The sequence below is a fragment of the Pseudomonas sp. C2.3V genome, from assembly GCF_058536325.1.
On the sequence record NZ_JBZUBN010000001.1, the window covers coordinates 2930614 to 3043336 of the forward strand.

At 56.0% G+C, this 112723-nt stretch carries 113 protein-coding genes (1 of these 113 cut by a window edge); 51 read left to right on the plus strand and 62 right to left on the minus strand.

The window, feature by feature from the left end; genetic code table 11:
• Positions 1–640 carry the 5' portion of a YebC/PmpR family DNA-binding transcriptional regulator gene (locus AC4LF3_RS13960; protein ID WP_010795187.1) on the minus strand. Its footprint begins 107 nt before the window's first position, so only the first 640 of its 747 coding nucleotides appear in the window; its start codon is at positions 638–640; its stop codon lies beyond the left edge, outside the window.
• 58 nt (positions 641–698) lie between these two features.
• Positions 699–2474, minus strand: a complete 1776-nt coding sequence (gene aspS, locus AC4LF3_RS13965) for an aspartate--tRNA ligase (RefSeq protein ID WP_239381179.1) — start codon at positions 2472–2474, stop codon at positions 699–701.
• A gap of 328 nt (positions 2475–2802) precedes the next feature.
• Between aspS and AC4LF3_RS13970 the strand changes: the two genes are divergently transcribed.
• Positions 2803–3273: a Dps family protein gene (locus AC4LF3_RS13970; protein ID WP_010795189.1), complete on the plus strand. Its 471-nt coding sequence runs from the start codon at positions 2803–2805 to the stop codon at positions 3271–3273.
• 193 nt (positions 3274–3466) lie between these two features.
• Positions 3467–4093, plus strand: coding sequence for a cold shock domain-containing protein membrane protein (locus AC4LF3_RS13975; protein WP_409438714.1), 627 nt, complete (start codon positions 3467–3469; stop codon positions 4091–4093).
• 42 nt (positions 4094–4135) lie between these two features.
• Here AC4LF3_RS13975 and AC4LF3_RS13980 read toward each other — a convergent pair whose 3' ends face one another.
• Complete coding sequence (locus tag AC4LF3_RS13980; protein WP_434134623.1) at positions 4136–4342, minus strand: SlyX family protein; 207 nt, start codon at positions 4340–4342, stop codon at positions 4136–4138.
• Positions 4332–4763, minus strand: coding sequence for an HIT domain-containing protein (locus AC4LF3_RS13985; RefSeq protein ID WP_491835490.1), 432 nt, complete (start codon positions 4761–4763; stop codon positions 4332–4334). Before AC4LF3_RS13985 ends, AC4LF3_RS13980 begins: the two co-directional genes overlap by 11 nt.
• Before the next feature lie 382 nt (positions 4764–5145).
• Between AC4LF3_RS13985 and AC4LF3_RS13990 the strand changes: the two genes are divergently transcribed.
• From AC4LF3_RS13990 to AC4LF3_RS14000, 3 genes are all read left to right on the plus strand, one after another.
• Complete coding sequence (locus AC4LF3_RS13990) at positions 5146–6465, plus strand: OprD family porin (protein WP_407362095.1); 1320 nt, start codon at positions 5146–5148, stop codon at positions 6463–6465.
• A 159-nt stretch (positions 6466–6624) separates the two neighbouring features.
• A complete protein-coding gene (locus AC4LF3_RS13995) occupies positions 6625–8340 on the plus strand; it encodes a proline--tRNA ligase (protein ID WP_219652637.1) in 1716 nt (571 codons plus the stop codon).
• A gap of 8 nt (positions 8341–8348) precedes the next feature.
• Positions 8349–9296, plus strand: a complete 948-nt coding sequence (locus AC4LF3_RS14000; RefSeq protein WP_491835491.1) for a hypothetical protein — start codon at positions 8349–8351, stop codon at positions 9294–9296.
• A gap of 15 nt (positions 9297–9311) precedes the next feature.
• On the opposite strand, the gene AC4LF3_RS14005 is transcribed toward AC4LF3_RS14000, so the two are convergent.
• Genes AC4LF3_RS14005 through AC4LF3_RS14015 form a run of 3 tightly spaced genes read right to left on the minus strand, consistent with a single transcriptional unit; the run spans position 9312 to position 11295 of the window.
• Positions 9312–9587 (minus strand): acylphosphatase, encoded by a 276-nt coding sequence (locus tag AC4LF3_RS14005; RefSeq protein WP_074824588.1) that lies wholly within the window; start codon positions 9585–9587, stop codon positions 9312–9314.
• Positions 9584–10048 (minus strand): TlpA family protein disulfide reductase, encoded by a 465-nt coding sequence (locus tag AC4LF3_RS14010; protein ID WP_010795197.1) that lies wholly within the window; start codon positions 10046–10048, stop codon positions 9584–9586. The genes AC4LF3_RS14005 and AC4LF3_RS14010 overlap by 4 nt, the downstream gene beginning before the upstream one ends.
• Complete coding sequence (locus tag AC4LF3_RS14015) at positions 10045–11295, minus strand: YihY family inner membrane protein (protein ID WP_219652635.1); 1251 nt, start codon at positions 11293–11295, stop codon at positions 10045–10047. Before AC4LF3_RS14015 ends, AC4LF3_RS14010 begins: the two co-directional genes overlap by 4 nt.
• Before the next feature lie 118 nt (positions 11296–11413).
• Here AC4LF3_RS14015 and arsC point away from each other — a divergent pair, with 118 nt between their 5' ends.
• Positions 11414–11767, plus strand: a complete 354-nt coding sequence (gene arsC / locus AC4LF3_RS14020) for an arsenate reductase (glutaredoxin) (RefSeq protein ID WP_491835492.1) — start codon at positions 11414–11416, stop codon at positions 11765–11767.
• A complete protein-coding gene (wrbA, locus tag AC4LF3_RS14025; protein WP_197871052.1) occupies positions 11764–12366 on the plus strand; it encodes an NAD(P)H:quinone oxidoreductase in 603 nt (200 codons plus the stop codon). The genes arsC and wrbA overlap by 4 nt, the downstream gene beginning before the upstream one ends.
• 35 nt (positions 12367–12401) lie before the next feature.
• Here the strand turns inward: wrbA and hda are convergent, their stop codons facing one another.
• From hda to AC4LF3_RS14040, 3 genes are all read right to left on the minus strand, one after another.
• Positions 12402–13106, minus strand: coding sequence for a DnaA regulatory inactivator Hda (gene hda / locus AC4LF3_RS14030; RefSeq protein ID WP_010795201.1), 705 nt, complete (start codon positions 13104–13106; stop codon positions 12402–12404).
• Entirely contained in the window at positions 13103–14194 is a 1092-nt protein-coding gene (locus tag AC4LF3_RS14035) for an AI-2E family transporter (protein WP_019366328.1), read from the minus strand. The genes hda and AC4LF3_RS14035 overlap by 4 nt, the downstream gene beginning before the upstream one ends.
• A 113-nt stretch (positions 14195–14307) precedes the next feature.
• Positions 14308–15372 (minus strand): DUF2066 domain-containing protein, encoded by a 1065-nt coding sequence (locus AC4LF3_RS14040; RefSeq protein WP_491835493.1) that lies wholly within the window; start codon positions 15370–15372, stop codon positions 14308–14310.
• 293 nt (positions 15373–15665) lie between these two features.
• Between AC4LF3_RS14040 and purM the strand changes: the two genes are divergently transcribed.
• From purM to AC4LF3_RS14060, 4 genes are all read left to right on the plus strand, one after another.
• Positions 15666–16724, plus strand: coding sequence for a phosphoribosylformylglycinamidine cyclo-ligase (gene purM, locus AC4LF3_RS14045; protein WP_491835494.1), 1059 nt, complete (start codon positions 15666–15668; stop codon positions 16722–16724).
• The gene (purN, locus tag AC4LF3_RS14050) at positions 16724–17374 is read left to right on the plus strand and encodes a phosphoribosylglycinamide formyltransferase (protein WP_074824605.1); all 651 of its coding nucleotides are present in this window, start codon (positions 16724–16726) and stop codon (positions 17372–17374) included. Before purM ends, purN begins: the two co-directional genes overlap by 1 nt.
• 12 nt (positions 17375–17386) lie before the next feature.
• The gene (locus tag AC4LF3_RS14055) at positions 17387–18103 is read left to right on the plus strand and encodes a DUF3108 domain-containing protein (RefSeq protein WP_010795206.1); all 717 of its coding nucleotides are present in this window, start codon (positions 17387–17389) and stop codon (positions 18101–18103) included.
• Between the two features lie 220 nt (positions 18104–18323).
• Positions 18324–18494 carry a hypothetical protein gene (locus AC4LF3_RS14060; RefSeq protein ID WP_019366332.1) on the plus strand — a complete coding sequence of 57 codons (171 nt, stop codon included), beginning with the start codon at positions 18324–18326 and terminating at the stop codon, positions 18492–18494.
• 61 nt (positions 18495–18555) lie between these two features.
• Here the strand turns inward: AC4LF3_RS14060 and AC4LF3_RS14065 are convergent, their stop codons facing one another.
• Genes AC4LF3_RS14065 through AC4LF3_RS14075 form a run of 3 tightly spaced genes read right to left on the minus strand, consistent with a single transcriptional unit; the run spans position 18556 to position 22273 of the window.
• The gene (locus tag AC4LF3_RS14065; RefSeq protein WP_491835495.1) at positions 18556–20763 is read right to left on the minus strand and encodes a xanthine dehydrogenase family protein molybdopterin-binding subunit; all 2208 of its coding nucleotides are present in this window, start codon (positions 20761–20763) and stop codon (positions 18556–18558) included.
• On the minus strand, positions 20760–21749 hold the full coding sequence (locus tag AC4LF3_RS14070) for an FAD binding domain-containing protein (RefSeq protein WP_219652631.1): 990 nt from the start codon (positions 21747–21749) through the stop codon (positions 20760–20762). Before AC4LF3_RS14070 ends, AC4LF3_RS14065 begins: the two co-directional genes overlap by 4 nt.
• A complete protein-coding gene (locus tag AC4LF3_RS14075; protein ID WP_491835496.1) occupies positions 21746–22273 on the minus strand; it encodes a (2Fe-2S)-binding protein in 528 nt (175 codons plus the stop codon). The genes AC4LF3_RS14070 and AC4LF3_RS14075 overlap by 4 nt, the downstream gene beginning before the upstream one ends.
• A gap of 270 nt (positions 22274–22543) precedes the next feature.
• On the opposite strand from AC4LF3_RS14075, the gene AC4LF3_RS14080 reads away from it, so the two are divergent.
• Positions 22544–22864, plus strand: a complete 321-nt coding sequence (locus AC4LF3_RS14080; RefSeq protein ID WP_010795211.1) for a DUF3509 domain-containing protein — start codon at positions 22544–22546, stop codon at positions 22862–22864.
• A 38-nt stretch (positions 22865–22902) separates the two neighbouring features.
• On the opposite strand, the gene AC4LF3_RS14085 is transcribed toward AC4LF3_RS14080, so the two are convergent.
• Both AC4LF3_RS14085 and AC4LF3_RS14090 read right to left on the minus strand, forming a co-directional pair.
• Positions 22903–23457: a DJ-1 family glyoxalase III gene (locus tag AC4LF3_RS14085; RefSeq protein ID WP_491835497.1), complete on the minus strand. Its 555-nt coding sequence runs from the start codon at positions 23455–23457 to the stop codon at positions 22903–22905.
• A 389-nt stretch (positions 23458–23846) separates the two neighbouring features.
• Positions 23847–24080, minus strand: a complete 234-nt coding sequence (locus AC4LF3_RS14090; RefSeq protein WP_010795213.1) for a hypothetical protein — start codon at positions 24078–24080, stop codon at positions 23847–23849.
• A gap of 339 nt (positions 24081–24419) precedes the next feature.
• On the opposite strand from AC4LF3_RS14090, the gene AC4LF3_RS14095 reads away from it, so the two are divergent.
• The gene (locus AC4LF3_RS14095; RefSeq protein ID WP_491835498.1) at positions 24420–25829 is read left to right on the plus strand and encodes a DHA2 family efflux MFS transporter permease subunit; all 1410 of its coding nucleotides are present in this window, start codon (positions 24420–24422) and stop codon (positions 25827–25829) included.
• 7 nt (positions 25830–25836) lie between these two features.
• On the opposite strand, the gene AC4LF3_RS14100 is transcribed toward AC4LF3_RS14095, so the two are convergent.
• From AC4LF3_RS14100 to AC4LF3_RS14110, 3 genes are read right to left on the minus strand one after another with little or no spacing between them, the layout of a single operon-like run.
• Positions 25837–26517, minus strand: coding sequence for a Fe2+-dependent dioxygenase (locus tag AC4LF3_RS14100; RefSeq protein WP_150346906.1), 681 nt, complete (start codon positions 26515–26517; stop codon positions 25837–25839).
• 11 nt (positions 26518–26528) lie between these two features.
• Positions 26529–27317, minus strand: coding sequence for a tetratricopeptide repeat protein (locus AC4LF3_RS14105; RefSeq protein WP_491835499.1), 789 nt, complete (start codon positions 27315–27317; stop codon positions 26529–26531).
• 17 nt (positions 27318–27334) lie between these two features.
• Positions 27335–29632 carry a TonB-dependent receptor gene (locus tag AC4LF3_RS14110; protein WP_491835500.1) on the minus strand — a complete coding sequence of 766 codons (2298 nt, stop codon included), beginning with the start codon at positions 29630–29632 and terminating at the stop codon, positions 27335–27337.
• Positions 29633–29822: 190 nt separating this feature from the next.
• Here AC4LF3_RS14110 and AC4LF3_RS14115 point away from each other — a divergent pair, with 190 nt between their 5' ends.
• Together AC4LF3_RS14115 and trmA are read left to right on the plus strand one after the other, a co-directional pair.
• Positions 29823–31118 (plus strand): NCS2 family permease, encoded by a 1296-nt coding sequence (locus AC4LF3_RS14115; protein ID WP_122044747.1) that lies wholly within the window; start codon positions 29823–29825, stop codon positions 31116–31118.
• Between the two features lie 216 nt (positions 31119–31334).
• A complete protein-coding gene (trmA, locus tag AC4LF3_RS14120) occupies positions 31335–32423 on the plus strand; it encodes a tRNA (uridine(54)-C5)-methyltransferase TrmA (RefSeq protein WP_239381244.1) in 1089 nt (362 codons plus the stop codon).
• 34 nt (positions 32424–32457) lie between these two features.
• On the opposite strand, the gene AC4LF3_RS14125 is transcribed toward trmA, so the two are convergent.
• Together AC4LF3_RS14125 and ptrR are read right to left on the minus strand one after the other, a co-directional pair.
• Positions 32458–33387 carry a Gfo/Idh/MocA family protein gene (locus AC4LF3_RS14125; RefSeq protein WP_491835501.1) on the minus strand — a complete coding sequence of 310 codons (930 nt, stop codon included), beginning with the start codon at positions 33385–33387 and terminating at the stop codon, positions 32458–32460.
• A 93-nt stretch (positions 33388–33480) separates the two neighbouring features.
• Positions 33481–34365 (minus strand): putrescine utilization regulator PtrR, encoded by an 885-nt coding sequence (gene ptrR, locus AC4LF3_RS14130; RefSeq protein WP_010795221.1) that lies wholly within the window; start codon positions 34363–34365, stop codon positions 33481–33483.
• A 107-nt stretch (positions 34366–34472) separates the two neighbouring features.
• Between ptrR and AC4LF3_RS14135 the strand changes: the two genes are divergently transcribed.
• A complete protein-coding gene (locus AC4LF3_RS14135) occupies positions 34473–35618 on the plus strand; it encodes a YbfB/YjiJ family MFS transporter (protein WP_197871037.1) in 1146 nt (381 codons plus the stop codon).
• A gap of 3 nt (positions 35619–35621) precedes the next feature.
• Here the strand turns inward: AC4LF3_RS14135 and AC4LF3_RS14140 are convergent, their stop codons facing one another.
• Entirely contained in the window at positions 35622–36059 is a 438-nt protein-coding gene (locus AC4LF3_RS14140) for a DUF4345 family protein (protein ID WP_010795223.1), read from the minus strand.
• A gap of 195 nt (positions 36060–36254) precedes the next feature.
• On the opposite strand from AC4LF3_RS14140, the gene AC4LF3_RS14145 reads away from it, so the two are divergent.
• Both AC4LF3_RS14145 and pdxY read left to right on the plus strand, forming a co-directional pair.
• Positions 36255–36680, plus strand: coding sequence for a DUF411 domain-containing protein (locus tag AC4LF3_RS14145; protein ID WP_313551077.1), 426 nt, complete (start codon positions 36255–36257; stop codon positions 36678–36680).
• Between the two features lie 63 nt (positions 36681–36743).
• Positions 36744–37640, plus strand: coding sequence for a pyridoxal kinase PdxY (gene pdxY, locus AC4LF3_RS14150; protein WP_150346899.1), 897 nt, complete (start codon positions 36744–36746; stop codon positions 37638–37640).
• Between the two features lie 54 nt (positions 37641–37694).
• On the opposite strand, the gene AC4LF3_RS14155 is transcribed toward pdxY, so the two are convergent.
• Both AC4LF3_RS14155 and AC4LF3_RS14160 read right to left on the minus strand, forming a co-directional pair.
• The gene (locus tag AC4LF3_RS14155) at positions 37695–38078 is read right to left on the minus strand and encodes a hypothetical protein (protein ID WP_074824646.1); all 384 of its coding nucleotides are present in this window, start codon (positions 38076–38078) and stop codon (positions 37695–37697) included.
• Positions 38079–38160: 82 nt separating this feature from the next.
• Positions 38161–39219 carry an SDR family oxidoreductase gene (locus AC4LF3_RS14160; protein ID WP_491836296.1) on the minus strand — a complete coding sequence of 353 codons (1059 nt, stop codon included), beginning with the start codon at positions 39217–39219 and terminating at the stop codon, positions 38161–38163.
• Between the two features lie 133 nt (positions 39220–39352).
• Here AC4LF3_RS14160 and AC4LF3_RS14165 point away from each other — a divergent pair, with 133 nt between their 5' ends.
• Both AC4LF3_RS14165 and ypfJ read left to right on the plus strand, forming a co-directional pair.
• On the plus strand, positions 39353–40258 hold the full coding sequence (locus AC4LF3_RS14165) for a PhzF family phenazine biosynthesis protein (protein WP_491835502.1): 906 nt from the start codon (positions 39353–39355) through the stop codon (positions 40256–40258).
• 65 nt (positions 40259–40323) lie between these two features.
• On the plus strand, positions 40324–41190 hold the full coding sequence (gene ypfJ / locus AC4LF3_RS14170) for a KPN_02809 family neutral zinc metallopeptidase (protein WP_073449416.1): 867 nt from the start codon (positions 40324–40326) through the stop codon (positions 41188–41190).
• 45 nt (positions 41191–41235) lie between these two features.
• Here ypfJ and AC4LF3_RS14175 read toward each other — a convergent pair whose 3' ends face one another.
• The gene (locus AC4LF3_RS14175) at positions 41236–41832 is read right to left on the minus strand and encodes an HAD family hydrolase (RefSeq protein ID WP_150346896.1); all 597 of its coding nucleotides are present in this window, start codon (positions 41830–41832) and stop codon (positions 41236–41238) included.
• An 88-nt stretch (positions 41833–41920) separates the two neighbouring features.
• Here AC4LF3_RS14175 and AC4LF3_RS14180 point away from each other — a divergent pair, with 88 nt between their 5' ends.
• The gene (locus AC4LF3_RS14180; RefSeq protein WP_491835503.1) at positions 41921–42658 is read left to right on the plus strand and encodes a haloacid dehalogenase type II; all 738 of its coding nucleotides are present in this window, start codon (positions 41921–41923) and stop codon (positions 42656–42658) included.
• Positions 42655–43494 carry an NAD(P)-dependent oxidoreductase gene (locus AC4LF3_RS14185; RefSeq protein WP_491835504.1) on the plus strand — a complete coding sequence of 280 codons (840 nt, stop codon included), beginning with the start codon at positions 42655–42657 and terminating at the stop codon, positions 43492–43494. The genes AC4LF3_RS14180 and AC4LF3_RS14185 overlap by 4 nt, the downstream gene beginning before the upstream one ends.
• A gap of 31 nt (positions 43495–43525) precedes the next feature.
• On the opposite strand, the gene AC4LF3_RS14190 is transcribed toward AC4LF3_RS14185, so the two are convergent.
• The 8 genes from AC4LF3_RS14190 to AC4LF3_RS14225 all read right to left on the minus strand — a co-directional run bounded on the left by AC4LF3_RS14190 (position 43526) and on the right by AC4LF3_RS14225 (position 51861).
• On the minus strand, positions 43526–43966 hold the full coding sequence (locus AC4LF3_RS14190; protein ID WP_289924649.1) for a S24 family peptidase: 441 nt from the start codon (positions 43964–43966) through the stop codon (positions 43526–43528).
• A gap of 68 nt (positions 43967–44034) precedes the next feature.
• Positions 44035–45765, minus strand: coding sequence for an ABC transporter ATP-binding protein (locus AC4LF3_RS14195; protein WP_491835505.1), 1731 nt, complete (start codon positions 45763–45765; stop codon positions 44035–44037).
• Between the two features lie 9 nt (positions 45766–45774).
• Positions 45775–46722, minus strand: a complete 948-nt coding sequence (locus tag AC4LF3_RS14200; RefSeq protein WP_491835506.1) for an acetamidase/formamidase family protein — start codon at positions 46720–46722, stop codon at positions 45775–45777.
• The gene (locus AC4LF3_RS14205; RefSeq protein WP_491835507.1) at positions 46723–48330 is read right to left on the minus strand and encodes an ABC transporter substrate-binding protein; all 1608 of its coding nucleotides are present in this window, start codon (positions 48328–48330) and stop codon (positions 46723–46725) included.
• Positions 48331–48354: 24 nt separating this feature from the next.
• Positions 48355–49281 carry an ABC transporter permease gene (locus AC4LF3_RS14210; protein WP_491835508.1) on the minus strand — a complete coding sequence of 309 codons (927 nt, stop codon included), beginning with the start codon at positions 49279–49281 and terminating at the stop codon, positions 48355–48357.
• Complete coding sequence (locus AC4LF3_RS14215) at positions 49281–50129, minus strand: ABC transporter permease (protein ID WP_239381270.1); 849 nt, start codon at positions 50127–50129, stop codon at positions 49281–49283. The genes AC4LF3_RS14210 and AC4LF3_RS14215 overlap by 1 nt, the downstream gene beginning before the upstream one ends.
• Positions 50126–50722 carry an ANTAR domain-containing response regulator gene (locus AC4LF3_RS14220; RefSeq protein ID WP_239381272.1) on the minus strand — a complete coding sequence of 199 codons (597 nt, stop codon included), beginning with the start codon at positions 50720–50722 and terminating at the stop codon, positions 50126–50128. Before AC4LF3_RS14220 ends, AC4LF3_RS14215 begins: the two co-directional genes overlap by 4 nt.
• Entirely contained in the window at positions 50719–51861 is a 1143-nt protein-coding gene (locus tag AC4LF3_RS14225; RefSeq protein WP_491835509.1) for a transporter substrate-binding protein, read from the minus strand. The genes AC4LF3_RS14220 and AC4LF3_RS14225 overlap by 4 nt, the downstream gene beginning before the upstream one ends.
• Positions 51862–52356: 495 nt before the next feature.
• On the opposite strand from AC4LF3_RS14225, the gene AC4LF3_RS14230 reads away from it, so the two are divergent.
• Positions 52357–52578, plus strand: coding sequence for a hypothetical protein (locus tag AC4LF3_RS14230; RefSeq protein ID WP_037029664.1), 222 nt, complete (start codon positions 52357–52359; stop codon positions 52576–52578).
• 208 nt (positions 52579–52786) lie between these two features.
• On the opposite strand, the gene AC4LF3_RS14235 is transcribed toward AC4LF3_RS14230, so the two are convergent.
• Both AC4LF3_RS14235 and AC4LF3_RS14240 read right to left on the minus strand, forming a co-directional pair.
• Positions 52787–53257: a copper chaperone PCu(A)C gene (locus AC4LF3_RS14235; RefSeq protein ID WP_491835510.1), complete on the minus strand. Its 471-nt coding sequence runs from the start codon at positions 53255–53257 to the stop codon at positions 52787–52789.
• 82 nt (positions 53258–53339) lie between these two features.
• Positions 53340–53735 (minus strand): DUF2946 domain-containing protein, encoded by a 396-nt coding sequence (locus tag AC4LF3_RS14240; RefSeq protein WP_491835511.1) that lies wholly within the window; start codon positions 53733–53735, stop codon positions 53340–53342.
• A gap of 433 nt (positions 53736–54168) precedes the next feature.
• Here AC4LF3_RS14240 and leuA point away from each other — a divergent pair, with 433 nt between their 5' ends.
• From leuA to gpgF, 5 genes are all read left to right on the plus strand, one after another.
• Positions 54169–55827 carry a 2-isopropylmalate synthase gene (gene leuA / locus AC4LF3_RS14245; RefSeq protein ID WP_019366361.1) on the plus strand — a complete coding sequence of 553 codons (1659 nt, stop codon included), beginning with the start codon at positions 54169–54171 and terminating at the stop codon, positions 55825–55827.
• Positions 55828–55986: 159 nt separating this feature from the next.
• Positions 55987–56934 carry an aldo/keto reductase gene (locus tag AC4LF3_RS14250; RefSeq protein ID WP_125887678.1) on the plus strand — a complete coding sequence of 316 codons (948 nt, stop codon included), beginning with the start codon at positions 55987–55989 and terminating at the stop codon, positions 56932–56934.
• A gap of 282 nt (positions 56935–57216) precedes the next feature.
• Entirely contained in the window at positions 57217–58332 is a 1116-nt protein-coding gene (gene gpgS, locus AC4LF3_RS14255; protein ID WP_074825166.1) for an N-acetylglucosaminyl phosphatidylglycerol synthase, read from the plus strand.
• A complete protein-coding gene (gene gpgD, locus AC4LF3_RS14260; protein WP_491835514.1) occupies positions 58325–59089 on the plus strand; it encodes an N-acetylglucosaminyl phosphatidylglycerol deacetylase in 765 nt (254 codons plus the stop codon). The genes gpgS and gpgD overlap by 8 nt, the downstream gene beginning before the upstream one ends.
• On the plus strand, positions 59086–60081 hold the full coding sequence (gene gpgF / locus AC4LF3_RS14265; RefSeq protein WP_491835516.1) for a glucosaminyl phosphatidylglycerol flippase: 996 nt from the start codon (positions 59086–59088) through the stop codon (positions 60079–60081). The genes gpgD and gpgF overlap by 4 nt, the downstream gene beginning before the upstream one ends.
• On the opposite strand, the gene AC4LF3_RS14270 is transcribed toward gpgF, so the two are convergent.
• Positions 60050–60232 (minus strand): hypothetical protein, encoded by a 183-nt coding sequence (locus tag AC4LF3_RS14270; RefSeq protein ID WP_010795249.1) that lies wholly within the window; start codon positions 60230–60232, stop codon positions 60050–60052. The two genes, gpgF and AC4LF3_RS14270, sit on opposite strands and share 32 nt — an antisense overlap.
• A gap of 16 nt (positions 60233–60248) precedes the next feature.
• A complete protein-coding gene (purU, locus tag AC4LF3_RS14275; RefSeq protein WP_010795250.1) occupies positions 60249–61100 on the minus strand; it encodes a formyltetrahydrofolate deformylase in 852 nt (283 codons plus the stop codon).
• Positions 61101–61328: 228 nt separating this feature from the next.
• Between purU and mvaT the strand changes: the two genes are divergently transcribed.
• A complete protein-coding gene (gene mvaT / locus AC4LF3_RS14280) occupies positions 61329–61715 on the plus strand; it encodes a histone-like nucleoid-structuring protein MvaT (RefSeq protein ID WP_019366367.1) in 387 nt (128 codons plus the stop codon).
• 63 nt (positions 61716–61778) lie between these two features.
• Here the strand turns inward: mvaT and sbcB are convergent, their stop codons facing one another.
• Positions 61779–63212: an exodeoxyribonuclease I gene (gene sbcB, locus AC4LF3_RS14285; RefSeq protein ID WP_491835519.1), complete on the minus strand. Its 1434-nt coding sequence runs from the start codon at positions 63210–63212 to the stop codon at positions 61779–61781.
• Positions 63213–63587: 375 nt separating this feature from the next.
• Here sbcB and AC4LF3_RS14290 point away from each other — a divergent pair, with 375 nt between their 5' ends.
• From AC4LF3_RS14290 to AC4LF3_RS14315, 6 genes are read left to right on the plus strand one after another with little or no spacing between them, the layout of a single operon-like run.
• The gene (locus AC4LF3_RS14290) at positions 63588–64280 is read left to right on the plus strand and encodes an RDD family protein (protein ID WP_491835521.1); all 693 of its coding nucleotides are present in this window, start codon (positions 63588–63590) and stop codon (positions 64278–64280) included.
• Entirely contained in the window at positions 64277–65263 is a 987-nt protein-coding gene (locus AC4LF3_RS14295; protein WP_491835523.1) for a stage II sporulation protein M, read from the plus strand. Before AC4LF3_RS14290 ends, AC4LF3_RS14295 begins: the two co-directional genes overlap by 4 nt.
• Entirely contained in the window at positions 65250–66812 is a 1563-nt protein-coding gene (locus AC4LF3_RS14300) for a DUF4129 domain-containing protein (RefSeq protein ID WP_491835525.1), read from the plus strand. Before AC4LF3_RS14295 ends, AC4LF3_RS14300 begins: the two co-directional genes overlap by 14 nt.
• On the plus strand, positions 66809–67987 hold the full coding sequence (locus AC4LF3_RS14305) for a DUF4350 domain-containing protein (RefSeq protein WP_491835527.1): 1179 nt from the start codon (positions 66809–66811) through the stop codon (positions 67985–67987). The genes AC4LF3_RS14300 and AC4LF3_RS14305 overlap by 4 nt, the downstream gene beginning before the upstream one ends.
• Positions 67988–68030: 43 nt before the next feature.
• Complete coding sequence (locus AC4LF3_RS14310; RefSeq protein ID WP_491835529.1) at positions 68031–69032, plus strand: AAA family ATPase; 1002 nt, start codon at positions 68031–68033, stop codon at positions 69030–69032.
• 11 nt (positions 69033–69043) lie between these two features.
• The gene (locus AC4LF3_RS14315; RefSeq protein WP_491835531.1) at positions 69044–70375 is read left to right on the plus strand and encodes a DUF58 domain-containing protein; all 1332 of its coding nucleotides are present in this window, start codon (positions 69044–69046) and stop codon (positions 70373–70375) included.
• Positions 70376–70399: 24 nt separating this feature from the next.
• Here AC4LF3_RS14315 and AC4LF3_RS14320 read toward each other — a convergent pair whose 3' ends face one another.
• Positions 70400–70759 carry a PilZ domain-containing protein gene (locus tag AC4LF3_RS14320; RefSeq protein ID WP_010795259.1) on the minus strand — a complete coding sequence of 120 codons (360 nt, stop codon included), beginning with the start codon at positions 70757–70759 and terminating at the stop codon, positions 70400–70402.
• A 92-nt stretch (positions 70760–70851) separates the two neighbouring features.
• Entirely contained in the window at positions 70852–71235 is a 384-nt protein-coding gene (locus tag AC4LF3_RS14325) for a hypothetical protein (RefSeq protein WP_491835533.1), read from the minus strand.
• Positions 71236–71462: 227 nt separating this feature from the next.
• Between AC4LF3_RS14325 and pyk the strand changes: the two genes are divergently transcribed.
• Entirely contained in the window at positions 71463–72914 is a 1452-nt protein-coding gene (pyk, locus tag AC4LF3_RS14330) for a pyruvate kinase (RefSeq protein ID WP_010795261.1), read from the plus strand.
• Between the two features lie 43 nt (positions 72915–72957).
• Here the strand turns inward: pyk and AC4LF3_RS14335 are convergent, their stop codons facing one another.
• Both AC4LF3_RS14335 and AC4LF3_RS14340 read right to left on the minus strand, forming a co-directional pair.
• Entirely contained in the window at positions 72958–73896 is a 939-nt protein-coding gene (locus AC4LF3_RS14335; protein ID WP_491835536.1) for an iron-sulfur-binding ferredoxin reductase, read from the minus strand.
• A gap of 1 nt (position 73897) precedes the next feature.
• Positions 73898–75007, minus strand: coding sequence for a GGDEF domain-containing protein (locus AC4LF3_RS14340; RefSeq protein ID WP_404625006.1), 1110 nt, complete (start codon positions 75005–75007; stop codon positions 73898–73900).
• A 303-nt stretch (positions 75008–75310) separates the two neighbouring features.
• On the opposite strand from AC4LF3_RS14340, the gene AC4LF3_RS14345 reads away from it, so the two are divergent.
• Entirely contained in the window at positions 75311–76834 is a 1524-nt protein-coding gene (locus tag AC4LF3_RS14345; RefSeq protein WP_010795264.1) for a fumarate hydratase, read from the plus strand.
• A gap of 61 nt (positions 76835–76895) precedes the next feature.
• On the opposite strand, the gene AC4LF3_RS14350 is transcribed toward AC4LF3_RS14345, so the two are convergent.
• From AC4LF3_RS14350 to AC4LF3_RS14375, 6 genes are all read right to left on the minus strand, one after another.
• On the minus strand, positions 76896–77480 hold the full coding sequence (locus tag AC4LF3_RS14350) for a DJ-1/PfpI family protein (RefSeq protein ID WP_010795265.1): 585 nt from the start codon (positions 77478–77480) through the stop codon (positions 76896–76898).
• 96 nt (positions 77481–77576) lie between these two features.
• Positions 77577–78854, minus strand: coding sequence for an acyltransferase family protein (locus tag AC4LF3_RS14355; RefSeq protein WP_491835539.1), 1278 nt, complete (start codon positions 78852–78854; stop codon positions 77577–77579).
• Positions 78855–78919: 65 nt separating this feature from the next.
• Positions 78920–80080, minus strand: a complete 1161-nt coding sequence (locus tag AC4LF3_RS14360; protein WP_434134651.1) for a phospholipase D-like domain-containing protein — start codon at positions 80078–80080, stop codon at positions 78920–78922.
• 26 nt (positions 80081–80106) lie between these two features.
• Positions 80107–80691, minus strand: a complete 585-nt coding sequence (locus tag AC4LF3_RS14365) for a YceI family protein (protein WP_491835542.1) — start codon at positions 80689–80691, stop codon at positions 80107–80109.
• 190 nt (positions 80692–80881) lie between these two features.
• Positions 80882–83035 (minus strand): putative bifunctional diguanylate cyclase/phosphodiesterase, encoded by a 2154-nt coding sequence (locus AC4LF3_RS14370; protein WP_026004070.1) that lies wholly within the window; start codon positions 83033–83035, stop codon positions 80882–80884.
• A 186-nt stretch (positions 83036–83221) separates the two neighbouring features.
• Complete coding sequence (locus AC4LF3_RS14375) at positions 83222–83902, minus strand: YiaD family glycine zipper/OmpA-like lipoprotein (protein ID WP_122041964.1); 681 nt, start codon at positions 83900–83902, stop codon at positions 83222–83224.
• 361 nt (positions 83903–84263) lie between these two features.
• On the opposite strand from AC4LF3_RS14375, the gene AC4LF3_RS14380 reads away from it, so the two are divergent.
• Genes AC4LF3_RS14380 through AC4LF3_RS14390 form a run of 3 tightly spaced genes read left to right on the plus strand, consistent with a single transcriptional unit; the run spans position 84264 to position 86823 of the window.
• On the plus strand, positions 84264–84560 hold the full coding sequence (locus tag AC4LF3_RS14380) for an ArsR/SmtB family transcription factor (protein WP_019366736.1): 297 nt from the start codon (positions 84264–84266) through the stop codon (positions 84558–84560).
• A gap of 28 nt (positions 84561–84588) precedes the next feature.
• Positions 84589–85752, plus strand: a complete 1164-nt coding sequence (locus AC4LF3_RS14385; protein ID WP_125912867.1) for an MFS transporter — start codon at positions 84589–84591, stop codon at positions 85750–85752.
• A 21-nt stretch (positions 85753–85773) separates the two neighbouring features.
• Complete coding sequence (locus AC4LF3_RS14390) at positions 85774–86823, plus strand: alkene reductase (protein WP_125912868.1); 1050 nt, start codon at positions 85774–85776, stop codon at positions 86821–86823.
• 44 nt (positions 86824–86867) lie between these two features.
• Here AC4LF3_RS14390 and AC4LF3_RS14395 read toward each other — a convergent pair whose 3' ends face one another.
• The 3 genes from AC4LF3_RS14395 to AC4LF3_RS14405 all read right to left on the minus strand — a co-directional run bounded on the left by AC4LF3_RS14395 (position 86868) and on the right by AC4LF3_RS14405 (position 89736).
• Positions 86868–87779: an ATPase gene (locus AC4LF3_RS14395; protein WP_491835546.1), complete on the minus strand. Its 912-nt coding sequence runs from the start codon at positions 87777–87779 to the stop codon at positions 86868–86870.
• A 100-nt stretch (positions 87780–87879) separates the two neighbouring features.
• Positions 87880–88833 (minus strand): NAD-dependent epimerase/dehydratase family protein, encoded by a 954-nt coding sequence (locus tag AC4LF3_RS14400; protein WP_312508761.1) that lies wholly within the window; start codon positions 88831–88833, stop codon positions 87880–87882.
• Between the two features lie 12 nt (positions 88834–88845).
• Positions 88846–89736, minus strand: coding sequence for a LysR family transcriptional regulator ArgP (locus AC4LF3_RS14405; protein ID WP_491835548.1), 891 nt, complete (start codon positions 89734–89736; stop codon positions 88846–88848).
• Positions 89737–89823: 87 nt separating this feature from the next.
• Between AC4LF3_RS14405 and AC4LF3_RS14410 the strand changes: the two genes are divergently transcribed.
• The 8 genes from AC4LF3_RS14410 (at position 89824) to AC4LF3_RS14445 (ending at position 98932) form a co-directional block, all read left to right on the plus strand.
• Complete coding sequence (locus AC4LF3_RS14410) at positions 89824–90222, plus strand: ACT domain-containing protein (RefSeq protein WP_074824740.1); 399 nt, start codon at positions 89824–89826, stop codon at positions 90220–90222.
• Between the two features lies 1 nt (position 90223).
• On the plus strand, positions 90224–90826 hold the full coding sequence (locus AC4LF3_RS14415) for a LysE/ArgO family amino acid transporter (RefSeq protein ID WP_491835550.1): 603 nt from the start codon (positions 90224–90226) through the stop codon (positions 90824–90826).
• 159 nt (positions 90827–90985) lie between these two features.
• Positions 90986–91567, plus strand: coding sequence for a superoxide dismutase (locus AC4LF3_RS14420; RefSeq protein WP_010795280.1), 582 nt, complete (start codon positions 90986–90988; stop codon positions 91565–91567).
• A 152-nt stretch (positions 91568–91719) separates the two neighbouring features.
• Positions 91720–93786 (plus strand): putative bifunctional diguanylate cyclase/phosphodiesterase, encoded by a 2067-nt coding sequence (locus tag AC4LF3_RS14425; RefSeq protein ID WP_219652595.1) that lies wholly within the window; start codon positions 91720–91722, stop codon positions 93784–93786.
• A gap of 104 nt (positions 93787–93890) precedes the next feature.
• Positions 93891–95231 (plus strand): imelysin family protein, encoded by a 1341-nt coding sequence (locus AC4LF3_RS14430; protein WP_491835553.1) that lies wholly within the window; start codon positions 93891–93893, stop codon positions 95229–95231.
• A gap of 102 nt (positions 95232–95333) precedes the next feature.
• Entirely contained in the window at positions 95334–96752 is a 1419-nt protein-coding gene (locus tag AC4LF3_RS14435; protein WP_491835555.1) for a di-heme oxidoreductase family protein, read from the plus strand.
• Positions 96753–96762: 10 nt separating this feature from the next.
• Positions 96763–97827 carry an imelysin family protein gene (locus AC4LF3_RS14440; protein WP_010795284.1) on the plus strand — a complete coding sequence of 355 codons (1065 nt, stop codon included), beginning with the start codon at positions 96763–96765 and terminating at the stop codon, positions 97825–97827.
• 22 nt (positions 97828–97849) lie between these two features.
• On the plus strand, positions 97850–98932 hold the full coding sequence (locus AC4LF3_RS14445; protein ID WP_491835557.1) for a DUF1513 domain-containing protein: 1083 nt from the start codon (positions 97850–97852) through the stop codon (positions 98930–98932).
• Positions 98933–98962: 30 nt separating this feature from the next.
• Here the strand turns inward: AC4LF3_RS14445 and pncB are convergent, their stop codons facing one another.
• The 6 genes from pncB to AC4LF3_RS14475 form a co-directional block, all read right to left on the minus strand.
• Complete coding sequence (gene pncB, locus AC4LF3_RS14450) at positions 98963–100162, minus strand: nicotinate phosphoribosyltransferase (RefSeq protein ID WP_010795286.1); 1200 nt, start codon at positions 100160–100162, stop codon at positions 98963–98965.
• 94 nt (positions 100163–100256) lie between these two features.
• Positions 100257–100484 (minus strand): hypothetical protein, encoded by a 228-nt coding sequence (locus tag AC4LF3_RS14455; protein WP_491835558.1) that lies wholly within the window; start codon positions 100482–100484, stop codon positions 100257–100259.
• On the minus strand, positions 100481–101206 hold the full coding sequence (locus AC4LF3_RS14460) for a lipopolysaccharide kinase InaA family protein (RefSeq protein WP_491835559.1): 726 nt from the start codon (positions 101204–101206) through the stop codon (positions 100481–100483). Before AC4LF3_RS14460 ends, AC4LF3_RS14455 begins: the two co-directional genes overlap by 4 nt.
• Before the next feature lie 2 nt (positions 101207–101208).
• Positions 101209–101889: a class I SAM-dependent methyltransferase gene (locus tag AC4LF3_RS14465; protein WP_491835560.1), complete on the minus strand. Its 681-nt coding sequence runs from the start codon at positions 101887–101889 to the stop codon at positions 101209–101211.
• 79 nt (positions 101890–101968) lie between these two features.
• On the minus strand, positions 101969–103264 hold the full coding sequence (locus AC4LF3_RS14470; RefSeq protein WP_407362150.1) for a sensor histidine kinase: 1296 nt from the start codon (positions 103262–103264) through the stop codon (positions 101969–101971).
• The gene (locus AC4LF3_RS14475; protein ID WP_122041947.1) at positions 103254–103937 is read right to left on the minus strand and encodes a response regulator transcription factor; all 684 of its coding nucleotides are present in this window, start codon (positions 103935–103937) and stop codon (positions 103254–103256) included. The genes AC4LF3_RS14470 and AC4LF3_RS14475 overlap by 11 nt, the downstream gene beginning before the upstream one ends.
• Positions 103938–104111: 174 nt before the next feature.
• Between AC4LF3_RS14475 and AC4LF3_RS14480 the strand changes: the two genes are divergently transcribed.
• Positions 104112–104840: a phosphatase PAP2 family protein gene (locus tag AC4LF3_RS14480; protein ID WP_407362151.1), complete on the plus strand. Its 729-nt coding sequence runs from the start codon at positions 104112–104114 to the stop codon at positions 104838–104840.
• Between the two features lie 62 nt (positions 104841–104902).
• On the opposite strand, the gene groL is transcribed toward AC4LF3_RS14480, so the two are convergent.
• From groL to AC4LF3_RS14500, 4 genes are all read right to left on the minus strand, one after another.
• Entirely contained in the window at positions 104903–106543 is a 1641-nt protein-coding gene (gene groL, locus AC4LF3_RS14485) for a chaperonin GroEL (RefSeq protein WP_010795293.1), read from the minus strand.
• A 45-nt stretch (positions 106544–106588) separates the two neighbouring features.
• Positions 106589–106882 (minus strand): co-chaperone GroES, encoded by a 294-nt coding sequence (locus tag AC4LF3_RS14490; protein ID WP_010795294.1) that lies wholly within the window; start codon positions 106880–106882, stop codon positions 106589–106591.
• A 197-nt stretch (positions 106883–107079) separates the two neighbouring features.
• Positions 107080–107559 carry an FxsA family protein gene (locus AC4LF3_RS14495; RefSeq protein WP_010795295.1) on the minus strand — a complete coding sequence of 160 codons (480 nt, stop codon included), beginning with the start codon at positions 107557–107559 and terminating at the stop codon, positions 107080–107082.
• Between the two features lie 229 nt (positions 107560–107788).
• Positions 107789–108802 carry a DUF481 domain-containing protein gene (locus AC4LF3_RS14500; protein ID WP_074824765.1) on the minus strand — a complete coding sequence of 338 codons (1014 nt, stop codon included), beginning with the start codon at positions 108800–108802 and terminating at the stop codon, positions 107789–107791.
• A gap of 186 nt (positions 108803–108988) precedes the next feature.
• On the opposite strand from AC4LF3_RS14500, the gene AC4LF3_RS14505 reads away from it, so the two are divergent.
• Positions 108989–109342 (plus strand): MGMT family protein, encoded by a 354-nt coding sequence (locus tag AC4LF3_RS14505; protein WP_074824768.1) that lies wholly within the window; start codon positions 108989–108991, stop codon positions 109340–109342.
• A 29-nt stretch (positions 109343–109371) separates the two neighbouring features.
• A complete protein-coding gene (locus AC4LF3_RS14510) occupies positions 109372–111099 on the plus strand; it encodes an AmpG family muropeptide MFS transporter (RefSeq protein WP_491835564.1) in 1728 nt (575 codons plus the stop codon).
• A gap of 40 nt (positions 111100–111139) precedes the next feature.
• On the opposite strand, the gene AC4LF3_RS14515 is transcribed toward AC4LF3_RS14510, so the two are convergent.
• Together AC4LF3_RS14515 and AC4LF3_RS14520 are read right to left on the minus strand one after the other, a co-directional pair.
• A complete protein-coding gene (locus AC4LF3_RS14515) occupies positions 111140–111985 on the minus strand; it encodes a mechanosensitive ion channel family protein (RefSeq protein WP_074824775.1) in 846 nt (281 codons plus the stop codon).
• 117 nt (positions 111986–112102) lie between these two features.
• Entirely contained in the window at positions 112103–112582 is a 480-nt protein-coding gene (locus AC4LF3_RS14520) for a YajQ family cyclic di-GMP-binding protein (RefSeq protein WP_010795300.1), read from the minus strand.
• Between the last annotated feature and the right edge of the window lie 141 nt (positions 112583–112723).

The following is a 112723-nucleotide window of genomic DNA, read 5'->3' on the forward strand; positions in this document are numbered from 1 at the left end:
CCGTATCCAGATCCAGCGGCGTTGTAGTAGACGGAATCATGGAAATCTCGGCAGCTTCGGATTTGAAGCCAGCTTCCGTCAATGCCTCGTTTACGGCAATAAAGTCGCTAAATGAGGTAAAGACGTCAACAGATCCATCATCATTGGTGACTACATCATCAGCACCTGCTTCAAGCGCCGCTTCCATGAGTGCATCTTCGTCGACGCCCGGTGCAAAGCTGATCTGTCCCTTGCGCTCGAACATGTACGCTACCGAGCCATCAGTACCCAGGTTACCGCCGCACTTGCTAAAGGCATGACGCACCTCAGCGGCCGTACGGTTGCGGTTATCCGTCATGGCCTCTACGATCAAGGCGACACCACTCGGGGCATAGCCCTCATAGGTCAGCTCTTCAACGTTATCCCCTTCGTTGGCGCCTGCCCCTCGTGCAATGGCGCGATCGATGGTGTCACGTGTCATATTGGCAGTAAGCGCCTTATCCACTGCCAGGCGAAGACGCGGATTATCCGCCGGAACGCCACCACCCTGACGGGCAGCTACGGTCAGCTCACGGATGATCTTGGTAAAGATCTTACCCTTCTTGGCGTCCTGTCGCTCTTTGCGGTGCTTAATGTTGGCCCATTTGGAATGACCCGCCATAACGAACTCCAAATCACTTTTTGACAAAGGGCAACCTTGCGGCTGCCCGGTTGATCAATTACTCAGCTTTTGGCTGCTCACGCAAACGAATGTGCAGCTCGCGCAACGCCTTGGCATCCACTGCGCCAGGTGCCTGAGTCATGACATCGGCAGCGCTCTGGGTTTTCGGGAAGGCAATAACTTCACGAATAGACTGCGCGCCGGTCATCAGCATTACCAGACGATCCAGGCCGAAGGCCAAACCACCGTGCGGTGGCGCGCCAAACTTGAGTGCGTCGAGCAGGAAGCCGAACTTCTCTTCCTGTTCCGCCGCGTCAATGCCCAGCAAGCGGAACACAGCCTGCTGCATTTCCTTGCGGTGGATACGGATGGAACCACCACCCAGCTCGGTGCCGTTGAGGACCATGTCATAAGCGCGAGACAATGCATTCGCCGGATTCGCCTCGAGCTCTTCCGGTGTGCACTTGGGCGATGTGAAGGGGTGATGCAGTGCAGAGAAACTGCCATCATCGTTTTCTTCGAACATCGGGAAGTCAACGACCCAGAGCGGCGCCCACTCACAGGTCAGCAGGTTCAGATCGTGCCCCAGCTTGATACGCAGACCACCCAACGCATCACTGACGATCTTGGCCTTGTCTGCGCCAAAGAAGACGATATCGCCGTCTACCGCACCCACGCGATCAAGGATGGCGTTGAGGTTCGGCTCAGCAATGTTCTTGACGATAGGTGACTGCAAGCCTTCAACACCCTGGGCGCGGTTGTTGACCTTGATATAGGCCAGGCCCTTAGCGCCAAAGATGCCCACATACTTGGTGTAATCATCGATCTGCTTACGGGGCATGCTGGCACCACCCGGTACGCGCAGTGCAGTTACACGGCACTTGGGATCGTTAGCCGGACCGGCAAACACCTTGAAATCGACATCCTTGAGCAGATCAGCTACATCCACCAGCTCCAGCGGAATGCGCAGGTCCGGCTTGTCTGAACCATAACGGCGCATGGCCTCCTCGAAGGTCATGTGCGGGAACTCGCCGAACTCCAGATCCAGCACTTCCTTGAACAAGGAACGGATCATGCCCTCGGTGATACCCATGATGTCTTTCTCATCGAGGAAGCTGGTCTCGATGTCAATCTGGGTAAATTCGGGCTGACGGTCTGCACGCAGGTCTTCGTCGCGGAAGCATTTGGCAATTTGGTAATAGCGATCAAAGCCCGCCACCATCAACAGCTGCTTGAACAGCTGGGGTGACTGCGGCAGAGCAAAAAAGCTGCCAGGATGGGTACGGCTAGGCACCAGATAATCACGAGCGCCCTCGGGTGTCGCACGGGTCAGGATAGGCGTCTCCACATCCATGAAGCCCTGCTCGTCCAGATAACGGCGAATGCTGGAAGTTATGCGCGAACGCAGCTTGAGCTTGGCAGCCATCTCGGGGCGGCGCAGATCAATGAAACGGTAGCGCAGGCGTGTTTCTTCGCCCACATCGGAATATTCGTCCAGCGGGAACGGCGGCGTCTCGGCCTGGTTCAGCACTTCAAGGTCATAACCCAGCACCTCGATAGCACCTGAGGCCATATTCGGGTTGACCGCACCCGCAGGACGCAAACGGACCTTACCCGTTACCTTGACGACATATTCACTGCGTACACGGTCGGCCTTGGCAAACGTCTCTGCCCGATCCGGGTCGAACACGACCTGAGCGAGGCCTTCACGGTCGCGTATATCCAGGAAGATAACGCCTCCATGGTCGCGACGGCGGTGAACCCAGCCGCAAAGGGTGATTTCCTGGCCGTCCAGGCTCTCGTTCAATTGGCCGCAATAATGGCTGCGCATCATGGTTGTGTTTCGCTTCTCTTGAGTCCGGAATTAAGAGATGGGGAGCAAGCATCATTCACAGGCACGTCTCGCAGAACTGCTGCAACGTAAAGCCAGCCAAAGATTGTATTCCCATCTGGTTTCTCTTGGTCAGTGGGCGATTCTATAACAATTACCAAGCCTGACGCAGCCGACCTATGACAAGCCGGCTGCCTTTTAAGAGCCTAGACTGACTTTTATAGAACCCAAGCGATTAGGCCCTCCTTGACCGGTGCTTGCGAGCATTCCATTTCCAAGGGCCTGTGTTAGGCTCCGTTTCAAATAAACATCACTGCCAAAGGAGAGCGGTATGGAAATCAATATCGGAATTGCCGAGCAAGATCGTGCGGCCATTGCAGATGGGCTCTCTCGTCTGCTTGCAGATACCTACACGCTGTATCTGAAGACCCATAACTTTCACTGGAACGTGACAGGGCCGATGTTCAACACGCTGCATACCATGTTCGAAACCCAGTACACCGAACTGGCTACCGCAGTTGATGATATTGCCGAGCGCATCCGCGCATTGGGATTCGCTGCACCAGGCACCTACTCGGCCTATGCCAAGCTATCCAGTATCAAGGAAGAGGAAGGCATTCCAGAGGCGCAGGAGATGATTCGCCTGCTTGTACAAGGCCAGGAAGCAGTCGTTCGTACCGCTCGTGGAATTTTTCCGATTGTAGATAAGGTCAGCGACGAGCCGACAGCCGATCTGCTGACTCAACGCATGCAAACGCATGAGAAGACAGCCTGGATGCTACGCAGCCTCCTGGCCAACTGATAGAAGCCCGGCAGACGCCGGGCTTTTTCATTTTTTCCTCTCATTCTGATGGCATCATCGGGCCATTGATTGAGTAGCCTTCACCTTTACGGTTAAATAACGCTGTGCGTATCTGCGCATAGGTCGATCATTCATAGCCACGCGTTTCAGGCAACAACAGCGATCGACTTGCTATTTCTCCAAGGTGACATCATTGAATACGCTTACACTTGTTCACATTGCGTCTGGTGCGATTGCACTTTCGATAGCCGTGGTTTCCTCTTTACAAGCAGATAAACCCAGCTTTTTTCATCATCATGAAGCCTTGCACATGGCTTTTCTTGGTCTTCTCTTGCTGATTACGACCCCTTCCGTCAGCAGCAAAAATAAGGGAGCTACGCAAACCATCACCTCAACGCTGCTGATAGCAGCTGCATGCCTTCAAGCCCTGGAACTCTTGGTTCCTGATGCCTTTCCTGGCCTACCGCCCCTGGTCAGCATCAGCCTGCCGATTGCGATGATTGCAACGCTGGTCAAGCTGTTTGCAGCCTTTAAATCGTCCAAGACAGGCAGCTACAACAAGCACAGGAAGACACGACACAACGCCCAGGATGCACTTCCTGCAGAAGGCCGTGAAATAGGCACTGTAAAGTGGTTCAACACCTCGAAGGGATTCGGATTCATTTCACGCGATCAGGGCGACGATATTTTCGTTCACTTTCGGGCTATCCGGGGCGAGGGTCACCGCGTCCTGGTAGAGGGCCAGCGTGTCGAGTTTTCCGTTATTCAGCGTGACAAGGGGCTTCAGGCAGAAGACGTGACAGTATCGTTTGCACGTTGACCCGCTCAAAGGCGGCTCCTTTGGGAGCCGCCTTTATCAACATCAATAATGAGGTGGCGGAGCATCGTCCTCGACCGCCCCTTGCGAAACCGCGATCTCAGCTTGCCTTCTCGCAAGCTCTTCGATCTGCAGCTTCATTCGATCCAGCATTCTCTGCTGCTCGACAATAATATCGTTCAAGGTCTGGATTAGATCATCCTGAAACGCTTGTCGCATTTCCAACTCGTTGATTCGTTCTTCAACCATCATGCTTGTCACCCTCCCACTTTTCGGCAAAAAGGGACTTGAGGTCACTCAGGCATTTTTCAAGCTCGCTTTCACTATAGGCTTTTGCAGGTCCTTTACCCCATACAGGGCCCGGCCACGCTAAATCCTCTTCAAAACGAGCCACTACATGAATATGAAGTTGCTTAACTATGTTTCCCAATGTGGCGACATTTATCTTTGCCGCATGGGTGTAGTCTTTCAGACGCTGTGCAACGTATGACGATTCCTTCATCAATTGCATCTGATCCTCTAACGACAGCTCAAATACTTCGCTGATATTAGATCGCCGGGGTACAAGGATCAGCCATGGATAGTTGGCATCCTTCATTAAAAGCAACTTGCACAACGGTAAATCGCTTACCTGTACAGTATCCGCCCCAAGGCGCTCATCAAGATCAAACATAGTTACCTTCCTAACTAAAAACGGGACGGACATTGACGTCCTTGCACCAAAGCAGTTCAGCCATGCCTTTCATCTGAAAGAGTACGCCTCAAAAGTGTGCATATACCGAGTGCAAGTCATTGATTATCTACTTGATAACGTGCTGATGGCACTTTGTGCACACTCTTTGCTTAGCGTTCGAGCATCTTATCAGGAGGAACTCTTATCAATCCGGATGAGGTTGATAAGGCATCTTTCTGATTCTAAAAAATTATAGAAAGCGCCTATAAAAATTCGATGGGAACTTTCAAGCCTGACACTAGAGTGCTATAAGTTGGCACCAACAAGAACAACCAGTCACGTTTAACGATGACTGATATTTCAATCCAAAGGAGCAATCATAATGCAAGTGATGAAGTGGAGCGTCATCGCCCTCGCCGTAGCGGCAGGGACGACCCAGATGGCATTCGCCAGTCAGCAGTCTGAATCCAAAGGCTTTATTGAAGACAGCAGCCTGACGCTGACCAACCGCAACTACTACTTCAATCATGACAACAAAGACGGTAGGGACGATGGTCGTGACTGGTCGCATGCACTGCTAACTAACTTTCAGTCCGGCTTTACGCAGGGCACAGTTGGCTTTGGTGTCGATCTCTTCGCCAATATCGGTCTGAAACTCGATAAACGTTACGGTGGAGCTGGTAACGTTCCGGTTCACGACGACGGCAAATCACCTGACGATTGGGAGCACGTAGGCGGGGCGGTTAAGCTGCGTGTATCCAACACTGTATTGAAATATGGCCAGATGGCACCTACCGCTCCGGTATTTGCAATTGGCGGCTCCCGGATTTTCCCGCAAACAGCCACGGGCTTTAACCTGCTGAGCAGCGAGATTGAAGGTCTTAAACTTGAGGCAGGGCATTTTACATCCGGAACAGGCCCTACTGGCCAAAGCAACCGTGAGCCATTAAGAACCGCTTACACAGGCATTGATGCCAAGGACGTTGACTACCTCGGAGGCAGCTATGACTTGGCTGAAGGGTTAAGCCTTAGCCTGTATGGATCTGAGTTCAAGGATATCTGGCGTCAGTACTACGGCAATGTTAACTATGCGCTACCCCTGACTGATCAACAGGCTGTTACTTTCGACTTCAACATCTACCGCACGCTTGATGAAGGAAGCAAGAAAGCAGGTAACATTAATAACACTACATGGTCTTTGGCTGCAGCCTATTCACTAGACGCTCACACGTTTACGCTGGCCTATCAAAAGGTACATGGCGACACCCCATTTGACTATGTAGGTGTTGGCGAAGAGAACAGCGGCGGTGACTCGATTTTCCTAGCAAACTCGATTCATGTTTCTGACTTTAACGGTCCTGGCGAGAAATCTTGGCAGGCTCGCTACGACTTGAACATGGCGAGTTTTGGCGTACCGGGTTTGAGCTTCATGACACGTTATGTCAAAGGCTGGGACTCAAATGGCTCTAGGATTGACGTAAATACCAGTGGCTATGTTGATGATGATGGCGCCTCTCTGTACGGAAGCGACGGTAAGCACCACGAGTGGGATCTGGAAGCTAAATATGTTGTTCAGAGCGGTCCCGCCAAAGACCTTTCCATCCGTGCACGCCAAGCCTTCCACCGAGCAAACAGCGACTATGCCGATCGTGATACCAACCAGTTCCGCCTGATGGTGGAGTACCCGCTGAGCATTCTGTAATACAGAACTCATTAGCAATACCTAAAATGCCCGGCCATGCCGGGCATTTTACTTTTCCTGTCACACCCACTTCTCTCTAGTGCTTGCCCCTCTCGCCTGTACGGCTAGGAAAGCCCACCGTACAATGCAGTTTTCGCTGATCAGAAAAGACCTGCCCTCATGCGTACTAGTCAGTATCTTCTCTCTACCCTGAAAGAAACGCCTTCTGATGCCACTGTCATCAGTCATCAACTCCTGCTACGCGCCGGCATGATCCGCAAGCTGGCGTCCGGCCTCTATACTTGGCTGCCGCTGGGCCTGCGTGTATTACGCAAGGTCGAGACTGTTGTACGCGAAGAGATGAATGCGGCCGGCGCTCTGGAAGTACTCATGCCAGCCATTCAGCCCGCCGAGCTGTGGCAGGAATCAGGCCGCTGGGAACAATATGGCCCTGAACTGCTCCGCCTCAAGGATCGTCATGAGCGCGACTTTTGCGTAGGCCCAACCCATGAGGAAGTGATTACAGATCTGGCGCGCAACGAGCTCAACAGCTATAAGCAGCTTCCGATCAACATGTACCAAATTCAGACCAAGTTTCGCGATGAGATTCGTCCTCGCTTTGGCCTGATGCGTGGGCGTGAATTCGTCATGAAGGATGCCTACTCCTTCCATATGACCCAGGAATCGCTGCAGGAAACCTATGATCGGATGTATCAGGCCTACTGCAACGTATTCACTCGACTCGGGTTGAACTTCCGTCCTGTTCAAGCTGATAACGGCTCCATTGGCGGCAGCGGCTCCCATGAATTCCATGTACTGGCCAGCTCCGGCGAAGACGATATCGTTTTCAGTGACAGCTCCGATTACGCAGCCAACATTGAAAAGGCTGAAGCGCTACCCCGTGAAACTTCACGCGGCGCGGCTATTGAAGAGCTTCGCTTGGTTGATACACCAGACACTAAAACTATCGCGGCACTGGTAGAGAACTTCAATCTGCCGATTGAGAAGACGATCAAGACATTGATCGTACATGGCGCAGAAGAAGGCACGCTCGTTGCGCTCATCATTCGTGGCGATCATGAGCTAAACGAAATCAAGGCCTCCAACCTCGAACTTGTTGCCTCCCCTCTCGAATTTGCTACTGAGGCGGAAGTTCGTGCAGCCATTGGCGCAGGCCCTGGCTCCCTAGGCCCGCTGAACCTTCCGATGCCTTGCGTCATCGATCGCTCGGTTGCCATGATGAGCGACTTCGCAGCAGGTGCAAATATTGATGACAAACACTATTTTGGAGTGAACTGGGAGCGTGACCTGCCGCTGCCTGAGGTCGCTGATCTGCGCAATGTGGTGGCAGGCGATCCCAGTCCCGACGGCAAGGGCAACCTGGTCATCAAACGCGGCATCGAGGTCGGTCATATTTTCCAGCTTGGCACCAAGTACAGTGAAGCAATGAACCTGACCGTCCTGAGCGAACAAGGAAAGCCCGTCAAGCTCACTATGGGCTGCTATGGCATCGGCGTGTCTCGTGTCGTCGCGGCAGCCATCGAGCAGAATCATGATGAACGCGGCATCCTATGGCCCGATGCGCTTACTCCCTTCCACATTGCGCTGGTTCCTCTGAAATATGAAAACGAGCGCGTACGGGAAGTAACGAATCAACTGTATCAGGCGCTAACTGCTGCCGGTTATGAAGTCCTGTTGGATGATCGTGACAAAAAGACAAGTCCCGGCGTCAAATTTGCAGATATGGAGTTGATCGGCATTCCTCACCGGATCGTAGTAGGTGATCGCGGCCTTGCTGAAGGTACTTACGAGTACAAAGGACGCCGCGAGCAGGACAACCAGAATGTGCCGATCAATGAATTGCTGCCATTTTTGGAAGCACGCATTAATCGTTGAGCCAAGCCATGCCTTTAAGAAGCCCTTTTTTTCTCCTTTCCGTCACGCTTGCCAGCGTGACGGTGCTTTCTGGGTGCGCCAATCATTTACCGCAGCGCAGCGAGCATGAGGAGCGTGTCGATCGCAAACTGATCGAACACAGCCTGCAGATCAATGCCGGTGAAAAAGAAGTGCTCGAACTGCCACAGCGACGAATCAAGGTACTCGATCAACATCGTTATGAAGTGACTGACTTTGAAGTAACACGTCATTACGATCGGTATACGCCTTACCAGCCCTGGCGGGAACTTTATGAGGTTCCGCTGGGAGCTGTAACACTCGTGGCAGGCATAGGCGCCAATATTCTCAATGTGCCTCTTCTTGGCAGTCTTCCTGAAAGCGCAACACATGGACTGGTTGTCTATGGGCTGGACGGCCTTAACCCGTTCATGAACGTGGCGTCCAATGGGCGCTCCGAGCAGAACCTGGCCAGCATTGATGAAAAGCAGCTCGATAAACGCGTCGAATACACCAGCCTTCCCTGGGCTGAGCGCCCCGTTGAAGTCAAGGCGGGCAAGGCTCGACATGAGCTGCTGACCGACCAAAACGGCTTTTTGCGTCTGAACCTGCTGGAAGACCCTTTTGCAGGTCATGATATCAGCGGCGCTGGCAAGCTGGACATCACGGTTATCGACCCTGAAGACCAGACCAAAGCCGAGCGCACGTTAACGGTAAGCCGCAGCCTGCGTAGCAAACTTCTGGAGGCCCATGAGCTTATTTACGATGATCTTGAAGAGGACGATGTGACTCGCTGGGTTCATCGTGTAAAGCGCTTGTCTGAACTAGGCCTGGAGGAAGAATCCAGCGAACTGGAACAGAACCTGATCGAGCTGACCCACAATGATCCGGAGCTGCAAAATGAGTTTGTCACTGCATTAGCCAAAGCAACTGGAACACCCAAGACCATCAGCCAGTAAGCATCTATATGGCTGTTAGCGCCATACTGTAAAGTTACCAAGCCCCAATAGCGCATGATCCTGAACCAGGACTTGATTGACATTCGCCTGTGCGGGGCCATGACGAAGCCATGCCAGAAACTGCTCCAGCGCTTCTGGCTCGCCTTCACATTTTATCTCGACACGCCCATCGTCCAGGTTTCTTACCCACCCTGTGATACCTAGGCGCTCTGCCTCTTCCCGGGCACTTTCTCGATAACGGACGCCCTGTACCCGTCCGTCGACGTGGATATGCCTTGCCTGACTGCTCATGGTGACTGCTTCTCCAGCTCAGCGATACGTGCCTGTATGACCGCAGCCGTTTGCTCCCCTACAAGCTTTTCCCTGAAACGGCCTTGGGGGTCAACAAGATAGGTGGCTGGCAGGACGTTGCTGACCGGCAGATCGAAATGCTTGGCAGGATCCTTTTGGAAGACGGCGTATTGAATACCCATCGTTTCTGCACTCTTACGCAGTGCATCGTCCTGCTGGTGATCGTAGTTAACGCCTAGCACCCTTATCTCAGCATTGGCTTTGGCCAAGGCATTGAGCTGGGGGATTTCCTTGTGACAGGGTCCGCACCACTCTGCCCAATAATTAATGACCAACCACCGCCCGTCCAGCTGAGCGTTATCGATTTTATGGCCATACTGGTCATTTCCGTAATCCGGCGTACAGGCTGCCAACAAGAAACTGACGGCAAGCAGGCCGCCACGTAACGCTTTAGTAATCATGTTGACTCCATGGAAGATACTGGTTTGGCTTCAGGTTTCAGCCACTTGGCGAGACTGCCGCCCAGAAGTTGCTCACGTTGCTCATGAAGCTGTTTAAGCGCTTCAATCAGAGGAGGATACCAGTCACCTGTACAGCGCTCGACCTCAGGAAGACGATCGATTTCTGGTAGATGCCATGGGCTCTTTTCCATCAATTGCGTCAGGGTGAATGTGTTGAGATCCCGGCAGAGCACCCATCTTCCACTACTGGTGTGGCACACCAGTTTCTCTTTCTTGAGAAAGTCCAGAATGGGTTGCCATTGATCCTCAGGCAACTTCCAGCCGCTTTTCTGGAGCTCGACAAGATCGAGCGAGGCGCCTGTCTGTTGCCGATCCAGAAAGAAACGAAGCACGCCCAGCAAGACAAGAAACGTAGGGATTGGCTGTCGGCGCCACTGCTTGGAGGAAGAAAGGTTGCACACCAACTCAGCGCCAAAAAGAACGATCAGCCAGGAGACGTAAATCCAGACCAGAAAAAGCGGAATGGTCGCAAAAGCCCCATAGATCAGCTTGTAACCCGGAAAAAACATGACATACAAGCCAAACAGTGACTTGGCCGCTTCGAATAGCACTGACGTAAAGATACCCCCAACCAATGCATGCTTGAGCGGAACACGCGTGTTTGGTACCGCGGCATAGAGCAAGGTGAAGGCAGCCATGCTGAAGAGGAGCGGCATGAACTTGAGCAGCACGGCCGTTCCCATGACCGCATACCGACCGGACATCATGGACAGCGACGCGATATAGGTGCTGATCGCAAAGCCTGCGCCTAGCAAAAGAGGCCCCAGACTGAGGATTGCCCAATACAGGAGAAAACTGGACATGCCTCGACGAGGTTGGGAAACCCGCCAAATGTCATTGAAGGTTTTTTCAATGGTCACCAGCATGGTGAGGGACGTTACTGCCAGCAGCGCGACGCCTAGCCATGTCAAGTGGCGGGCCTGCTCGATAAATCCACGCAGGTGCTCCTCCAAGGTCTCGCCGGTCGAAGGGACGAAGTTATGGAAGATGAATATCTGAATCTGCTCTTCTGTTCCCTGAAAGGCGGGAATGGCAGAGAGCATGGCAAAGGTCACCGTCATGATGGGAACGACGGCAAACAGGGTGGTGTAGGTCAAGGCCGCCGCGTTGTTGGGCGCTCGATCGCCAAGAAAGCGTTTGACCAGGAAACGGCCCCATTCAAATGTGTCGCTCAGGCGCTGACGCATTCTATTTCCTCAACCATGCGTGAATCGTCTTGAATCCAATTACCCGGCACAATGCTCGTTCAGACCACCGGAGGCCCGTTAGAATAGCTGTCACCTCCATAACGATGCGACCTTTTCAATGAGCGAATCGATACTCTTCCACAATCCTCGTTGCTCCAAGTCCCGCAGCGCACTCGAATTGCTGCAGGAAAAAAAGCTGGACCTGCATGTGGTTCGCTACCTTGAAACGCCCCCTACCGCTACAGATCTCAAGGATATTCTGCGTAAACTGGGCATCCCGGCTCGTCAGCTTCTGCGTACCGGCGAAGAGGAATACAAAGCGCTAGGCCTGGCGGATGAAACTCATTCTGAAGACAGACTGATTGAAGCCATGGCGAGTCATCCGAAACTGATTGAACGCCCCATTTTCATCGTAGGCGACAAGGCGGTCATTGGCCGTCCGCCAGAAAAGGTTCTGGAGATACTGCCATGAGTGCTTCCTATATCCTGGTGCTTTATTACAGCCGACATGGCGCTACAGCCCAGATGGCTCAGCAAATTGCCCGCGGAGTCGAAATGGGTGGCCTGGAGGCACGTATCAGGACCGTTCCGAGTGTGTCGACAGTATGTGAAGCAACCGCACCAGAAATCCCAGAGGAAGGCGCGCTATATGCCAGCCTTGATGATCTGCGGCATTGTAGCGGCCTGGCCTTGGGCAGCCCTACGCGGTACGGCAACATGGCGGCGGCGCTGAAGTACTTTTTGGATGGCACGAACAGCTTGTGGCTGACAGGCGAATTGGTAGGAAAGCCGGCCGCGGTCTTCACTTCCACTGCAAGTCTGCACGGTGGTCAGGAAAGCACGCTGCTCTCCATGCTGCTGCCTCTGCTCCATCACGGCATGCTGGTAACCGGATTGCCGTACAGCGAAAGCGCCCTGCTTGAAACCAAAGGCGGCGGCACACCTTATGGTGCCAGCCACTTTGCCGGAACCGATGGCAAGCGGGCCTTGGATGAACATGAGATCACGCTGTGCCGTGCGCTAGGCAAGCGCCTTGCAGCCACAGCCCTGCAACTGGAGTCGCGCCGCTGAAGTGCTTAGCTACAGCGCCGTAAACAGGTAGCGGCTCACCAATCCATGATTTCCTTGACGAACGGAATGGTGAGCTTGCGCCGGGCCTGCAGAGAGGCATGATCCAGGCGCTCCAGCACATCGAACAAGGAGTTCATGCTCCGAGAACCACGCGTCAGGATATAGCGTCCCACTTCTTCGTTCAGATGCAGCCCCCGTCGAGAGGCGCGCAGCTGCAGCGCGCGCAGCTTGTCTTCATCAGACAGCGGCTGAAGCTGGAAGACCAATGCCATGGTAAGCCGTGATTTGAGATCCGGAAGCTTGATAGGCAATGACCGTGGAGGCTTGGAGCCAGACAGCAAGAGCCGCTTTCCAGCATCCCGCACACGATTGAAGAGATGAAACATCGCCTCTTCCCATTCTCGCTTGCCTGCCAGGGCATCCAGATCATCCAGGCAAACCAGCTCGCACTGTTCGAGATTTTCAAACAGTGCGGTTCCATACCCGGAAAGCTCGGCCATTGGCAGATAAACGGCTTGCTCACCCATCTGATAAAACCGCAGGCAGGCAGCCTGCATCAAATGGCTACGCCCGGCGCCTTCCGTTCCCCAGAGGTAGATAAGGCTTTCAGCCCAACCTGCGTCCAGCTCGCATAGGCGCTCGACATAACCCAGCGCCGCCGCATTTGCGCCGGGATAATAATTGGCAAAGGTAGCGTCATCGCGTAGACGCACACCCAAGGGTAACTGTATCGGTTTCATGCCGTGTCTGGCGGCTCGCTGGATTCAGGTCGACCGGGTTTGGAGTAAAGGTCGGAAAGTTTATACAAATCATGGATATGACGCAGCAGAACCATCAAGACGGCGGCTACGGGTAATGCGAGAAGAATACCGCTGAAACCAAACAGTTGACCACCCGCCAGAACGGCAAAGATGACCGCAACGGGATGTAGGCCAATACGATCACCCACCAGAAGCGGTGTCAGCACCATGCCTTCGATCATTTGTCCGAAGACAAATACCGCGAGAATGCCCAGCAGCGGATACCAATCAAGGCCAAACTGGAAGAATCCAGCAGCCATGGCTGCCGTGATGCCAACCGCAAATCCCATATACGGGACAATGCTGGCCAGTCCCGCCAGCAGACCAATCAACAGGCCCAGCTCAAGCCCTACCAGCATCAGCCCACCGGCATAGATGATTCCAAGGCCAAGCATGACCATCAACTGTCCGCGCAGGAAGGCGCCCAGTACCTCATGACAGTCACCCAGCAGCCGAGTCACCAAACCTTCGTGTCGACGCGGGAGCAGGCCCCTGAGCTTGCCAACCATGACATCCCAGTCGCGTAACAGATAAAAGCTTACGACCGGGATCAACAACGTGTTTCCGATCCAGGCCAGTAAAGCAAGACTGGAAGACGTTGCCTGGGCAAGAACGATACCGACGATATCACCGGTACGATCCAGATGGCTGGTTAGCACCGCCTTGATACGATCGAAGCGCCAGAAGCTGTCTGCAAGACCGAATTTGATCTGAATCCATGGCAATGCGGTGAACTGGAGCCAGTCGAGTATGGCAGGCATCAACTCGTAGAGACGGATGAACTGCCTGACCAGCATGGGCACGATGACAAGCAGCATGCCCAGCAGAACCAGCAGGAAGGCCAGATATACCGTAAGCACGGCCAATGTGCGGGAGAGCCCCAGTCGCTCCAGTCGATCTACCAATGGATCACCCAGGTAGGCCAGTAACATGCTGATCAGAAAGGGAGACAGAATAGGCTGCACCGAGTGGAGCAGCCACAGCAAAACGGCCAGTCCGCCAATGACATACCAGCGGCGTGTCGTCATATTCGTTTCTCGCTAAATAATTTGTGCATAAAGAAAGCCGCTAGGCGAAGGCCAGGCGGCTTGGGAGTGTCTGATGATCGGCCTGCGGTAAGGTCTCTCTTTAGCGGACCCGATCAACGCCAGCGATAATAGAGTACCTGTTGTGCTGGTGCAGGTGCGGGCGGCTGTGAAGCGCCTGGTGCAGCTTGGGTGTCCGGTGCCGCAACGGGCGCGTTGGCATCGACCGGTGCAGAAGATTGCTCCAGATCGGCCAGGCCTAACTGTGCATGAAGTTGATCCGGGTTAGCGGTCAGCTGATAGCGAAGCTGTCCATTCTCTGCCTTGAGCAACCGAGCACCCATGGGTTCCAGCAGCTTTTGCAGCTGAGAGTAGCGCTCGAAATTGGCCCCACCCACTACTAGTGTCAGTGCTTGTGTAGAACCTGGTTTGGTAATGAACTGCTTGGCCAGACGTGTACTTAGCTCATGCATGATAGTATTGGCCAGGGCATCCAGATCGGCTCCCTGCGCATTGCCCTGTGCCGAATTGGTCCCCTGCCACATCCGCCATTGAGCCTGCCAGGAACCACCCGATTGCCTGGCATGAACCGCCAGCAATACATCACTGCTATAACGCTTGGAAGCCTCACGCAGAGCGTCTGGCTTACCGGAATCAATATTTTCGGCAGTACCGACCAGCTGTTCACTGAGGTCTGCCAAGGGCAGGACGAGCGGCAGGCCACTGTCCTGAGCGGCCCTTTGCAAAGGAGCTGCCGCTGGCTGGCTGTCACCCACCAGGGCACTACCACCATCAGAATCGTTCAACCACCACGTCATCACAGAGGGGCGATTGGCTCCCCAGATAGGCAGCCCCGCCTGCGTCAGGGTACGGTTGACGGATGCAGGATCGAAATTGACGACCAGCACGGCTGGCGGGCCGGCATCGTAACTGTACTGGGTAATCAGTTGCTGAGGGCTTTTTACCGACTCGGATAAGGCAGGGCTCTGAGCGGCATTCGCATCGCCAGTCAAACGAACCACCAGATCCTGCAGGGCACGCCCCAGCGCAGCGTCGCGCTCTGAGGGCTGCTGGGAGGCAACGGGCTCGCGGACCTGATAAAGGCCTTCCACCAAGGCTGCTGAAGCAGACTGGCTCAGCAAGGGTAGGCAGAGCGTAAGCAGAAAGGCAAAACGACGCATGTAGAGTCTCGGCAAGCAGGAACGAAGAGGCATACCTTAAAAGGCGCCCTGCCCGTCGGCAAGCCTGAGGGCAGGTTATGTGCAGCATCACGGTGAAATCAGACCGCGCTTTATGCCAAAAGGCTCCTTTATGACTGAATAAAAGCTGAATAAGCCTGACAAGGCCATTCGATGACCAACAGTGCCTCGTCAGGAAGCGCCGTTTCCCGATTGCTTCTGGTAAAATCGCCGCCTCTCAAAAGCTGTGCCCGCGGCATAGCCTGTTTCGCAGCATTTTTAAAAGGCCTGGATTCATGAGCAAGCAACCCTCGTTGAGCTACAAGGACGCCGGAGTGGATATCGACGCAGGCGAAGCCCTGGTTGAACGTATCAAAGGCGTCGCCAAGCGTACTGCCCGCCCGGAAGTCATGGGCGGCCTCGGTGGTTTTGGCGCCCTCTGTGAAATCCCGGCCGGTTACAAGCAGCCGGTTCTGGTTTCAGGTACGGACGGTGTCGGCACCAAGCTTCGTCTGGCAATGAATCTGAAAAAGCATGACAGCATTGGTATCGACCTTGTTGCTATGTGTGTAAATGACCTGGTTGTCTGTGGCGCCGAGCCACTCTTCTTCCTGGACTACTATGCCACCGGCAAACTGAACGTTGATGTCGCGGCTCAGGTAGTGACCGGTATCGGCGAAGGCTGTGAGCAGGCCGGATGCTCGCTGGTGGGGGGTGAGACCGCCGAAATGCCCGGCATGTACGAGGGCGAAGACTACGATCTGGCTGGTTTCTGCGTAGGCGTGGTGGAAAAGGCCGAGATCATCGACGGCTCCAAGGTATCGACCGGCGATGCGCTGATCGCGCTGCCCTCCTCCGGCCCGCACTCCAATGGTTACTCCCTGATCCGCAAGATCATTGAGGTTGCAGGCGCGGATATCGAAAGCATCCAGCTCGACGGCAAACCTTTGACCGACCTTCTGATGGCGCCGACGCGTATCTATGTCAAACCCCTGCTCAAGCTGATCAAGGATACCGGCGCCGTGAAAGCGATGGCCCACATCACTGGTGGCGGCCTGCTCGAAAACATTCCGCGCGTTCTGCCTGAAAACGCGCAGGCAGTCATCGACGTGGAGAGCTGGACACGTCCGGTCGTATTCGACTGGCTGCAACAGCAGGGCAACGTTGACGAGACAGAAATGCATCGCGTGCTGAATTGCGGTGTTGGCATGGTCATCTGCGTCGCGCAGGAGCACGTTGAGAAGGCGCTGAACACGTTGCGCGATGCGGACGAGCAGCCCTGGGTAATCGGTCAGATCGCCGCCTGCGATGAAAGCGCTCCTCGCGTTGTACTGAACAACCTGAAGACGCATTGATGCCTGCACGTTGTAATGTCGTGGTATTGATCTCAGGTGCCGGTAGCAACCTACAGGCACTGATCGATGCCTCGACCAGCCCGGAGGCGCCCATCCAGATCCGCGCGGTGGTTTCCAACCGTGCGGATGCCTACGGATTGGAGCGTGCTCGCCAAGCGGGCATCGAGGCGCAGGTTCTTGACCATACACAGTTCGCTGATCGGGAGGCGTTCGACGCTGCCCTCGTCGAGCTGGTTGATCGCTTTGAACCGGACCTCTTGGTCCTGGCCGGCTTCATGCGTATCCTGACGGAGCGCTTCGTGACCCATTACCGAGGCCGGCTGCTCAATATTCACCCCTCCCTGTTGCCACGCTATACCGGTCTGCGTACGCATCAACGTGCGCTGGATGCAGGCGATCTGGAGCATGGCTGCAGTGTTCACTTTGTTACGGAAGAGCTTGATGGCGGCCCGGTTGTTGTACAGGCCGTCGTTCCCATTCATCCTGGTGACACAGCGGAAACCCTGGCCCAGCGCGTTCACGGACAGGAACACGTAATTTATCCTCTGGCTGTCAGCTGGTTCGCCCAAGGGCGCTTACGGCTGACTGAGCGAGGCGCTGAACTGGATGCCCAGCCGTTGCCGGCTACCGGACATGTCATTCGATCCTAGGAGAAATATCCCATGCGACGATTGTTGTGCCTGATCGCATTTGCGCTGGCCCTGCCCGCCCATGCGTTCGACCTTAAACCCTTTGATGCCAGCTATACCGCCGACTGGAAGCAGATGCCCATGAGTGGCTCAGCTGAGCGGCACCTGACAAAACAGCAGGATGGCAATTGGAAACTTGAATTCAGTGCCTCCATGCTGGTGGCGGGCCTGACCGAAGCCAGTACGTTCCGCTATGAAGGCGACACGTTCCTGCCCACGAGCTATAGCTATTCACGCCATGGCCTGGGTAAAAGCCGTGAAAGCAAGCTGACTTTTGACTGGACCGCGAAGAAAGTCACCGGCACTGAAAAAGGCGACTCGGTCAACCTGCCGCTGGACCGTGGTCTGGTGGACAAGTCCACTTACCAGCTGCTTTTGCAGCATGATGTGGCAGACGGCAAGAAAAGCATGAGCTACCAAGTGGTCGACGGTGATGAGATCGATACTTACGACTTTCGCGTAATTGGCGAGGAGCGCGTGCGCACCAAGGTGGGTCTGGTTGATGCCATCAAGGTCGAGCGCGTTCGAGACCCCACCAAGAGCAACCGCAAGACTGAACTGTGGTTTGCGAAGAACTGGGATTACCTGCTGGTCCGCCTGTATCAGATGGAAACCGATGGCAAGGAATACCAGATCATGCTGGAAGACGGCTCCGTTGATGGCAAGCCGGTAAAAGGTCAGCAAGGCTAAATCGCCTGGTACCTCTAAAAACGCGTCTTATCGAGAGGTAAGACGCGTTTTTTATTGCCTGTGTTTTTGCAAAAGGACGTGCCGCCTGTTGAACCTGCGACATATTGTCGCTATAAATGTAACAGATTATTGCAAACAATCAGCTTGGTCTCTTTTTCTGATTGATCAATGATCGAGTTGTTAGCTGCCTTGCGTGCCCTTTTAACCAAGGAGAAAGACAATGACCGTTACAGTGACTGAACGCGACGAAAACCATATGTCTCAAGAAGCCCGTTCATTGGGTTTATCTGTCTGGGACGTTCACCAGGAAGGCCATTTAGTCGGTATTTATCATTCCGAGGCCGATGCGGTCGCGTATAAAGCGCAGATCGAAGAAGAAAGTCAGCGTTGATTTAAAGCAGTATCCATAAAAAAGCCCGCCTGTTAGAGGCGGGCTTTTTTGATCAGTCGTTTTATTCGAAAACCTTATCCAGGGTAATTGGCAGATCGCGAATACGCTTGCCTGTTGCGTGATAGACCGCGTTGGCGATAGCCGCCGCAACCCCTACGATACCGATCTCGCCTATCCCCTTTGCACCGAGCGGATTGACGATCTCGTCGTGCTCTTCGACAAAGATGACATCCAGATCATGCACATCGGCGTTTACCGGAAAATGGTATTCGGCAATGTTGTGGTTCATCCAGCGGGCCAGATCCTTATCAAGCATCCCCTCTTCCTGCATGGCCATGCCAATCCCCCAGACCATTCCGCCCAGGATCTGGTTTCGTCCTGGCTTGAGACTCAAGACGCGCCCCGCTGCAATGGCACTGACCATCCGGCTGACCTGAATCGTACCGAAGTCTTCATCGACCTTGACCTCCACAAACACTGCAGAGTGGGTAGCCGTTGTGTAATCGTCCCGCTCCTTCTTAGGCGAGGCACTGGCGGAAGCCTCCATGCTTGGTGTCCCCCCCTTTTTCAAGAGATCAGCGATCTTGATTCGCTCGGCAGGTGCGGCCTTGATGCAAATTTCACCATTTTCGAAAACGACGTCGGTCAACTCAAGGTTGCTGAAGGGCGATTGATCCTCTTCCTTGGCTTGATCGAGCAGTTGCTGTTGAAGGGTTTCGCATGCCTGCTTAACGGCGGAGCCAACAGAAGAAACGGTAAACGATCCCCCTTCCAGAGGCGCCTTGGGCAAAGTCGAGTCGCCCAATCTGAATGTGACCTTTTCCAGAGGCAGGCCGAAGATTTCCGCTGCGATCTGGGTCATGACGGTATAGGTACCCGTACCGATATCAGCTGTAGCGCTGGAGACGACCAAGCTACCGTCGATGTTGATCACTGCCTTGGCACTGGCGGGATTCTGCATGGCCTCCCAGACACCGGTTGCCATTCCCCACCCTACCAGCTGCTTGCCATCGCGCATTGAGCGTGGTTCGTGACTACGCTTGGACCAGCCAAACCGTTCGGCACCCTGGCGGTAGCATTCGAGCAACTCCTTGCTTGAGTAAGGCTTGTTGGAGGCAGGATCGACATCCGTGAAGTTGCGGATACGAAACTCCAATGGATCAATGTTGGCCGCGTGGGCCAGCTCGTCCATCGCGGATTCAAGGCCATAGACACCTAGCACAGCGCCTGGGGCACGCATGTCCAGCGGTGTATAGAGGTCAAGGGGAGCCAGCTTGTAATCCAGCCGCACGTTGGGGCATCCATAGAGCGAAGCGGACCAGACCACGACCATCTCGGTGAAGTCCTCAAAGCTTGAAGTCTCGCCTACCACTTCGTGGATAGTCGAAACCAGCTTGCCTTCCTGGTCACACGCCAGCCGGAAATGCTGGATGGTTTCCGGGCGATGACCGAACGAGAACATTTGCTCGCGGGACAGCACTACACGAACGGAACGCTTGAGCTTAAGCGCCGCCATGGTCGCCAGTACCAGTTGATACTGTGGACGCAGACCAGAACCAAAGGCGCCACCCACAAAGGGTGTTACGACACGTACATCTCCATCAGGCAGGCCGAAGATGTTGGAAATGAACTGAGCGCTGTTCTGTACGCCCTGCGTCTTGTCGTGGACGGTCAACTTGCCATCCGTGTTGTAAATGACCGTAGAGGCATGCATCTCCATCGGATTGTGAAACTCGGCGGCCGAATGGTATTCCGCCTCGATCTTGACTGGTGCACTCGCCCAGGCGCTATCGGCATCGCCGCGATCTGGCGGCATGGGCGTAGGCGCCTTATGGGCATTGCCACGCTGAGCGTAGATGTCAGCCTGATGCGGCTCGGTTTCGTAATCCACTCGAATCAGCGAAGCCGCATAGCGAGCAGCTTCGAAGCTTTCTGCCACCACCAGCGCAACCGGCTGCATGTTGAACAGGACTCGGTCGTTATAGAGAGGACGAAAGTGCTTGCCATCTGCGGCGTCCATATCGGTGTAGCTTTCGTTATACGATGCCACCTCGGGACGGTTTTCATGGGTAATGACATCCAGAACACCCGGAACATTGAGCGCTGCCTGGGTATCGATGCTCAGGATGCGGCCCTTGGCTACCGAGCTGTTGACGACATAGCCGGTACAGAGGTCGGCTGTACCGAACTCACCGGCATAAAGGGCTTTGCCAGTTACCTTGAGTGGCCCATCGACCCGAGAAACGGCCTTTCCTAGATAAGCTGTCATTTAGCATTTACTCCTGAAGCAGCCTCGCTCAAGGCACGCACAATGGCGCGCTTGGCCAGTTCAATCTTGAAGCTGTTGTGCTCGAACCCCTGGGCTCCCTGCATGAGCAATTCTGCAGCTGCCCGAAAGTTCTCTTCGGTAGCCGGCTTGCCTGCCAGCAATGCTTCAGCCTCAGGTTTACGCCAGGGTTTATGGGCCACACCTCCCAAGGCAATACGGGCTGTACCTACGTTGTCGCCGTTGAGTTCCAGCGCCGCTGCAACCGAGACAAGCGCAAAAGCATAGGACGCTCGGTCACGGATCTTGACGTAGGCGTAGTTCTCGGCAAATCCTCTGGGAGGCAGCTCAACAGCAGTAATGAGTTCATGCTGCCCCAGATTGGTGTCCAGATGCGGTGTATCACCAGGCAAACGGTGAAACTCGCTCATCGGAATCACGCGGTCACCCTCAGGCCCTGACACATGAACCGAGGCCTCCAACGCAGCCAACGCAACGGCCATGTCGGATGGATGGACGGCGATACACTGATCGCTGTGCCCCAGAACGGCATGGATGCGGTTCTGGCCATTGAGCGCCCCGCAGCCTGAGCCCGGCTCGCGCTTATTGCAGGGCGTGCCGATATCATAGAAGTAATAACAACGCGTGCGCTGGAGCAGATTGCCCCCGGTGGACGCCATGTTGCGCAGCTGGGCCGAGGCACCCGCCAGAATGGCTTGAGAAAGTAAGGGATACACCCGCTCGACATCAGGATGGTAGGCAACCGTCGAGTTCTTGACCAATGCCCCGATATGCAAGCCCCCGGCCTGCGTCGTTTCGATCTCGCGCAAGGGCAACGCATTGATATCGACCAGCTGGTCGGGGCGTGCCACGTTTTCCTTCATCAGGTCGAGCAGGTTGGTCCCACCGGCGATGAACCGCCCCGTGTCACTTAACTGCTGGATGGCATCGGTGACTTGCTGGGGTTTTGAATAACTGAAGCGATTCATTCCCGTGGCCCTCCCTTGCAGGCAGGCATGGCCTGCTCGATAGCCGCCAGAATGTTGTTGTAAGCACCGCAACGGCACAGGTTTCCGCTCATTTGCTCACGAATCTCATCACGCGTCTGCGCCTTGCCTTCCTTGATCATGCCAATGGCAGAACAGATCTGCCCCGGTGTGCAATAACCGCACTGGAAGGCATCTTGCTCAACGAAGGCTGCCTGCATGGGATGTAACTCATCGCCGTTGGCCAGGCCTTCGATAGTTGTGATTTCAACGCCGTCCTGCATGACGGCCAGACTCAGACAGGAGTTGATGCGGGTTCCGTTGACCAACACGGTACAGGCACCACACTGTCCATGGTCGCATCCTTTCTTCGTACCGGTCATGTCCAGGTGTTCGCGTAGCAGATCAAGCAATGTCGTCCAGGGCTCGACGGCCAGCTCATGCTGTTTACCGTTGATGATCAGGGAAATCGTATGGGTATCAGCACCGGCGTCGGGCCGAAGCTGGCGAGCAGGAGTCGCATTCATAAAGGCCTCACGGTCGTAAAGGGGAGTGATCTGAAGTCACTCTTTTTTTCATGAAAGGCATCGATTGGATGTCTATTTCAGGAATACGACTGAAAGCTTCCGTCAAGGGTTCAGCACAAACCCATGGCAAGATGTGATGGAGGACTCAGTGCGATGCTCGACCAGAAACCGTTATTCACTACAGATATAAAAGGCTTCGCCTGAAGGCTCGGTTTTTGCACAGCCTTTATGGTGTTTGAGCGGTACGTGAAGGCAGTGAGGAAAAGCACTATGGCAATGAGTCCCTTGCAATCCATTGCACAAGCGTTCGAGGCGGATTTCAGTATCAATTTTCTGATCGAAAATCTGGAAGGCAGCGTCACGCTGGTACTGACCGACCAGAAAGGCTCGAAAATCCGCCGAATCATCACAGCGGAACAACTGGCAGACCCGGCAAGGGTTCAGCGCGTAATCGACACCATACGGTTTGGGCTGGCCATTGACGCAGGCCAAGGGATTTCAGTGATGAAAGCGCTTTCGGAGCCGGCCAATGATCAGGCACTTACGCCATCAATTGGCCGGCAAGGTGCGGCTTCCGATGGCACTGCCTAGGTGCGCCGTTGACCCACGACGGCGCACGGAACGTGCTATCAAAAGGGTGTCAGCAACGCCTCTGCAACGGTGTCGCGCTGTTCCTTACCCACAAGCTGATTGACCAATTCAAGAGCAAACAGCTGGGCTGTACCGGGGCCTTGGCTAGTGACACAACGGCCATCCACTACGACGGGCTCGTTGACATATTGCCCTTGCTCGAGTTGCTCGATAAAGCTTGGGTAGCAGGTTATACGCTTACCCTCGACCAACCCCCAGGGTTCGAGAATGACAGCAGGCGCAGCGCAAATCGCTCCGTAGAGTCTGCCCTGTTCTACATGCCGTCGCATGAAATGGCGCAGCGCCGTGCAGTCGGCCAACCGTTGAGCACCTGGCATGCCACCAGGCAAGACAATAAGATCAAAGCTCATGGCCTGCACTTCCAGTAAGGTCACATCGCTCATCAAGCGGGCACCTCTGGCCAGCGTAATCTGGCGACGCGCCTCGATACTGGTTACCAGTACCTCGATGCCAGCACGACGCAGTACATCGATCAGCGTAACGGTTTCGATATCCTCATTACCGTCCGCAACGGCAAGCAAAGCGCGAATCATGGAACCTCCTGCTGTCAGACACGCATACCTTAGTGCAAAGCATAGGTTCTAAAAACAACAAACGGTTCAGTTTGTTACCTTCGTTGAGGAGATCGGCAGGAATAGAATCAATCGCTGCCATTCATAATGCAGCTAAACTCGCCATTCCAGAGCGTCCGGCAAAAGTCGAGCCTTGTTTGTACTACTCGCAAGATAAATCGGTCCATTGCAACTACATACTCCTTCCTGCTCGCCTGTCATAAGCAAAGTTTGTGAATATCATTGCGCCTCAATATTATGGGCTGGTATTACTTTGCTTTAAGAGAAAAGGCGTCGCAGGCTCTGCCGTGACGCCCCAGCTCAACAGGTAGGTTGGTTATTTATGGTGACCCTGTAGGTTACAAGGTCACTTAAACGCCAGCTTGATGCAGCGTTCTGGATGTTTTACGACCACGCAAGCTGGGCGACCATAGCCCCAGACGCGCCTGAAGTTGCTCGATACGTGCCAGCGCCTCAGCGTATGACTCGTTCAGTCCTTCGATAGTGTGCTTCTGCTGCTCAAGCTCTTTACGCAGCAGTTCATTTTCCTGGCGCAGGTTCAGTTCAAGCAGGATTTCATCAGAGTGGAAAAGATCATTCTGCATTACGAACACCCTTGATACTGTACACGCATACAGTAACTCAAAACTCCTCCTTGACAAATCAAAACCCGACCAAATGCACCTGTTTTTGAAGGGCAAAACCTCAGCAATGGCGCGGCCTCCAGCCCTCCTGGCAACCTCAATTGACTGAACGAGCAGACAAACCGAAAAAGAGGCATTTGAAATCAAACAGATAGCTATATTTTCTCGGAACTTCATTAGCATTTATCAGCCGCTTCGCTGAAATTAACCGTTTTCTCTTCTTTTCCAACCTTATTGGCTATACCCCACCCTTAACGATATCTGTAGGATGCTGTTGACCCATTTCCTGATGTCTTTCTCATGTCTTATTCCAAACGCCAGTCGACTTCTGTAGCCCTGCTGGTAGCTGCCACCTTTTTCATGGAAAACCTGGACGCTACCGTGATCGCAACGGCACTTCCACAAATGGGAGAGTCCTTTCGGCGTTCGGCTGTCGATCTTAACGTTGGGATCAGTGCCTACATTCTGGCGCTTGCTGTGTTCATTCCTATCAGCGGATGGATTGCGGACCGCTTTGGTGCCCGCCGTGTCTTTGCGAGCGCTATAGGCTTCTTCACACTGGCCTCGCTGCTATGCGGCATTGCTCAGACACTTGAGCAATTCATTGCCGCCCGGGTGTTGCAAGGCATTGGCGGTGCCATGATGGTGCCCGTAGGCCGTCTGGTAGTGTTGCGCATCACTGAAAAGAAGGATCTGGTCAGAGCCATTGCCTTTATTACCTGGCCTGGCTTGATCGCACCTGTACTAGGTCCTCCGCTAGGTGGACTGATTACCACCTATACGTCTTGGCGCTGGATTTTCTACCTTAACCTGCCCCTGGGGCTGATCGCCCTTATTCTGGCCCTACGAATGATTCCGACCGGCACCGAAACGCGCCGGGCACCACTTGATTGGTTTGGCTTTCTATTAGTAAGCGGTGCCTGCCTTACGCTTATGTTCGGCATGGAGCAAATCGGTCAAGGTCACGATACGCTGGGCAGTAATCTGGTATGGATACTGACAGGCCTCATGCTGGGTGGGCTGGCCGTCTGGCATATGCGCCAGCAGGAACATCCACTGATCGACCTTTCGAACCTCGGCATTCAGACCTACCGCGTGTCGCTGTATGGCGGTACTCTGTTTCGTATCAGCATCAACACCGCACCCTTTCTGCTGCCATTGATGTTCCAGCTGTGCTTTGGCTTCAATGCGTTTCATGCTGGTCTGATTCTACTAGCGCTGTTTGCCGGAAACCTTTTCATGAAGGTATTTACCACACCGGTCATGCGTCTGTTCGGTCTGCGGCGAACCCTGATCGTCAACGGTCTGGTTTGCGCCGTGACGCTTCTGCTCTGCGCTCTGCTGTCCGAGCGCTGGCCCCTGCCCTCTATTCTGCTCCTGCTATTCGTAAGCGGCATGGCGCGCTCACTGCAATTTACCGCCAACAATACACTTGCCTTTGCCGACGTCCCCAAGCCCAGGATGAGCGACGCCTCCACGCTGTTCAGTACGGTATTTCAACTCTCGACCGGTATTGGCGTGGCCATTGGCGCATTGGCGCTCAGGGTCTCCATGGAGTGGAACGATCATGCCACAGCGCAGCTTACCGATTTCCACACGGCCTTCATCGTCATTGGCGTAATAGGCTTGTTAAGCGTGATAGACAGCCTTGGACTGGCCCGCAATGCAGGGGATGCCGTTACGGGACATCAACCACGCCACGTCCGCTAAACAGGCGTTAGACGTCAGCCCATTGCCGGAGCAGGTTGTGATAGGTTCCGGTCAGTGCAAGCAGAGCCTCATGATCAGGCACATCGCGGGTAAGACGCTGTATGGCCTGATCCAGGTCATACAACAAGCGGCGATGACCATCATCACGCACTAGGCTTTGAGTCCAGAAAAAACTGGCGATACGTGCGCCGCGTGTCACCGGCGCAACCCGATGAAGACTCGTAGCAGGATAGATGACCATGTCACCTGCAGGAAGCTTGACCTGCTGCTCGCCATAGGTGTCCTGAATAATCAGCTCACCGCCATCGTAGGTATCGGGCGAAGAGAAGAAAAGTGTCGCAGAGACATCCGTACGGACCCGCTCAGGATGCCCTTTCAATGCGCGGATGGCGTTATCGATATGAAATCCGAAAGACCCGCCTTCTCTATAACAGTTGAACAACGGAGGAAACACCTTTCGTGGCAAGACTGCCGACACGAAAACAGGGTGGTGGCTCAGACGCTGAACGATCTGATTGCCCAGCTCGATAGAGACCGGGTCATCCTCGGGTAATTGAATATTGTGCTTGGCTCTGGCGGACTGATGACCTGCCGTTACCTTTCCGTCTCCCCATTTCGCCTGCCGCAACACATGTTCGATGTCACATGCCTCTTCGGGCGAAAATACGCCGGGGATATGTACGAGCATAAAATCTTCCTTTAGATGTCAGGGCACAGCGAGGGTGACGATGAAAAGCCTTCCTTGCCGGAAGACATCGCTGGCAAAGGTTCCTGCATTCGGGCGTAGCGGCTATTGATTTCAGCTGCCAGCGCACGCAATGGCTCACTGTCGGAGACCGCCAGTGCCTCGGCTATTTTTTGTAGAAAGCCGGGTGTGGCCGTTCGCATGGCCTGCCTTAGCCACGATACCGCTTCATCCACCCGCCCCTGTCGGGTCAGTAGGGCTGCATGACTGCACTGTCCTCGAAAGTCGCCAGCCTGTGCGGCAGACAGATACCAGCGTGCAGCCTCTTCCATGTCCACGGGTACGCCCCAGCCTTCTTCATAAAAGCGTCCCACCAGGTTCATTGATTTGGCGTGGCCTTGTCTGGCTGCCTGGCGGTACAGCTCCAATGCGGCGGCGCGATCCCTGGGTACACCACGCCCCTGCGCCAGCAGGTTGGCATAATTGTAGAATCCCCAGTCGAGCCCAAGCTGCGCGGCTTGGGCATACGCCCGTGCGGCAGCTGCCAGATCTACAGCCGTCCCCCAGCCATTTTCCAGACAACGCCCCACCATGTTCATGGCATCCGCATGACCATGGTGGGCTGCAATACGGAACCACCGCAACGCCAACGCCTGGTCGCGCTGAATGCCGTTACCATCAAGCAGGATCTGCCCGAGACGCGCCTGCGCCTCGGGCAAACCACGTTCGGCCCCCTGCAGGAGGAACCGAGCAAGTCGCCGCGGATCCTCCAGCCCGTAACGCAGCAGGGAGTCAGTGCCCAACGAGGGGTGCCGCCCTGTCAAAAGCTGTACTCGGCTGTTAACTGAGCACCGCGTCCTTCACCTGGAACACCGAAGCCACGGCCGTTGTACTGACGCCAGTAGTGCTTGTCGAACAGGTTGACGATGTTGAGGCGCAGGGCCAGATCAGAGGTCGCCTGCCAGTCCACCGCCGCGTTATGCACCACATAATCCGGCACCTTTACACGCTGTTCGCTGGTAATCGCCTGCGCACGGCCCAAGGCAATGTAGCGCTCCCCTACATAGTTGACGCCATAGCTGACCGTCACGTCATGCGGCAGAGCATAGCTGGTCCAGAGGCTGGCTGAATGGCGCGGCGTGTTGGGCAGCGAAATTCCCTCCTCACTGGCGTTGGGGTTGGCAAAGTCGGTGCTACTGTTAACCGAACTGTAGCTGCGGATCTTGCTCTTCATATACGCGTATCCACCGAACACCGACCATTTGTCTGTGATGTTGCCGGAGGCACCCAGTTCAAAACCGTCAACACGATATTTTGAGCTGAAAGCATTACCCAACTCGTCGTCACTGTCATATTGCGTGCTTTCCAGATCCGTACGGAACAGGGCGGCCGTCAGTGACAATCGCTCGTGCATCAGATCCCACTTGGTCCCTACCTCATACGTCTTGCCCTTGGTAGGTGAAAGCCCCTCCTCTCCCAGGCTTCCAGTTGTGGCGATCTGAATAGAACCGGGCTGCTTGGCATTGCCATAGCTGACGTAGAACGTCCCGTTATCCACGGGCTTGTAGCTCAGGGCGCCACGGTAGCTGAAAAGCTTTTCCTTCTGGCTGACGTTTGCTGCGTCCGTCCAGTTGCTCAGCGTACCGCTAGTCGTGTTCAGGGTGCGAGTGCGGTCACGCGTAGTACGTGCCTTCCAGTGATCCTGACGGGCCGAAACATCCAACTGCCATTGCGGTGAGAACTTCAGGGTATCAATCAGGTAATAGGCTTTGGTTTCCGACTCGGCGTTGATCTCGCCGGTGTAGGCGACTTCACGAGAACCAACGAACTTGGACGGCGGGTTGGCCGGATCAACGGCAAAGGTGTTGCCCTGTGCACCATAGCGCAGGCTGCCCGTCTTGTACCGAAGGTCTTCCCGCGTGTATTCCAGGCCTGTGACCAGAGTATGCTCGATACCCGCGGTATCGAAGCGCCATGTCACGTTTGCCTGGTCACTCAGCGTCTGGTTGTCGGTATGCCGCGCCGGGCCGCGCAATCGACGCAGGGAGGCATTCCCGCCGGCTTCACGGGAAAAGTCGCCCCCTGGGGTTGTTACCACATAGCTGCGCTGGAGCTGATTGAACGAAAGCTGGTTGCTGAAGGAGACGTTACTGTTGATGTCATGCTCGAACCGCCAGGTCGCGCGATCGATGCGGTTGTCTTCCTTATCCAGGTTGCGGTAGCCAAAATATCCATCCCACTTGACGCCCGGAACCCGGCTTGGGTGGCCGCCACTCTGCCGGGGGTTCTTTCCGTCGTGCAGCGTTGGAATTCCGTAATCGTAATTACCGGTGTCTTCCAGATGTTCATACGTGAAGATATTGCGCGTGTCGGTATTGAGACCAAAAGCAAGCGAAGGTGCAATCCCCCACCGATCCCGCTCGATCCAGTCACGCCCGTTGATACCTGACTCATGCCCAACCAAATTCAACCGGAACGCAGTGCCGCTCTCCTCGTCGAGTACATGGTTGGTATCTAGGGTAAGCCGCTTGTAATCCGCTGTTCCAACACCCGCCGTTACGCGGTTGAACTCATGAAGGCTAGGGGTCTTGGTGACCATGTTGATCGCGCCCCCAATGACGCCCGCGCCCCAGGCCGAGGAGCTGGAGCCCTTGACGACTTCAACCTGCTCGGTATTGAACATTTCGGAGCGGGTGTAAAAGGCAGAGTCACGCACGCCATCCAGATAGACGTTCGACCCACCGTAGTTGCCGCTATTGAAGCCGCGGATATTGATGCTGTCCCCTACGCCACCTGCGCCTTCACCGGAGCTGAACGTAATACCAGGCACATTGGAGAGCACCTGCTCAAGCGTTTGGGCGTTCTGCTGCTCGATAACCGCCTGCGGCACGACCGTGATGCTTTGTGGGACGTCACGCAAGGGTTGCGTGTACTTGTCGGAGGACAGCGTTTGCGTCTGGTACTCCCCTTCGGCATCAGCTGTGACGGTCAGACTGTCCAGCTCCTGCGGTGCCTGCTCTGCGGTTTGTCCATGAGTCAGCCCCGATAAGGACGCCAGGGCCAAGCCAATGGACGTCTTGTAGGGAAGGCTAATTACCGAAGTATCTCTTTCTCGCATGACGAGCCCTTTTTCACGTTATTTTCACAAATGTCAAAATTTCGTGAAATGATAATAATTATCAGGCGCTCATGCCAGTGCGGCTTCGTCTGCTTATTACTTTTAGAAGATTACGAACGGAAACATCAGCTTGGGGACCTGCTATCATGCGCGCCCTTCGCTGACTTCAACTTATTCGGAGCCTTTTCCCATGCTGGAAAAACTCTTCCAACTCAAGGCCCATGGCACGAATGTGCGTACGGAACTGCTGGCAGGGGTTACAACCTTTCTAGCCATGGCCTATATCCTGTTCGTCAACCCGAGCATCCTCGGCGAGACCGGCATGGATAAAGGCGCGGTATTTGTTGCGACCTGCCTGGCAGCCGCCATTGGCTCGGCCATCATGGGCATGATTGCCAACTATCCCATCGCCCTGGCGCCAGGGATGGGCCTCAACGCCTTCTTTACCTATACCGTCGTGCTTCACATGGGGCATACTTGGCAGGCAGCACTGGGGGCGGTATTCCTGTCTGCACTGATGTTTTTCATCCTGTCGGTCTTTCGCATCCGAGAATGGATCATTAACAGCATTCCACTGGCGCTACGCTCAGGAATTGCAGCCGGTATCGGCCTGTTCCTGGCACTGATCGCCCTTCAAGGTGCGGGTATCGTTGTAGATAACCCTGCCACCCTGGTAGGCCTGGGTGATCTGACGAAACCCGGTCCGATCCTGGCGATCCTGGGCTTCTTCCTGATCGTGGCGCTGGAAGCCCGTGGGGTCACAGGTGCCGTCCTGATCGGTATTCTGGCCGTCACGCTCGTGGCTATCGGTATTGGTGCCACGCCGTTTGGCGGCGTGCTGTCCATGCCGCCCTCGCTGGCGCCAACCTTCCTACAGCTGGATATCAAGGGCGCGCTGGATATCGGTCTGGTGAGCGTGATATTCGCCTTCCTGTTCGTAGACTTGTTTGACAACTCCGGCACCTTGATCGGAGTGGCCAAGCGCGCTGGTCTGATGGGCCCAGACGGTCATCTGCCCAAGATGGGTCGCGCTCTGATCGCGGACAGCAGCGCGGCCATGTTTGGCTCGTTGCTGGGCACCTCTACGACAACCAGCTACATCGAATCGGCTGCAGGCGTCAGCGCTGGCGGTCGTACAGGTCTAACGGCGGTCGTGGTAGCCGGTCTGTTCCTGCTCGCCCTGTTCTTTGCACCGCTGGCAGGCAGCGTTCCGGCCTTTGCGACTGCACCAGCGCTGTTCTTCATCGCCGTGCTGATGGCCTCGGGGTTGGCCGAGATTGAGTGGGATGATCTGACCACTGCTGCGCCCGTTCTGATCACGGCGCTGGCCATGCCACTAACGTATTCCATTGCCAATGGCATCGCGTTCGGCTTCATCTCCTGGACAGTTATCAAGCTATTGTCGGGTCGCACACGTGACCTGAACATTGCCTTGGTCATCCTATCCATTCTCTTCGTCATCAAATTAGGCTGGTTCAACGCCTGATGTTGAGCATGAGGGTGGGCCTGGCCCACCCTTTTTTACGCTGTGAGGCAGTGGTACTGCCTGATCAGTCTGGACGATGCGTAGCGACAAGCCGTTGCCCTAGGATTTTTCCCTATGGTTTCGGCCCGAGAAAATTCTCAGACTAATGGCATTGGCTGAATAGCAGCCTTTGCCTCCACCCTAGCTGAAAAGCCCACTACGTTCACTGAGCTGACCATGAATGTTCCCTCCTTCGAGCCTGCGGATTACGCAACGCAGTTAATGGCGAAAAAGAATCGCCTCATCGAACTGCTGGCTCCATTCGATGCACCTGAACCTGAAGTATTCGACTCGCCCCTTGCGAATTACCGACTGCGCGCCGAGTTTCGTCTATGGCGTGAAGAAGGCGAACGGCACTACGCCATGTTCGAACAGGGCGACAAGCACACGCCTATCCTGATTGAAAACTTCCCTATCGCAAGCCCGCTCATCAATGAGCTTATGCCACGCCTTAAGGCTGCTTGGCAGGCGAGCGAGACGTTGTCGTTTAAACTGTTTCAGGTGGAATTCCTGACTACTCTGTCCGGGGAGGCGCTCATCACCCTGGCCTACCATCGGCCTCTGGATGATGTCTGGGAAACTGCTGCGGAATGCCTGGCCGCCGAGCTGAACGTCAATATCGTCGGACGCTCTCGTGGCAAACGGATCGTAGTCGGTCGGGATTACGTCAACGAAACGCTGACCATTGCAGGCCGCGAGTATCACTATCGCCAGCCGGAGGGTGCCTTTACTCAGCCCAACGGGACGGTAAATCAGAAGATGCTGGGCTGGGCCTACGATGTACTTGGCGAGCGGGACGATGATCTGCTTGAGCTGTACTGTGGGAACGGTAACTTCACCCTGCCGCTGTCTACCCGCGTTCGCAAGGTACTGGCCACCGAGATCAGCAAGTCATCGGTGAATGCTGCACTGGCAAACCTGGCAGATAATGGCATCGACAACGTGACCCTGGTGCGCCTGTCTGCCGAAGAGCTGACCCAGGCCCTCAATGAGGTGCGTCCGTTCCGTCGCTTGGCGGGTGTTGATCTTAAAAGCTACGCCTTTGGAAGCGTGTTTGTAGATCCGCCTCGTGCGGGGATGGACCCGGACACCTGCGAGCTAACACGTCGCTTCGACCGTATCCTCTATATCTCCTGCAATCCGGAAACGCTGGCTCAGAACATCGCCCAGCTACAGGATACTCATCGTATTGTACGTTGCGCCCTGTTCGATCAATTTCCCTGGACGCATCACATGGAAAGCGGCGTCCTGCTTGAGCGCCGCTAAGGTTTGACCGGGCGGTTATTCCGCCCGATCATTATCACTGCTTATCTTCGTGGAACGGCTCGATGGTCTCACGTCGGCCGTACATGAATGCATCCGCCACATGCCGCAACGGCGCGACGTCCACATCGGACTGACCGTTTTTGACCAGCTCGGCAAAGCGGGCATACAGACCGGGATACTCTTCATCCGGACCTTCTTTTTCAAGCTGATCATCAATGTAGAGTTGGCTGCCGCCCTTGGACAGGGTCAGTTTGCCTTGATCGGTCTCGACATGAATGTCCCATGTCTGCGGTCCCGTTTGCAGGAAGTCCAGGTCGGCCTGAATGGCTGCACCGCGCTCATAACTGAACTCCAGCTGCGCACGAATCGGCGTCTGGCAATTCTCCGGAACCTGCAACGCTGCCTGCTTAAGAAAGAACGGCTTGGGCAGGATCTCGGTCACGATGGACAAGGCATTAATGGCCGGGTCAAAAATGCCCATACCACCCGGCTCCCAGATCCAGGTTTGCCCCGGGTGCCAGACGCGTACATCTTCTTTCCAGTTGACCTGCACGGCTTTGATGGTTTTGTCGGCCACCCAGGCTTTGGCCGGTGCCACTCCTTGAGCATAACGGGAGTGCCAGCTGGCAAACAGGGTCTTGCCTGCGGCCTTGGCCTGCTCCGACAGTGCCTCGACCTCACTGAGGGTTGCCCCTGGCGGCTTTTCAAGAAATACATGCTTGCCATGGGCAAGGGCCAGTTGAGCCTGTGCATAGCGTACGGCTGGCGGTGCGCAGAGGGAGACAGCGTCCAAATCCGGCACGGCGTCGAGCAGCTCTTCAAGGGTCTTGTAGTGAGCTACGCCATCAAGAGAAGCATTACGGCTGGCGACAGCAACGAGCTGATAGTCAGGATTTTTTTGCAAGGCAGGCAGGTGTTGATCCTGGGCAATCTTGCCGAATCCGACGATGGCGATTTTGATCATATGATTTTCTCAATCCTTTTTTCAAAGCGCATGAGAAAGCGCGCCTTTATTCTTGTTCACGGCCTGTGCAGTTTCGCATTCGTCATACGAATTTCAAGCACCAAAAGACTTAACCGCCACATTTGACACGTCACTCTGCAAGGCAATCCACGCTTTGAGATTTGCACCCTGGCGTCCCTTGCGCCACATGAGCCATGTGGTGGCCGTGGCGAAACGGGCCTCGAGCGGATGGCACGCAACGCGGTCGCGCCCGGGCAAGCTATCCAGCATGGCCTTGGGCATCATGGCAACGCCACCGGCAATCACGCAGGCCAGCATGCTGTGATAGGACTCGATTTCCATGATAGGCCCCATGGCACCGCCTGTCGCCGCAAACCAGGCCTCCAGCCTCAACCGGTAAGAGCAACCGGTTCGGAACGTAAATACAGGACGCCCGGCCACATCGGCTGCTGAATGTACCGGAGGATGATCAGCTCCGGTCACGAGCACCATGGGCTCCTCGAACAGCGGAACGCCTTCCAGGCCGTCATGCCGGGCAGGCCCGTCAACCAACGCAGCATCCAGCCGTCCTTGCAGCAATCCATCGATGAGCTCGCCGCTGGGACCCGTCTGCAGTTGCAGCTCTACACTGGGATACTGCTGATGGTAAGCCGCAATCATGGCCGGAAGATGAATAGCGGCAGTACTGTACATCGACCCCAACACAAAGGCGCCTGCCGGTGCACCATCCTGCACGGCCGCTCGGGCCTCGTCCGCCAAGGCGAATAATCGCTGGCTGTATCCCAACAGCACCGTACCTGCCGGAGACAAATGCAGCCGCTGACGCTCGCGCTCAAACAAATCCACGCCCAGCTTGTCTTCAAGCTGACGCAGGCGCGTCGACAGATTGGAAGGCACCCGATTTAACAGCTCCGCTGCACGGGCAATGGATCCTGTTTCAGCCACCGCCTGAAAAATGCGCAGTTCAGCCAGTTCCATAACCATTCTCTTTAAGTGAACAACCCATTCTTATTTATTCAGTTTTAGAGAACCTTAACAAGCCCTACCCTATATACATCAATCAAGAACCTACATAGGGACCACTCATGACCGCCCTGCACCGCCTGCTTGCCTGCCTGGTCGCCCTGTCCGTTGCGATGGGCATTGGCCGCTTCGCATTGACGCCTCAGCTTCCGCACTTGATTGCGGAAGGCCAGATAGACCTGACAGCCGCAGGCCTGCTGGCTGCTGCCAATTACCTGGGTTATCTGGTAGGTGCATTGGACGCCTTCTTTGCTCGCCAGACCCGCTTTCGGCTCGGTGCCGGCCTGTGGTTATGTGTAGGGCTGACCCTTCTCTCGGTGTGGGCCGAAGGGTTCTGGCCCCATGCCCTGCTTCGCTTTGGCGCAGGCCTGGCCAGTGCCTGGGTGCTGGTGATGGTTACCGGGCTCAGCCAGGGCGTAGCGGCACAGGCAAACATGCCGAAACTGGGCGCACTGGTCTTTGCTGGTCCTGGCGTAGGGATCGTACTGAGCGGCCTGCTGGCCCTAGTCACCAATCTGAACGGCCAGGGTTCGGCAACCCTGTGGCTGATCTATGCAGCGGTGGCGCTGGTGATGACCATCGCTGTACTGCCAGCCCTGCCGCGGGCGACTACTGCTCATGCAGTTACATCAACCAAGCCGATCTCGCCACGCATGGTCCGCCTGACAGCCGCCTATGCTCTGGTTGGCATGGGCTATATCGTTCCGGCTACATTTCTTTCCCAGATGGCTACGGCGCGCTTCCACGGCGAATGGGTAGCTGATCTGTTCTGGCCTGCCTTCGGTTTGGCGGCCGCGCTGGGTGTGGTGCTGGCCAGCTTTCGTCGCCAGCGGCCCGGTGCCACAAGACGTTGGCTCATCGCGACTCTGTGGCTGCAGGCCGCTGGCGTCTTGCTATGCCTGCTGCCTGGCATGAGCGCACTGTTTCTGGGTGTGCTGCTGTGTGGGGGACCGTTCCTGGCCTCCATGCAACTGGTGATGCAGCATAGCCGTGAGCTGGCTCCAGAAACGCCTCACCGCAATGCCGGTCTACTAACCGCTGCGTTCGCAGGCGGCCAACTATTGGGTCCTCTGCTGGCAGCTGTCAGCAGCCATTTCAGTGGTGGGCTTGGCCCGGCACTCTGGATGGCGGGTGCCGGACTGATCGTGGCCGGAGGGCTGATGCTGCAACCAGCCCCTCAGGCCGCAACGCAGCCTTCCGCCAGCTGAGTTTCAATCGTCTTCGTAATCTCCGTAGCGCTCGTCCAGCATGCGATTCCAGCGATCCAAAAGGCGCAGCGCTACAATCGCCAGGATGGCGATGACAATCTTGTAAAGCTGGCTGTACCAGTCGAAGTTGGCCTCGCCCGCATCTGCCAACAGGGCGCCAATAAGCCGAACGCTGGCAGTCGACAACTGCAAAAAGACAATTAACAGCAAGGCAGCCCGTACCAGTTGAGGGCGGAACACTGCAAAGCCAGTGAACAATGCCAGACCGAATTGCAGGCCGCCATAGAAGACCTGGGTTTCGGTAACCGAGGCGGAGTCCATGAGCAGCACTCCGCTGGCATTGGTCATTTCATAGGGCCTGAACCAATAGGCCAGCGCCAGACCCGCCCAGACCAGTGTCTGAACGATCAGAACCGCACGAGCAAAACGCGTGTAAAACATCCCCTGTTCTCCCTTGGGGTGTAGCCGCATGGGCCAAACCAGACAGATCCATTCAAAAAGCCAGAGAGCAACGAGCCTTTTGAACAGTCCTTAACAAGTGGAAGCACTTTGCACAGCGAAAGACCCAATGCCTCCTGCTCTTCGAGCGGCCGTGAGTTTATGCTGCCTGTATGCCAACCCGAAAGAGACCTTTACATGCGCCGCCTAGTTCTACTCGCCGCTTTGCTCGGCAGCACAGTTCACGCAGCCGAACCCTTGACGATTGACGTATACCGCGATCCCAACTGTGGCTGCTGTAGCCAGTGGATCAAGCATCTGGAGGCAAACGGCTTTGCCGTTCACGATCACATGGAACCCAACATGAGCGAACTCAAGGCCCGGCTGGGTGTACCGCCACGATTTTCGTCCTGCCATACTGGTGTGATCGACGGAAAGTTTGTTGAAGGACACGTACCAGCCCACGACATTCTGACTCTTCGCCAGCGCCCTGAACTGCTTGGCGTAGCCGTACCCGGCATGCCCCTGGGTTCTCCCGGTATGGAGATGGGTAATCGGAAGGACGCCTATGAAGTGCTGGGGCTCAAAACGGATGGCAAGGATGAAGTGGTGTCACGGCACTAACGGCCCATGTCCCTTTCATAAACAGTACAACGCCTCCTTTATTGGATAAGGATCTGCAACCCTATGGCTTCCGAGACGCTCGGCTCTCCTCCTCTGGTACTTTCCATCCAGTCCCATGTTGCCTATGGCCATGTGGGCAATGCGGCGGCAACCCTGCCGCTACAATTGCTCGGCATTCAACCGGTCGTCGTCAACACCGTGCAGTTTTCCAACCATACGGGTTATGGCGAGTTCAAGGGGCAGGTCTTTCCCCCTGAGCATATCCATGATGTGCTTGACGGGCTGAGAGCACGCGGCATTCTCGCGCGCTGTGATGCGGTCCTGTCGGGCTATCTGGGCGACGCCGCCATTGGTGAGGTCATCCTGTCCGTGGTACAGGAGATCCGAAAGAACAAGCCGGGCGTGCACTACCTCTGCGACCCGGTAATGGGTGACGTGGGCCGCGGCGTCTTCGTACGACCGGGGATTCCTGAGTTTTTACGCAGACGGGCCATTGAGCAGGCCAGCCTGATTACACCCAACCATTACGAGTTCGAGCTGCTGTATGGATCATCGCTGGCGTCGACAGAACATGCTATCCAGGCCGCTCGCGAGTTACTCGGCACGCCTGAATGCCCAGGCCCGGACACCATTGTTATAACAAGTCTGCGAACGCCGGATCTTCCACTCGACAAGCTCAGCACACTGGCGGTGACCGCTCGAAGTGCATGGATGGTACAGACCCCCTACGTTGAGCTGCAGCCACTGCCTAATGGCATGGGCGATGTGTTTTCGTCCGTACTGCTGGGGCATCTGCTGGGTGGGGTCAGTACGCCTGAAGCCGTAGCCAATGCCGTTAGTACGCTTTATGCCCTGGTGGCCCGCACTACACCGGGTAGCCGCGACCTGCCCTTGATCGCAGCACGCGATCAGATCATGTCCCCAAGCGAGCACTTTGAGGCAATACGCCTGACCACCTGAGCCCTCTTATGATAAAGCCCGCGTCAGGCGGGCTTTATCGGCGCAACGCTATCATCAGGGATTCTTGCCCGTGTTGGCAGCCGGCCCCATGCCCGGCGTTGAGCCTGCACCTGTGCCGTTGGTGTTGCTGTCCATTCCCATGCCCGCTCCGGTGCCGGTATGGCTGCCCTGGCTACGGTGCGTGCCATGATCCATCGTGTCAGGCCCTGTCTTCGAGCCGGTGCTATGGTTCATGCCATCCGGTGTCGTAGTCCTGGCGCCTTTGCCATTGTTGGGTGAACTGCCTGAGTCGGCACCTGGTGTCACATCATTGCTGTTCACGCTGGGGCCGGGTGTTACCGGCTCGGTCGGGGATGTCGGATCGGTCGGGCCGGTTTGAGCAAAGGCAGACGTGGAAAGCAGACCTGCCAACGCCGCTATAGCGAGTTTCTTGTTCATCGGGCACCTCCTGGCTCTTGTATGTGTGTACCTAGGGTTTGGCACCAGGAGACTCGGGAGGTGCAAGTGCAGCGACCAGCGGTTAGGGAATGATCCGCTCGGCCCGCAGGCGATTGAACAGGTCGATGAAGGATGCTCGGCTGTCGTGGTATCCCAGGAAGCCCAAATCTCGGCTCTTGGTCATGTCGTTCAGACATTCGATTTCACGTCCCAGGTCTGCATCGCTGTGCCACCAGGAAGCCAACTTGCCTACGTCGGACTCAACGAGCTCATAGCGACGCGCCATCTCCTCCCATACCGGTCCGATGTCCTTCATCTGCTCTTCCAGCAGTTGACGCTCGTCCGGGCAGGGCGCGGCCTCCAGCCCGAAAAAGTCCGCGATCTGTGTCCACATCCAGCGCCAGCGGAATACATCGCCATTGACGGTATTGAGCGCCTGGTTCTGTCCGCTGGGCGACAACGCTGCCCACTCCATCTGGCGCGCCAAAAGGCCGGCATCGGTGATATCCGTCAGGCCATTCCATTGCACCTTCGAGCCTGGGAATACGAAGGGACGTCCGGTCTCTTTGCAGATGCTTGCATAGATAGCCAGGGTCACGCCCATGTTCATGGCATTACTGCCACGCGCCATGCCGATCATGCTGTGAGAACGGTGCACGCTCCAGCTGAAGCCGCGGCGCTCGGCATGTTCAAAAAGGATGTCTTCCAGCGTGTAATAAAAGTTCTCACCCGGCAGACGGGGGTGCTCCTCGCGGAATGGCGTCTCGGCGGCATTCTGACCATAGCTTTCGAATGGGCCCAGGTAGTGCTTGGTTCCTGTTACCAGCGCCATATGCTGAAGAGGCGCGTTTTCCAACGCCTTGCAGAGGTTGCGCATCATGGCACCGTTGGCCTCGACATTCTCTTTCTCGGTGTCGCGGCGGGTCCATGTACAGAAGAAGGCATGGGTAATGGGGAGATCCTTCAACGCGGCGGTCAGCGACTGCTCATCCAGCAGATCACCGGTCACAGGAATGACACCTTCCTGGTTTGAGGGCTTGCGAGCCAGGCCATACACCGTCCAGCCACTGGATATCAACACATTGGCCAGGTTGTAGCCGGAAATCCCTGTCACACCACCAATGAGCGCTGTACCTTTCAACATGAATATTCTCCACGATGGGGATGCCGGGCATCCGCATGAAACAAAGATGAGTCGCGCCGATTACCGGCTTGGCATGAGCCGTTGCGTACACGTAGCCTTGTAGACTCACCAACCCTTGTTAGGAGCCCCTATGTCGCCATTGGTTTACTGGCATGTGGATGTTTTTGCGAATCGTCCGCTCGCGGGTAACGGGCTAGCTATCTTCCCGGATGCCTCGGGCCTGCCTGTCAGTACGCAGCAGAAACTGACCCAGGAGCTGCGCCAGTATGAATCCATCTTTCTTGAGCCACGGGCGCAGGCAAATACCTTTGGTGCACGTATCTTCACGATGGAGGAAGAGCTGCCTTTTGCCGGCCATCCGCTAATTGGAGCTGCCGCCCTGCTCCACCATCAGCATGGGCAGGCCGAGCAGGAAAGCTGGCGGATCGAGCTTTCGGAAAAAACGGTCACCCTGATGACCCACCGCGCCGCAACAGGCTATTACGCCGAGATGGACCAAGGCCTTGCCCAGTGGGGATGCCCGTTGGATCAGGCGCAGAGCCAGTGGTTTGCCCACGCCTTTTCACTACGACTGCGAGACCTTGATGCTGATTACCCGCCCATGGTTGTCAGTACCGGGCTTCCCTATCTGATCCTGCCGGTCAAAGGTAGCCAACTGGGCCGTGCGCGGATCGCAGCGCAGGATCTGGAGGCGCGTTTGCACGGTATTGGCGCGGCATTCGTATATGTGCTGGATGTAGAACGTGGCGAAGGTCGCAGCTGGGATAATGCCGGCCTGGTAGAAGACATTGCGACAGGTAGCGCAGCGGGTGCAGCAGCGGCCTATCTGGTCCGCCACGGCTGCCAAGGCACTGGAAAGCCCTTCGTTATTCATCAAGGCGGTTTCACCGGGCGCCCCAGCCAGATGGATGTTTCTGTAGATGAACAAGGTGCCGTACGGGTAGGTGGACATGTTCACCTGCTGTCTCGCTCCGAGTGTGTGGTCGAACTGCGCGATCGCCAAACGGCTGAGGGCTCGAGTCACCGCGTTTCGTAACATTTTGGCGCACTCTGCCAAACGCCCGTGGTCTCACCCACAAAGCGTTCAAGCGAGGCGATGAGATGGATTGGGGTAAAGGGCGACGTAGCGACAACGTTGAACAGGCCACCGGTGGCGGTGGCCGTGGGTTGCAAATCGGTGGTGGCCTCGGAGTTGGCGGGGTTCTATTGGTCGTGGTGTTCAGCCTGGTGACAGGCCAGGACCCGCTCCAGGTCCTGAGCATGGTGACAGGTTCAGGCGGCGGAGCGCAGGTAGCCCAGCAAACCCAGGCGCCGGACGCCAACTCCAAACAGGTGGATTTTGTCCGCGCCATCCTGGGCGACACCGAAGACACATGGGGCGAAATCTTTGCGGCCCATGGAGAACACTATCAACAGCCCAAGCTGATTCTTTTCAACGGTCATGTGCAATCGGCCTGCGGCTCCGCCAGTGCCGCAACCGGCCCGTTCTATTGTCCGGCTGACCAGCAGGTTTATCTGGATCTTTCCTTCTTCGACGAGATGGAGCGCCGCTTCTCGGCAGCCGGGGATTTCGCCCGCGCCTATGTCATTGCCCATGAAATCGGTCACCACGTGCAGGACTTGGTCGGCACTACGGAAAAAATGCAGGCTGCTGAGCGCCGTGGCATGCCTGCCCAAGGTGCGCAGGGGTTATCCGTTCGCCTGGAACTGCAAGCCGACTGTTATGCTGGCGTTTGGGCAAATCATGCCCAGAAACGCCTACACTGGCTGGAGCCCGGTGATCTTGAAGAAGCCATCAACGCAGCCCATGCCATTGGTGACGACCGTCTCCAGGAGCAGGCTCAAGGGCGCGCCGTTCCCGACTCGTTTACCCACGGCACCTCCGAACAACGGGCCCGCTGGTTCAGGACCGGATTCGACAATGGTGCGGTAGAGCGCTGCGATACGTTTACAGCGTCTCGTTTATAACCTTGCAAAGGCGGGTACCCGATTGATCGGATCGGTACCCCTCTCTCAAGCCCGCGCGATGCGCTGCGCCAGGGCGAAACAGTCCACGGCATGATCATCAGCCAGCTCTGGCCAGGTATTCTCCGGTGCGTTGACCAATACCGTACGCGTACCGGCTGCGCGGCCACACTCCAGATCAATTCGATGATCGCCGACCATTACCACGTCGCTCGGCTGCACCTGCCAGCGCTCGATAAAATGCTGCAGCCCACCTGGATGCGGCTTGGGTGGCGCCTCGTCTCGCCCAAGCACCTCCGCCCGATTGAAACACTCGGCAATACCAATAGCTTCCAGCGTTACATAGGCCAACTCCTGAGCATTACGGGTCAGGATACCGATCCGGCAGTTGCGCGCGCATAACGCCCTGATCAGCTCAACCGCCCCCGGGGCAGGCTTGGAACCCATAGCCAGCTCCCGCTCATGCTCAAGCAGCCAGGCATGCTTGGCCTTGCGGTCCGCCTCGGGCAAGGCGGCCAGGTAATGGAGGATATCGGCCTCAGGTGGTATCTCCAGGGCACGCCGAATGGCTGCGAAATCATGTACGGCAACCGTCAAGGTACCGTCCATATCAAATACCCAATGGGTGTAGTCACAAAGGTTCATGGTCTTCCTAAGTCAGAGATTGGGGAACTGCGCCGCACCTCTTTCCGTCAAGACAGTAGGTACTTCTTACGCAGGCGATGAGTTCGCAATGAAGACGACAGTACACGCACTTTTGTTCGATGTGTTCGGCACCGTAGTCGACTGGCGGGGTAGTTTGATCGCCTCACTTGAGTCCTTTGGGGAGAAAAACGGCCTTAAAGCCGACTGGCCTGCCCTTGTCGATGCCTGGCGAGCTGAGGCCTACGGCCCGCTGATGGATGAGATTCGCGAGCGAACGCTACCCTGGACGCCGCTTGACGATCTGCACCGTGTGGCGCTTGAGGAACTGCTGCCCCAATACGGACTGGTTGGCCTGACCAAGGCTGAAGTGGACTGGATTCATCGCCTCTGGCATCGCCTCAATCCCTGGCCGGATGCCGTCCCCGGTCTGACTCGACTCAAGCAGGGCTATAGCATCAGCGCCTTGTCCAATGGCAACGTTGCCATGCTGGTCAATATGGCACGCCACGGCGGCCTTCCTTGGGACATGGTATTCGGCGCGGATCTGTTCAATCACTACAAGCCTGATGCCGAATGTTATCTCGGCGCCTGCACCCTGCTGGGCCTTGAACCTGAACGAGTCATGCTGTGTGCGGCTCATAACAATGACCTTCAGGCAGCCAATGAGCTGGGTCTGCGGACGGCCTTTATTCAGCGCCCTCTGGAAAAAGGACCAAAAGGTCCGATCGAACAGCCAGCCGACGGCTGGGATCTGGTTGCCAGTGACTTGCAGGATCTGGCCGATCAGCTAGGAATGAAAACAACAACCCACGAGGATGAACCATGACGCTGACCGTTGCCCTGATCGCCCCAGGCTCCATGGGCGCTGCTGTGGGCCGCTATTTGCGCGATCACGGCCTGGATGTCTGCACCACCCTGGCTGGCCGCAGCGTGGCTACCCGCGAGCGCGCCGCAGCGGCAGGGTTGCGGGAGGTCGAACAGGAACAGCTGGGTGAAGCCGATATTCTGCTCTCCATTGTGCCGCCGTCCGAAGCCTTACCGTTGGCGCAAGAGCTGGCCCCCCTATTGGGCCGCATGAAAAAGACTGTTTATGTGGACTGTAACGCCATTGCTCCAGCCACCGTCGAGCAGGTCGGTCAGACCCTTACCGATGCAGGATGCGCCTTCGTCGACGCGGCCATCTTTGGCACGCCTCCTTCGCCTGAACGAACGTGCCCCTCGTTCTATGCCTCAGGCGAGCATGCCGCGCGATTTGCCCAGCTCAACAACTATGGTCTCCCGGTGAAGGTACTGGAAGCACCCATCGGTGCCGCGTCAGGACTTAAGATGAGTTATGCCGGTATTACCAAGGGGCTGACCGGCCTTATCGCTGCCATGGTGCAGGCTGCCGAGCGCAGTGGTTCCGGCCAAGCATTGCGCGATGAACTCAAATGCAGCCAGCCGATGCTCTACGAGTGGGCTAACGAGAAACTGCCCGACATGTACCCCAAAGCCTACCGTTGGGTAGCAGAAATGGAGGAGATCGCTGCCTTTGCGCAAAAAGACCGTCCCAGCGAGGCACTGTACCTTGCCATGGCACAACTCTATTGGCGCCTGGCCGAAAACCGGGCAGCCGGCGCCGGAAACGATGTGGCAGAACTGGAAAAGTGGCTGGCGCGTTGAAGCAGTGGATTAACGGCATCGCCGATGCTGATTACGTTGCCGGTTGTGCCACATAGCTAAGCACGAAGGTTACGACGCCACACGCATCCAGAGGCTCATCGCGACCGTAATTGATTGGGCGCGTCTGCCGATGCCCACCCAGCAGCAGGCGACCGCCTTGGTTATCGTGCGTGAGTCGGCGTACTTCATACTGGCCGTTCACATCCATGATCACCAGATGCCCCGGTCGGCATTCTACTGCCCGATCGATAATTAGCCGATCTCCCGGATAGATCCCGAACTCCAGCAGGCTTTCATCATCCACCATCACCACCCAGATTGGTGATTCGCCCAACCCCACCAGCCTATCCAGCGAGATGGCGTTTTCTTCCCATTGACCCGCCGCAGACTGAAAGCCGCTGATCCGCAGAGAGTCCGCCTCGGGCAATAAATGGCGAAGCCGCTCGCTTCGCCCTAGTACGGTAATCGACATACCTGATGACCCAGATAACTGTATATGCGTACAGATACCAGAGCAGCAACCTCAGGTCAATCAAAGACTTAAACCGCAACCCAATGATCCAGATCTACCGCGCGATAATGCTGCAAGGGAGCCTGATAACCACGTGGCTTGATAGGGTCAGGCGTTTCGACTTCCTTGAGCAGGCTTTTAAAGTCCTTGCGGTGATCCACATCCGGCATGGGCACAGCAGCCAATAGCCGCCGCGTATAAGCATGTTGCGGATTTCCAAGCACCTGATCACGCTGACCGATTTCAACGATCTGACCGCAAAACATGACCGCCACACGATGACAGATACGCTCGACCACTGCCATGTCGTGGGAAATAAAGACGTAGCTCAGCTGATATTCCCTCTGCAAGCGCTCCAGCAGATCGAGCACCTGTGCTTGTACGGACACATCGAGCGCCGATACGGACTCATCCGCAATGATGACCTTGGGGTTGAGCGCCAGCGCACGGGCAATACAGATACGCTGCCGCTGTCCGCCCGAAAACATATGCGGGTAGCGCTCCATTGCCTCAGCCGGTAAGCCAACCTGATCCAGCAATTGGGCGACACGCCTCTTACGGGCCTCAAGATCGCCTTGTCCATGAATAAGCAAAGGCTCGCCTACGAGATCCAGGATTGTCTTGCGCGGATTGAGGGAGGCGTACGGATCCTGAAAGATCATCTGGATATCTTGCCGCACCGGCTTGAGCGCATTGCCGACAAGCCCATTCAACTCCCGCCCCATGAGCTTCACGCTGCCCTCGTAACTCTGCATGTTCATGAGCGCTCTGCCGGTCGTGGACTTGCCGCAGCCGCTCTCCCCTACGATTCCCAAGGTTTCGCCCTGGTGCAGATTGAAGCTTACGTTTTCCACCGCGTGAACGTTGCGAGCTTCCTCGAACCAGCCGCCCCGCAGCGGAAAACGCACGGTGAGGTCTTGAACCTCCAGCACTACTGGCTGCGTTGCTCGCGATTCAGGTTTGGCGGCTGTGCCCAGTACCGGCACGGCCGCCAGAAGCTTTTGCGTATACGCCGCCTTGGGCGTCCTGAAAAGCTCGCGTACCGGTGCCCGCTCCTCCATCACGCCCTGATTCATCACCACGACCTCATCGGCCATTTCCGCCACCACGCCCATGTCATGGGTGATCATCAATAGCGTGGTGCCAAACTCGTCCTGTAACTCGCGCATGAGTTCAAGGATCTGGGCCTGAATGGTGACGTCCAGGGCTGTGGTAGGCTCATCAGCAATCAGCACCCGCGGACGGCAGAGCATCGCCATGGCGATCATTACCCGTTGCCGCATCCCGCCGGACAACTCGTGGGGATATTGCGTAAGGCGCTTTTCCACCTGGGGTACACGCACCGCGTCGAGCATTTCACGGGCACGCTGCCGCGCCTGACCACGACTCACCGCCTCGTGCCGACGTACCGTCTCCTCCAGTTGCTGGCCGACGGTCATCAATGGGTTGAGCGACGTCATGGGCTCCTGAAAGATCATGCCTATGTCCTTACCCCGGAGCGCCTGCATCTGCCGCTCGGGCAGATCCAGCAGATTCTGTCCCTCGAAAAGGATAACGCCGCTGGGCAATCGCGCCATCTTGGGCAGCAACCCCATGATGGCCAGCGAGGTGAGGGATTTACCACTGCCGGACTCTCCGGCGATACACAGGGTCTTGCCACTGTGCAGGGCAAAGCTGAGGTCATTCACGACGCGCCTGCTGCCAAACTCGATGGACAGGTGCTCGACCGACAGCAAAGGCCGGGGTGTCTCGGCAGTCATGGCATTACCTCAGTTGAAGACTACTTTGGGGAAGTAGAACGAGACCACCCAGTTCGGCATGTCCACCACTTCACTGATTCGCAGATCACCGCAGACCGAGCACAGCATGTAGGCTTGCTCGGCCGGCATACCGTGCTCACGGCAGAGCCAGTCGATTGTGCCACTCACCGCCTGGCGAGCCGCATCCATCAGGTCAGACGCGACACCGGTAAAGGCCTCGTACCCCATGGCATCCAGGTGACGGGTTACCGGCCCTGGCGTACTGAAGCGCGGTGCGGCCAAGGGAGTGGACTTGATAAGGTCCAGCTTCACCACCACGTCCATGGCGCTCTCGATGGCCGTCCCGCAGACCTCACCGTCACCTTGGGCTGCATGGGTATCCCCTATTGAAAACAATGCCCCCTCCACTTCCACGGGCAGGTACAGGGTAGTGCCGGCGGCCAGATCGCGGATGTCCAGGTTGCCTCCCACGCGACGGGGCGGGACGATGGAGTGCAGCCCTGGCGCAGCCGGAGCAACGCCAAGTGTGCCTGCAAACGGCTTGAGCGGGACTTTGCCGAACTGGCCGAACGCAGCGGGTGCCAAGCTCTCCTTGTCGTAATGCCACAAGGCCAACGCCGGTTCCTTGAACTGATCGGCCAACAGGCCAAAGCCTGGAATATTCGCGGTCCAGCCAAAGCCGCAAGGCTTGAAGCTGTCGATCGTCACCTTGAGCACATCACCTGGCTGGGCCCCTTCGACAAAGATCGGCCCGGTAACCGGATTAATCTTGTCGAACGGCATCGTGGACACATCGGCGGCGACCGACTGTGCGTTGAAGTAGCCGTTGGAGGAGTCATGGCACTGAAACTCCAGCTCGGTTCCGGGCGCAACCCGGGCCGTTGGTTCGAAGCTGTTGTCCCAGCCGAAATGGCTGTTGATGCTATGGATCGTTTTAACCAAGCAGTTCTGGCACATTCACTTCACCCAGATGTAGTCGTAGTTGACGGGGACGTGGACAGGGTCGACATACAGCGCATCGTCACCGCCCATGCGAGCAGATCGCACGGTAAAGCGCTGCTCGTTGAAGATCGGCACCCACGGCGCATCGGCCATGACATCGGTAAAGATCTTTTTCCATAAGGCAATCCGCTCGGCCTGCTGCTCGGGTTTGGCCATCGAATCAGCCCTTTTCGCTTCGGCATCCAGCGCCTTGTTGCAGTACAAGGCCCAGTTCCAGCCACCCGCTACCGCCCCCTCGCACCCCAGGATCGGGCCGTAGAAATTTGATGGATCGGGGAAGTCGGCGATCCAGGCCATACCGCCCGACCACACCATAGGTGCCTTGTCTTTCTCGCTACCTGCCGCAATCACGTTGGCCTGCGCCAGGGACTTGATCTGTGCACGAATACCCACCTTGGCCAGGTCCTGTTGGATGGACTGGGCGATACGTGGCTGCGGGTCGGTATTCATCACATACAGCTCGGTATCGAAACCGTTGGGAAAGCCTGCATCGGCCAGGAGCTTCTTGGCGCCCTCCACATCGTAAGCATAGCCCTTGAACGCAGCGTCATACCCGGGCATGGCAGGCGGCAGTGGCTGGTTGGCTGGCTTGGCGCGACCATTGATGATGCGAACGATCCGGTCCTTGCTGATCGCCATGTTTACGGCCTTTCGAACCTCAAGCTTGTCGAACGGAGGCAGCGTGGTCTTCAGTGTGAGGTATCCCGTTTGTAACTGGTCACCGATGACCATCAGCTCCTTCTGCTGCGGGTTATTCTTGAATTGCAGGAATTGCGCGGGAGGCACACCATCCCCGGCGATGTCCACTTCCCCCTTTTGCAGGCGCATCAGGGAGACCGTCGGGTCCTGGCCGATCTCGAACTTGATGCTATCCAGATACGGTACGCCAGCATGGAAGTAGTTCGGGTTCTTCTTGAAGACCAGCTGCTGGCCCAGCTTCCACTCGGCCAGCTCGAAGGCACCGGAACCTACCGGATGCTTGCCGAAGTCAGCGCCCCACTGTTCGACCGCCTCTTTCGGAACGACCGAGGCGAAGTTGATCGCCATGATGTGCAGGAAGGTAGCGTTAGGCTGATTCAGCTTTATCTTGACGGTGTATTCATCAGGCGTCGTGACCCCGCTCAGCGTCTGGCTCTTGCCAGAGGTCATGTCTTCATAGCCCTGGATGGACGAGAAAAATCCGGCGCCCGGACTCTGGGTTTTCGGGTTGACGGCCCGCTCCAGGGAATATTTCACGTCGCTGGCCTTCAACTCGCGATCATTATGGAATTTGACGCCTTTCTTCAGCGTAAAGGTGTACTCGGTGCCGTCATCAGAGACGGTGTACTGCTCGGCCAGTGACGAGATCAGCTCCGTCGTGCCGGGCTTGTAGTCGACGAGCCTGTCAAACAGGCTTTTGATCATGGACCAGTTTTGCCAGTCGTAGCCAATGGCTGGATCCAGTGTCGCCACATCGTTCTGATAGGTGATGACCGCCTCGCCGCCCGTCTTGGGTTCGGCCGCCAGCAGGTTGCCAGCGAACAGCGTAGCCGCAATGGCCAGGGATAAAGCGTTCCTTCTCATGCTCCTGCCTCTTTTTAGATGTCGTTAGTGCTTTTTCACATCGATACGCGGATCAACCAGCGGAATCACCAGATCAGCCAGCAGATTGCCCACGACAATCGCCACGGCCGAGACGGTCGTAACGCCAACAATGACGGGAATGTCCACTTGCTGAATGGCCTGCCAGGCGAGCTGACCGATGCCAGGCCAGCCGAACACTGACTCCACAACCACCAGCCCACCCATAAAAATGCCAATATCGACTCCGATCATCGGAATGATTGGAACGATGGCGTTAGGCAGCACATGGCGAAACACCACACGCAGACGACTCAGCCCCTTGGCCCGCGCCGTCCGAATAAAGTCCTGATGCAAGGCCTCGATCATGGAAGAGCGCACCATCCGCGAGTACCAGCCGCTCCCCAAGAGCCCCAGCGTCAGAGCAGGCAACAGAATGTGGCGAAACTCGCCATACCCGCCCATGGGAAACCAGCCAAGCTTTACAGCAAAGAAGTACAGAAAAAGCATGGCGGCGATGAACTGGGGGGACGACACGCCTATGAAGGAAAAGGCCATGAGCAGGCGGTCGGCAAACGAATCCCGCTTGAGCGCGGCGATAATGCCCAGGCCGATCCCGATGATCAGCTCGAACAGGATGCCCATCCCCATGAGCTGCAGCGAAGGCACAAGACGTGAGCCAATCAGCTCAGAGACCTCCGAGCGCTGGATAAAGGAGCGCCCCAGGTCGCCGTGTAACAGCCCTTTCAGGTAGTTGAAATATTGCTGGTAGAACGGTAGATCCAGCCCCAACTGATGGCGAATGTTCTCGACCACCTCGGGTGTCGCGCTGCGCCCGGCGATCTGTCGCGCCGGATCGGCCGGCAGCATGAACAGGAGCAGATAGGTAATCAGCGTAACCCCTAGCAGGATCAGCAATGCGTACGCCACTCGACGGGTCATGAAGGTCAACATCAGCCTCTCCCCCTCAGCGTCGGATCAAGGGCATCGCGCAACGCGTCACCGACCAGATTGAACGACAGCGACAGCAGTACGATGGCCGCCCCGGGAAACAGCACCAGCCAGGGCGCTGACGTAAAGTAGGTCTGACTTTCAAAAATGATGTTGCCCCAGCTGGGTGTTGGCGGTTGAACCCCCACACCCAGAAACGACAACGTAGCTTCCAGCAATACGGTGGTGGAGATGCCCAGCGTGGCCCAGACCAGAATCGTAGGTACCAGATGTGGCAATAGGTGGGAAAACAGAATGCGCATGGAGCTTGCACCCAGGGTACGCTCGACCTCAACGAAATCCCGCGCCGACAGCGCCACGGTTTCCGAATAGATCACTCGGGCGATCTGTACCCAGTTCACCATGGCGATGACCAGCGCCACAATCCACACGCTGGGCTGAAAGATGGCCGCCAAGGCGATGGCCAGCAGTAACGCCGGAAAAGCCATCATGAGGTCGGTAAACCGCATCAGGGTCGTTCCGAGCCAACCGCGTATGAAGCCCGCCGCAAGGCCAACCAGCGTACCGATCAATACGGCGATTCCATTGGCCAGCACGCCGATGAATAACGAGGTTCGTGCGCCATAGAGCAGACGCGACAGCAGATCACGGCCCAGCAGATCCGTTCCCAGGTGATACGTCGCGTCCGGCGGTAATGGCGCACCTTCCAAGGTCAGCCCCTCGATGAACTGCTCGGAAGGATCATAGGGCGCCACCCAGGGCGCCAGTACAGCCAGCAACACGATTGCCACAATGAACAGCAATGCGATCACGACGGAGGGCCTACGATACAAGGTGGCTACGCCCGTCATGAACGAGCCTCCCTTGCATCCTGCCGATGCGCCTGGGTCAGATCCAGGCAGATCTCTTCCAGGCTCCGGTTGGTTTGCATCGAAAGGTGACGGATACGCTCGTAGGCCTGCGTTTCCGTGACGTCCAGCTCGACCATCAGCCATGCCAGCGCCTGAGCCACGAGGGGGCGGCTGTCCACCTTGTCTTGCAGACCTACGACTTTCTGCTGCTCATCACGCAGCCGGTCGCGCAGCCCGATGGCCATCATCAGCGTGGTGTAAACCGAGCCCTGCGTGATGGGCTTGTTCAACATCGCAGTTGCGCCTAACTCTAGCGCACGCTGAATTTGTGACAGCGTCTCGTGCTGGGTCAGTGCGATGATCGGCAGAGCGCGCCTATTCGCCTCGGCCAACAGCACGGGGCTGGCGAACTGATCCAGTTCCACGACCAGCGCCAATACATCATTCAGGCCGGTTTCGGCATCCTGCGCCACGACCGATGCCGCAACACCCAGACGCTGCAGGCTTTTTTGCAGACTCGCCTGGGCGCGTTCATCACAATCCACCAGCAGCAAACGGGTATTCTCGAAATCGGGACGCTTAAGCAGAGTCATTTGACGATCCTCAAATGGCGGGACGGTACGGCATGCCGCCGGGTACGAAATACGCTGAGGTCAGTTGCCGTCAGGTACGGGTCCGCCTCACACAATGCGGGCTCGACATGCCGGATCACGAATCGCTCGTCTTCAAGCTCGGCGATGTAGCACGGCAGACTGGTGTGGTTATTGCGGGGCGATACCTGTAGGTCGCCCAACGCTGTTTTCACCGGTGCGGCATACAGGGCTTTGCATACCTCGGCTGGTGTATCGTTGCCGCCTCTCTGGCAGGCCTCCGCCAGCAGATACACTCCGGCGTAGGTACAGGCGTAATAATGAGAATAAGGGTGCGGCCCATGCCGACGGCGTTGACGCAGGCTGAACACCGGGTCAACCGCTTCGAAGTAAGGACCGCAGGAAAACAGCCGCAAGGCCTGCATGCGTCCGAGCTCGACCAGCTCCCCTTCGGTAAAGTTGCAGCTGAGCACCGGCAGGCGCATATCACGCTCGACGCACACCTGGTCCAGCTGCTGCAAAAAGGCATAAGAAGATTCGCCAACCAGGTTGTTGAGTACGAACGTTGGCCGACTGGTGAGCAAACCCTCGATCACCTCGCCGAACGCAGTGATGCCCAAGTGGAAATACTTCTCACCGCAAGTGACGCCACCCGCTGCCTCCATGATCTCGCGGGCAATACGGTTGCTTTCCCAGCCCCATACGTAATTGGAGCCAATCAGCATGGCTCGGTCACCAAATGCCTCGATGGCAAAACGCAGCAGGGGAATCAACGTCTGGTTAGGACAGCCCCCAAGGTATAAGACATTTTCACTGCTTTCGAACCCTTCATAAGGGCATGGAAACCAGAGCAGACTGTTGCGCTGCTCAAGATCAGGGATGATGTCCTTACGGCTGGCCGAAGTGATAGGCCCGAAAATGTGCCGAACTCCCTGTGCATGCAGCTCAGCCAGCCCTTCACTGTAGCGCTCTGGTCTACCTTCGGGGTTGAAATGATGCAGGCGAAGCTCAAAGTCCAGGTGACCGCTTCCATTAAGCTCGGCAATGGCATGCTCTGCACCCGCTAGGGCATTCCGGCCCATACGCCGGTAAGTGCCGTCGGTAGAGAATAAAGCGCCAATCGATACCACCTTACCGTGCATTTTTTCGCTCCAAAAAAAAGCCCGAACAGGTGTCGTGAAACACGTGTTCAGGCTTCGTTACCCGGGCGCATCGGGGCGCATAAAGAGTCAAGGCTTACAGGCACATCGCCATGCTTTGTGAAATAGACAAGAAAAAATAATGCCAACTCTCCATCTACCAGGGAACAAGGGCTCTAGCTCGCGCTCTAACCGCTTGCCTCCTCTAATGATGCGCACCACTTTCAGGCATGATCAGACGGGAAGGCCCTGTTTCGGAGCGTTTCCATACTTGGAAAGTGTTTCGAAAGGCCCCATTCATTAGGGCTGAAAAATAACGCAATACATTAAGAATAGGTGACAAGACCGTTTAGGCCTTATATAAATAGGGCTTAGCCTGATGGCCGTTCAGTATCTTTTCAACTTGGCCATCGACTCGTGCGGTCAGTAGCAATACACGCTCGCCCTGAGCGTGTATCAACCGCCTTGACTACAACAAATAGTGAAGATTTAAATAAAGTGACGAAAGAAGAACTTCGCGCCGAACTGGAACGCCAGGCCCAGCGCTTTCAAAACATCTATGGTGGTGAAATCACCACATACGCGGCTCAATCGACTCCTGACCGTAAACCTTGGCGGAAACGTCCCAGTGTCATGGACAAGGTCTACGAAGCGGAAGTGCAGAAGATCGCTGAACAAAAAGCTCATTCCGAGCAGGACGTTCACGAACAGGAAGCCTGACCGGCACCTGTTGTCTACCAAGACTACGAAGGCGCTCGCCTCACTTAGTGATAAAAGAGGCATTGTCATGCCTCTTTTATCACTGCCTTCACACTAATCCCTTTGCCGACATGCCAATTGAGCTGACGGCTACTCGACCTATTTCTATTTCCTTTAACCCGCCTGAATTCCCTGTCAGGGCTATCCAGGCAGACTCGAAGGAAAAGAATCAGTGCTGATGATGATGCTCATGGGCGTCAGGCGCGTCATCCTGAACAGCCACTTGTACTTCAATATTGCCTGCCTTCTCGAAATGCAGCGTCAGCGGAAAACGCTGTCCTGCAACCAGAGGCTGCTTGAGCCCGACCAGCATCAGGTGATTACCCTGAGGCTCCAGGCGCAACTCGGCACCGGACGCGATCTCGGCCCCCTGCTCCATATGGCGCATGCCCATCATCCCATCCTTGTTGATAGTGGTGTGCAGTTCAGCACTAGCCGCGACAGGCGAATCAGTGCTTAACAGCCGATCCGCCTGCTTACCGTGATTGTGCACGACAAAGTAAACCGCTCCGGTGGGCGCCCCGGGAGGCGTAGCGCGTGACCAGGGATGATCAATATGCAGCTGACCCGTTTCATACTCATGTGCCATGGCATAGGGCGTGAGAAGCAGTGCAGCAACAAGACTCAACAAAATACGCATAAAAATACCTTACAGGCGTCAGACGCCAGCGTGAACAAAACAGAATTACCGTGCCGTCGAGGCACCTAAAATATCGAGTTGCTCAAACACCTGCAGGCGGCGCCCGGGTCATGGCCCCTATAAAAACGGGCAGCCGCGCAAATCCCCGTGCAGCCAGGCCCAGGTATACCGGGCTGTCATACAGTGTGCGCGGCGGACGTATGAAGAATTCAGATGAAAGCGGCGGATTATTGAACAGCAGATCGCAATAGCCGCATTTCTCCCCGACATACACCCAGTGTGGCGTCTGTGTAATCTGCAAGGTATTCGATACGGACGGCTGCTTGTCCAGAGAATGGGTCATGCCATCGTAATGATGCTCATGCCTGTGGACGTGATGGGCTGCCAGAGCCTGGGACACCACCGGTGCGACAAAGGCCATGGCCATGGCAAACAAGCCAAGCCAGGCAAAACGTCGCGGACGCCTCTGCGGTATCACGTATCAGCTTCCAGTCTCAGTGAGTCATTATGGTCGCATGTTTGATATTCCCAAGCGACCAGACATCCGAACCATCGCTCGGACACTCTTTACCCAAATCAAAAAATAATCCAATAATCTTCTAGTTTTTAAGTTTTTATTGCCCTAAAAATCATCTGACGATGATTTATACCAATTTTTTAAACATGCTTGCCATTCAAGGCATTCCTCACTAGTGTTGAGGGTATGACTACTTCACATACCCTCATCCTGCTACGGCAACACGCCTGCCTGCGTCTGGTCAGCCCGCGACTGCGACCCTGAACTCGACACACATCGAATTCACTTGCCGCAGTGCTTTCTAGCGCCATCAACAGCAATGAAAGACCGGCAATTTAACTATGGCGCCGCTCTTACGGTCGCGGAAAGAAACAAGAACTAAAGGATTATTCTCATGGCCATGCTCAACGATCCGTCCAAGAAATACCGTGCGTTTCCCACTATCGACCTGCCCAACCGCACCTGGCCGTCCAAGACCATTACCGAAGCGCCTATCTGGCTGAGTTCGGACCTGCGTGATGGAAACCAGTCTCTGATCGAGCCTATGGACAGCGAGAAGAAAATGCGTTTCTTCAAGACGCTGGTGCAGGTAGGCGTAAAGGAAATCGAGGTAGGCTTCCCATCAGCCTCGCAGACCGATTTTGATTTTGTCCGTGAGCTGATCGAAAACGGCCACATTCCGGATGACGTTACCATTCAGGTATTGACCCAGGCGCGGGAGGACTTGATCGAGCGCACCTTCGAGTCGTTGAAAGGTGCCAAGCAGGCAATCGTGCACTACTACAATGCCTGCGCGCCCAGCTTCCGTCGCATCGTCTTCAACCAGGACAAGGAAGGCGTCAAGGCGATTGCCGTCAATGCCGGTCGTGTCATCAAGCGCCTGGCTGATGCCAATCCGCAGACGCAGTGGCGTTTCGAGTACTCACCTGAGGTATTCAGCTCCACGGAAACGGATTTTGCCGTCGAAGTATGCAATGCCGTGATCGACGTTTTCCAGCCGACCCCACAGAACCGCCTGATCCTCAACCTGCCCGCCACCATCGAGGCGGCCACGCCAAATGTCTATGCGGATCAGATCGAGTGGTTCTGCCGTCATGTCAATCGTCGCGACAGCGTGCTTGTCAGCCTCCATACTCATAACGACCGCGGTACTGGCGTTGCAGCCAGCGAGCTGGGCCTGATGGCAGGCGCTGATCGTGTCGAGGGCTGCCTGTTCGGCAATGGCGAGCGCACCGGCAACGTGGACCTTGTGACACTGGCTCTGAATCTTTATACCCAGGGAGTCGATCCCAAACTGGATTTCTCCGACATCGATGCCGTACGCAAGGTGGTCGAGGAATGCAATCAGTTGCCGGTTCATCCCCGCCATCCCTACGTGGGTGATCTGGTGCACACCGCGTTTTCGGGCTCACACCAGGATGCCATCCGCAAAGGTTTCGTCCAGCAGAAGCCGGACACCCTATGGGAAGTGCCCTACCTGCCGATCGACCCCGCCGACATTGGTCGCAGCTACGAGGCGGTCATCCGGGTCAACAGCCAGTCCGGCAAAGGAGGAATCACCTATCTGCTTGAGCAGGAATATGGCATTACCTTGCCGCGTCGGATGCAGATCGAATTCAGCCAGGTCGTTCAGAAGGAAACCGATCGCCTGGGGCTGGAAATGACGGCACAGCAGATTTACGACCTGCTTGATAACGAGTATCTGAAGGCCGTTTCGCCTTACCAGCTCAAGCGTCACCGCTTGCAGGAAGAGAACGGTATCAGCGCGGTCAACGTTGAAGTCATGGCCAAGGGTGAAACCCAGCATTGGCAAGGCACCGGCAATGGCTCACTGGAGGCGCTGGTGTCAGCTCTACCGGTCCAGATCGAAGTCATGGATTATCATGAGCACGCCATTGGTGCGGGCGCCAATGCCAAGGCGGCAGCTTATATTGAGGTCCGCCTGGACGGTGGCCGTCCGTTGCATGGCATCGGCATTGACGAAAACCTGACAACCGCCAGCTTCCGCGCCCTCTTCAGTGCCCTGAACCGCGCCGTCTCCCAGACACAGTAGCGCCTTTGGCCCCGGTCAATGACCGGGGCTCCACCCTTTCGCTCCTCCTTCCTTACGCCCGCGTCCAGAACGATCCCTGCTCACTCTAGTCACACCTCCTTTGAGGTCTGTTCGCCGCTTGGCAGCGGACGGTCCTATCGTCGTTAAAAGGAGAACACCATGAGCACACGTCAACTCGGTCAATCCGGCCTGCACGTTTCTCCACTTGCCTTGGGTGGGAACGTATTCGGCTGGACGCTTGATGAAGCCAAGTCGTTCACTCTACTTGATGGGCTGGTCGACCACGGGCTCAACTTCATCGATACGGCTGACGTCTACGAGCGTTGGGTACCCGGCAATCAGGGCGGTGAGTCGGAAACCATCATTGGCAACTGGTTGAAGAAGAGCGGTAAACGCGACCAGATCGTTCTGGCTACCAAGGTCGGTATGGATATGGGGGACGGTAAGAAAGGTTTACGCGCCGAGTATATTCAGCGGGCCGTAGAGGACTCCCTCAAGCGCCTGCAAACCGATCATATCGACCTGTATCAAGCCCATATCGACGATTCTGATACGCCTTTGGAAGAAACCCTGCAGGCCTTGGCCAAACTGGTCGAGCAAGGCAAGGTCCGCGCTATCGGCGCATCCAACTACAGTGCCGAACGCCTACGCGAAGCGCATCAGATTGCCCAGCGTCTTGGGATTCCGGGCTATATCAGTCTTCAGCCGCACTACAACCTCTATGAGCGTGAAGACTATGAAAAGAACCTTGAGCCTGTCGTACAGGAGTTGGGGCTGGGCGTTATCAGCTATTACTCACTGGCCAGCGGCTTTCTGACCGGTAAGTACCGCACCAAGGATGATATCAAGGGTGCCCGCAGCGATTCCGTGAAGAAATACATGACCGAGCGAGGCGTTACGATTCTGTCAGCTCTGGACGAAGTGGCCGAGGAGTATGACGCGACCCCAGCTCGTGTGGCCCTTGCCTGGCTCATGGCACGTCCCAGCGTCACGGCCCCCATTGCCAGCGCCACCTCGCTTGACCAGCTCAAGGAGTTGGCAGAGGCCACCCGCCTTCAGTTGAGTGCCGAAGATATCAGCACGCTGGATCACGCCAGCGCGTACTGATATTTGGCGCTTCGAAAGACGTCGCGTTCTATTTCCTGGCTCAGGTCTCCCTGCGGTAGCGCCGCAGGGAGACCCTGTCGTGTTTGTTCTTTAGCTAACGAAGCGAAAGCTTTCGCTCTAGAACAAGGTCTTAGCGAACGTCTTTTTACTGTAATGGTCCATTCATGGGCACAGGGAGAGAACATCTGAACGCATGAGCCTGCATTATCCTTTTTACCCACAATGCTCATGTCGGTGGTTTCAGACGGTTCTTATAAGAAGCCGAACGGAGGAAGCTCCATCGTGCATATTGCTGATATGACCATGTTTTATGCACCTGCCAGCGGCGGTGTGCGCACATATATTGATGCCAAACACCGCCGTCTACGTCGTTATCCTGGGGTTCAGCACAGTGTGCTTGTTCCAGGAGAAAGCTATCGACAAAACGGCGGAATCTACGAGATTCCATCGCCCCCCCTACCCTTTGGAAAGGGCTACCGCTTTCCAGTCCGACGCGGCCCGTGGCGCAACGTACTACACGAGCTGCAACCTGATCTGATTGAAGTGGGCGACCCCTATATGACAGCCTGGGCAGCACTGGACGCAGGTCGCCGGCTGGACGTGCCCGTTATCGGTTTCTATCACTCCGACCTTCCGCTTTTGGCCAGCAACCGGCTCGGTACCTGGTTCGGCAGCAACATGAGCACCTACATCGCACGCCTGTACCGCAGCTTTGATCGTGTCCTGGCACCGAGCAAGGTCATGGTCGAAAAGCTTGAGCGCATGGGCGTGAGCAATGTATATGTGCAGCCGTTAGGGGTGGATCTTGAAACGTTCCATCCATCCTTGCGGGACCCACATTTCAAGCGCGAGCTCGGATTGGATGAGTCTACTCGTCTGATGGTGTTTGCCGGTCGCGGTTCACGGGAAAAGAATCTGCCCATCCTGCTGGAAACTGCTCGTCAGTTGGGCAAGCCCTATCACCTGCTGTTAGTGGGCTCGAATATGCCCAGCCATGTACCGGACAACGTTACGGTCATGAATGGCTTTCGCCCGGCATCCGAAGTTGCACGCCTGGTCGCCAGTTGCGACGTGCTGCTGCACGCAGGGCATCAGGAGACGTTTGGCTTGGTGGCGCTCGAGGCCATGGCCTGTGGTATTCCGGTTGTTGCCGTCAAGGCAGGCGCCCTGGCAGAAATCGTTCCCTTCAATACCGGACGCCTTTGCCAACCTCATGATCCAGTTTCCATGGCGGCCACCGTACGCGAGCTCTTCGAGGACGATGCCCGTCTCGTGGGCCGTCAGGCCCGCCAACATGTAGAGGCGCATCATGCCTGGGATACAGTAGTTGCGGGCCTGCTCTCCCACTATCATGCCGTGCTGGGTACGTCTGAAATGCCGGTAGCTGCACATGGTTGAACGCAATGTCATGCTGGTGCTACATGATGTGGCACCAGAAACCTGGAAAGATTATCAGCCCTTTGTGGAGGCGGTAGACGCATTGGGCAATGTGCCCATGACGCTGTTGGTCGTTCCCGATTTCCATCATCGTAACCCGATCGATCAGCATCCAGCCTTCATCAAAGTCATGGATCAGCGTCTGGCTCACGGCGATGAACTGGCGCTTCATGGCCACTTCCACTGTGATGATGCCCCAGCGCCCACGAATCCGCGTGATTGGTTCATGCGCAGAGTTTACACCTACGAGGGTGAGTTCTACACCCTTGATGAAGCACAGGCCCGCGAGCGTCTTGAGAAAGGCATTGCGCTGTTTGAGCGCTTTGGCTGGCCTCTGCATGGGTTTGTGGCGCCAGCCTGGTTGATGAGCGAAGGAACACGTCGTGCCCTGAGCCAGACCGACTTGCGGTATACCAGCGATCCTCAGCATTTTTATCTGCTACCTGACCATCGCCAGATAGAAGCGCCTGGGTTGGTATGGAGTGCCAGAAGCCCATGGCGAAGAGGCATGTCCTGGCTTATGAGCGAGCAAGCCGCTCTCCGTCATCGGTCAGCGCCCCTGCTTCGCCTGGGGCTACACCCTGTCGATATGCGACATGAATTTTCCAGGGACTACTGGCTGGGGCTACTTAAACGCCTGATGGCAGAAGGACGCACCCCCATCAATAAAATCGAATGGCTCAACCGGCATTATTTCAACGAGCGTCTCGCGGCATGAGCCGTGGTGTATGGCTGCTGCTCAGTGCATTGCTGGCAGCAGCACTCATTCCCCTTCTATTAGGCGGCACCGGGCTACTAGGCAAGCTACGGGACTTTCCACTTGATCTGCTGCTGCTCATGCTGGGCATGATAGTGCTGTGCTGGAACGTCAATGCGGTTCGCCTGCGCCTGCTACTCAGACGCCTGCATCGCACCACTCACCTTCGCTCCCTGGGCATTGTGATGGCAACCGAATTTGCCATTTGCGCCACGCCTGGCGGTGCAGGCGGTCCGTTTACCATGATGGCGCTTCTTGCACGCCGCGGCGTACGACCGGCACAAGCCACCGCAGTCTTTGCAGTGGACCATATCAGCGATCTGCTGTTTTTCGTCTGTGCGCTGATCGGCATCCTGATTTATGCCCTCTTCCATGCGCTGAATCCCCACGTAGGTTTGCTGCTGGGAGGCACGGCTGCCCTGATGACAGGAATTATCGTCCTGCTGTTCGGATTGGCACGCTTTCATCGCGCCGTTTTGCGCAGCAATGGACGAATCATGAAGCGCCTGGGCGTAAAACAGTCACGACGCCTGCGCTGGGGACGCAAGGTACTGCGCTTTCGCAATGCCTTGAAGGAAAGCTTGCGGATGCCTCACTCCACTCTGGCGGCGGTGTTTGGCCTGACAGCTCTGCATTGGTTGCTACGTAACAGCATCTTGTATATCACGCTGGTCGGTCTGGGAGCCGTCACTCCTTGGGCGTGGACCTTTCTGATACAGATGCTGGCCCTGACCGCTGGACAGGCAAGCCTGCTGCCCGGCGGCGCTGGAGGTGCAGAGTTGGCATCAGGTGCGCTGCTTACACCCATGGTGGGCAAGTCGACAGCAGCGGCAGCTATTCTGATCTGGCGAGCAGTGACGTACTACTTCTATCTCATAGCAGGCGCCCCGGTGTTCATTCACCTGGCGGGACGTCCCTTGCTTAATCGCCTGATTCGCTTTCGCCAGACGTAGAGCCAGCCAAGAGATTCTGCCAGAGCTCAGCGGCACCCGGAAAATCAGTGCCGCTGTCTTCGTTGAGCGCATCCGGGTCGTAGCGCTGCGTACATCCCTCCCCCAGGACGGGAGGAGGAAAAGCCACTGCACGCTCGAAAGGATCGCTCATAAGACCTCAGGACCTATCAGTTGAAGACGACCGTCTTGTTGCCATGTACCAGCACACGGTCTTCCAAGTGGTAGCGCAGACCACGCGACAGCACCATCTTTTCAACATCCTTGCCCAGACGCACCATGTCCTCGACATTGTCACGATGGGTGATACGCACCACATCTTGCTCGATGATCGGACCAGCATCCAGCTCCTCAGTCACGAAGTGACAGGTTGCCCCGATCAGTTTTACGCCCCGCTTGGCGGCCTGGTGGTAAGGCTTGGCCCCCACGAAGGACGGCAGAAAGCTGTGATGGATATTGATGACCTGATGCGCATAGCGCTGGCACAGATCCGGCGGCAGGATCTGCATGTAACGCGCCAGCACCACAGTATCGGCCTGATGCTCATCGATCAGCCGGGAGACCTCGGCAAAGGCGGGCTGCTTGTCAGTCGGGTCGACCGGCACATGGAAATAAGGAATACCATGCCATTCGACCATGCTGCGCAATGCATCATGATTGGAAATAACACAGGGAATTTCACAATCCAGTTCGCCACTGTGCCAGCGATGAAGCAAGTCTGCCAAACAATGGGATTCGCGGCTGGCCATAAGTACCACACGCTTTTTAACCGCAGAGTCGGTAATGCGCCACTGCATGGAGAACTCTTTGGCTATTGGCGCAAACGCCTGATAAAAACCCTTTAAATCGAAGGGTAAAGAATCGGCGCGTATTTCGTGACGCATAAAGAACCAGCCACTCTCGGTATCGGAGTGGTGGCTGGCTTCACTAATCCAACCATTGTAAGTCGCCAGGAAGTTACTTACCTTGGCCACTATACCTACGCCGTCCGGGCAGGCAATCACCAGACGAAAAGTGCGCATAGAACAACCTCGAAAAAACGGAGGCCGCCATTCTAGCCTTGCGCACGGAAAACTTCAGCTTTCATCGACTTGCGGCGATGAATATCGCGCCTGAGTTTTAATGTTAGTTGAAGCTTATCAAGCTTATTAACTTGTTTTATGCTTGCAAAAAGTTAATAGTAGGTTTACTTGTTGTTACGCCAACACTATCATTAAAAAAAGACCAGCCCTTGCATTGCAGGTAAATGTATGTCCCTTATCAATGAATACCGTGCCACTGAAGAAGCTATTAAAGAGCTGCAGGAGCGCCTGCGTAATCTTTCCCAAGACGATAAACTGAAAAAAGAACTGGAATTCGAAGAAAAGCTGCGCGCATTGATGGGTGAATACTCCAAGTCCCTGCGTGACATCATCGCTATTCTTGACACTGATGCCAAAAACACTCGTGGCACTCGCAGTAATGCCAAGAGCACTCAAGGCAGCGGCACCAAGCGTGCACGCAAAGTAAAGCAATACAAGAACCCGCATACGGGTGAAGTTATCGAAACCAAAGGCGGCAACCACAAGACTCTGAAAGAGTGGAAAGCCAAGTGGGGCGCCGATGATGTCGAGAGCTGGGCCACCCTGCTCGACTGATATCCGTCAGTTAGATAAAAAACGCCAGCAATGCTGGCGTTTTTTATAGGTGTTTAAAAGGTTTTAAACTCCGAACCGAGTTCTCAACTGCTGCGCATGTACCCGCCATGTATTGAGCAGGGCTTGCTGTGATTCGCTGGCGGTCTGCACTAGTGCATGCAAGGCTTCCTCAAAAGAGGACAGTGTATTGGGTGCGCCCAATTCACTATTGATCAAACGATCACGGCAGAATGAATGCCAACGCCCTTGCTCCTCAGCCGTCAAAGTATGGGAAAAGTTTCGGGCCCGATAACGGAAGTAAAGTTCAGGCAAACGTTCGTCCGTGAATAACCACCTTTTATCTACCAACTTAATAGGGTCACAGCTTCGAATTTCATCACATAAGCGCCTATCGCTCTCACATATAAAGCCATTGTACAGCTGCTGTTCAGGATCAAAGACTGCATTCTCAGCCTTTATTTGATAAATCTGCGACAATTTGTCTCGCCATATTTTTGCCTTACTTTGTAAAAGAGCTGCGCGTTGCTTGTACATCTGCATATTTACTTGCAGTCTTTCCTGATCCTGCTCTCTTAGAACAGCCAAAGGTGCCAACACCGGGCATCGGTTTATCTGGATAAGTTTAAGCGGTACTGGCAGTTCGTCATTGGCCAACAAGTCCTCACGCCGGGTATAGAGTTTTTGATGTAGCGTTTGAACGTCCAGCTCTAATATAGGGTTTGGGTCAAAGTGAAGATCACAGACAACTAACGCATTACGGTTATGAGGATGCCAGCAAAGCGGCAATACAATGGAAAGAAAATTACGCTCGGCTGAAAACCGTCCCGAAACGTGGACTAGCGGTTTAAGTAACGTAATGTGCTCCAACACTGAACGTTTGTGTCTGAGCTGATACAAGAAATGATACAACCGTGGCTGCCGGTCACGTACCAGCCGAGCGAGTTGTATCGTAGCGTGTACATCCGACAGAGCATCATGTGCTTGACCATGCTCCAGGTCGTTGGCCTGGGAAAGACGCTCAAGCTTCAAGGTCACCCGCCCCTCATCCTGAGGCCACTCGATGCCCTCCGGCCGCAAGGCATAAGCCGCACGTAGCAAATCGATCAGATCCCAGCGGGTATTCCCGCCCTGCCATTCCCGCGCATACGGATCGTAGAAATTTCGATACAGGCTATGCCGTGTCACTTCATCATCAAAGCGCAGCGTGTTGTAACCAGCCGTACATGTACCCGGCTGGCTTATATGAGCATGCAGGTGGGCCATGAAGGTGGCCTCGGGAAGCCCCTCGCGTTCGAGGCGCTCAGGCGTAATGCCGGTAATCAGGCAGGCAGCCGGATGCGGCAGGATATCGTCGCCCAAGCGGCAATACAGGTTGAGCGGCTCGCCAACAATGTTAAGGTCCTCATCCGTTCGCAAGCCGGCCACCTGTAGTGGGCGATCGCAGCGTGGATTGGTTCCTGTGGTTTCGAAGTCATACCAGAATATGGTGCGGCTCACGACAAAGCTCTCCTAGCTATCAGCGCCTCGAGTCGAGCACTCTGGATTTTTCAGTTGCCTATACGCCTGATGGGTCGCTAGGCTTATCATGTCGCAGGCTGCGACCGTATCTGCGACCGTATGTATGTCATTGAATTCATGATACCCATGAATTCCAAGCCGTGCGTCAGGATAGCCAAGCTGCGTTAACGTGCACAGACGCACCAGGCGTGGGTGATGACCTTATCAAAGGAGTGATAATGTGCTGAAGCGCTTGCCTGCCGACTGGTTATTTTTGTCGTTCCAGTCTGCGTAGGGGTTCTCATCCAATGACACTGTGTGAACACCGAGCAACCTCTTGTGCCGACCCACACTAGAGAAGGCTCACCTGTACCTATGCCACTTCCACTCGATACGCTGTTACGCGTCGAAACCCCGGAAGCCATCGACCTGATGTTGCGTCCTGCCAGCGTCATACCTCGCGCCCTGGCGTATGCCATCGACCTGGCTATTCGAGGCGCTATCATGGCGCTTGCCTACCTTGTGCTCGGCTTTCTGGGCCATGTCGGGGTTGGCTTGATCGCGCTGCTGACTTTTCTGATCAGCTGGTGGTACATGGTGCTGTTTGAAGTGCTCAACCAGGGCCGCTCACCAGGCAAGCAGCTCATGAAACTGCGCGTTTTGAATGATGATGGCACCCCGGTGGGCTGGTCCGGCTCGCTGCTACGCAATCTGTTGCGCGTCGTGGATCTTCTCCCCTTCGGCTATGCCATGGGTATCCTGAGCAGCCTGTTACATCCCAGCTTCAAACGCTTGGGAGATCTAGTGGCAGGCACCCTGGTTGTTCACCAAGAGCAACCACACGAGCGCTTTACCTTACAGGACGTCATTCCATTGCCCCCCCCATTTGCGCTGGGGTTAATAGAGCAGCAGGCCATTCTCTCGTTTGCCGAGCGTCAGAACGGGCTATCTCTATCCCGTCGAGACGAGCTGGCTGCACTACTGGCAGAGCCTCTGGGGGTAAACCGCAGCGAAGCCACTGAGCGCCTGAACCGAATTGCACAAGCCCTGCTAGGGGCTCACGTATGAGGCAGGCGCCTTTCGAACAGCGCTACCAGGCTGAGTGGGCTCGCTTCAGTGAGCAGTTGTCTGCGCTGGAAAAACGCACCCCGACTTCAACGCTCGAACACAGCAAGGCATTTGTTGCTAGCTACCGTCGTCTGTGCCAGCACTTGGCACTTGCTCAGGCACGTGGCTACAGCCCCCAGCTGATTGAGCACCTGCACCAATTGACGTTGCGTGGCCACCAGCTCATCTATCGCCATCCGGGCAATATTCGGCAGCGATTGCTCGGCTTCCTGCTGGCAGATTTTCCTCGACTGGTCCGGGCAGAATGGCGCCTGGTCGCTGTAGCAAGCGCCCTCTTCTATGGCAGCCTTCTGGTAATGGGTTTGCTGGTCTACTACACCCCCGATCTGGTCTATAGCCTGCTAGACCCTGCCCAGGTTGCCAATATGGAAAGCATGTACAGGCCGGATGCCCAGCGCATAGGCGCCCTGCCTGAGCGGGCCAGCAGTCAGGACTGGCAAATGTTCGGCTATTACATTCGCAACAATATAGGAATTGCCTTTCAGACATTTGCAGGCGGATTGCTGTATGGCCTGGGGACACTGTTCTTTCTGTTGTTCAACGGGCTTAACATTGGTGCGGTGGCAGGTTACCTGACGCAACTGGGCTCAGGCTCTACCTTCTGGCCCTTCGTGGTAGGGCACGGCGCATTTGAGCTGACAGCGATTACACTGGCCGGCTCGGCAGGCCTGAAGCTGGGCTGGGCGCTGGTGGCGCCGGGCCGGCTGCGCCGCAGTGATGCCCTGCGACATGCCGCCAAACCCTGTGTTGGCATGATTGCCGGTGTCTTTGTACTGTTAACGTTGGCCGCCTTTGTCGAGGCCTATTGGTCCTCAAGCGCTGCACTCAGCCCTACCCTCAAGTACAGCGCAGGTGCGCTGTTGTGGCTGGCCGTTGGAGGTTATTTCGGGCTGGCAGGAAGAAATCGACATGCGCCTGAGTGAAAGCCAGGCGGTTATCCGCCCCCGTAGCCCTTGGGAAGCTCTGGATCTTGGCGTGAGACTCGCCCGTGAACACCTGCGTGTCTTGATGACCAGCTGGGCACTGCTCACCCTTCCTGTTCTGGCCCTGTTGAGCGCCGCCCTCTGGAATTATCCTTCCATCGCCATGCTGGTTTTCTGGTGGTTGAAGCCACTGTTCGAGCGGCTACCCCTGCATATTCTGTCCCGTGCGCTCTTTGGCGAAACGATTACGGCCAGACAAGCGCTGATGGCTTATCCACGGTTGCTGAGCGTACAGCTGCTGCCCAGCCTTCTATGGAGACGTTTTACGCCCAAGCGCAGCTTTCTATTACCCGTACAGCAGCTTGAAGGCCTGTCCGGCGCATCACGTCAGGCTCGTGTTCGGGTCCTGACGCAACAAGATACACAGGCCGCCTTCTGGTTGACCCTTACCGGTGCGCACATTGAAATGGCCCTTTATCTCGGTCTTCTGGGCCTGATTTATATCTTCATTCCCTCGCAGATCGTCGAGCAACTCGATTGGCTCAAACTGATCGATGTTGAGGCTCATGGCCTGCTCTGGGTGGAGCACCTTACAAATTTGCTATATGCACTGGTTCTCCTTGTATGGGAGCCCGTGTATGTGGCGTGCGGCTTCAGTCTTTATCTGAACCGGCGTACAGCGCTGGAAGCCTGGGACATTGAGCTGGCCTTTCGACGCCTGCGCCAGCGCCTGACAGGTGCGATACCCATGCTGCTTGTGATCGGAGCCATGAGCGCTTTGCTTTCGCCGCCGCCCGTCCTGGCAGATGAGCCGTCAGCTGCAGCGATCTGCCCACTGCCACCTCAGGAAGCAGCCGGCCCGGATGCGCCTCGCCTGCTGAACCAGCCCTTGAACAGTCAGGTTGCCCGGCAGCACATCGGCGTCATACTGGCGAGCCCGCCCTTCAGGAATGAGCGCACCCAGCTGGAATGGCACGTCGGCCAGCAGGACAAGAACAAGGCCTCGGTGACGTCATCCAATGGCCTCCACTGGCGGGACCTCGAAACACTTATTGCCCATGCGGCCCGCTTCATTGAGATCCTGTTATGGACGTTACTGATTGCAGGCCTTGGCGTGCTGCTCTGGCGTTACCGTGTCTGGCTAACCCTCTTTACCCGGCGAATCGCCACCAAACCTGCCAGACCTGTCGACACGCCCCGTCAGCTGTTTGGTCTGGAAGTCGCCCCGACCAGTTTACCTTCCGATATCCCTGGCGAAGCCGAGCGCCTCTGGCAACACGACCCTCGCAGCGCACTGGGGTTGCTTTATCGAGGCCTGCTGAGCCGTCTTTTGCATGACTTTCATCTGCCCTTGAAGGAGGCGCATACCGAAGGCGAAATCCTTGAGCTTGGCAGATCAATACCCAACGCCGATGTGGCCGGTTATCTGCACGGTGTGACGACCCAATGGCAAGCGCTTGCCTATGGCCATCGCATGCCTTCCCAGGAAACGCTTCAGGCGCTCTGTCACCAATGGCGTCATCTGTTTGGTCCGCAGGTGTCTGCATGACGCGTCGGCATTCGCTGTGGATTATTCTGATGGTGGCCGTCCTGCTGCTGACAGGGTTGTGGGCCTGGAAGTACATCACCCTGACAGAGACCCTGAAAGATGCAGGGCCCAGTCCAGAGGCCCGGAACAACCCCTATCTGGCTGCCGAGCGCTTTCTGAAGGAGCGGTCCATTACCATTCAACACAGTGACTCTTTTGCGGTGCTGAATGGGCTGCCTTCGATAGGCCATACGTTGCTGCTGCTTGCAGAACGAGACCGTATGTCACCTGCCCAGAGTCAGCAGGTCCTGGACTGGGCCAGCCGAGGTGGACATGTCGTTTTTGTAGCCGAGCAGTTGTGGGATGAGCAGAGCAAAAAAAGCGGCGACTTCCTGCTTGACGCCATCGGTGTGCAGCAGTTGCTGACGCGCGACCTGGAAGATGAGGAGACGGATCAGCAGGACGCTGAACCCGCTCCTGCCGAAAAGTGGGCGCCGTTGACCAAGCTTTATCTCGAAAACGAACAGGAGCCAGCCTATATCGGTTTCGACGACGAGTTTCATCTGTACGACTCCAGGAATCTGGCCCAGTCCTGGGCCAACAGCGAAGCCGCTACACACATGATGCAGCTGCCATGGGGCAACGGTTTGATTACCGTCATGACGGACCCCTGGATCTGGCAAAACGCCCATATAGGCGAATATGACAATGCCTGGCTGCTCTGGTATATCACCCAGGACAGTGACGTCACGCTGCTATACCGCGCCGACAAGGAAAGCCTTGTTACGCTCATGGCACGCTACTTTCCTGAAACGCTGGCCGCCGCAGTCCTGCTTCTAGCGCTCTGGCTGTGGCAGTCAGCGCAGCGCCTGGGCCCCCTGCTACCAAGTCCCGCCACCGGGCGCCGTCAGCTGAGTGAGCACCTGCGAGCCAGCGCCGAATTCATTCGCCGACATGCTGGGCTGGCCAGCCTGATCACGTTGTTGCAGAAAGATATTCAGCAGCACGCCCGACGCCGTCATCCCGGCTTCGAACGCCTCCCTGTTGCCGAGCAATGGCAGCTTCTAGGCCGCCTGGCTCGTTTGTCTGCGCATGAGATCAGCCAGAGCATGCGTCCGCTGGCATCAGAGAAACTGTCTCCAATCGACTTCACGCGCCGCGTTGCACATCTGCAACGCATCAGGAAGGCACTATGACTTGCGGTGCACTCCCCTCGCGGCCTACTCAAGGAAATACGCCATGACCGAGCCTACTGCGACTCCCACGCCCCCTGATCATACGGCACAGCGTCAACGCGCCAGCAGCCTCGCTCAATCGCTGCGGCAAGCCCTCAATAAGGCATTGATAGGCCAGAGCACAGTAATTGATGATGTCCTGACCGCCCTGCTGGCTGGGGGGCATGTCTTGATTGAAGGTGCACCCGGATTGGGCAAAACCCTGCTGGTTCGCGCGCTGGCTCGCTGTTTCGAAGGCAGTTTTGCACGTATTCAGTTCACGCCGGACCTTATGCCCAGCGACATCACAGGTCATGCCATCTATGACCTGGCGACGGAGCAGTTCAAGCTACGCAAGGGACCTGCCTTTACCAACCTTTTGCTGGCCGACGAGATCAACCGTGCGCCAGCAAAAACCCAGGCGGCATTGCTTGAAGTCATGCAGGAACGGCAAATTACATTGGAAGGCCGAGCGCTGCCAGTTCCTCAACCCTTCATGGTATTAGCCACCCAAAACCCGATAGAGCAAGAAGGCACTTATCCGCTGCCAGAGGCGGAACTGGACCGTTTCATGTTCAAGCTCTATATCGACTATCCCGGCGAAGAAGACGAACGCGCCCTGGTCAGACAGGTCACTCGCTCTACACGTAGCGACATGCTGGATGTCACGCCTCTGCGCCCAATATTGCAAGCCAAGGAAATCATGGCCATGCAAAAGATTGCAGCGGACCTGCCGGTGGACGACCAAGTGCTAGATTATGCCGTGCGGCTGGCGCGCTCAACCCGTAACTGGCCCGGCATCATGCTGGGCGCCGGGCCTCGTGCCTCTATCGCCCTGCTCCGCGGCGCGCGTGCGCGAGCCCTGCTGCGGGGTGGCGAGTTCGTTCTGCCCAATGACGTGAAGCAGTGTGCCCTGCCCGTTTTGCGCCACCGGATTAGACTGTCGGCAGAACTTGAAATCGACGGCATTACGGTTGATCAGGTGCTGCGGCAGATCATTGATCAATCCCCAGCCCCTCGCCTCTGATTCGTGCCTTTATGAAGCCCTCCAGACGTTTTCTGCTGATCCTGACCGGACTGCTTGGGACAGGACTGATCCTCGGTACGCTCGAGGCGCTGGGCCTCTCCGTGGCTGACACGCTACATACCGTCTGGTGGGGCGCTTTGCTGGCGCTTTTGCTGATGGCCGGAGGCGATGCTGTCAGTACCTATCGACGCGCCCCTCCCATCCTGAAGCGTACGCTACCCGGGCAGTTATCATTAGGACGCTGGAGCGAAGTTCAGCTTACGCTGCATCATTCCTATCCCCGCGAATGCTCCGTCACGCTGTTCGACCATATCCCCGCCTCCGTGACCCACGAGCATCTACCGCTGGAGATGACTCTAAAGCCCGGCCAACAGACCGAGGCGCACTACCGGATCAGACCTCTGGAGCGAGGACATATCCGCTTTCCGGCCTGTGATTGTATCCTGCCCAGCCCACTGGGATTCTGGCAGCGCCGTTACCGGCTGGAGCACCCTGGAGACGCACGGGTCTACCCGGACTTTGCCCGTCTTTATAGCTCATCGCCTCTGGCGGGCGAGCAATGGCTGGGTCAACTGGGTGTCAGGCAGAAACCTCGACGAGGCCTGGGGCTCGAGTTTCATCAGCTGCGAGAGTTTCGCCAGGGCGATACGTTGCGGCAGATGGACTGGAAAGCCACGGCACGCAAGAAAATGCTCATCGCCCGCGAATATCAGGAGGAACGGGACCAGCAGATCCTGCTGCTCCTGGACTGCGGCAGGCGTATGCGTAGCCAGGACGGTGAGCTGTCGCATTTCGACCAGGCTCTGGATGCGTGCCTGCTTCTGGCCCACGTTGCCCTTCGCCAGGGCGATGCCGTAGGTATCAGCACCTTTGCTCAGGAGCAACCACGGCACGTGGCGCCTGCCAAAGGCCATGGGCAGCTGGGCCGGCTGCTCAATGCCGTTTATGATCTCAAGCCTACACTGACCCCTGCCGATTACAGTTCAGCCGCCCAGCAGCTTCTCAGCCGCCAGCGTCGCCGTGCCCTGATCATCCTGGTCACCAACCTGCGTGATGAAGACGACGATGATCTAAGGCTTGCCCTTGGCCATCTCGGTCGCCAGCACCGCATGCTGATTGCCAGCCTGCGTGAAGATATTCTGGATACGAAGATGCAGCAGGCGATAGAAACCTACGAGGATGCGCTGGAATATTGTGGGGCCATGGATTACCGCCAGGCCAGGGAGTCGCTGCACGAGCGCCTGTCGGCCCAGGGTGTTGCGCTCATCGATACACGTCCGGCCGCCCTAGGCCCTGAACTGGTCAATCAGTATCTCACCTGGAAACGCGCCGGAACCCTCTGACTAAGCCTTGCAGCGTTCGTCTGCCTAAACGGACTGCTGCATGGGGTGAAAGCTGAAATAGTTACGCAGCGACTCCACCAGCTCGGTGAACTCATGCGGTGGCGCCGAGATCGAGAAGCCTGAATCGTAATACCCTGGCGTTACGTCTTCCCGACTCCATTGACAGTTGGCATCGAAGTCAATGAAGTGCAACTGCCCGTCCTGACCCGGCACCTTCAAACGCAATTCGAATCTGGCCCCAACCAGCAGCGGTAGCTGGCTAATGAGCAACATCCCGTCCAGGGAAATATTACCCAGATAGCCCATGGGCCTATCAGTGAAACGATTGAACACCTTCAGAAAGTACGGTAACTGATGGCGCTCGATATGACGATTCTGTTTCATGGACCCATCCCGGAAGTCACTGCAGTCTGATGCCGCTCCAGTCGGCACCCATCAGACCACAAGCATAACCAGAAGCATGCGAAAGGGCATCTTTACTTGGCCAGCACCGGCTTGAGCGGCTGTGGCTGAACGATTACCGGTCTGGAACCATCGAGTCCCAGCTGGGTGAGCGTATCGATTCTGGCCCGGTACGCATACTCGCTGCTGGGGTAACGCCTCTCGATGAAGCGATAGGTTTCCACCGCATCGACATACAAACGCTGCCGCTCAAGGCATTGACCACGCAGCATGGAAATCTCCGGCTGAACCCACGGGCGAGCCCGGCTCTTGCGTTCGGCCTGGGACAGCTCCAGCATGACCTGATCGCAGTCACCTTCAGTATAGGCATCGTAAGCCTTGTCCATGTGACGATTCATGGACGCACCCGTACAGCCGGCCAGCGACACGACGACGAGCGAAAATAAGATATGACGCATGATTGATCCTCCGTTGCCGGGTTATCGGCAGGCTCGTCCAGGCCTGAAGCGCAGCTCACCGGTTAATTCAAGCATTACTTTTTCAGGATTGCCGCACGGAGATGAAACCTTTCATGTGCCTGGACGCTCAGCAAGGCTACAATGCACAGTAGCCTTTGAAGCCAAACGTCAGATTCGGCCCGTTTCATTGCCGATCACGGTTGAAACCATCTGAAAGGAAAACCTGAATGATTTATCGCCGTACCAAAATCGTTGCCACCCTTGGCCCAGCCAGCAATTCGCCTGAGGTGCTCGAGCAGCTCATCATTGCCGGTATCGATGTGGCCCGCCTGAACTTTTCTCACGGAACCCCGGATGAACACCGTGCACGGGGTCAGCTGGTACGCGAACTGGCTGCCAAGCATGGCCGTCATGTGGCCTTGCTGGGCGATCTTCAGGGTCCCAAGATCCGTATCGCCAAATTCACTGACAAGCGCATTCAGCTCAAGGAAGGCGACACCTTCCGTCTGTCCACGGCCCATCCACGTGATGCTGGCACCCAGGAGGTCGTTGGTATCGACTATCCGGGCCTCGTGACCGATTGCCATGTCGGCGATGAGCTGCTGCTTGATGACGGCCGCGTGGTACTGCGCGTCGAAGGCGTAACGGCCAATGAACTGCATACCGTCGTTTTGATCGGCGGCCCGCTGTCGGATCACAAGGGCATCAACCGTCGCGGCGGCGGTCTGACCGCACCGGCCCTGACCGACAAGGATCGCGAAGACATCAAACTTGCCAGCTCCATGGAAGTGGACTATCTGGCGGTGTCCTTCCCACGTGATGCAGCAGATATGCACGAAGCCCGTCGCCTGCTGGAAGAAGCCGGTGGCAAGGCCTGGCTGGTGGCCAAGATCGAGCGCGCCGAAGCTGTAGCCAATGACGAAGCACTGGACGGTCTGATTCAGGCCAGTGACGCAGTCATGGTGGCCCGTGGTGACTTGGGCGTCGAGATTGGCGATGCCGAACTCGTAGGCATCCAGAAACGCATCATTTCCCATGCGCGCCGCTTCAACAAAGCGGTTATCACGGCTACGCAAATGATGGAGTCGATGATTACCAACCCGATGCCGACACGCGCCGAAGTGTCTGACGTTGCCAACGCCGTACTCGACAACACCGACGCCGTGATGCTGTCCGCCGAGACGGCTGCCGGTGCGTACCCGGTTGAGGCCGTCAAGGCGATGGCCCGCATCTGTATCGGTGCTGAAAAGCAGCCTACCAGCAAGCTGTCCAGCCATCGCCTGGGGCAGACCTTTACCCGTTGGGACGAAAGTATCGCGCTGGCGTCCATCTATGTGGCTAACCACTTCCCGGGCGTGAAGGCCATCATCAGCCTGACCGACAGTGGTTATACCCCGTTGATCATGTCTCGCCTACGATCCTCCGTTCCAATCTTCTCGTTTGCTTCATCCCGCATAACACAGGCGCGCACCGTACTATTCCGCAACGTCTATACCATTCCGTTCGATCCCAAGTCGATGCCGGCTGACAAAGTCAGCCAGAATGCCGTAGACGAACTGCTCAAGCGCGGCATCGTGGAGCGTGGCGACTGGGTCATCCTGACCAAGGGCGACAGCTACACCAAGCGTGACGGCACCAACACCATGAAGATGTACCGTGTCGGTGATCTGCTCGTCTGATTATTGCTCACAAAAAAGCCGCCTTCGGGCGGCTTTTTTAATGCTAGAGAGCCTTGGATGCAAAGGTCTCTGTCAGCAATTGTCCCCGCGGAAGCCCTGCCATGAATAATCGACGGGACACAGCCTCAACAAATGCGGGACTGCCACAAGCCAACGCGACCGTACGCCGACTGGATAGCCGCAAAGTCTTGAGCCACGGCTCCCACCCCTTTTCATCCAGGTACTCGACATTCAGAGTGCGTTGCTCGGCGGCCAATCTATCCAATGCTGGCCTCAAGTAATGCCCAGACGCCTCGCGCGCCCGGTGTACTAGCGTGATCGGCCCAGCATGCTCCTGATCCAGCGCTTCACGAAGAATGCCCCAAAGCGGTGCCAATCCTGAGCCAGAGCCCAGCAGCAACAACGGAGAATCGGGTTGTTCCGCCGGATAGTGCAGCGCACTGGGATTTAATGCCCCCAGGCACAATTGATCACCTGGTTTCATTCGGCGTGCAGCAGTGCTGAACTGGCCCGGACGGCTGCAATCGATGTGAAACTCAAGCCAAGGTGCCTCGCCAGGCAAACTGGCTATGGAGTAGGAGCGAGCAATACCGTTGAGCCAGAGCACTACGGACTGCCCCGGTCGATAACGTACGGAACGCTCCGGCTGCATACGTAAGCGAACCACATCTGCACCTAGCCAATCGACAGCCGTCAGCGTCGCAGAAATCCCATCTTCTTCAGGGTTGAAAATCGATACTCGAACATCACCTACAATGCGGCACTGGCAGGCCAGCCGCCATCCTTCGGCCCGCCGTTCAGGAGGCAGCGCTTCCGGCTGCGCGTCTGCAACATGCCCCTCAAGACACCGAACCAGACATGCATGGCAACTGCCCGCCCGACAGCTGAAAGGCACTGCCAGGCCTACGTCGAGCAGGCTGTCGAGCAGGTTGCGATCCGACTCGACTGTCCAGGCCGATGCTCCTACCTCAAGCTTAGGCACGTCAGCTCTCCCATGAAACCTCACAGCGATTACGCCCATTACGCTTGGCACGATACAACGCCTGATCGGCCAGCAGTAACGACTCTTCAAGGGTACGTCCAGTCATGATGAGGCTCATGCCGATCGAAACGGTCAGGGTGCCCAGATCAGCATGCTCGAACACCGTCCTTGAAAAGGCTTCACGTAAACGCTCACAGCAGACTACCAGCTGCTGCGGATCGCTAAAGGGCAGCAGGAGGACAAACTCTTCGCCGCCGTAACGCGCCAGGACATCCTGCTCTCGCAAGCAGGCCTCGCCCACCTCGGCAAACGTTTTAAGCACCAGATCGCCTATTCCGTGCCCAAACTGATCATTGATCTGCTTGAAAAAATCCATGTCGATCAATGCCAGCCCGTGCATTCGGCCATGCCCCAACCGATGAAGCGCCTCACTGGCTATTTGCAGAAAATAACGGCGATTACGCAGCCCCGTCAGCTCGTCCGTAATCACCTGAGCTTCCAACTGACGCATCACATGGCGCAGGTTGTCCTGATGCCGCTCCAGATCGTCCCGCCGAGCGTTGAGCTGGTAGCGGATACGGTGGTGGTAGCGAGCAAACAGCACCATGGAAACCAGAACAATGGCTAATATGATGCTCTGGACAATCATCATTCTGACGGTCCGGCTGTCCTGTGGCTCAAGGTTTATCCATAGGCACAACCCTACATAGGCACCGTAGGCCAGCAGCGCACAGCGTACAAACGCCGCCAGTCGTATCTGAAATATACCCAGCATCAATACGAGTACATAAGACACCAGAAAGGTACCGCGCAAATGCACGATATGGGTCAGGGAATACGTCAGAAACAGAATCGAGACGATAATATAGGGCTCAAGCGGTAAGGCCTTCAGATGCTTGCCACCGCCCCAGACAATCACTCCCGTCATTACGGCGACCCCCGCCAGAAAGCCTAGCGTGTCGGCAAAAAACGAGGCAATGGAAGATGAATAGAATCCCACAGCCGTAGACAGCAGCAATGGGAGCAACGCCAGCACAACCACGGCTAGAGGCAATACCTGATGACCGATGGCAGACGCATTGATGCTGCGCGTGACAGTAAGATCCCGCATGGTGACGACACCTGATCCATGGCATAGCAATTAGCCAGCAGTTTACCCTGTTTCTGTGACGTATTTCCTTATCAGCTGGTCGGCTTCGCTCAAGCGTCTCATAGCGCTATACTGCCCCGCCTTTGTCGTGTCGGCTACACCCTAGACGTGGTGTCTGGACTTCTTTTCTCAGTGTTGGAAGCCGGACCTGCGCGCCCGGACGCTGCTTTTCGTGATCAGACGACTTTCGCCTGCTTCCAAAACGACGCCACGGACGAGACACGAGAACCGCGCAGTACTGATAGCCTAATAAGGAGCGCGTACATGACCGTGATCAAGCAGGATGACCTGATCCAGAGCGTTGCTGATGCCCTGCAGTTCATCTCCTATTACCATCCCGTGGATTTCATCCAGGCCATGCACGAGGCCTACCTGCGTGAGGAATCCCCTGCCGCACGCGACTCCATGGCCCAGATCCTGATCAACTCGCGCATGTGTGCGACCGGCCACCGTCCGATCTGCCAGGACACGGGTATCGTGACCGTATTCGTCAAGGTTGGCATGGACGTGCGCTGGGACGGCGCCACAATGAGCCTGGACGACATGATCAACGAAGGCGTTCGCCGCGCCTATAACCTGCCGGAAAACGTCCTGCGTGCATCTATCCTGGCCGACCCGGCCGGTGCGCGCAAAAACACCAAGGACAACACCCCGGCTGTCATCCACTACAGCATCGTTCCTGGTGACAAGGTTGAGGTTGATGTTGCAGCCAAGGGCGGCGGCTCCGAAAACAAGTCCAAGATGGCCATGCTCAACCCGTCCGACTCTATCGTCGACTGGGTTTTGAAAACCGTTCCGACCATGGGTGCAGGCTGGTGCCCGCCCGGCATGCTGGGTATCGGCATCGGTGGTACGGCCGAAAAGGCAGCGGTTCTGGCCAAGGAATCGCTCATGGAGGAAATCGATATCCATGAACTGAAAGCCCGCGGCCCGCAGAACCGTATCGAAGAGCTGCGCCTGGAGCTATTCGAAAAGGTCAACCAGCTGGGTATTGGCGCTCAGGGCCTGGGCGGCTTGACCACAGTCCTGGACGTCAAGATCAAGGACTATCCAACTCACGCGGCCTCGCTGCCGGTGTGCATGATTCCGAACTGTGCAGCGACACGCCATGCCCATTTCATTCTGGATGGCTCTGGCCCCGCTGCCCTGGAAGCTCCGCCGCTGGATGCCTATCCGGAAATTGTCTGGGAAGCCGGCCCTTCTGCACGTCGCGTCAACCTGGATACGGTAACCCCGGAAGAAGTATTGACCTGGAAACCAGGCGAGACCCTGTTGCTCAACGGCAAGATGCTGACCGGCCGTGATGCTGCACATAAGCGCATGGTCGACATGTTGAACAAGGGCGAGACGCTTCCCGTAGACCTCAAGGGTCGCTTCATTTACTACGTTGGCCCGGTCGACCCGGTTGGCGACGAAGTCGTAGGTCCGGCAGGCCCCACCACGGCTACCCGCATGGACAAGTTCACCCGTCAGATTCTTGAGCAAACGGGTCTACTCGGCATGATCGGCAAATCCGAGCGCGGCCCGATCGCCATTGAAGCGATCAAGGACAACAAGGCGGTTTACCTCATGGCCGTAGGCGGTGCAGCGTATCTGGTGGCCCAGGCGATCAAGGCCTCCAAGACCCTGGCTTTCCCGGAGCTGGGCATGGAAGCGATCTATGAGTTCGAGGTCAAGGACATGCCGGTCACCGTTGCGGTCGATAGCAATGGTGAGTCCGTGCATAACACCGGCCCGCAAATCTGGCAGAAGAAAATCGCTGAAAGTCTGGCGGTTGAGGTTTCCTAAGCCTGTAGGATGAACAATAAAGCCCGGTACAGCCGGGCTTTATTGCATCTGCACCACTGACTCAAGGCTCGATACGTGTACCGAGCACCTCCAGAAACTTGCGCAACCACTCCACATGAGCGGTCCACACCGGACCGGTTACCAGCTTGCCGCTGACATGAGCACCGTCCATGGGTAATTCAATATAGGTCCCACCGCCCCCTTTGACATCAGGCGCACACGCCGGATAGGCATTGCACTCAACGCCATCCCTGAGCACGCCGGCCGCTGCCAGGATCAGGGGACCATGGCACAGTGCAGCAACGGGCTTGTCGGCCTTGAAAAATCCTCTTACCAGCTCAAGCACCTGTTCGTTGACGCGCAAATACTCGGGTGCCCGCCCTCCAGGAATGACCAGAGCGTCATAGTCGTCTACACGTGCCTTGGCAAAGTCCCCATTGAGCGTAAAGCGATGGCCCGGCTTTTCACTGTAGGTCTGCTCACCGGTGAAGTCATGAATGGCGGTTTGCACAGTATCGCCGGGTGCCTTGCCTGGACAGACAGCATCCACTTGGTGTCCGGCAATCTGTAGCGCCTGGAAAGGCACCATCACTTCATAGTCTTCGATGAAGTCACCTACCAGCATGAGAATTTTCTTTGCCGCCATAGCAGTCTCCTTCCAAAGGTGGGTTCGACTGTTCTTCGAGCAGAGGGTCCACCTGCAGTTCCCTGGCAGACCCCTCGCCTGAAAGTTTCCTGTGCGCTATGTAGGCAGTTGCCTGGTCTTTTCTACCTTGGGCAACAAATGCCTGATCAACCATCGCCGGGTAGGTGCCACGGCCTCTTCCTGGAAAATCACACAGATGAAAATCACAAACAGCAGGAAGAGTCCGTAAACCTCGATGGCGTTCTCTACGTGACCGGCAGCCTCGATACACGCGCTCCAGTTGCTAAAGCACAGCGGGAAGTCACCCATAATCCATTTCTCGAGCGTCATGAACAGTCCTGACAATGGCACATGCAGTGCGAACATGGACAATGACGCCGCACCCAGCCGGGGCGACCAGTGTTTAAGCCATTCGCTCTTGGGTTCCTGCGCCAATGCGCTGAGATAGACCAGTATCAATTGAGACGGCAGTAACAGACCGTTATGAAGCAAGAAGTACCAGAATTTAGGACCATGGGTAAACAGCGCGGTGGCCACTGCAAAACTCAATAGCAGATAGCCAGTCATCACCAGGCGGATGGCCCGGCTTGGCTGCGCGCCTCGCTCACTTTGCTGACGGAAGAGGCCATACGCCACGATGCCAGCCAGAAACTCCGGCAGGCGCAGCAACGGGACTCGTTGCAGCAAACCAGTATACGGCATGCCGTAATCCTGGCTCCAGATCACCAGAACAGGAGGAATCAGGTAGCACAGGCCTATGATGGCAAGCACACCCCATTTGTTGCGCGCACGCATCAGGCGCGGCGCCGCATAGGGAAAGACCAGATAAAAAAAGAATAACGCCGAGATGGACCAGAGCGGCGCATTGAAGGTGAGGTAGTAGGGATTCCAGGCCTGCAGCATCGTCATCTGCAGCAACCCATTGAATGCAAGCTCCAGATTGGTCATGTAGTGCTGGAACAGTTCCGGATTGGTTCGGGCCAGCACCTCGTTGGTGTCGTAAACCACGAACCGGACGCTGGCCTTGGCTCCATCAGGCGGTATGGCCATGAAGCCGATCCAGGTTACGACGACTATGGAAAACAGCAGCGCGAAAATATGGATAGGATACAGATTGGAGAATCGCTTAACCCAGAAACTCTTGGCAGGCTCTCGCATCTGGTTATCAGTGAGATAGACGTGCGCCAGCAAGAACCCGGACAGAACAAAGAAGGTACTGGTCGCAAAAAAACCCATACTGGTCAGTTCGTCCAGCAACGGAACGGTTTTGCGTTCGGGATAAAAATGAATGGTGTGGTAGATGACCACATAAAGACCCATCAGGAAGCGAAGCCACTCAAGCCCAATGAATCGTTGTTTTTCTATTTTGAGCATTACGCTCACTCCTTACTGCAAGGCGCGTAGTGTATCGCCTTAAAAAAATGCAAGGCTTGCTTTACTCAAGACTTACGCTTGCTCAGAAGGGTCAGCACCAGACGGTCCAGCGTGCCCCACAGACGTTCACGCAAGCGTTTCCACCAAGGACGGTTGCGCCAATCCTGTAGCGTGATTTCGCGGCTTTGCTGGAAGTCCGCTAGAAAGCACTCGCTGACGGCCTGGCTCAGCGTCGGGTCAATGGCTTCCAGGTTAGCGTCAAGGTTGAACCGAAGGTTCCAGTAATCGAAATTGCATGAGCCTACGCTGACCCAGTCATCGACCTGAACCATCTTGAGGTGGGAAAACCGCGGCTGATATTCATAGATCTTCACGCCCGCCCGGAGCAGGCGCGGATAATAGCGCTGCCCGGCAAAACGGACGGGAGGATTATCCGTATGCCGGCCCGTCAGAATCAGGCGCACGTCGACGCCTCGCTGAGCAGCCTTGCGCAAGGCTCGCCTGACCCGCCAGGACGGTAGAAAATATGGCGTAGCAAACCAGATACGCTTCTTGGCAACAATCAGGGCTCGAACGAGGGACAGTACAATGTCCCGATGCTGGCGAGCATCAGCATAGGCCACCCGCCCAAGACCCGAAGTTGCCTGCGGCGGTCTTGGAACCAGAATACGACCACGGCTGGCCTCAGGCTTCCAAGCATGCCGCTGATGGCAGGCTTGCCATTGGCGCTGGAACAGGCTCATCCAGTCGGACACCAACGGCCCGCGCATGCTCACCATCACTTCATGCCACTGGCAAAGCTCCTCCCCTGGCGTCCAGAAGTCATTGGTTGCCCCGCTTCCACCCACAAAGGCCTGCGACTCGTCCACAATCAGGAGCTTGCGATGGTCACGGTATAGGTTGCGCCAGCCACGCCAGAGACCTACCGGATTATAGATACGCACCTGACCGCCCGCTTCGCTCAACTGGGTCCGGTGCATGTCGTCCATCTTGAGCGTACCAAAACCATCGAAAAGACAACGCACCTGTATTCCCCGATGCGCCGCCTCAATCAAGGCCTCCATCAGGGCAGTTGCACACGAGCCCTTTTCTACCAGATAGAGTTCGATGTCGATGCTATACCGGGCTTTGGATATGGCTTCCAGCATGGCAGGAAAAAAACACCCGCCATCAACCAGCAGCTCATATTCATTTTGTTCGCGCCATGGATACACCGCACCTGGCATGATGACGCTCCTGAAAAGCCCGCCACTCAGGTAGGGGTAGGCACGTGGCGAAGGGTTAACAGCACAGAAACGGGCACCTCAGGTGTAATCGAGGAGACACTGGCAATTTCCTTGAGCTTGTCCAGCCCTTCCAACAGGCTGAAATCAATCGCCTTGATCAACACCGGCTGCAAAGTACTGACCTGAACCAATGTTTCCCCGATTCGGGTAACCGAAACATCCGCTTTCAAGCGCTGCTTCTGGCCGTTGATTTCAAGCTCGAAGTCCAGCTTTTCCTGGCGAATGCTTCCTACCGGCATTTGCTCCCAGGTAGGCAGATCGATCTGACTGGTAATGACCGCTTCCGGATACTGATCTGCCTTGAACAGAGTTTCTCTCATCCGCTCGGTTTGTAGCGCCAGGGTGTTGTCCAGTGACTCGTATGGAAGCGCCAATCGAGCACTACCATGCTGATCGATCACGCCCGTTACGGTAGAAAAAAATTGAACGTCAGCCATGTTGCCGCGCTTCACGGTTACAAAGCTGACACGAGAGTAGCTTGACTCAACCTGCCAATCCGCGAAGACAAAAGGACTGAAGACCACTGTGAGGGCTAGGATAAATGCGCGCATGAGCTCTCCTGAGAGTTTGTCCGGCTCACCAGGACCTTACCGCACAGTATTGGCATGAGCGCTCTTGCGAGCGCCTTCCTTGCGCAGCGATAGACCCGGCCGGACCTGATCCAATCACGGTATGGCTTATACGGCACCCATCACAACGGCGAGTTCCCTGCCCACATGAGGAGTGTGAGCAAGGACACTTCTATAGCGAGTAGTCGGGACGACGACTGCTCCAGTCCACGCGATCAGGAAAATGCTGGGTCACATCGGAATTGAGCGGCTTGGAAACCAGAAAGCCCTGCATGATCTCGCAACCGTGCTCAAGCAACCACTCCCGCTGCTCCAGTGTTTCGACACCCTCTGCCACGACCTCAAGCCCCAGGTTACGTCCCAGCTCAAGAATAGTGCTGACGATTGCAGCATCGCGTGGCGAGTCGAGCATATTGGCAATGAACAACTGGTCGATCTTTAAGGTATCGAGTTCGAAGTGACGCAGGTAGGCCAGTGAAGAATACCCCGTACCAAAATCATCCACGGCTGTTCTAACACCAAGCGCCCGCAGTTGTGCCAGTTGAGCACGGGTATAATCAATGTCATGCATCAGAGCCGTCTCGGTCACCTCGATCTCTAGCTGATCGGGGCGCAGACCATAACTGTCAATGATCTGCCGAAGGCTTTCAGCCAACTGCGGCATGCCGAACTGGACAGGACTCAAATTGATGCTCAGCAAAAGCCCGTTGCCGTAGACTTCGGACAGGCTTTGCAGCTTCATGGCGCCTTCGCGAAAGATCCAGTCACCGATGCGATTTATCAGCCGAGTCTCTTCCAGCAGCGGGATAAAGACGTTCGGTGAAACCTTGCCCGCCACGTTATGCTCCCACCGCAACAAGGCCTCAAAGCCGCGCAGCTTGCCGTTTTTCAGGTATACCTGAGGCTGATAAGCCAGCACGAAATCCTTGTTATCGATGGCGTTGCGGACGCTCTCCTCCAGCATGAGGCGGGAGCGTGCACGGCCATTCATCTCCGGTGAGAAAAAGCGGTATTGCTGGCGGCCACCTCGCTTGGCTTCATACATGGCGATATCGGCCGAGCGCAGCAATCCGTCGACACTATGACCACACTCGGGATAGCTCGCGATCCCGATGCTTGCGCCCAAGCTGACCTCTACACCGTCAACAGTGTGCGTTTTGGTCATCAGCTCAAGCAGCTTTTCGGCGACCCGGGCGGCATCCTCGGGATGATCCAAGGTATCAAGCAACGCGGTGAATTCGTCACCGCCCATACGCGCCAGTACATCGTAAGGACGCATACAGGTTTTGAGCTGTTCGGCAATCATGCACAACACACGGTCGCCAGCCTCATGACCAAGCGAGTCGTTCACCTTCTTGAAGCCATCCAGATCAATGTAGAGAACGGCCATGCGCTTGCCGTTACGCCCCGTACGAGCCAGTGCTGCCTCCAGGGTCTGGTTGAAGCCCCGCCGGTTGAGCAAACCGGTCAAGGCATCGGTAACCGCCTGCGATTCCAGTTGATCCTGCAGCTCGCGCATCATGGACATGTCGAGTGCAATCATCACCATGGCGCGCTGCATCCGCGGCAGAGGCGCACAGGAAAGAGTCACCGGCAATATGCCGCCTCGGGATGTGCACAGACTGGCATCATGCAGGCGATAGGTTTCACGTCTTTCGTAGTGCTCCATGAACGTCGAGTCGGCCCAGCTATCCCCTAAGTCAGGATTGCTCAGATGAGCCATGAACTCGGAGTTTACGAGATCGCTAATATGACGCTTAAGCATGCGGGCAATCGCCGCATTGGCAAATGTGATCAGGCCATGCTCATTAACGACCAGAATGCCTTCTGCCGCATTGTCGAGCAGGGAGTCACTAAATGCCTTGGCAAGCTCCAGCTGCTGACTCAGCTGCAGGAGTTCGCGACGATTGCGCTCATGTTCGAGAAGGGAGCGCACCTTGTGCCGTAGAATGTTGGGATCGACCGGCTTGAGCAGGTAATCCACCGCACCGGTAGCATAGCCTCGTAGAACAGCCTCGTAAGAGTGAGCCTCGGCAGAAACGAAGATGATTGGTGTAAAGCGGGTGCGCAGATTGCCGCGTATCATCCGAGCGACCTCGAAGCCGTCCATGATGGGCATTTGCACATCCAGCAGTACGAGATCTATAGGCTCATCGAGCAAGTATCTCAAGGCACGCTCACCCGAGTTGGCGGTCAAAACACGCCAGTCCTCTATTTCAAGCAGTGCCTGCATGGCCATGAGGTTTTCTACCCGGTCATCGACAACGAGCAGTACAGGCCCCTGATTGGTATTAGGAACTGGACTTTCCGTGTCGCCTCCTTTCAGTTCGTACTGCACTGAATACAACTCCTCCCTTCGAGCACTCGGCAAGGCCCTACTGCATGCCAGTAATAGAACCGAGGTTTGGCGATAAGGTTATTATCCAGAACAACAAAAATACAGCGCCATTTTCTTGACCAAACCGTGACGCTACCAGATTCCGCTGAACGGTAGCATCACGGAGGGGTGCATTTACTGGGTCACTGCACCAGGCAACGGCCTTAGATTGACCTCGACACGACGGTTCTGGGCACGGCCATCAGCGGTCGCATTAGTCGCGACCGGTTGATCCGGCCCGGCACCGCGTGTACTGACGCGTGAAGCATCGACACCCTGAGCGACGAGGTAGTTCGCTACACTCTGGGCACGTCGATTGGACAGATCCATGTTATGAGCACGGCTACCTGTACTATCGGTATAGCCCACAATTTCGACACTGTTCTGATCGAACTGCTTAAAGGATGTCGCCAGATCGTTTAACGGCTTGTAGAAATTACCGGCGATATCGGCCGAATCCGTTGCAAACGTGATGTTGCCCGGCATGATCAGCTTGATGTCATCACCCTGGCGCTGTACTTCTACGCCAGTGTTCTGCATCTGGCGACGCAGCTCGGCTTCCTGACGATCAGCATAGTAACCATAGCCCGCTGCCGCCGCGCCTACCGCCGCCGCGCCAATTAAAGCGCCCTTGCCACGATGGTTATGATCGATGGCTGCGCCGGCGACAGCACCTGCCAATGCGCCCAGGCCGCCATAGGTCGCGGTACGGGATCCGCCACTACCGCCCTGGTTTTCGTAAGGATTACTGGATGCACACCCTGCAAGTAGCGCACCGGCCAGTGCCAGAATCAAAGGACGCTTCATAGACGCCATGAACTTCTCCAACTTCTAACGGACCTGTGAAAACTGCTCTTTTCACAGAAAGACTAGCCATGAGCAGTCATGCTTTCGCATGAAAGTCCTAATGAACCCATGGCGAAAGAGCGGTTTACCGGTATCAGGACGAATAATCAATTCGCTTCAGCGAAACGGCTGAACGACCGCACAAGACTAGTCGATAAACGTGCCCCTCTCTGGACGAAACCGCTAAACGGTAGTGTACGACCAGATGCCGACACACCTTCTTAAACAATCAGCGTATCTGCATCAGACATTAGGTAGCTAAACAACATTGTATATCGTTTCATTTCGATATAAGGTTCGTCTTATCCCGATAAACCGATATGCGAACATTATGGATATCGATGATCTGATCAAGGCGATAGCCAACCCCGTCCGACGAGAGATTCTGGCCTGGCTGCGCGAACCGGAAAAACACTTCATCCAACAGGACCACCCGTTGGAGATTGGCGTGTGCGCAGGCCTTATCGATCAGAAAACGGGACTTTCCCAATCCACAGTCTCGGCTCATCTGGCCACGCTTCAGCGTGCCGGTCTCGTTACAACCCGGCGTGTTGGCCAATGGGTCTTCTACAAGCGTAACGAAGCAGTGATCAATGCCTTCGTCGAGCAGCTGGGCCGAGAGCTCTGATTTTTCCGCCTTAACATAGAGAGATGCGATGCCCGCTTCATTATTAGTGCTGGCGCTTAGCGCCTTTGCCATCGGCACCACCGAGTTTGTGATCATGGGGCTTTTGCCCAATGTAGCCAACGACCTTCATGTCAGCATCCCATCTGCCGGCTGGCTCGTCAGCGGGTATGCATTGGGTGTTGCAATCGGTGCGCCCTTCATGGCCATGGTGACGGCTAACTGGCCACGCAAGATGGCCCTGCTCGTTCTGATGGGTATCTTTATCATTGGCAATGTGCTCTGCGCCTTAGCCGGAGACTACAACATCCTGATGCTGGCTCGCGTCATCACGGCGCTCTGCCACGGTGCCTTCTTTGGTATCGGCTCGGTGGTAGCGGCCAGCCTGGTCCCAGCGAACCGCCGGGCCTCTGCCGTCGCTCTCATGTTCACAGGCCTTACGCTGGCGAACGTTCTTGGCGTACCGCTGGGCACAGCACTAGGACAGGCAACCGGTTGGCGTTCAACCTTTGCGGCCGTCTCCCTCATTGGTGTCCTTGCGCTGGCAGGTCTCTGGTTCGTTCTGCCCAGCAAGGCGCCACAGGAAAAAACCGACCTGCGCCGTGAAATGGCGGCGCTGAAGGGGGCCGGTTTCTGGCTGTCCCTCTCGATGACAGTGATGTTCTCTGCCTCGATGTTTGCCCTCTTCACCTACATCACACCGCTGCTTACTGATGTAACAGGCCTGTCAGAGTACGGTGTAACCAGTACGCTGCTATTGATCGGTGTAGGCCTTACCTTCGGCAACATCCTGGGTGGACGCCTTGCAGACTGGCGTCTGTCCACAACACTCATAGGTATCTTCATCGCGATGGCCGTCGTGTCATCCCTTTTGGCCTGGACCAGTCATAGCATGGTCGCTACCGAGATCACCCTGTTCCTGTGGGCAGCCTGCGCCTTTGCAGCGGTTCCCGCACTTCAAATCAACGTGGTCACCTTTGGCAAGGACGCACCCAACCTCGTTTCTACCTTGAACATTGGCGCTTTCAACGTCGGCAACGCGCTGGGCGCCTGGGTAGGAGGAGGCGTTATCGCCCATGGACTGGGCCTGACCAGCGTTCCGCTGGCTGCCGGGGGACTGGCCCTGATTGCCTTGATTCTGACCCTACTGACCTTTAGCCATGCCCGGAAAAGCGGCTTGGCTGTCAGCCAATGATTCACCTACGGAGTCGTTACCATGCCCAACCTGTTTGATCCGATCAAAATCGGCGCACTGGAATTGCCGAACCGCTTCGTTATGGCACCGCTGACCCGTTGTCGCGCAGATGATAATCGCGTCCCTACCGACCTTATGGCCGAGTACTACGCGCAGCGTGCGTCGGCTGGTCTGATTTTAAGCGAGGCCACCTCCGTCGATCCAATGGGCGTGGGTTATCCAAATACCCCGGGCATCTGGTCCGACGAACAAGTGGAGGGCTGGAAAAAGATCACTTCAGCCGTGCACAAGTCAGGCGGTCGCATCATGCTGCAACTCTGGCACGTAGGTCGTATTTCCGCACCGCTTTACCTCCAGGGCGAAAAGCCGGTGGCTCCAAGCGCCATCGCCGCCAACGGTCATGTGAGCCTGGTCCGTCCCAAGCAGGAATACGTCATCCCGCGCGCCCTGGAAACCGAAGAGATTGCCGGTATTGTCGAGGCTTACCGCAAGGGTGCCGAGAACGCCAGAAAAGCAGGTTTCGATGGCGTAGAGGTTCACGGGGCCAATGGTTATCTGCTGGACCAGTTCCTGCAAACCAGCACCAACCAGCGTACCGATCAATATGGTGGCTCCATTGAAAACCGGGCTCGCCTGATGCTTGAAGTGACCGATGCCTGTATCGATGTCTGGGGCGCCGATCGTGTAGGCGTTCACCTTTCGCCTCGGTGTGACCTGCATGACATGGGCGACGAAAATCCGGCCGAGACCTTCGGCTATCTGGCCCGTGAACTGGGCAAGCGCGGCATTGCCTTTATCTGCGCCCGTGAGGCTGAAGCTGATGACAGCCTTAGTCCACAACTTAAGGACGCTTTTGGCGGCGTTTTTATCGCCAATGAACGCTTCACCCATGACAGCGCCAATGCCTGGCTGGAAAGTGGAACCGCCGACGCTGTGGCGTTTGGTGTTCCGTTTATCGCCAACCCTGACCTGCCGGAGCGCTTTGCCCGTCAGGCCATGTTGAACGAGCCTCACCCGGAAACCTTCTACGTGCCTGGCCCTGTAGGTTATATCGATTACCCTCGGCTGTAATAAAAAAAGCCCCGCTCTGGCGGGGCTTTCATGTCTGAAGAATGTCAGCGGCGGGTGTTAATCTGCTGCTGAAGGTTCTGCAGCTGGGTCTGAATCGTACTGATATTGCGCACGGTCTGGGCCCTGAACGCATCGAACGAAGCGGAATCCGGTCCACTGTTGTTGCTACGTGAGTCCAGCTCACTGCGCAGTACAAGAAGATCCTGCTGCAGGTTTTCGATAGCACCAGAAGGGTCGCCCCGTTTCTTGAGCGCGGCGATATCTGCTTGCAAACTCTTGTTTTGCGCCGTGAGCGAATCGATCTGATCACTGAAGCGTTTCAAATCCCCTTGCGCCGCTTTCAGGACAGCCTGCTCATCAGCCAACGCCGTTATACGGCCATTCAGATCTGAAGCGTTGCCCTGCTGCGTCTTGAAGTCAGCAGCCAGCTGGTCGATTCGCTTGTCCAGGGCACTTTGCGCATCCACCGCTGCCTGTTGCTGGCGGGCCACGTCTGCTACCTTGGTCTCGATATTTTTCAGCCGCAACAACAAGGACTCTCGACTGGACGTCCCGCTTGACTCGCTGGCAACCAGCTTGCCCGAGATATCCTGAAGCCGACCGGCAGCTTCTTCACTGATTCGTGCAAAGTTCTCCTGGGTCGCGACGACCTGCTCCTGCATGAGCTGAATTTGCTGATGGCTCCACCAACCCAGCCCCGCCAACGCAATGATCATGGCCGCAATCAATGCCCATAGAGGACCTGTGCTCGGAACGCGGGCCGGTTTGGCTCCACGCGAAGCCCGTAATGGCTCTTGGGGATTAGCCGCGACATGGGCCTCGACTTCCCGCCCCTGTTCCACAGGCGCATGGCGATGATGCCGACCGTGGCTGGCACGCCCAAAGTCTTCGCTAAGGTCCTTGTCAGGCGTCAGGCTGGGTACATTGTCGAGTTCATCAAATGAATCGTTTCGCATGGCGGACCTTCATTGGTGAAAAAAGCATGAGCCGACAGGCACGGGGCTTGCTCTCAAAAAGCTAGTATACAAATGCCATCACAGTGCTGGCAGTCTGGCGTTATCGCCTTGCGGAGCGGTTTTCAATATATTCATCCAAAGCTTTCCAGACCGTAGTCTGGGGTTGAAAACCCAGGATATCGCGGGCCCGATTGATATCCAGTGTAAAATTGCGATCCATCAGGTGCAGAGGATCGGGGTCACGTTCTTTTCTGGCGGATTTGATTGCAGCAAGCATATCTTGCAGCAGAACCTTTGGCTGAATGCGAGCCGTGGCCTGCCCCAGAACCGGTAGTTTCAGACGGCGCATCAGATAATTCACCACGTCCCATACCGGCTGAGATTGCCCCTCGCTCAAGTTGAAAGCCTTGTTCAGTGCGTCTGGGTGCTCGGTCATAAGTGCAACACCCAAGGCTGTGCAAAGGCTGTTCATGCTAGTGAAGTCCCAGCGATTAAGACCGTTACCCAATTGACGCAGGCGTTTTTGACGGTTGAGCTGAACAAGCTTTGGCGCCCAAGCGTTATCAGGCAGCCCAATAATTTGGGCAGGGCGCAACACAATGACGTCCAAACCGAACTCTGCTGCTGTAAAAACCAGGCGCTCGATCTGCAAGCGACGCTGCGCCTCGACTGTCCGCGGCTTGGCAGGTACGGCATCCTCCTTGAGCGCCTCCCCTCCCGCTTCGTAAACATGGCTGGAAGATAGATAGACCAGGCGCGAGACCCGCATATGCAGGCAGGCCTCGATAAAGGAAAAACTGGCGTCCATGGCCTGCGCCGAAAGATCGCCTACGCCATCGGTACAATGCGCAACGGCATCGATATCATCACACAGGCGCCGCGCCTGCTCCGTGTCGGTCAGGGTCCCCGGGATATATTCAGCGCCCTGCTTTACCAACGCATCGAGCATAGCTCCCGGCTGACCGTGAATACGCACCAAATGTTTGTCCGCCAATAGATCCAGGGCGAGGCGTGCACCAATGTAGTCACTCGCGCCCGTCACCAGAATTCGCATCAGATCTCCCCGTCAAGTCGCTACCAGCCAACAGGCTGCCTGGCTCTCCAGATGTCGAGTCAAGGCCGCCAGCAAATCACCACCGTTACGCCAGGAATGCCAGTACAGCGGCACATCGATCACCTGCCCCGGCACCAGATCAATTAATTCGCCTCGCTCGCGCTCCGCCTGGGTTTGCAGATCAGGGAGCAACCCCCAGCCAAGCCCGTTGGCGACCATTTTCACGAAGCCCTCCGAAGAAGGACATAGATGATGATCGAAATGACCAGTAAAGCCCAGCCGTGCCAGGAAATGATGCTGAAGCTGATCATCCGGCCCATAGACGACTGCAGGCACCTGAGCGAGGCGCTCAGCCGTTACGCCCTCGGACAGGTAATGTGCATGAAAGGCGGGGCTGGCGACTGCCCGGTAACGCATGGCGCCCAGCAGTACCGCCCGGGCACCGGCGACCGGACGCGCACTGGCACAGACGCAGGCGGCTACCTCCCCGGCCTGCATACGCTTGAGTCCCACCTCCTGATCCTCGACAACCAGATCCAGCAAGATTCCTTGCCTGGTACAGAAGGGGCCAACACTGGCCGCCCACCAGGTAGCCAGACTGTCGGCATTGATGGCGACCCGCAAACGCTCCACCGTCCTGGCTTCATCAAGCCCCGGCACCTGACCATGGAGGTCGCGTTCAAGCAATCGCACCTGCTGAACATGGTTTAGAAGCCTTTGCCCTACATCAGTAGAGGTGGGTGGTGATGTACGCACAATGACAGGCTGTCCAATGCGGGCTTCCAGCAGCTTGATTCGCTGTGAGACCGCAGACTGGGACAATCCCAGTACATGTGCCGCGCGCTCAAAACCGCCCTGCTCTACGACAGCGGCGAGCGCAGCCAAAAGTTTATAATCAAACATCAGTTTTCCTAATGACTGATCAGCACTATTTGTTTTTCTTATACATGCTTTCTCTCCAGACTGGCCATCCCTTTCTGGAGAACACCGATGTCTCACGCCATTCATGATCTTTCGCTTCTGCTGAGCCAGATGCAGCCTGTGCTCAATCCAGGCCAATACGTGTTTTGCTCGTTGCATGAACAGACGTTGCCACAGGACGTAATCCCCCTGGCAACCTTCAGGGAGCAGGAAGGCCTGACCGTTGTACTGACCAGGCAAGATGCTGACCGCTTAGCGCTCTCCTATACCTACGTAGCTGCCTGGATCACCCTGAACGTTCACTCCGCACTGGAGGCTGTTGGTTTGACTGCCGCGTTTTCGAACGCCTTGGCACAGCAGGGCATCAGCTGCAATGTAGTCGCCGGCTTTTACCATGATCACCTCTTCGTCGCAGAGGCGGACCAAGCACGCGCCATGGCTGCCCTACTCACGCTGGCGGGCCAATAAGATGTGGCAGAGCTATCTGACAGGACTCATGACCATGGGCGGTCTGATCATAGCCATCGGTGCGCAGAACACATTTATCCTTGCTCAAGGATTGCGCAGGGAACATCACCTGCCTGTGGCCGCGCTTTGTCTGTTCTTCGATATCAGCCTAGTAACCATTGGCGTGTTTGGCCTGGCCACCTTACTGGCCGGGAATGCCTGGCTAATGAGCACCTTCAAATGGACTGGTATTATCTTTCTGATCTATTACAGCGCCTGCGCCTACAGACGAGCACTCACATCACAGTCACTGCATAGCGCAGCGGCGGCACCCCGCTCATTGGGCAAGACGCTGGGCATTGCGCTGGCCGTTACGCTCCTCAATCCCCATGTCTATCTGGATACCGTTCTGGTTCTCGGAGCGTTAGGTAACCAGCAGCCGGCACCACTCGCCTTTACGATCGGTGCGGGCTGCGCGTCTGCTCTCTGGTTCTTCACTTTGGCAATCGGCTCGGCGCAGCTGGCACCCTACCTGACCCGGCCGCGCGTATGGCGCATGATCGATATGGCGATTGGAACGGTCATGCTGATCACGGCCATACAGCTCATCCTTTACAAGCCATAAGACCTTCTGTCGGGTTTGTTACATGGCGAGCTAACGAAGCGAGTGCTATGATCCCCCGCCGCGGTATTGAGCCTAATGCCTTACCGCAGGTTAGACCGGCGCCTGATCGGTCGACCATTGCCGTGCAATGCCCTGACGAAACATTATGGAGAGATAACCATGGCTTTCGAATTGCCGCCGCTGCCCTATGAGAAGAACGCCCTCGAGCCGCATATTTCCGCCGAGACGCTGGAATTCCATCACGGCAAGCACCACCAGACCTATGTCACCGCACTGAACAACCTGGTGCCCGGCACTGAGTACGAAGGCAAAAGCCTGGAAGACATCATCAAGACGTCCTCTGGCGCCATCTTCAACAACGCTGCCCAGGTATGGAACCACACGTTCTACTGGAACTGCATGACGCCTAACGGTGGCGGCCAGCCTACGGGCGCCCTGGCAGATGCCATCGCAACGGCATTTGGCTCCTTTGACAAGTTCAAGGAAGAGCTGACCAAGACGGCCATCGGCACATTTGGTTCCGGCTGGGCCTGGCTGGTCAAGAAGGCGGATGGTTCCCTGGCGCTGGCCAGCACCATCGGTGCTGGCAACCCCATCACTTCGGGTGATAAGCCCTTGCTGACCATCGACGTATGGGAACATGCCTACTACATCGATTATCGCAACCTGCGTCCAAAGTACCTCGAGTCCTTCTGGAACACGGTGAACTGGGACTTCGTAGCGAAAAACTTCGCTGCCTGATCCTGGTATCTCTCGACAAAACCCGGCTTTTCGCCGGGTTTTGTTTTTAAGTCATGCCTACTTTTGCGAAGAGACAGCTAGACTCGGTTATTACACATTTCATCCTGTAGATGACATAGGATGGCAAAGCCATCCATGGAAAGGAGCACGGAGTGAAACTGAGCATTCGGCATAGCCTGTCGTTGAAGCTGCTGCTTGTAGCATTACCAACGGCCTTGCTCGTCGGACTGCTGTTAGGCATCGTACAGATTGCCTATGAGGCCAGACAGGTACGTGATCAGATTCAGACGGACGCACGCCAGACGCTGTCCATGTTCAGGGATCCTGCCACCCAGGCCATGTATCGCCTGGATGACACCATGGCCGAGCATGTTACCCGTGGCTTGTTCAAGCATCCCTCCATTCGTGAGGCTTACATTGGCACTCCCGGCGAGCAGCCCTTATCAGAGCACGCTCGCCCACTGCTCAGCGGCTCGACACGCCTGCTTACTGATAGGCTCTTTGGCAAAGAGCAGCGCTTCAGCATCCGTCTTACAGGCGAGCCACCGGTTGAGGAGTATTATGGCGACTTGCGCATCGCTGTGGACACAGCCCCTTACGGGCAGAAATTTTTAAAGAACTCAGCCTTTATCCTCGTCTCGTTACTGGTTCGCGTCCTGATTCTGGTGCTGGCGCTTTATCTGGTCTATCACTGGGTTCTGACGCGCCCCCTTTCCCGACTGCTCAACCATCTGGCGGCGATCAAACCCGGTCTGCCAGGCCACAAACCTCTCCCCCTCCTCAAAGGACATGAGCAGAACGAACTGGGCCGCTGGATAAACACTGCCAACCAGCTACTTGCCTCGATCGAGCAAAACACAGCGCTTCGTGAAGAGGCCATCAGCAACCTTCAACGGATCAGTCAGCATGACCTGCTGACCGGCCTTTCCAATCGACAAGCCTTTCATGGTCAGCTTGAGTGGACCCTTTCCGAGGCGGATCGACAAAACCTGAGCGTAGCCGTGCTGTGCCTGGGCCTTGATGATTTCAAAAGCATTAACGAGCAATACGGTTATCAGGTAGGCGACAGGCTTCTGCTCAAACTGGTAACCCGGCTGCGGGCGGGCTGCCCGGGAGTAGACGGTTTTGGGCGGCTGGGAGGGGATCGCTTTGCGCTCATCAAACTGATCAGGCAACCCGACGAAGCCGCTGAACTGGCCCATGCTGCTCTGGATGCACTCGATTCGCCATTCAGTGTCGAACAGTATCAAGCCCACCTGAGCGCTTCGATCGGCATCACGCTATACCCGGAGGATGGCCAGACCGCCGACCAGTTGATGCAGCGTGCCGAGCAGACGATGGCCCTGGTAAAAACCCAGGGTCATAGCGGCTACAAGTTCTACGTGGCCAGTGTGGATCAGGACATCCGCTTCAGGCGCGGTTTGGCAAAGGACCTTCGTGAAGCCCTGAGACGCCAGGAGCTTTATCTGGTCTACCAACCTCAGATTGACTATGCGAGCCAACGGATCAGTGGAGTGGAAGCCCTATTACGCTGGAATCATCCTGTCCACGGATTCATTCCACCCGATGTATTCATTCCCCTGGCCGAGCGCACTGGCAGCATCGTAGCTCTCGGAGAATGGGTGCTTGAGCAGGCCTGCAGTCAACTGCATACCTGGTACGCAAGCGGTTACACCTCCCTACGCATGGCCATCAACCTGTCAGCTGTGCAGCTACAACAGGAAAATCTGCCTGCGTTTATACAATCGCTCCTGTTACGCCACGGGATTCCGCCCAAGCGGCTGGAGCTTGAGGTTACTGAAACGGCACTGATGGAAGATGTGGACACTGCCGTGCAAACGCTGCGTCGTCTCAGGGAAGTCGGCGCGCTGATAGCACTGGATGATTTCGGCACCGGTTATAGCTCTCTGGCTTATCTGAAGCGACTGCCTCTGGACAAAATCAAGATCGACAAGAGTTTCGTGCAGGATCTGAGCGACGAAAAAGACGACGCCCCCTTGGTACGCGCCATTATCCAACTGGGCAAAAGCCTCAACAAAGAGCTTATCGCGGAAGGTGTGGAAACCGACCTGCAGGAGGCCTACATTGTGGAGCAAGGCTGTGACGAGGGTCAGGGTTATTTCTACAGCAAGCCAATCCCCGCCGATCAGATCCCCGCGGTTATCGAGGCGCGTACTCAAGGTCTGCCCATTTCACGGGTTATGCCAGTAAAGCACTGACCCCTGGCGAAAAGGGTTTTCAAAAATGAAAATCTTTCGCATTATTATCCGGCTTTTCTCCAGGCTCATGTAATGAGCACCCTATTTTAGAAAAGGATTCCGGAATGACCCGTATGCATTGGGCGAGCGTAAGCCTCCTCGCTATCGCCATTTCCCTGGCAGGCTGTGGTGACGACAAGAAAGAACAGGCACCCGCCAATCAAGCAGCAGCCCCTGCAGCCACCTCAGCGACAACGTCACAGGCGGCGAAACCGGATGAAGCCGCAGCCAAGGCCGTGATCAAGAATTACGCTGACATTGCCGAGGCTGTGTTCAGCGACGCCTTTACAGCGGGTCAGAATCTGCAGAAAGCCGTCGATGCCTTCCTGGCCTCCCCTTCCGACGCCACACTAAAAGCGGCTCGAGAGGCCTGGATGGCAGCGCGCACGCCCTATTCCCAGTCAGAAGCCTTCCGCTTTGGCAACCCTGTTGTGGATGACTGGGAAGGTCAGCTCAACGCATGGCCTCTGGATGAAGGCCTGATCGACTATGTTGCATCCGATTATCAACATGCGACCGGTAACCCGGCTGCTACTGCCAACATCATTGCCAACCAAGAGATTCAGATTGGTGAAGACAAGGTTGACGTCAAGGACATTACTGGTGAAAAGCTGGCCAGTCTGAATGAGCTGGCCGGCTCGGAAGCCAACGTGGCGACGGGTTACCATGCAATCGAATTTCTGCTGTGGGGTCAGGACCTTAACGGGACAGGCCCCGGTGCAGGCAACCGCCCCGCAACGGATTATCTTGCAGGGGATGGCTGCACGGGTGGTCACTGCGATCGCCGTCGCGCGTACCTGAAAGCGGTAACTGATCTCCTGGTTAACGACCTTGAGTACATGGCTGGTCAGTGGGAGCCGGGCGTACCTGATAACTACCGCGCGACGCTGGAGCAGGAAAGTGCAGACTCCGGTATTCGCAAGATGCTGTTCGGCATGGGCAGTCTGTCGCTGGGAGAACTGGCCGGCGAGCGTATGAAGGTATCTCTGGAAGCCAACTCGACTGAAGACGAGCATGACTGCTTCAGCGACGATACCCATCACACCCTTTATTACGATGCACTGGGCATTCGCAATGTTTATCTGGGCCAGTACAAGCGTATCGACGGTACAGAGGTGAAAGGCCCAAGCCTTTCCGAACTGGTTGCCAAGGCTGACCCGCAAGCCGATGCCACGCTCAAGGCTGATCTCGACGATACCCAGGCCAAGATGCAGGCCATTGTTGATCGTGCCGAGAAGGGCGGTGTTCATTACGACCAGATGATCGCTCCGGATAACACCGCCGACCAGCAAAAGATCCGTGACGCCATTCAGGCCCTGGTCAAGCAGACCGGCGCCATCGAACAGGCCGCGGCCAAGCTGGGCATCCAAGATCTGAAGCCCGATAACGCCGATCACGAATTCTGATCCGCCCCAAGGGCACGGCGTTTTTACGAAGCCACGGCAGGCCCTACCTGCCGTGGCTTCGATACGTTCAGGTCGATCATTTAACGGTACCGTTTGGCTCTGATGACACTAGCTTCCCTTCGTTTGCCCCCCCTGGCGCTTCTCGTCTCGCTTCTCAGTGCCTGTGATGACTCACCGCACTTTACCCACGCAGAACCGGGCGAGGCCTTGTCGGCGGGTACAGCCAGCGTCAATGACCAGAGCGCCAATGCCTTCTCGTTTCCCTCTAACAACCTAACGCCCGCTCAGCGTCTGGATTTCAGCGTAGGTAACAGTTTTTTCCGCAATCCGTGGGTCATCGCGCCCTCCTCCACAACAGCACGAGATGGTCTGGGGCCGTTGTTCAATATCAACGCCTGTCAGAGCTGCCACCTGAGCGACGGTCGCGGTCATCCGCCGGGGCCACACGCAACCAATGCCTTCACCATGTTGGTCAGACTATCCATACCCGGCGGACCGCAGGACCAGGAGACCCTGAAAAGACTGGGCGTTGTACCCGAACCCACCTATGGCGGACAGCTACAGGACAATGCCATTCCTGGCGTTCCGCCAGAGGGCAAGGTCAGGTTCGATTACGCGGACGTACCGGTCACATTTAAGGATGGCACCGTCATCACCCTGCGAAAGCCTACGCTGCGCATAGAAAGTCTCGGGTACGGTCCGTTTCATCCACAAGCCCAGTTCTCCGCACGTGTAGCGCCACCCATGATTGGTCTGGGCCTTCTGGAAGCCATATCGGAAAGTGACATCCTCAAGAATGCCGATCCCAACGATGACAACAGGGATGGTATTTCTGGACGAGCCAACTGGGTCTGGAGCTTTGCTGAACAGAAGACCATGCTGGGCCGCTTCGGCTGGAAGGCAGGCCAGCCCACACTTGACCAACAGAACGCCACGGCGTTTTCCGGCGACATGGGTCTGACGACCAGCCTGGTCCCCAATGACGATTGCACAGAGGCTCAGACAGCCTGCAAGCAGGCACCTAATAGGGGTGATCCGGAAGTCAGCGACAATATTCGCCGCATGGTGCTCTTTTATACGCGCAACCTTGCGGTTCCCGTCAGACGCGGAGTCGACAAGCCTTCCGTGCTGCAAGGCAAGACTCTGTTTTACGCATCGGGATGTCCTGCCTGTCACATACCCACCTTCAAGACGGCTGCCAACGCTGCGGTCCCTGAACTGGCCAATCAGACCATTCACCCCTACAGCGATCTTTTATTGCATGACATGGGCGAAGGACTCGCCGACAATCGCTCCGAATTTCTGGCCAGTGGTCGTGAGTGGCGTACTCCCCCCTTGTGGGGAATAGGCCTGACACAAAAGGTCAGTGGTCATACACAATTTTTACATGATGGTCGTGCTCGCAACCTGCTTGAAGCCATTCTCTGGCATGGCGGAGAAGCTGAGGCGGCCAAGCAAAACGTATTAGGGCTCAACGCCGAAGAGCGTACTGCCCTGCTTGAATTCCTGAATTCGCTATAAGGAGCGTTGCATGTTCCGCCCTCGGCTTTTGCTAACCGGGCTTGCCCTGGCACTCGGTGCCTGCTCGCCACAGAATCAACAGGCCCAGACCAGCGCCGCCCTGGCCGAGCAGGTCCTGCTACCGGCGTACGCTCGCTGGGTGGAAACCGATCGGGCATTGGCGAGCAGCGCCGTAGCCTTCTGCTCCGGCAAGGAAGAGCTTGGCAAGGCTCGTGAAGCCTTTTTCAACGCACAAAAGGCCTGGGCCGAACTGCAACCGCTGTTGATCGGCCCGCTGGCCGAAAATAATACGGCTTGGCAAGTGCAGTTCTACCCCGACAAGAAAAACCTGGTCGCCCGCCAGGTGGAACAGCTGCTCAAGAGTAATCCTCAGGTTGATAAGGCCACCTTGGACAAAGCCAGCGTTGTCGTCCAGGGCCTGACGGCGTATGAATACATTCTGTTCGACAGCAATATCGAACTGGCTAATGCAGAACAGAGGGCACGCTACTGTCCGCTTCTGACAGCCATTGCCGAGCACCAGCAGGAGCTGGCACAGCGTATTCTTACCCGCTGGAAGGAAACGGATGGCATGCTGGCGCAGCTCTCCAAGTTTCCGAATCAACGCTATGCCGATGCTCAGGAAGCTATTGCCGACCTTTTGCGGGTACAGGTCACAGCGCTAGACAGCCTGAAGAAAAAGCTGGGCGTTCCGCTGGGTAGACAAAGCAAAGGTATTCCACAGCCATACCAGGCTGAAGCCTGGCGTAGCGAATCGTCGCTTCTCAGTATTGCCGCGAGCCTTGCTGGCGCCCAGGCGCTGTGGAATGGCGTAGACGGTAAAGGGCTACGTGCCTTGTTGCCCAAGGAACAAAAACCCTTGGCTGATAAAATCGATACCGCTTATGCCGAGAGCAGCAAACAGCTGGCAGAGCTGCAACAACAGCCGCTGAAGTCCTGGCTCAGTAACGAGGCGGGCGTCGCCAAACTGAACGCCTTTTATGACAGCCTCAATACCGTACATCGTCTGCATGAAGGCGAGCTGGCCAAGGCCCTTGGCATCCAGTTAGGGTTCAACGCCAACGATGGTGATTGAGTAACGACATTGGGTATCCGTCATGTCCACTCTGTTGAGTAGTCTGTTCCATAACCTGCAACGCCTGGGTCGCTGGACGTTTACGTCAGGGTCCCAGGAACCCCTGCTGCTTTCTGCCCGGGACGATGTAGATGGTCGCCACTTTGCTGTGGGCTATCGCCTCAACGGCAAGGCTGTTTTCGTTACCGAGGTTACGCAACGATGCCATGCCATCGTCACGCACCCCAGCGAGCCCTTTGCTGTCTTCGTGGCTCGCCGCCCAGGTACGCAGAGCTATGTAATCGACCTGCGCGATGGAAAACTTGTCCAGACGCTCGACTCGCCTGCAAATCGTCATTTCTATGGGCACGGGATTTTCCACGCAGAAGGCACGTGGTTCTACGCTACCGAGAACGACACGACGGACCCTGGCCGTGGCCTGCTAAGTGCCTATCGCTTCAGTGATGGAGCCCTGATTCGCTCTCATGAGCTAAGCACCCATGGTCTGGGCCCCCATGAAGTAGCCTGGATGCCGGATGGAGAGACGTTTGTTGTTGCCAACGGGGGAATTCGCACCGAGGCTGAAAGCCGGGTAGAAATGAACCTGGATGCCATGGAACCCAGCCTGGTCTTGATGAGCCGCTCAGGTGAGCTCCTTTCCAAGGAGACGTTGGACCTGCAGATGAACAGCGTTCGCCACCTGGCCATTGCAAAGGACGGCACCATTCTGGCCTGTCAGCAATATATGGGCGCAGCCACCGACGCAGCCGCCATGCTCGGAATCAAGCGTCCCGGAGAAGCCTTCAAAGCCTTTCCGGTAGCAGAGACGCAGCGTCAATCCATGGTCCAATACACGGCAAGCGTAGCAGTACATGACGAATTGAGACTGGTTGCCCTGACAGCCCCTCGAGGCAATCGCTTTTTTATCTGGGACCTGGACAGTGGCGTGCTGCGGCTGGACGCACCTCTACCAGATTGTGCAGGCGTAGGCGCAGTGGCAAGCGGGTTTGTCGTGACTTCAGGTCAGGGCCGCTGCCGCCATTATGACTGCAGACAGACACCGATCGTGATGAAGCCACTCGAACTGCCTTCCGGCCTGTGGGATAACCATTTGCTGTTGCATTGATGGGTACTGCGTACCCATCAAGCCTTTCACTCAGGAAGCAACCCGAAAAACGTGCTTCAGGTAATAAACAAAATCCTGATCTTCACTTTGGGTTTTGCCAGGCACATCAGAGATCTTGGCGACGGGCTGACCATTGCAGGATGTCATTTTGAGCACAATATTCATTGGCGCAACGCCCGGCAAATCACACGTGAAGTTGGTGCCTATACCAAAGCTCACCTTGATTCGGCCCTTCAAGGCACGGTAAAGATTCAGCGCCTTTTCTAAGTTTAACGAGTCGGAGAACACTAAGGTCTTGTTCATCGGGTCGATGCCCAGGCTTTCGTAATGCCTGATCGCTTTTTCGGCCCATGTCAGTGGATCACCAGAGTCGTGGCGCAGGCCGTCGAACAGCTTCGCAAAATACAGATCGAAATCGCGAAGGAAGGCATCCATGGTCACAGTGTCGGTCAGGGCAATACCCAAAAGCCCACGATATTCACGCACCCAGCAGTCCAGTGCAGCGATCTGACTGTCGATCAGTCTTGGCCCTAGTTGCTGGTGTGCCATGAACCACTCATGCGCCATGGTACCCAGGGGGGTTACGCCCAGGCTAAGGGCCAGATGCACGTTGCTGGTCCCTACGAAACGCCCGGGAAAATCATCTCGCAGCGCCTTGACCACCATCTCCTGAACCGGAAACGAGAAGCGTCTGCGCGTCCCGAAGTCCGCCATTTTGAAATCGGCCAACTCGGCCGGACTGGCTTCCTGCTTCAGCCACTCAAATTTGCGATAGAGCTGCTCACGGGCTTGCTCCAAGGTCTGCTCAGGGTAGCGATTGCGGTTGCGCACCTCGCTTATCAACGCAAGGATCGGCACTTCAAAAAGGATCAGATGCAGCCACGGGCCTCGCAGGCGCAGGCTGAACGCACCGTTCTCAACACCAATATGCACATAGCGCGGATTGAAGCGGAACAGGCGAAGAAAGCGGATAAAGTCGGGCTTGATGAAAGGGATACGCTCGAGGAACGCCAACTGCTCATCACTGATACTGATATCGGCAAGCCGTTCGATCTCGGCGCGAATCTCGGCCTCGTAGGGTCGAAGATCTTCATTGTTTCGGCATTTAAATGCCCACTCGACTTCCGCATTGGGATAGTTATGCAGGACAGCCTGCATCATAGTGAGCTTATAAAAGTCCGTATCCAGAAGGCTTTGAACGCTGCACCGGGAAAAAATACCATCAGCCATAGGTTTCGCTCGAGGTAATCAAATCAAACATCCACAGCATGCCCGAGCTCTGAATGAATAAAAACCCTTTTCCCGTACTTCGCAGCGTTAAATATTAATGAGCGCCTGCCGCGCGCTGGGTCATCCCATACAAGAACAGCATGAGGTTTTCATCGGACGGAACCGCTTTAACCATTCGTGCGTTGGCCGGAGTCTGGCAATAGGAGATTCCTTCATGCCCTTGGACTACCGTTGCACCCGGCTCGTGCCAAGCCGAAAACGCCACTGTTGTAACGCCGAAGGCACCCACTAAAAGCAAAGTTCTTGTGATTATTAAGTTCATGGCTGCAACCCTTTGATGACCCTGCCAAATACTGCTTGGTAACCGTAGACCAAGGCCTGCCAGTCCGCATGACTGAGCGACGAATGGCGCTTAAGTTGCAGAAGATCCCGCCGAGCGGCACGACGCGCTGAGAAACGACGGCGGCATTTTTCGAGATCCAGTAATGCAACATCGAACTCAACCTCGCCTAGTGTTTCACGGACGCGCAAGAACACATGCTTGTCATACAGGCAGCCATGCTGCCAGCGCGCCTTATGCAGCCGGGCCAGCATAGCGCCGAGTTGTTTCAGGAATATATTGCGGGTCGCTTGGTCATACCGCGTCTGGGCACTGCTGGCGTACCAGTCTTCCAGCGATACATACCCATCGAGTTCGGCACTTACCAGCAGCGCACGCCAGCCTTGCTCATTCCGTCGAGCCTCGCAAAACAAGAGCTCCGGTACGCCCACGCCCAGCGCGGCGATAGAAGTCAAGGCATCTCGCTCACGCAGGGCCGTTGGCCGCCCAAACGGATGACGCAGACTCCGATAGATATGCCCTACCTGACGCTTGGCATAGGCAATAGTACCGTCATTGATCTGGATACGTTGGACGCCGCTTTCTCCACCCCGCCGCTCATTAGGCGCCTCGACCCACTCCCCCGACATGCCCCACCAGTTTTCAAAGGAACGCTCTGTACCCTTGGACAACGTTGTACCCTGTGGGAAAGACATATCGGACATAATCAAACCTTTCTTAAAACATAAACACGCCACATTGAGTAATGCGGCAAGAAATCAAGATGCTTTTCGACTTTGAAACCAGTCTGTACGAATTCGTGCTCGACCTGCTCGGCATTTAGAACAATGCGATTTTGATAACCCGTACTTTTGTTGCGGAGCTGCCGCTTGGCTTCTAGCTGCTTGCGGCGCCATGCCTTGAAGTTACCGTCCACCCATAATGACAGAATGACTGTATCGCGTGTTACACAATTGAATTCCTTAAACATTTCCAAGCGGTCTGCGCTATCAGCAATGTGATGCACCAGGCGCATGCAGAAAATGCTGTCCACTGCGTTATCAGGAAGATCGATAGCAAAAGCGGATGTTTGCAAGGTACGCACACGCTGAACTACTTCTTTGGGCTGGGAGGCACATGCGACGGCCAACATATCCGCTGAGTTATCAGCACCAATAATGACCCGATTCTGTTTTTCCGCGAGTAGCGGCCAGAAACGACCGGCGCCGCATGGTAGATCCAGGACTAAATTGGGCTGTCCCGCCAACCTCAGGGCGCGGCGGGCAAGTTGCTCATCTCGCCAATGAGACAAGCGGCGAGCCATGCCATCCTGGTGTTTCTTGAAGTACTGCTCGGCATGCGCGCGGTCATATTTCTCGGAGAAGGGAAGCTCAATCGTGGATTTCATGGCGGCACTCCATAAGTCAGATGAAGCCACCTTATGGAGCGCACCGTTAAATCAGGGTCAAGGTCATGTGAAAATTACGTCAATCGTTTTTGCCGCTTTCTGGCAATGCCAACTCAACCCGGAAACAGCAGCCGTTTGGCTGACGATTAGTCAATGCAACCTTCCATCCCTGCAACTGGCAGATACGATGGACCAGTGAGAGGCCAAGCCCTAACCCCTCGCCACGTCTTGCACTACCTCGTACAAAGGGCTTGAAGACCTCATCATGTTGAGCTTCAGGAATGCCGCTGCCCGTGTCTTCCACCGTAAAAGCAGCCTCCTCCAACGTCAGGCGAATTTCACCCGCATCCGTGTAATGAAGTGCGTTACGCAGCAGATTACTCATGACAGACCGCAGGAATGGGGCGTTGTAGGTCTGCTGATGTTCATAACCCCCAGGTTCATACCTCAAGGTTAGCCCCTTGGCCTCGATTGCTCCCTGCCACTGCAGCACCAGCTCATCGGCAATCGTTCTGAGCGAACTGCGAGGCGCAATGACCGCCCCGTCGCGCTGTGCTCTGGCCAACTGGAGAAAGGTTTGCACCAGATCCCGCATTTCTTCGGTAGCGCTCACCATTCGCTGCAGCTGTGCCTTGCCTCTGGGGCCCAGGCCTGGATCCTCAGCCAGCAACTCACATGATGTGGCAATCACCATCAGTGGTGTTCGCAACTCATGGCTCACATCACTGGTAAACAACTGCTCTCGGGTAAGCGCATCACGCAACTGACCTAATGCGTCGTCAAACGCCGCTGCCAATTCCCCTACTTCATCATTGGCATAATCCGGGGCCAATGGAGGAGCCATCAGCAGCATCTGGTCACGATGTCGAACCTGACGAGCCAGACGACTGACCGGAGCAATGACTCGGCGCGCCAGCAACCAGCCGAGAAGGCCTGACAACGCCACACTGAGCAAAAACCCCTTGAGCACGACCCGGTAAAGAGCCTTTTCCCGTCGCTCAAAATCACTTTGATCCTGCAAAAGGATGTAGTGCCGCCCATCCTGGAACCGAACCCAGGCATAGTAGTACCGACCGCCCTCCTTGACCTCACTGAAGCCCTGCTTGAGCCCCACTAAATCCGGCGGCAATGACTGTGGCTCATTTTCCGGCGCGTAGTAGAGCTTCATGCCAGGATCCAGCACCGGCTGACCACCGTTTCGCATGTCTCGTCGCAACATGCGATTCAGCTCGTTGCTCATGTCTTCGGAGATCAGCTGTTCTTCAACCAGGTGTACAACCTCAACAATACCAAAGGAGAACAGGCTGCCCACCACTACGGTCATCAACACAAACGCAATGATGATCCGGCGTAAAAGGCTCTGCTTATACTCCATCGCTATCGTTCGTCAGGCGGTAGCCCACACCATGTACCGTATGGAGCAAGGACGTTTCAAAGGGCTTGTCTATAACTTGGCGGAGCTGGTGAATATGACTGCGCAGACTATCGCTGTCAGGGCAGTCATCTCCCCAAAGCGTCTCTTCCAGGACTTCTCGCCGAATCACATGCGGACTTTTTTGCATGAGCGCCGCAAGCAGCTTGAGACCGATGGGATTTAGCTTGAGCGATTTACCCCCACGGCTAACTTCCAGCGTGTCGAGATCATAAACAAGATCAGCCACCTGGAGCTGCCGCCTGCCTCCTCCACGCGTCCTGCGCATCACCGCTTCGATCCGAGCAGCCAACTCCGACAAGGCGAAAGGCTTGATCAGGTAATCGTCTGCGCCAGAGCGAAACCCCTTGAGACGGTCATCCAACTGATCTCGCGCCGTTAGCATGATAACCGGAGTATCGCGCCGGGCATCCTCACGCAAGCGCTGACATAACGTGTACCCATCGATTCCCGGCAACATGATATCGAGAATCAACAGATCATAATGCTCGGTTGCCGCCAAGTGCAGGCCTGAGAGCCCATCCTGGGCACAGTCGACTGTATATCCCTTGAGACTCAAGTAATCCATCAGATTACTCAAGATATCGCGGTTATCTTCAACCACCAGAATACGCATGAACTCACCTCATAGCCTCGCGCGGTCGCAGCAGGCCTGTTTAACATCTTTTTCACTACCCATTCACCTGGGCATGACAAGGCACAGCGCACTGTACAGGAGCGCCCTGTTTCATCTGCTCAGATAGAAACTGCCTTCCCTGTAAACAATTGCCTCTCTCCTTCTAGGATACCCATGAACGCTTCTGCTTACTCTCGCCCGCTCAACTTTTTCTGGGCTCTGGGTCTGCCTTTGGCAGTAATGATTCTTTTATTGAGTGTTGAGCCCACACGCCTCGACTTTGCACTGGCCGATGCATTCTATGATCCAGGCACAGGGTTTATTGGGCGACACAGTGCCTTTCTTGAGGATGTTCTGCATGATCGGGCCAAACAGCTGGTTATCCTGATCGGTATTATTGCCATTGCAGGCTTGATCCTGAGCTTTTTCTGGACACCTCTGAAACCCTGGCGCAAGTCGTTGGGATACTTGGTGCTTGCAATGGGTACGTGTACAGCGCTTGTCATGCCACTGAAAAAGCTGACCGACGTCCCCTGCCCCTGGAGCCTGGTTCAGTATGGAGGTGACCAGGTTTACTCCCCGTTATTGTCAGAGCGTCCCGCGACCAACAAGAACAATTTGTGCTGGCCCGGCGGCCATGCTTCCAGTGGTTTTACCTTGTTTGCGTTCTACTTCTTTTTACGCGATCGCCGTGCACGGCTGGCACGCGCTGCGCTGGCTGCAGCCTTCGCGCTGGGCTGTATCTTTTCCATCGGACGGATGATGCAAGGGGCCCACTTTCTTTCCCATAACATATGGACGGCACTTTTTGATTGGCTGGTGTGCCTGGCTTTTTACCGATTGATGCTTTACCGTCCGGCCTCCTCACCAGAAAAGACTGCTCCCGCCCCGTCTGCGCTTTAAGTATTGCCTATAAAAAAGCCCGACCATTAGGCCGGGCTTTTTCAGCTAGGTAGCTGGGTGGCTTACATCATGCCGCCCATACCGCCCATGCCGCCCATGTCAGGCATTGCCGGAGCAGCCTTGTCTTCTGGGATATCAGCAACCATGGCTTCGGTAGTTACCATCAGACCGCCAATAGAGGCAGCAGCCTGCAGGGCGCTACGAGTCACTTTAGCCGGGTCAAGAATACCCATCTCGATCATATCGCCGTATTCGCCAGTCGCAGCGTTGAAGCCGTAGTTGCCTTCACCGGCCTTGACCTTGTCAACTACGACGCTTGGCTCGCCACCCGCGTTGGCAACGATCTGGCGCAGAGGTGCTTCAACAGCACGACGCAGCAGAGCGATACCTACGTTCTGATCTTCGTTGTCGCCTTTCAGACCTTCGATGGCCTGCAGGGAACGAACCAGGGCTACGCCACCGCCAGGCACCACGCCTTCTTCAACGGCTGCACGGGTTGCGTGCAGGGCGTCTTCAACGCGAGCCTTCTTCTCTTTCATTTCAACTTCAGTTGCCGCACCCACCTTGATCACAGCAACACCGCCAGCCAGCTTGGCCAGACGCTCTTGCAGTTTTTCGCGGTCGTAATCGGAAGAAGTCTCTTCGATCTGAGCACGGATCTGCTTGACGCGAGCTTCGATATCAACCTGAACGCCAGCACCGTCGATAACAGTGGTGTTTTCCTTGTTGATAACAACGCGCTTGGCTTGACCCAGGTGCTCCAGAGTGGTGCTTTCCAGGCTCAGGCCTACTTCTTCAGAGATCACAGTGCCGCCAGTCAGGATGGCGATATCCTGCAGCATGGCCTTGCGGCGATCACCGAAGCCAGGCGCCTTGACAGCAGCAACCTTGACGATGCCACGCATGTTGTTGACGACCAGAGTAGCCAGCGCTTCGCCTTCAACGTCTTCAGCAACGATCAGCAGCGGACGGCCAGCCTTGGCAACGGATTCCAGCACCGGCAGCATTTCGCGGATGTTGGAGATCTTCTTGTCAACCAACAGCAGCAGCGGGTTGTCCAGCTCGGCGGACATGGTGTCCGGCTTGTTGATGAAGTAAGGAGACAGGTAGCCACGGTCAAACTGCATGCCTTCTACGACAGACAGTTCGTTTTCCAGGCCGGAACCTTCTTCAACAGTGATCACGCCTTCCTTGCCTACTTTTTCCATGGCTTCAGCAATGATGCTGCCAATGGATTCGTCGGAGTTGGCGGAAATGGTACCTACCTGAGCGATGGCACGGAAATCGGCGCAAGGCTTGGACAGTTCTTTCAGCTGAGCAACGATGGCGATGGTTGCCTTGTCGATGCCGCGCTTCAGATCCATTGGGTTCATGCCGGCAGCAACAGCCTTCAGGCCTTCGTTCACGATGGACTGAGCCAGAACGGTAGCAGTGGTAGTACCGTCACCAGCTGCATCGTTAGCCTTGGACGCAACGTCCTTGACCAGCTGAGCACCCATGTTTTCGAACTTGTCTTTCAGCTCGATTTCTTTGGCAACGGAAACGCCATCTTTGGTGATGGTCGGAGCGCCAAAGCTCTTGTCCAGAACAACGTTACGACCTTTCGGGCCCAGTGTTGCCTTTACAGCGTCAGCCAGAACGTTTACGCCGACCAGCATTTTCTTGCGGGCGGAGTCGCCGAATTTGACTTCTTTAGCAGCCATGTTCTTTTTCCTCTAAACGAATTCGGTGGAAACAGGGATCGGCAATCAGCCTTCCAGTACAGCCAGGATCTCGGACTCAGCCATGATCAGCAGTTCTTCACCATCAACCTTGATGGCGTTGCTGCCGGAATAGGGACCAAATACTACTTTGTCGCCAACCTTTACAGCTGGAGCGCGAACTTCGCCGTTATCCAGAACGCGACCGGTTCCTACCGCAACGACTTCACCACGATTCGGCTTTTCGGCAGCCGAGCCCGGCAGCACGATGCCGCCAGCAGTCTTGGTTTCTTCTTCGCTGCGACGGATCACGACGCGATCATGCAGAGGACGAAGCTTCATAGTCGTATCTCCTAATATGTAAGCGTTTCCAATTACCGGTGAAGACCACCGGCTGTTTTGTTTTAACCGGCTTCGCCGGGTGCACCCTGCAATGCAAGGTGCGAATTCAGCCTGCCAATGGCAAGAACCTTACGGTGTCCGCTACATGAGGTTGTAGAAAATCATTTCAAGGGGCAGAGCAAAAAAATTTTTCTAATTCAGTGATTAAACGGCTTCTTATCATCTCGCCGCTCGTACTCACCTTCGATCACGCGAGGGGCCTCGGGGCGCTGATGATTCTGATGAAAATCACCCGGTCTGTGCTGATAAGTCTGCCCGCCTCCGCGCACATTGATCCGCGCCATTACAGACCCTATCAGCAACTTGCGTGTAATGGGTAACAGCACCAGCAGCGCCAGCACATCACTGATAAAGCCGGGCAGGACAAACAAGGAGCCGCTGACGGCCATCGTCAGTCCCTGCATGATCTCTTTCTCAGGCACTTCACCCATGGCAATACGTATACGAGCCCGCCAAAGCGTCGTGAAGCCGGCCACCCGAAGCATGCCAATACCAATGAGAGTGCTCAGGACCAGCAGGATCAACGTCCAACCGACTCCAATGGAACTGCCAATCTTGATCATGACTGCCAGTTCCAACAGGGGAAACAGTAAAAACAGAAACAGGAATTTGCGCATCGCAGTGTCCTTTGGGGCCTCCAAGGCCGAACCTACCAAAACTCCAAGGTGGCGTTGACCAGGGATTAATTCAACCCTTGCGTGTGGAATCACGCTATCAATAGACACTCAAGGCCAGGCGACACGGGCTTCTGCGCAATAGAAAGGAGTGTTACAAGGTATGGATTGATGAGGAGTCAGCTGACTACTGGCTGGCTAAGGCGCCACAGGGGCGCCCTAGCACAAGCAGTTACCACGTTACGCCGATCCCTGCGCTGTATTGGGTTTCGTTGAGACTTCCCTTGGCCCCGCTAACCAGCTGCTTTGACGCCTTCAGGTTAAGAGACGCCCAGTTGGTGACCTTGTAGCGCAGCCCTAAATCCGTATCCAGGCTGAAGTCTGCGGTATTGTCCAGCGGGCGTCCTACTTCACCAGTAGTGAATAGCTGAACCGTCTGTCCGTATACGTAACGGTTGTAGTCCCACTTCATGGATACCGAGTAGAAGCTGTCCTTGTCACCATCGCGGTATTGATAGTCGGCGCGATCCAGCAGCGCTGTCAGGGAGAAGGATCCCAGCTCGTTATCCCAGAGCTGATAGCCCGGGCCTGTACCAACGTGACGCTGGCGAGCGATGTCTTCGACTTTGTCCCTGTCGTAAGACAGCCGCCCCTGCCAGAAAAACTTTTCATTGAAGAAACGATCCAGCGCGTACTGAAGCGACCAGTTATCCGTGGATACCGCTCCGTCCTTCTTTTCACGGTCGTAACTGCCCTGGGCATTATGACGCCACATGCCGTGCCGAGCCTGAGTCTTGAAGTCGATGTCGTAGTCGTCTGTATCCTTGTCGGCACGCTTGTAATTCAATGCCGCATCGATGTTGCCCTTCCAGGTAAAGTCATGCAGGAGCGGCTTTGGTGGCACAATCTGGCTGATGCTCGCCAGCGGTACGGTCTGCGCGCCCTGCTCTGCCGTTTCGACAATGACCTGACCCTGGCCGGCAGGCTTGAGGCTCTTGACCTCGACATCCTCCTCGTATTCACCACGCTGCACCAGCACGGGCTGATCGCGCTGCAGCGTAGCCACCTTGTCCCAGGATAAGGGAATGGAGCCACCGTAATCGGTCTGCAACAATAGCTTCTTGCTGTCTAAAAGCTTGATCGTCCCGGTCAAGCGGTCACCATTTTTCAGCCATACCGTGTCCGCAAAAGCGGTACTGGAAAGGGCTGAAAAAGCGGCAAGGCAAAAGAGAGTTCGTGACAACATAAAAGACGCCGTTGTAGAGATATGAACCGGTTATGTTTGTCCGGCCCTTGTTAAGAAAGCAGAAATAATCGCGGGTGAGGTTGAGCAACCTTTTCACGCCAAGCGCATATGACTGATTTTCATTAGCAAATTCCACTGGCCCAGCATTTCTTTGCTTGTTTTTTGAAATACGTCGAGTTCAGTCCTATGCCTCACTCCCTTTTCCAACATTCAGACACACCCGAGACTCGCCAGGCAGCGCTTTTCGGCGTCATGGCAGAAATACCGCCTGGAAAGGTCGTCAGCTACGGTCAGTTAGCTGAACTGGCTGGCTTGGGCCGTGCGGCTCGATGGGTGGGACGGACACTTTCCCGTCTGCCGGAAGGGACCACCCTTCCCTGGCATCGAGTGATCGGGGCAGATGGTCGAATCAGCTTACCGTCCGATTCCCTTTCGGGTATCGAGCAACGACAGCGATTACGGGCTGAAGGCATCATTTTTCACAATGATCGGGTGGACATGCGTCGGCACAGGTGGAATCCACTTCAGGCTTGCGAGTAGAGTGTGTGTTTTTGTAAATACCGGTTCGCATGATCAGAAACTTCTGGCGAGAAGCCCTCGCCACGTACAAGTCCCCTGCCTGTCTGGCCTTGCTGCTGATGGGGTTTGCCGCAGGCCTTCCGACGATGCTGGTTTTCTCGACCCTGTCCGTCTGGTTGAGGGAGGCTGGCGTCTCGCGTGAAACCATCGGGTATGCCAGCTGGATCGGTCTTGCCTACGCCTTCAAATGGGTATGGTCGCCCATGCTCGATCAGTGGCGCCTGCCGGTCATTGGCAGTCTGGGTCGTCGACGCTCCTGGCTGGTCTTATCGCAGATCCTAATAGGTCTGGGTTTGCTGGGCATGGCGTTGTGTAACCCGCAATATCATTTGAGTGCCATGATTGCCCTGGCCGTTGTGGTGGCCTTTGCATCGGCCACGCAGGACATCGCAGTAGATGCCTACCGGCTGGAGATAGCAGAGGATTCCCGGCAGGCGGCTCTGGCTGCCTGTTATATGACCGGCTACCGAATCGCCTCTCTTCTGGCGAGTGCAGGTGCACTATTCCTGGCCGAAATGCTTGGGTCCAGCCTGATGAATTACAGCCAGTCCGCCTGGGCGACGACTTATATGCTTTTTGCATTGCTGGTACTGCCGGGTCTGCTGACCAGCCTTCTGATTCGTGAACCTTTACTGGCGGCTCCCATGGGCCTGGCCGATTCACGCTTTGGCTTCAACCATCAACTGCTGTCGGTTGCCCTGGTCTTGGTCATGCTGATTTCGATTCCCGCTATGATCAACGCCATCATCGATTTCGCCTGGCCTCGTGCAATGTTGTACGCTTTGTTCATCATTGGCTGCGTGTCCCCTTGGGGACGCCGTATCTATGAGCCCATCAAGGATTTGCTGGAAAAGATTCGGCAGCCTATGGACCTGCACCAGACTGCCAGTAACGAAAACGAAGTTCCCCGCTTTGACTTTGCTCATCAGGCGGTCTCGGTCATCGTGCTGATCGTACTGTGTATTGCTGTAACCGGTGGCTGCCAGGCGTTCTTTGGTGGCTACTGGCCCCGTGGACTTATGTATCTGCTGATTGCCTCCCTGTGCCTGTCCAGCTCAGGGCGTAAGCTCATGGGCCCGGTTCTGACACCGGTCAGCGAATTCATCCAACGTTATCGCTGGCAAGCGCTCATGCTGCTGGGATTGATCTCGACCTATCGCCTGTCTGATACCGTCATGGGCGTCATGGCGGGTGTGTTCTATATCGATGTTGGCTATAGCAAGGAAACGATTGCCATGGTCAGCAAGGTATTTGGCGTGGTGATGACGTTATTGGGTGCAGCAGCAGGAGGCGTCCTGACGGCTCGAATCAGCATTCTACCGATCCTCTTTCTCGGCGGACTGGCCTCTGCATTGACTAACCTGCTTTTTGCGCTGATTGCCACAACAGGTGCCAATACCATGCTTCTGGTTGTTGCCATCTGCTGCGATAACTTCAGTGCAGGCCTCGCCTCCTCGGCCTTTATCGCTTACCTGTCCAGCCTTACGAACCTACGCTTTTCAGCCACCCAATATGCGCTGCTTAGCTCGTTGATGTTGCTGCTGCCTCGCTTGCTGGGTGGATACTCGGGCAGCGTGGTTGAGCATGTCGGGTATGTATCCTTTTTCATGATTACAACCCTATTGGGAATTCCCACCCTTGTGCTGATCGTTGTGCTCTGGTTGCAGCAGCGCAAGGCATCGAGCCAACAACCCGCCGGGGAGCCCACGACGCCGTAATGGATAATAAAAAGCCCGCGTAGAAGCGGGCTTTTTATTATCAGGTGGTGGCAGGCTTTTCCGACACCATATGGACCACTCGCTGTGGGAACGGAATGCCAATTCCGACCTCAGCCAGCTGATCGCGAGCACGCTCATTGAGCATGAACATAAGTGGCCAGTAATCGCCGCTGTTGGTCCAAAAACGTAGCGACAAGGTAATGGCGCTATCACCCAACTCAGAGACAACGACCTCAGGGGCAGGGTCCTGATGGACACGAGCGTCCTCGGCCAGCTTGAGCAGCATTTCCCGCCCCTTCTGCAAGTTGGCTTCGTAGTCGACACCCACGTTGAAAATGACTTTACGCTTGGGCTGGCGCGAATAGTTGGTAATGATCCCGTTGGATAGTGTGCCGTTGGGGATGGTTACAGTCTTGTTGTCGCCTGTCAGCAGAATCGTATGGAAGATCTGGACCGATTCGACAGTACCCATAACGCCCTGCGCCTCGATGAATTCACCGACGCGGTAAGGCCGGAACATGAGAATCAAGACGCCGCCGGCAAAATTCGCAAGGCTACCCTGCAAGGCCAGCCCCACAGCCAATCCTGCTGCACCAATCACAGCGACGAATGAGGTAGTAGCAATACCGATCATGGAGGCTACGCTGACAGCAAGCAGCACCTTGAGTACGATATTGGCCAGGCTGCCAACGAAGCCAAGCAGTTCGGCGTCAACACGGCGCGCCTTCAGAAGGCGGGCCATGTTGTCGGTGATCTTGTTGATAACCCACCAGCCAATGGCCAAGGTCAGCAAGGCCAGCAGCAACTGCCCAGTATACTGCAGCAGGATCGGCAACCATGCTTCGGAAGCTCTGAGTAGACGATCAAACTGCGCACTGAAATCCATCGTGGGATTCTCCTTAAATCAATGGAAATGACCGGCCAATAGCCGTTAGTCACGCCATGTACGACGTACCGGTACTTCGAAGATTCCGTTGAGACAAACTACATAAAGAAGCTGGAATCAATCACGGAAGTTGTTGAACTGGAGCGGCATGCCCAATTCTTGGCCGCGCAACATGGCAATGGTTTCCTGAAGCTCATCGCGCTTCTTGCCAGTCACGCGGACCTGCTCGCCCTGGATTGCGGCCTGAACCTTGATCTTGCTGTCCTTGATGGTGGCAACGATTTTTTTGGCAAGCTCCTTATCGATGCCTTCACGCAGTACAACTTCCTGCTTGACACTTTTGCCAGAGGCATAGGCATCCTTAACTTCCAGACACTGCACATCGATCTTGCGCTTGGCTAAATTCATTTTCAGGATCTCCAACATCTGCTCAAGTTGAAAATCCGCTTCCGCCGTTAGCGTGACGGTAAGCTCTTTGAATTCAAAGGAGCCCTTTCCGCGTAGGTCATAGCGGCGGTCCAGTTCCTTCATGGCATTTTCAACCGCATTGGTCACTTCATGTTTATCCAGTTCGGACACTACATCAAAAGAAGGCATGTCATATCTCCATGTAGGCCAGGCGCTTGACTTGATGCGACTGGCTTGACGATCAAAAAGGGGCAGCCATTATAACGACTGTGGTCGATTACCCGGAATTCCATCCTGCCCGGACGTGAAACATGGGTTCCTTCTATTTTT

Excerpts from the sequence above, each read along its gene's own strand:
- aspS (WP_239381179.1), bottom strand. The coding sequence starts at position 2,474 with ATGATGCGCAGCCATTATTGCGGCCAATTGAACGAGAGCCTGGACGGC.
- AC4LF3_RS13970 (WP_010795189.1), top strand. The coding sequence starts at position 2,803 with ATGGAAATCAATATCGGAATTGCCGAGCAAGATCGTGCGGCCATTGCA.
- AC4LF3_RS13980 (WP_434134623.1), bottom strand. The coding sequence starts at position 4,342 with ATGATGGTTGAAGAACGAATCAACGAGTTGGAAATGCGACAAGCGTTT.
- AC4LF3_RS13985 (WP_491835490.1), bottom strand. The coding sequence starts at position 4,763 with ATGTTTGATCTTGATGAGCGCCTTGGGGCGGATACTGTACAGGTAAGC.
- AC4LF3_RS13990 (WP_407362095.1), top strand. The coding sequence starts at position 5,146 with ATGCAAGTGATGAAGTGGAGCGTCATCGCCCTCGCCGTAGCGGCAGGG.
- AC4LF3_RS13995 (WP_219652637.1), top strand. The coding sequence starts at position 6,625 with ATGCGTACTAGTCAGTATCTTCTCTCTACCCTGAAAGAAACGCCTTCT.
- AC4LF3_RS14000 (WP_491835491.1), top strand. The coding sequence starts at position 8,349 with ATGCCTTTAAGAAGCCCTTTTTTTCTCCTTTCCGTCACGCTTGCCAGC.
- AC4LF3_RS14005 (WP_074824588.1), bottom strand. The coding sequence starts at position 9,587 with ATGAGCAGTCAGGCAAGGCATATCCACGTCGACGGACGGGTACAGGGC.
- AC4LF3_RS14010 (WP_010795197.1), bottom strand. The coding sequence starts at position 10,048 with ATGATTACTAAAGCGTTACGTGGCGGCCTGCTTGCCGTCAGTTTCTTG.
- AC4LF3_RS14015 (WP_219652635.1), bottom strand. The coding sequence starts at position 11,295 with ATGCGTCAGCGCCTGAGCGACACATTTGAATGGGGCCGTTTCCTGGTC.
- arsC (WP_491835492.1), top strand. The coding sequence starts at position 11,414 with ATGAGCGAATCGATACTCTTCCACAATCCTCGTTGCTCCAAGTCCCGC.
- wrbA (WP_197871052.1), top strand. The coding sequence starts at position 11,764 with ATGAGTGCTTCCTATATCCTGGTGCTTTATTACAGCCGACATGGCGCT.
- hda (WP_010795201.1), bottom strand. The coding sequence starts at position 13,106 with ATGAAACCGATACAGTTACCCTTGGGTGTGCGTCTACGCGATGACGCT.
- AC4LF3_RS14035 (WP_019366328.1), bottom strand. The coding sequence starts at position 14,194 with ATGACGACACGCCGCTGGTATGTCATTGGCGGACTGGCCGTTTTGCTG.
- AC4LF3_RS14040 (WP_491835493.1), bottom strand. The coding sequence starts at position 15,372 with ATGCGTCGTTTTGCCTTTCTGCTTACGCTCTGCCTACCCTTGCTGAGC.
- purM (WP_491835494.1), top strand. The coding sequence starts at position 15,666 with ATGAGCAAGCAACCCTCGTTGAGCTACAAGGACGCCGGAGTGGATATC.
- purN (WP_074824605.1), top strand. The coding sequence starts at position 16,724 with ATGCCTGCACGTTGTAATGTCGTGGTATTGATCTCAGGTGCCGGTAGC.
- AC4LF3_RS14055 (WP_010795206.1), top strand. The coding sequence starts at position 17,387 with ATGCGACGATTGTTGTGCCTGATCGCATTTGCGCTGGCCCTGCCCGCC.
- AC4LF3_RS14060 (WP_019366332.1), top strand. The coding sequence starts at position 18,324 with ATGACCGTTACAGTGACTGAACGCGACGAAAACCATATGTCTCAAGAA.
- AC4LF3_RS14065 (WP_491835495.1), bottom strand. The coding sequence starts at position 20,763 with ATGACAGCTTATCTAGGAAAGGCCGTTTCTCGGGTCGATGGGCCACTC.
- AC4LF3_RS14070 (WP_219652631.1), bottom strand. The coding sequence starts at position 21,749 with ATGAATCGCTTCAGTTATTCAAAACCCCAGCAAGTCACCGATGCCATC.
- AC4LF3_RS14075 (WP_491835496.1), bottom strand. The coding sequence starts at position 22,273 with ATGAATGCGACTCCTGCTCGCCAGCTTCGGCCCGACGCCGGTGCTGAT.
- AC4LF3_RS14080 (WP_010795211.1), top strand. The coding sequence starts at position 22,544 with ATGGCAATGAGTCCCTTGCAATCCATTGCACAAGCGTTCGAGGCGGAT.
- AC4LF3_RS14085 (WP_491835497.1), bottom strand. The coding sequence starts at position 23,457 with ATGATTCGCGCTTTGCTTGCCGTTGCGGACGGTAATGAGGATATCGAA.
- AC4LF3_RS14090 (WP_010795213.1), bottom strand. The coding sequence starts at position 24,080 with ATGCAGAATGATCTTTTCCACTCTGATGAAATCCTGCTTGAACTGAAC.
- AC4LF3_RS14095 (WP_491835498.1), top strand. The coding sequence starts at position 24,420 with ATGTCTTATTCCAAACGCCAGTCGACTTCTGTAGCCCTGCTGGTAGCT.
- AC4LF3_RS14100 (WP_150346906.1), bottom strand. The coding sequence starts at position 26,517 with ATGCTCGTACATATCCCCGGCGTATTTTCGCCCGAAGAGGCATGTGAC.
- AC4LF3_RS14110 (WP_491835500.1), bottom strand. The coding sequence starts at position 29,632 with ATGCGAGAAAGAGATACTTCGGTAATTAGCCTTCCCTACAAGACGTCC.
- AC4LF3_RS14115 (WP_122044747.1), top strand. The coding sequence starts at position 29,823 with ATGCTGGAAAAACTCTTCCAACTCAAGGCCCATGGCACGAATGTGCGT.
- trmA (WP_239381244.1), top strand. The coding sequence starts at position 31,335 with ATGAATGTTCCCTCCTTCGAGCCTGCGGATTACGCAACGCAGTTAATG.
- AC4LF3_RS14125 (WP_491835501.1), bottom strand. The coding sequence starts at position 33,387 with ATGATCAAAATCGCCATCGTCGGATTCGGCAAGATTGCCCAGGATCAA.
- ptrR (WP_010795221.1), bottom strand. The coding sequence starts at position 34,365 with ATGGAACTGGCTGAACTGCGCATTTTTCAGGCGGTGGCTGAAACAGGA.
- AC4LF3_RS14135 (WP_197871037.1), top strand. The coding sequence starts at position 34,473 with ATGACCGCCCTGCACCGCCTGCTTGCCTGCCTGGTCGCCCTGTCCGTT.
- AC4LF3_RS14140 (WP_010795223.1), bottom strand. The coding sequence starts at position 36,059 with ATGTTTTACACGCGTTTTGCTCGTGCGGTTCTGATCGTTCAGACACTG.
- AC4LF3_RS14145 (WP_313551077.1), top strand. The coding sequence starts at position 36,255 with ATGCGCCGCCTAGTTCTACTCGCCGCTTTGCTCGGCAGCACAGTTCAC.
- pdxY (WP_150346899.1), top strand. The coding sequence starts at position 36,744 with ATGGCTTCCGAGACGCTCGGCTCTCCTCCTCTGGTACTTTCCATCCAG.
- AC4LF3_RS14155 (WP_074824646.1), bottom strand. The coding sequence starts at position 38,078 with ATGAACAAGAAACTCGCTATAGCGGCGTTGGCAGGTCTGCTTTCCACG.
- AC4LF3_RS14165 (WP_491835502.1), top strand. The coding sequence starts at position 39,353 with ATGTCGCCATTGGTTTACTGGCATGTGGATGTTTTTGCGAATCGTCCG.
- ypfJ (WP_073449416.1), top strand. The coding sequence starts at position 40,324 with ATGGATTGGGGTAAAGGGCGACGTAGCGACAACGTTGAACAGGCCACC.
- AC4LF3_RS14175 (WP_150346896.1), bottom strand. The coding sequence starts at position 41,832 with ATGAACCTTTGTGACTACACCCATTGGGTATTTGATATGGACGGTACC.
- AC4LF3_RS14180 (WP_491835503.1), top strand. The coding sequence starts at position 41,921 with ATGAAGACGACAGTACACGCACTTTTGTTCGATGTGTTCGGCACCGTA.
- AC4LF3_RS14185 (WP_491835504.1), top strand. The coding sequence starts at position 42,655 with ATGACGCTGACCGTTGCCCTGATCGCCCCAGGCTCCATGGGCGCTGCT.
- AC4LF3_RS14190 (WP_289924649.1), bottom strand. The coding sequence starts at position 43,966 with ATGTCGATTACCGTACTAGGGCGAAGCGAGCGGCTTCGCCATTTATTG.
- AC4LF3_RS14195 (WP_491835505.1), bottom strand. The coding sequence starts at position 45,765 with ATGACTGCCGAGACACCCCGGCCTTTGCTGTCGGTCGAGCACCTGTCC.
- AC4LF3_RS14200 (WP_491835506.1), bottom strand. The coding sequence starts at position 46,722 with ATGTGCCAGAACTGCTTGGTTAAAACGATCCATAGCATCAACAGCCAT.
- AC4LF3_RS14205 (WP_491835507.1), bottom strand. The coding sequence starts at position 48,330 with ATGAGAAGGAACGCTTTATCCCTGGCCATTGCGGCTACGCTGTTCGCT.
- AC4LF3_RS14210 (WP_491835508.1), bottom strand. The coding sequence starts at position 49,281 with ATGTTGACCTTCATGACCCGTCGAGTGGCGTACGCATTGCTGATCCTG.
- AC4LF3_RS14215 (WP_239381270.1), bottom strand. The coding sequence starts at position 50,129 with ATGACGGGCGTAGCCACCTTGTATCGTAGGCCCTCCGTCGTGATCGCA.
- AC4LF3_RS14220 (WP_239381272.1), bottom strand. The coding sequence starts at position 50,722 with ATGACTCTGCTTAAGCGTCCCGATTTCGAGAATACCCGTTTGCTGCTG.
- AC4LF3_RS14225 (WP_491835509.1), bottom strand. The coding sequence starts at position 51,861 with ATGCACGGTAAGGTGGTATCGATTGGCGCTTTATTCTCTACCGACGGC.
- AC4LF3_RS14235 (WP_491835510.1), bottom strand. The coding sequence starts at position 53,257 with ATGCGTATTTTGTTGAGTCTTGTTGCTGCACTGCTTCTCACGCCCTAT.
- leuA (WP_019366361.1), top strand. The coding sequence starts at position 54,169 with ATGGCCATGCTCAACGATCCGTCCAAGAAATACCGTGCGTTTCCCACT.
- AC4LF3_RS14250 (WP_125887678.1), top strand. The coding sequence starts at position 55,987 with ATGAGCACACGTCAACTCGGTCAATCCGGCCTGCACGTTTCTCCACTT.
- gpgD (WP_491835514.1), top strand. The coding sequence starts at position 58,325 with ATGGTTGAACGCAATGTCATGCTGGTGCTACATGATGTGGCACCAGAA.
- gpgF (WP_491835516.1), top strand. The coding sequence starts at position 59,086 with ATGAGCCGTGGTGTATGGCTGCTGCTCAGTGCATTGCTGGCAGCAGCA.
- AC4LF3_RS14270 (WP_010795249.1), bottom strand. The coding sequence starts at position 60,232 with ATGAGCGATCCTTTCGAGCGTGCAGTGGCTTTTCCTCCTCCCGTCCTG.
- purU (WP_010795250.1), bottom strand. The coding sequence starts at position 61,100 with ATGCGCACTTTTCGTCTGGTGATTGCCTGCCCGGACGGCGTAGGTATA.
- mvaT (WP_019366367.1), top strand. The coding sequence starts at position 61,329 with ATGTCCCTTATCAATGAATACCGTGCCACTGAAGAAGCTATTAAAGAG.
- AC4LF3_RS14290 (WP_491835521.1), top strand. The coding sequence starts at position 63,588 with ATGCCACTTCCACTCGATACGCTGTTACGCGTCGAAACCCCGGAAGCC.
- AC4LF3_RS14295 (WP_491835523.1), top strand. The coding sequence starts at position 64,277 with ATGAGGCAGGCGCCTTTCGAACAGCGCTACCAGGCTGAGTGGGCTCGC.
- AC4LF3_RS14300 (WP_491835525.1), top strand. The coding sequence starts at position 65,250 with ATGCGCCTGAGTGAAAGCCAGGCGGTTATCCGCCCCCGTAGCCCTTGG.
- AC4LF3_RS14305 (WP_491835527.1), top strand. The coding sequence starts at position 66,809 with ATGACGCGTCGGCATTCGCTGTGGATTATTCTGATGGTGGCCGTCCTG.
- AC4LF3_RS14310 (WP_491835529.1), top strand. The coding sequence starts at position 68,031 with ATGACCGAGCCTACTGCGACTCCCACGCCCCCTGATCATACGGCACAG.
- AC4LF3_RS14315 (WP_491835531.1), top strand. The coding sequence starts at position 69,044 with ATGAAGCCCTCCAGACGTTTTCTGCTGATCCTGACCGGACTGCTTGGG.
- AC4LF3_RS14320 (WP_010795259.1), bottom strand. The coding sequence starts at position 70,759 with ATGAAACAGAATCGTCATATCGAGCGCCATCAGTTACCGTACTTTCTG.
- AC4LF3_RS14325 (WP_491835533.1), bottom strand. The coding sequence starts at position 71,235 with ATGCGTCATATCTTATTTTCGCTCGTCGTCGTGTCGCTGGCCGGCTGT.
- pyk (WP_010795261.1), top strand. The coding sequence starts at position 71,463 with ATGATTTATCGCCGTACCAAAATCGTTGCCACCCTTGGCCCAGCCAGC.
- AC4LF3_RS14340 (WP_404625006.1), bottom strand. The coding sequence starts at position 75,007 with ATGCGGGATCTTACTGTCACGCGCAGCATCAATGCGTCTGCCATCGGT.
- AC4LF3_RS14345 (WP_010795264.1), top strand. The coding sequence starts at position 75,311 with ATGACCGTGATCAAGCAGGATGACCTGATCCAGAGCGTTGCTGATGCC.
- AC4LF3_RS14350 (WP_010795265.1), bottom strand. The coding sequence starts at position 77,480 with ATGGCGGCAAAGAAAATTCTCATGCTGGTAGGTGACTTCATCGAAGAC.
- AC4LF3_RS14355 (WP_491835539.1), bottom strand. The coding sequence starts at position 78,854 with ATGCTCAAAATAGAAAAACAACGATTCATTGGGCTTGAGTGGCTTCGC.
- AC4LF3_RS14360 (WP_434134651.1), bottom strand. The coding sequence starts at position 80,080 with ATGCCAGGTGCGGTGTATCCATGGCGCGAACAAAATGAATATGAGCTG.
- AC4LF3_RS14365 (WP_491835542.1), bottom strand. The coding sequence starts at position 80,691 with ATGCGCGCATTTATCCTAGCCCTCACAGTGGTCTTCAGTCCTTTTGTC.
- AC4LF3_RS14375 (WP_122041964.1), bottom strand. The coding sequence starts at position 83,902 with ATGGCGTCTATGAAGCGTCCTTTGATTCTGGCACTGGCCGGTGCGCTA.
- AC4LF3_RS14380 (WP_019366736.1), top strand. The coding sequence starts at position 84,264 with ATGGATATCGATGATCTGATCAAGGCGATAGCCAACCCCGTCCGACGA.
- AC4LF3_RS14385 (WP_125912867.1), top strand. The coding sequence starts at position 84,589 with ATGCCCGCTTCATTATTAGTGCTGGCGCTTAGCGCCTTTGCCATCGGC.
- AC4LF3_RS14390 (WP_125912868.1), top strand. The coding sequence starts at position 85,774 with ATGCCCAACCTGTTTGATCCGATCAAAATCGGCGCACTGGAATTGCCG.
- AC4LF3_RS14395 (WP_491835546.1), bottom strand. The coding sequence starts at position 87,779 with ATGCGAAACGATTCATTTGATGAACTCGACAATGTACCCAGCCTGACG.
- AC4LF3_RS14400 (WP_312508761.1), bottom strand. The coding sequence starts at position 88,833 with ATGCGAATTCTGGTGACGGGCGCGAGTGACTACATTGGTGCACGCCTC.
- AC4LF3_RS14405 (WP_491835548.1), bottom strand. The coding sequence starts at position 89,736 with ATGTTTGATTATAAACTTTTGGCTGCGCTCGCCGCTGTCGTAGAGCAG.
- AC4LF3_RS14410 (WP_074824740.1), top strand. The coding sequence starts at position 89,824 with ATGTCTCACGCCATTCATGATCTTTCGCTTCTGCTGAGCCAGATGCAG.
- AC4LF3_RS14415 (WP_491835550.1), top strand. The coding sequence starts at position 90,224 with ATGTGGCAGAGCTATCTGACAGGACTCATGACCATGGGCGGTCTGATC.
- AC4LF3_RS14420 (WP_010795280.1), top strand. The coding sequence starts at position 90,986 with ATGGCTTTCGAATTGCCGCCGCTGCCCTATGAGAAGAACGCCCTCGAG.
- AC4LF3_RS14430 (WP_491835553.1), top strand. The coding sequence starts at position 93,891 with ATGACCCGTATGCATTGGGCGAGCGTAAGCCTCCTCGCTATCGCCATT.
- AC4LF3_RS14435 (WP_491835555.1), top strand. The coding sequence starts at position 95,334 with ATGACACTAGCTTCCCTTCGTTTGCCCCCCCTGGCGCTTCTCGTCTCG.
- AC4LF3_RS14440 (WP_010795284.1), top strand. The coding sequence starts at position 96,763 with ATGTTCCGCCCTCGGCTTTTGCTAACCGGGCTTGCCCTGGCACTCGGT.
- AC4LF3_RS14445 (WP_491835557.1), top strand. The coding sequence starts at position 97,850 with ATGTCCACTCTGTTGAGTAGTCTGTTCCATAACCTGCAACGCCTGGGT.
- pncB (WP_010795286.1), bottom strand. The coding sequence starts at position 100,162 with ATGGCTGATGGTATTTTTTCCCGGTGCAGCGTTCAAAGCCTTCTGGAT.
- AC4LF3_RS14455 (WP_491835558.1), bottom strand. The coding sequence starts at position 100,484 with ATGAACTTAATAATCACAAGAACTTTGCTTTTAGTGGGTGCCTTCGGC.
- AC4LF3_RS14460 (WP_491835559.1), bottom strand. The coding sequence starts at position 101,206 with ATGTCCGATATGTCTTTCCCACAGGGTACAACGTTGTCCAAGGGTACA.
- AC4LF3_RS14465 (WP_491835560.1), bottom strand. The coding sequence starts at position 101,889 with ATGAAATCCACGATTGAGCTTCCCTTCTCCGAGAAATATGACCGCGCG.
- AC4LF3_RS14470 (WP_407362150.1), bottom strand. The coding sequence starts at position 103,264 with ATGGAGTATAAGCAGAGCCTTTTACGCCGGATCATCATTGCGTTTGTG.
- AC4LF3_RS14475 (WP_122041947.1), bottom strand. The coding sequence starts at position 103,937 with ATGCGTATTCTGGTGGTTGAAGATAACCGCGATATCTTGAGTAATCTG.
- AC4LF3_RS14480 (WP_407362151.1), top strand. The coding sequence starts at position 104,112 with ATGAACGCTTCTGCTTACTCTCGCCCGCTCAACTTTTTCTGGGCTCTG.
- groL (WP_010795293.1), bottom strand. The coding sequence starts at position 106,543 with ATGGCTGCTAAAGAAGTCAAATTCGGCGACTCCGCCCGCAAGAAAATG.
- AC4LF3_RS14490 (WP_010795294.1), bottom strand. The coding sequence starts at position 106,882 with ATGAAGCTTCGTCCTCTGCATGATCGCGTCGTGATCCGTCGCAGCGAA.
- AC4LF3_RS14495 (WP_010795295.1), bottom strand. The coding sequence starts at position 107,559 with ATGCGCAAATTCCTGTTTCTGTTTTTACTGTTTCCCCTGTTGGAACTG.
- AC4LF3_RS14500 (WP_074824765.1), bottom strand. The coding sequence starts at position 108,802 with ATGTTGTCACGAACTCTCTTTTGCCTTGCCGCTTTTTCAGCCCTTTCC.
- AC4LF3_RS14505 (WP_074824768.1), top strand. The coding sequence starts at position 108,989 with ATGCCTCACTCCCTTTTCCAACATTCAGACACACCCGAGACTCGCCAG.
- AC4LF3_RS14510 (WP_491835564.1), top strand. The coding sequence starts at position 109,372 with ATGATCAGAAACTTCTGGCGAGAAGCCCTCGCCACGTACAAGTCCCCT.
- AC4LF3_RS14515 (WP_074824775.1), bottom strand. The coding sequence starts at position 111,985 with ATGGATTTCAGTGCGCAGTTTGATCGTCTACTCAGAGCTTCCGAAGCA.
- AC4LF3_RS14520 (WP_010795300.1), bottom strand. The coding sequence starts at position 112,582 with ATGCCTTCTTTTGATGTAGTGTCCGAACTGGATAAACATGAAGTGACC.